Source organism: Catellatospora sp. TT07R-123 (assembly GCF_018327705.1).
GTDB lineage: Bacteria > Actinomycetota > Actinomycetes > Mycobacteriales > Micromonosporaceae > Catellatospora.
This window is the reverse complement of record NZ_BNEM01000001.1, coordinates 2,236,293-2,350,215: the sequence shown is the minus strand read 5'-3', so window position 1 is coordinate 2,350,215 and position 113,923 is coordinate 2,236,293. Positions and strand designations below refer to the sequence as shown.

General features: G+C 73.4%; 99 protein-coding genes and 2 pseudogenes (2 of these 101 only partly in view). 55 read left to right on the top strand and 46 right to left on the bottom strand.

The window, feature by feature from the left end; genetic code table 11:
• A protein-coding gene (locus tag Cs7R123_RS09945; protein ID WP_212825395.1) for a benzoate/H(+) symporter BenE family transporter crosses the window boundary here: on the top strand, window positions 1-1,064 show its 3' portion. 151 nt of this gene lie to the left of the window's left edge; the window shows 1,064 of its 1,215 coding nt (coding positions 152-1,215); its start codon lies off the left edge, out of view; the stop codon is at window positions 1,062-1,064.
• Here the strand turns inward: Cs7R123_RS09945 and Cs7R123_RS09940 are convergent.
• Together Cs7R123_RS09940 and Cs7R123_RS09935 are read right to left on the bottom strand one after the other, a co-directional pair.
• Window positions 998-1,672, bottom strand: coding sequence for a hypothetical protein (locus tag Cs7R123_RS09940; protein ID WP_212825393.1), 675 nt, complete (start codon window positions 1,670-1,672; stop codon window positions 998-1,000). The two genes, Cs7R123_RS09945 and Cs7R123_RS09940, sit on opposite strands and share 67 nt — an antisense overlap.
• Entirely contained in the window at window positions 1,669-2,406 is a 738-nt protein-coding gene (locus tag Cs7R123_RS09935) for an ATP-binding cassette domain-containing protein (RefSeq protein WP_212825391.1), read from the bottom strand. The genes Cs7R123_RS09940 and Cs7R123_RS09935 overlap by 4 nt, the downstream gene beginning before the upstream one ends.
• A 175-nt stretch (window positions 2,407-2,581) precedes the next feature.
• Here Cs7R123_RS09935 and Cs7R123_RS09930 point away from each other — a divergent pair, with 175 nt between their 5' ends.
• Entirely contained in the window at window positions 2,582-3,673 is a 1,092-nt protein-coding gene (locus tag Cs7R123_RS09930; protein ID WP_212825389.1) for a hypothetical protein, read from the top strand.
• Window positions 3,674-3,824: 151 nt separating this feature from the next.
• Window positions 3,825-4,799: a hypothetical protein gene (locus Cs7R123_RS09925; RefSeq protein WP_212825387.1), complete on the top strand. Its 975-nt coding sequence runs from the start codon at window positions 3,825-3,827 to the stop codon at window positions 4,797-4,799.
• Window positions 4,800-4,852: 53 nt separating this feature from the next.
• On the opposite strand, the gene Cs7R123_RS09920 is transcribed toward Cs7R123_RS09925, so the two are convergent.
• The 4 genes from Cs7R123_RS09920 to Cs7R123_RS09905 all read right to left on the bottom strand — a co-directional run bounded on the left by Cs7R123_RS09920 (window position 4,853) and on the right by Cs7R123_RS09905 (window position 9,110).
• Window positions 4,853-5,725: an endonuclease/exonuclease/phosphatase family protein gene (locus Cs7R123_RS09920; RefSeq protein WP_212825385.1), complete on the bottom strand. Its 873-nt coding sequence runs from the start codon at window positions 5,723-5,725 to the stop codon at window positions 4,853-4,855.
• Between the two features lie 20 nt (window positions 5,726-5,745).
• Window positions 5,746-6,774 (bottom strand): family 43 glycosylhydrolase, encoded by a 1,029-nt coding sequence (locus tag Cs7R123_RS09915; RefSeq protein ID WP_212825383.1) that lies wholly within the window; start codon window positions 6,772-6,774, stop codon window positions 5,746-5,748.
• Between the two features lie 84 nt (window positions 6,775-6,858).
• Window positions 6,859-8,496 carry an ATP-dependent DNA helicase RecQ gene (locus Cs7R123_RS09910; protein WP_212825382.1) on the bottom strand — a complete coding sequence of 546 codons (1,638 nt, stop codon included), beginning with the start codon at window positions 8,494-8,496 and terminating at the stop codon, window positions 6,859-6,861.
• A gap of 74 nt (window positions 8,497-8,570) precedes the next feature.
• The gene (locus Cs7R123_RS09905) at window positions 8,571-9,110 is read right to left on the bottom strand and encodes a protealysin inhibitor emfourin (RefSeq protein WP_212825380.1); all 540 of its coding nucleotides are present in this window, start codon (window positions 9,108-9,110) and stop codon (window positions 8,571-8,573) included.
• 74 nt (window positions 9,111-9,184) lie between these two features.
• On the opposite strand from Cs7R123_RS09905, the gene Cs7R123_RS09900 reads away from it, so the two are divergent.
• Window positions 9,185-9,679 (top strand): DUF1990 family protein, encoded by a 495-nt coding sequence (locus Cs7R123_RS09900; protein WP_212825378.1) that lies wholly within the window; start codon window positions 9,185-9,187, stop codon window positions 9,677-9,679.
• Between the two features lie 87 nt (window positions 9,680-9,766).
• On the opposite strand, the gene Cs7R123_RS09895 is transcribed toward Cs7R123_RS09900, so the two are convergent.
• Window positions 9,767-10,831, bottom strand: a complete 1,065-nt coding sequence (locus tag Cs7R123_RS09895; RefSeq protein ID WP_212825376.1) for a hypothetical protein — start codon at window positions 10,829-10,831, stop codon at window positions 9,767-9,769.
• Window positions 10,832-11,085: 254 nt separating this feature from the next.
• On the opposite strand from Cs7R123_RS09895, the gene Cs7R123_RS09890 reads away from it, so the two are divergent.
• From Cs7R123_RS09890 to Cs7R123_RS09860, 7 genes are all read left to right on the top strand, one after another.
• On the top strand, window positions 11,086-11,892 hold the full coding sequence (locus Cs7R123_RS09890; protein ID WP_212825374.1) for a HEAT repeat domain-containing protein: 807 nt from the start codon (window positions 11,086-11,088) through the stop codon (window positions 11,890-11,892).
• Window positions 11,893-11,923: 31 nt separating this feature from the next.
• Complete coding sequence (locus Cs7R123_RS09885; RefSeq protein WP_212825372.1) at window positions 11,924-13,018, top strand: low specificity L-threonine aldolase; 1,095 nt, start codon at window positions 11,924-11,926, stop codon at window positions 13,016-13,018.
• A 14-nt stretch (window positions 13,019-13,032) separates the two neighbouring features.
• Window positions 13,033-13,644 carry a nucleoside/nucleotide kinase family protein gene (locus Cs7R123_RS09880; RefSeq protein ID WP_212825370.1) on the top strand — a complete coding sequence of 204 codons (612 nt, stop codon included), beginning with the start codon at window positions 13,033-13,035 and terminating at the stop codon, window positions 13,642-13,644.
• A gap of 73 nt (window positions 13,645-13,717) precedes the next feature.
• Window positions 13,718-15,745, top strand: a complete 2,028-nt coding sequence (locus tag Cs7R123_RS09875; RefSeq protein ID WP_212825368.1) for a glycosyltransferase family 39 protein — start codon at window positions 13,718-13,720, stop codon at window positions 15,743-15,745.
• Entirely contained in the window at window positions 15,742-16,956 is a 1,215-nt protein-coding gene (locus tag Cs7R123_RS09870) for a glycosyltransferase (protein WP_212825366.1), read from the top strand. Before Cs7R123_RS09875 ends, Cs7R123_RS09870 begins: the two co-directional genes overlap by 4 nt.
• Window positions 16,956-19,307: a glycosyltransferase family 39 protein gene (locus Cs7R123_RS09865; protein ID WP_212825364.1), complete on the top strand. Its 2,352-nt coding sequence runs from the start codon at window positions 16,956-16,958 to the stop codon at window positions 19,305-19,307. Before Cs7R123_RS09870 ends, Cs7R123_RS09865 begins: the two co-directional genes overlap by 1 nt.
• 227 nt (window positions 19,308-19,534) lie before the next feature.
• Complete coding sequence (locus tag Cs7R123_RS09860) at window positions 19,535-20,704, top strand: hypothetical protein (RefSeq protein WP_212825362.1); 1,170 nt, start codon at window positions 19,535-19,537, stop codon at window positions 20,702-20,704.
• A gap of 33 nt (window positions 20,705-20,737) precedes the next feature.
• On the opposite strand, the gene Cs7R123_RS09855 is transcribed toward Cs7R123_RS09860, so the two are convergent.
• Entirely contained in the window at window positions 20,738-21,754 is a 1,017-nt protein-coding gene (locus Cs7R123_RS09855) for a hypothetical protein (RefSeq protein WP_212825360.1), read from the bottom strand.
• A 294-nt stretch (window positions 21,755-22,048) separates the two neighbouring features.
• On the opposite strand from Cs7R123_RS09855, the gene Cs7R123_RS09850 reads away from it, so the two are divergent.
• Window positions 22,049-25,192 carry a GH92 family glycosyl hydrolase gene (locus tag Cs7R123_RS09850; RefSeq protein ID WP_212825358.1) on the top strand — a complete coding sequence of 1,048 codons (3,144 nt, stop codon included), beginning with the start codon at window positions 22,049-22,051 and terminating at the stop codon, window positions 25,190-25,192.
• 4 nt (window positions 25,193-25,196) lie between these two features.
• Here the strand turns inward: Cs7R123_RS09850 and Cs7R123_RS09845 are convergent, their stop codons facing one another.
• Both Cs7R123_RS09845 and Cs7R123_RS09840 read right to left on the bottom strand, forming a co-directional pair.
• Window positions 25,197-25,742, bottom strand: coding sequence for a hypothetical protein (locus Cs7R123_RS09845; protein WP_212825356.1), 546 nt, complete (start codon window positions 25,740-25,742; stop codon window positions 25,197-25,199).
• 23 nt (window positions 25,743-25,765) lie between these two features.
• Complete coding sequence (locus tag Cs7R123_RS09840; protein WP_212825354.1) at window positions 25,766-26,740, bottom strand: ROK family protein; 975 nt, start codon at window positions 26,738-26,740, stop codon at window positions 25,766-25,768.
• A 147-nt stretch (window positions 26,741-26,887) separates the two neighbouring features.
• Between Cs7R123_RS09840 and Cs7R123_RS09835 the strand changes: the two genes are divergently transcribed.
• Complete coding sequence (locus Cs7R123_RS09835) at window positions 26,888-27,859, top strand: LacI family DNA-binding transcriptional regulator (RefSeq protein WP_212825352.1); 972 nt, start codon at window positions 26,888-26,890, stop codon at window positions 27,857-27,859.
• Between the two features lie 148 nt (window positions 27,860-28,007).
• A complete protein-coding gene (locus Cs7R123_RS09830) occupies window positions 28,008-28,343 on the top strand; it encodes a cupin domain-containing protein (protein ID WP_212825350.1) in 336 nt (111 codons plus the stop codon).
• Between the two features lie 15 nt (window positions 28,344-28,358).
• On the opposite strand, the gene Cs7R123_RS09825 is transcribed toward Cs7R123_RS09830, so the two are convergent.
• A complete protein-coding gene (locus Cs7R123_RS09825; RefSeq protein ID WP_212825348.1) occupies window positions 28,359-30,788 on the bottom strand; it encodes a hypothetical protein in 2,430 nt (809 codons plus the stop codon).
• A gap of 97 nt (window positions 30,789-30,885) precedes the next feature.
• Between Cs7R123_RS09825 and Cs7R123_RS09820 the strand changes: the two genes are divergently transcribed.
• Complete coding sequence (locus tag Cs7R123_RS09820) at window positions 30,886-31,818, top strand: nucleoside hydrolase (RefSeq protein ID WP_212825346.1); 933 nt, start codon at window positions 30,886-30,888, stop codon at window positions 31,816-31,818.
• Here Cs7R123_RS09820 and Cs7R123_RS09815 read toward each other — a convergent pair.
• Window positions 31,815-32,771 carry a phosphotransferase family protein gene (locus Cs7R123_RS09815; RefSeq protein ID WP_212825344.1) on the bottom strand — a complete coding sequence of 319 codons (957 nt, stop codon included), beginning with the start codon at window positions 32,769-32,771 and terminating at the stop codon, window positions 31,815-31,817. The two genes, Cs7R123_RS09820 and Cs7R123_RS09815, sit on opposite strands and share 4 nt — an antisense overlap.
• 171 nt (window positions 32,772-32,942) lie before the next feature.
• Window positions 32,943-33,608: a DUF3159 domain-containing protein gene (locus Cs7R123_RS09810; protein WP_212825342.1), complete on the bottom strand. Its 666-nt coding sequence runs from the start codon at window positions 33,606-33,608 to the stop codon at window positions 32,943-32,945.
• 139 nt (window positions 33,609-33,747) lie between these two features.
• On the opposite strand from Cs7R123_RS09810, the gene Cs7R123_RS09805 reads away from it, so the two are divergent.
• Both Cs7R123_RS09805 and Cs7R123_RS09800 read left to right on the top strand, forming a co-directional pair.
• Complete coding sequence (locus tag Cs7R123_RS09805) at window positions 33,748-35,070, top strand: M20/M25/M40 family metallo-hydrolase (protein WP_212825340.1); 1,323 nt, start codon at window positions 33,748-33,750, stop codon at window positions 35,068-35,070.
• 50 nt (window positions 35,071-35,120) lie between these two features.
• A complete protein-coding gene (locus Cs7R123_RS09800) occupies window positions 35,121-35,771 on the top strand; it encodes a hypothetical protein (protein WP_212825338.1) in 651 nt (216 codons plus the stop codon).
• A 65-nt stretch (window positions 35,772-35,836) separates the two neighbouring features.
• On the opposite strand, the gene Cs7R123_RS09795 is transcribed toward Cs7R123_RS09800, so the two are convergent.
• From Cs7R123_RS09795 to Cs7R123_RS09780, 4 genes are all read right to left on the bottom strand, one after another.
• Window positions 35,837-36,502 carry a hypothetical protein gene (locus Cs7R123_RS09795; RefSeq protein ID WP_212825336.1) on the bottom strand — a complete coding sequence of 222 codons (666 nt, stop codon included), beginning with the start codon at window positions 36,500-36,502 and terminating at the stop codon, window positions 35,837-35,839.
• Window positions 36,503-36,617: 115 nt separating this feature from the next.
• Window positions 36,618-36,809, bottom strand: a complete 192-nt coding sequence (locus tag Cs7R123_RS09790) for a DUF5703 family protein (protein WP_212825334.1) — start codon at window positions 36,807-36,809, stop codon at window positions 36,618-36,620.
• 101 nt (window positions 36,810-36,910) lie between these two features.
• Complete coding sequence (locus Cs7R123_RS09785) at window positions 36,911-37,882, bottom strand: aldo/keto reductase (protein WP_212825331.1); 972 nt, start codon at window positions 37,880-37,882, stop codon at window positions 36,911-36,913.
• Between the two features lie 49 nt (window positions 37,883-37,931).
• Window positions 37,932-38,396, bottom strand: coding sequence for a helix-turn-helix domain-containing protein (locus tag Cs7R123_RS09780; RefSeq protein WP_212825329.1), 465 nt, complete (start codon window positions 38,394-38,396; stop codon window positions 37,932-37,934).
• Window positions 38,397-38,465: 69 nt separating this feature from the next.
• Here Cs7R123_RS09780 and Cs7R123_RS09775 point away from each other — a divergent pair, with 69 nt between their 5' ends.
• The 5 genes from Cs7R123_RS09775 to Cs7R123_RS09755 all read left to right on the top strand — a co-directional run bounded on the left by Cs7R123_RS09775 (window position 38,466) and on the right by Cs7R123_RS09755 (window position 42,829).
• Window positions 38,466-39,311: an alpha/beta fold hydrolase gene (locus Cs7R123_RS09775; RefSeq protein ID WP_212825326.1), complete on the top strand. Its 846-nt coding sequence runs from the start codon at window positions 38,466-38,468 to the stop codon at window positions 39,309-39,311.
• 103 nt (window positions 39,312-39,414) lie between these two features.
• Window positions 39,415-40,467 (top strand): LLM class F420-dependent oxidoreductase, encoded by a 1,053-nt coding sequence (locus Cs7R123_RS09770; RefSeq protein ID WP_212825324.1) that lies wholly within the window; start codon window positions 39,415-39,417, stop codon window positions 40,465-40,467.
• A 6-nt stretch (window positions 40,468-40,473) separates the two neighbouring features.
• On the top strand, window positions 40,474-41,304 hold the full coding sequence (locus Cs7R123_RS09765; RefSeq protein ID WP_212829047.1) for an undecaprenyl-diphosphate phosphatase: 831 nt from the start codon (window positions 40,474-40,476) through the stop codon (window positions 41,302-41,304).
• Window position 41,305: 1 nt separating this feature from the next.
• Complete coding sequence (locus Cs7R123_RS09760) at window positions 41,306-41,998, top strand: MSMEG_4193 family putative phosphomutase (protein ID WP_212829048.1); 693 nt, start codon at window positions 41,306-41,308, stop codon at window positions 41,996-41,998.
• A 153-nt stretch (window positions 41,999-42,151) separates the two neighbouring features.
• Window positions 42,152-42,829, top strand: a complete 678-nt coding sequence (locus tag Cs7R123_RS09755; protein ID WP_212825322.1) for a hypothetical protein — start codon at window positions 42,152-42,154, stop codon at window positions 42,827-42,829.
• A gap of 93 nt (window positions 42,830-42,922) precedes the next feature.
• On the opposite strand, the gene Cs7R123_RS09750 is transcribed toward Cs7R123_RS09755, so the two are convergent.
• Window positions 42,923-44,446 (bottom strand): PucR family transcriptional regulator ligand-binding domain-containing protein, encoded by a 1,524-nt coding sequence (locus Cs7R123_RS09750; RefSeq protein WP_212825320.1) that lies wholly within the window; start codon window positions 44,444-44,446, stop codon window positions 42,923-42,925.
• A 106-nt stretch (window positions 44,447-44,552) separates the two neighbouring features.
• Here Cs7R123_RS09750 and uraD point away from each other — a divergent pair, with 106 nt between their 5' ends.
• From uraD to Cs7R123_RS09680, 14 genes are read left to right on the top strand one after another with little or no spacing between them, the layout of a single operon-like run.
• Window positions 44,553-45,050 (top strand): 2-oxo-4-hydroxy-4-carboxy-5-ureidoimidazoline decarboxylase, encoded by a 498-nt coding sequence (uraD, locus tag Cs7R123_RS09745; protein ID WP_212825318.1) that lies wholly within the window; start codon window positions 44,553-44,555, stop codon window positions 45,048-45,050.
• Window positions 45,047-45,373 (top strand): hydroxyisourate hydrolase, encoded by a 327-nt coding sequence (uraH, locus tag Cs7R123_RS09740; RefSeq protein ID WP_212825316.1) that lies wholly within the window; start codon window positions 45,047-45,049, stop codon window positions 45,371-45,373. The genes uraD and uraH overlap by 4 nt, the downstream gene beginning before the upstream one ends.
• On the top strand, window positions 45,373-46,239 hold the full coding sequence (gene pucL / locus Cs7R123_RS09735; protein ID WP_244871732.1) for a factor-independent urate hydroxylase: 867 nt from the start codon (window positions 45,373-45,375) through the stop codon (window positions 46,237-46,239). The genes uraH and pucL overlap by 1 nt, the downstream gene beginning before the upstream one ends.
• The gene (locus Cs7R123_RS09730; protein WP_212825314.1) at window positions 46,239-47,090 is read left to right on the top strand and encodes a xanthine dehydrogenase family protein subunit M; all 852 of its coding nucleotides are present in this window, start codon (window positions 46,239-46,241) and stop codon (window positions 47,088-47,090) included. The genes pucL and Cs7R123_RS09730 overlap by 1 nt, the downstream gene beginning before the upstream one ends.
• Complete coding sequence (locus Cs7R123_RS09725; RefSeq protein WP_244871731.1) at window positions 47,087-47,551, top strand: (2Fe-2S)-binding protein; 465 nt, start codon at window positions 47,087-47,089, stop codon at window positions 47,549-47,551. The genes Cs7R123_RS09730 and Cs7R123_RS09725 overlap by 4 nt, the downstream gene beginning before the upstream one ends.
• Window positions 47,548-48,933, top strand: a complete 1,386-nt coding sequence (locus Cs7R123_RS09720) for an 8-oxoguanine deaminase (RefSeq protein WP_212825310.1) — start codon at window positions 47,548-47,550, stop codon at window positions 48,931-48,933. Before Cs7R123_RS09725 ends, Cs7R123_RS09720 begins: the two co-directional genes overlap by 4 nt.
• Complete coding sequence (pucD, locus tag Cs7R123_RS09715; RefSeq protein ID WP_244871730.1) at window positions 48,930-51,260, top strand: xanthine dehydrogenase subunit D; 2,331 nt, start codon at window positions 48,930-48,932, stop codon at window positions 51,258-51,260. Before Cs7R123_RS09720 ends, pucD begins: the two co-directional genes overlap by 4 nt.
• Window positions 51,261-52,778, top strand: a complete 1,518-nt coding sequence (aceB, locus tag Cs7R123_RS09710) for a malate synthase A (protein ID WP_212825308.1) — start codon at window positions 51,261-51,263, stop codon at window positions 52,776-52,778. It begins immediately after the preceding gene.
• Window positions 52,778-53,923 carry an HpcH/HpaI aldolase/citrate lyase family protein gene (locus tag Cs7R123_RS09705; protein WP_244871729.1) on the top strand — a complete coding sequence of 382 codons (1,146 nt, stop codon included), beginning with the start codon at window positions 52,778-52,780 and terminating at the stop codon, window positions 53,921-53,923. The genes aceB and Cs7R123_RS09705 overlap by 1 nt, the downstream gene beginning before the upstream one ends.
• Window positions 53,924-53,928: 5 nt before the next feature.
• Window positions 53,929-55,212, top strand: coding sequence for an allantoinase AllB (gene allB, locus Cs7R123_RS09700; protein WP_244871980.1), 1,284 nt, complete (start codon window positions 53,929-53,931; stop codon window positions 55,210-55,212).
• Window positions 55,209-56,186 (top strand): allantoicase, encoded by a 978-nt coding sequence (gene alc / locus Cs7R123_RS09695; protein ID WP_244871728.1) that lies wholly within the window; start codon window positions 55,209-55,211, stop codon window positions 56,184-56,186. The genes allB and alc overlap by 4 nt, the downstream gene beginning before the upstream one ends.
• Window positions 56,183-56,764, top strand: coding sequence for an NTP transferase domain-containing protein (locus Cs7R123_RS09690; protein ID WP_212825304.1), 582 nt, complete (start codon window positions 56,183-56,185; stop codon window positions 56,762-56,764). Before alc ends, Cs7R123_RS09690 begins: the two co-directional genes overlap by 4 nt.
• Window positions 56,757-57,887, top strand: a complete 1,131-nt coding sequence (locus Cs7R123_RS09685) for an XdhC/CoxI family protein (RefSeq protein ID WP_212825302.1) — start codon at window positions 56,757-56,759, stop codon at window positions 57,885-57,887. The genes Cs7R123_RS09690 and Cs7R123_RS09685 overlap by 8 nt, the downstream gene beginning before the upstream one ends.
• Window position 57,888: 1 nt before the next feature.
• Window positions 57,889-58,197, top strand: a complete 309-nt coding sequence (locus Cs7R123_RS09680) for a GNAT family N-acetyltransferase (protein ID WP_212825300.1) — start codon at window positions 57,889-57,891, stop codon at window positions 58,195-58,197.
• 3 nt (window positions 58,198-58,200) lie between these two features.
• Here Cs7R123_RS09680 and Cs7R123_RS09675 read toward each other — a convergent pair whose 3' ends face one another.
• Together Cs7R123_RS09675 and Cs7R123_RS09670 are read right to left on the bottom strand one after the other, a co-directional pair.
• A complete protein-coding gene (locus Cs7R123_RS09675; protein ID WP_212825298.1) occupies window positions 58,201-58,923 on the bottom strand; it encodes an SCO1664 family protein in 723 nt (240 codons plus the stop codon).
• A gap of 122 nt (window positions 58,924-59,045) precedes the next feature.
• Window positions 59,046-59,624, bottom strand: coding sequence for a DUF3090 domain-containing protein (locus Cs7R123_RS09670; RefSeq protein ID WP_212825296.1), 579 nt, complete (start codon window positions 59,622-59,624; stop codon window positions 59,046-59,048).
• Window positions 59,625-59,712: 88 nt separating this feature from the next.
• Here Cs7R123_RS09670 and mshC point away from each other — a divergent pair, with 88 nt between their 5' ends.
• On the top strand, window positions 59,713-60,954 hold the full coding sequence (mshC, locus tag Cs7R123_RS09665) for a cysteine--1-D-myo-inosityl 2-amino-2-deoxy-alpha-D-glucopyranoside ligase (protein ID WP_212825294.1): 1,242 nt from the start codon (window positions 59,713-59,715) through the stop codon (window positions 60,952-60,954).
• Between the two features lie 203 nt (window positions 60,955-61,157).
• On the opposite strand, the gene Cs7R123_RS09660 is transcribed toward mshC, so the two are convergent.
• From Cs7R123_RS09660 to Cs7R123_RS09630, 7 genes are all read right to left on the bottom strand, one after another.
• Window positions 61,158-61,652 carry a hypothetical protein gene (locus Cs7R123_RS09660; RefSeq protein ID WP_212825292.1) on the bottom strand — a complete coding sequence of 165 codons (495 nt, stop codon included), beginning with the start codon at window positions 61,650-61,652 and terminating at the stop codon, window positions 61,158-61,160.
• 61 nt (window positions 61,653-61,713) lie between these two features.
• Complete coding sequence (locus Cs7R123_RS09655; RefSeq protein WP_212825290.1) at window positions 61,714-62,166, bottom strand: hypothetical protein; 453 nt, start codon at window positions 62,164-62,166, stop codon at window positions 61,714-61,716.
• A gap of 51 nt (window positions 62,167-62,217) precedes the next feature.
• Window positions 62,218-62,706 carry a hypothetical protein gene (locus Cs7R123_RS09650; protein ID WP_212825288.1) on the bottom strand — a complete coding sequence of 163 codons (489 nt, stop codon included), beginning with the start codon at window positions 62,704-62,706 and terminating at the stop codon, window positions 62,218-62,220.
• 60 nt (window positions 62,707-62,766) lie between these two features.
• Window positions 62,767-63,138: a hypothetical protein gene (locus Cs7R123_RS09645; protein ID WP_212825286.1), complete on the bottom strand. Its 372-nt coding sequence runs from the start codon at window positions 63,136-63,138 to the stop codon at window positions 62,767-62,769.
• A 69-nt stretch (window positions 63,139-63,207) separates the two neighbouring features.
• The gene (locus Cs7R123_RS09640; protein ID WP_212825285.1) at window positions 63,208-64,029 is read right to left on the bottom strand and encodes a GntR family transcriptional regulator; all 822 of its coding nucleotides are present in this window, start codon (window positions 64,027-64,029) and stop codon (window positions 63,208-63,210) included.
• A 191-nt stretch (window positions 64,030-64,220) separates the two neighbouring features.
• Entirely contained in the window at window positions 64,221-65,087 is an 867-nt protein-coding gene (locus Cs7R123_RS09635) for a PAC2 family protein (RefSeq protein WP_212825283.1), read from the bottom strand.
• Between the two features lie 160 nt (window positions 65,088-65,247).
• Window positions 65,248-70,137, bottom strand: coding sequence for a diguanylate cyclase domain-containing protein (locus Cs7R123_RS09630; protein ID WP_212825280.1), 4,890 nt, complete (start codon window positions 70,135-70,137; stop codon window positions 65,248-65,250).
• Between the two features lie 289 nt (window positions 70,138-70,426).
• Here Cs7R123_RS09630 and Cs7R123_RS09625 point away from each other — a divergent pair, with 289 nt between their 5' ends.
• Complete coding sequence (locus Cs7R123_RS09625; RefSeq protein ID WP_244871979.1) at window positions 70,427-71,179, top strand: META domain-containing protein; 753 nt, start codon at window positions 70,427-70,429, stop codon at window positions 71,177-71,179.
• A 632-nt stretch (window positions 71,180-71,811) separates the two neighbouring features.
• Here the strand turns inward: Cs7R123_RS09625 and Cs7R123_RS09620 are convergent.
• Both Cs7R123_RS09620 and Cs7R123_RS40110 read right to left on the bottom strand, forming a co-directional pair.
• Entirely contained in the window at window positions 71,812-72,102 is a 291-nt protein-coding gene (locus Cs7R123_RS09620; protein WP_212825276.1) for a DUF1622 domain-containing protein, read from the bottom strand.
• Between the two features lie 299 nt (window positions 72,103-72,401).
• A pseudogene (locus Cs7R123_RS40110) lies at window positions 72,402-72,785 on the bottom strand (DUF1622 domain-containing protein); the annotation flags it as partial.
• A 131-nt stretch (window positions 72,786-72,916) separates the two neighbouring features.
• On the opposite strand from Cs7R123_RS40110, the gene Cs7R123_RS09610 reads away from it, so the two are divergent.
• The 8 genes from Cs7R123_RS09610 to Cs7R123_RS09575 all read left to right on the top strand — a co-directional run bounded on the left by Cs7R123_RS09610 (window position 72,917) and on the right by Cs7R123_RS09575 (window position 84,457).
• Window positions 72,917-73,255, top strand: a complete 339-nt coding sequence (locus Cs7R123_RS09610; RefSeq protein WP_212825272.1) for an Imm51 family immunity protein — start codon at window positions 72,917-72,919, stop codon at window positions 73,253-73,255.
• Between the two features lie 231 nt (window positions 73,256-73,486).
• Window positions 73,487-75,034 carry an MFS transporter gene (locus Cs7R123_RS09605; RefSeq protein WP_212825270.1) on the top strand — a complete coding sequence of 516 codons (1,548 nt, stop codon included), beginning with the start codon at window positions 73,487-73,489 and terminating at the stop codon, window positions 75,032-75,034.
• 137 nt (window positions 75,035-75,171) lie between these two features.
• Entirely contained in the window at window positions 75,172-76,176 is a 1,005-nt protein-coding gene (locus Cs7R123_RS09600; protein ID WP_212825268.1) for a LacI family DNA-binding transcriptional regulator, read from the top strand.
• A 296-nt stretch (window positions 76,177-76,472) separates the two neighbouring features.
• A complete protein-coding gene (locus Cs7R123_RS09595) occupies window positions 76,473-77,816 on the top strand; it encodes an ABC transporter substrate-binding protein (RefSeq protein WP_244871727.1) in 1,344 nt (447 codons plus the stop codon).
• A gap of 71 nt (window positions 77,817-77,887) precedes the next feature.
• Entirely contained in the window at window positions 77,888-78,778 is an 891-nt protein-coding gene (locus tag Cs7R123_RS09590; protein WP_212825264.1) for a carbohydrate ABC transporter permease, read from the top strand.
• 15 nt (window positions 78,779-78,793) lie between these two features.
• On the top strand, window positions 78,794-79,681 hold the full coding sequence (locus tag Cs7R123_RS09585) for a carbohydrate ABC transporter permease (RefSeq protein ID WP_212825262.1): 888 nt from the start codon (window positions 78,794-78,796) through the stop codon (window positions 79,679-79,681).
• Window positions 79,682-79,827: 146 nt separating this feature from the next.
• Window positions 79,828-82,800, top strand: a complete 2,973-nt coding sequence (locus Cs7R123_RS09580; protein ID WP_212825260.1) for a carbohydrate-binding protein — start codon at window positions 79,828-79,830, stop codon at window positions 82,798-82,800.
• 31 nt (window positions 82,801-82,831) lie between these two features.
• A complete protein-coding gene (locus Cs7R123_RS09575) occupies window positions 82,832-84,457 on the top strand; it encodes a glycoside hydrolase family 13 protein (protein WP_244871726.1) in 1,626 nt (541 codons plus the stop codon).
• A 92-nt stretch (window positions 84,458-84,549) separates the two neighbouring features.
• On the opposite strand, the gene Cs7R123_RS09570 is transcribed toward Cs7R123_RS09575, so the two are convergent.
• Window positions 84,550-85,038 (bottom strand): PaaI family thioesterase, encoded by a 489-nt coding sequence (locus Cs7R123_RS09570; RefSeq protein ID WP_212825258.1) that lies wholly within the window; start codon window positions 85,036-85,038, stop codon window positions 84,550-84,552.
• Between the two features lie 86 nt (window positions 85,039-85,124).
• On the opposite strand from Cs7R123_RS09570, the gene Cs7R123_RS09565 reads away from it, so the two are divergent.
• Window positions 85,125-87,971, top strand: coding sequence for a LuxR family transcriptional regulator (locus tag Cs7R123_RS09565; RefSeq protein WP_212825256.1), 2,847 nt, complete (start codon window positions 85,125-85,127; stop codon window positions 87,969-87,971).
• A 2-nt stretch (window positions 87,972-87,973) separates the two neighbouring features.
• Here Cs7R123_RS09565 and Cs7R123_RS09560 read toward each other — a convergent pair whose 3' ends face one another.
• Both Cs7R123_RS09560 and Cs7R123_RS09555 read right to left on the bottom strand, forming a co-directional pair.
• Entirely contained in the window at window positions 87,974-89,353 is a 1,380-nt protein-coding gene (locus Cs7R123_RS09560; RefSeq protein WP_212825254.1) for a serine hydrolase, read from the bottom strand.
• 69 nt (window positions 89,354-89,422) lie between these two features.
• Entirely contained in the window at window positions 89,423-89,761 is a 339-nt protein-coding gene (locus Cs7R123_RS09555; protein WP_212825252.1) for a hypothetical protein, read from the bottom strand.
• 378 nt (window positions 89,762-90,139) lie between these two features.
• Here Cs7R123_RS09555 and Cs7R123_RS09550 point away from each other — a divergent pair, with 378 nt between their 5' ends.
• Genes Cs7R123_RS09550 through Cs7R123_RS09540 form a run of 3 tightly spaced genes read left to right on the top strand, consistent with a single transcriptional unit; the run spans window position 90,140 to window position 92,937 of the window.
• Complete coding sequence (locus Cs7R123_RS09550; RefSeq protein ID WP_212825250.1) at window positions 90,140-91,711, top strand: Na+/H+ antiporter; 1,572 nt, start codon at window positions 90,140-90,142, stop codon at window positions 91,709-91,711.
• A complete protein-coding gene (locus tag Cs7R123_RS09545) occupies window positions 91,708-91,959 on the top strand; it encodes a UBP-type zinc finger domain-containing protein (RefSeq protein WP_212825248.1) in 252 nt (83 codons plus the stop codon). The genes Cs7R123_RS09550 and Cs7R123_RS09545 overlap by 4 nt, the downstream gene beginning before the upstream one ends.
• A 33-nt stretch (window positions 91,960-91,992) precedes the next feature.
• Window positions 91,993-92,937: a GNAT family N-acetyltransferase gene (locus tag Cs7R123_RS09540; RefSeq protein ID WP_212825246.1), complete on the top strand. Its 945-nt coding sequence runs from the start codon at window positions 91,993-91,995 to the stop codon at window positions 92,935-92,937.
• Between the two features lie 18 nt (window positions 92,938-92,955).
• Here Cs7R123_RS09540 and Cs7R123_RS09535 read toward each other — a convergent pair whose 3' ends face one another.
• The 3 genes from Cs7R123_RS09535 to Cs7R123_RS09525 all read right to left on the bottom strand — a co-directional run bounded on the left by Cs7R123_RS09535 (window position 92,956) and on the right by Cs7R123_RS09525 (window position 95,127).
• Window positions 92,956-93,585, bottom strand: coding sequence for an MBL fold metallo-hydrolase (locus tag Cs7R123_RS09535; RefSeq protein ID WP_212825244.1), 630 nt, complete (start codon window positions 93,583-93,585; stop codon window positions 92,956-92,958).
• Window positions 93,582-94,667 carry an S-(hydroxymethyl)mycothiol dehydrogenase gene (locus Cs7R123_RS09530; RefSeq protein ID WP_212829041.1) on the bottom strand — a complete coding sequence of 362 codons (1,086 nt, stop codon included), beginning with the start codon at window positions 94,665-94,667 and terminating at the stop codon, window positions 93,582-93,584. Before Cs7R123_RS09530 ends, Cs7R123_RS09535 begins: the two co-directional genes overlap by 4 nt.
• 64 nt (window positions 94,668-94,731) lie before the next feature.
• On the bottom strand, window positions 94,732-95,127 hold the full coding sequence (locus Cs7R123_RS09525; RefSeq protein ID WP_212825242.1) for a nuclear transport factor 2 family protein: 396 nt from the start codon (window positions 95,125-95,127) through the stop codon (window positions 94,732-94,734).
• Between the two features lie 102 nt (window positions 95,128-95,229).
• Here Cs7R123_RS09525 and Cs7R123_RS09520 point away from each other — a divergent pair, with 102 nt between their 5' ends.
• The 3 genes from Cs7R123_RS09520 (at window position 95,230) to Cs7R123_RS09510 (ending at window position 98,158) form a co-directional block, all read left to right on the top strand.
• Window positions 95,230-95,796 carry a TetR/AcrR family transcriptional regulator gene (locus Cs7R123_RS09520; RefSeq protein WP_212825240.1) on the top strand — a complete coding sequence of 189 codons (567 nt, stop codon included), beginning with the start codon at window positions 95,230-95,232 and terminating at the stop codon, window positions 95,794-95,796.
• Window positions 95,797-95,951: 155 nt separating this feature from the next.
• Complete coding sequence (locus tag Cs7R123_RS09515) at window positions 95,952-96,857, top strand: histidinol-phosphatase (protein WP_212825238.1); 906 nt, start codon at window positions 95,952-95,954, stop codon at window positions 96,855-96,857.
• A gap of 230 nt (window positions 96,858-97,087) precedes the next feature.
• A complete protein-coding gene (locus tag Cs7R123_RS09510; RefSeq protein WP_212825236.1) occupies window positions 97,088-98,158 on the top strand; it encodes a hypothetical protein in 1,071 nt (356 codons plus the stop codon).
• 58 nt (window positions 98,159-98,216) lie between these two features.
• On the opposite strand, the gene Cs7R123_RS09505 is transcribed toward Cs7R123_RS09510, so the two are convergent.
• Entirely contained in the window at window positions 98,217-99,638 is a 1,422-nt protein-coding gene (locus Cs7R123_RS09505) for a WGR domain-containing protein (protein ID WP_212825234.1), read from the bottom strand.
• 192 nt (window positions 99,639-99,830) lie between these two features.
• On the opposite strand from Cs7R123_RS09505, the gene Cs7R123_RS09500 reads away from it, so the two are divergent.
• Window positions 99,831-100,463: an HAD family phosphatase gene (locus Cs7R123_RS09500; protein ID WP_212829040.1), complete on the top strand. Its 633-nt coding sequence runs from the start codon at window positions 99,831-99,833 to the stop codon at window positions 100,461-100,463.
• An 88-nt stretch (window positions 100,464-100,551) separates the two neighbouring features.
• On the opposite strand, the gene Cs7R123_RS09495 is transcribed toward Cs7R123_RS09500, so the two are convergent.
• The 3 genes from Cs7R123_RS09495 to Cs7R123_RS09485 form a co-directional block, all read right to left on the bottom strand.
• Entirely contained in the window at window positions 100,552-101,556 is a 1,005-nt protein-coding gene (locus tag Cs7R123_RS09495; protein ID WP_244871725.1) for a glycine betaine ABC transporter substrate-binding protein, read from the bottom strand.
• A gap of 391 nt (window positions 101,557-101,947) precedes the next feature.
• Complete coding sequence (locus tag Cs7R123_RS09490; RefSeq protein ID WP_212825231.1) at window positions 101,948-102,667, bottom strand: ABC transporter permease; 720 nt, start codon at window positions 102,665-102,667, stop codon at window positions 101,948-101,950.
• Window positions 102,664-103,374: an ABC transporter permease gene (locus Cs7R123_RS09485; RefSeq protein ID WP_212825229.1), complete on the bottom strand. Its 711-nt coding sequence runs from the start codon at window positions 103,372-103,374 to the stop codon at window positions 102,664-102,666. The genes Cs7R123_RS09490 and Cs7R123_RS09485 overlap by 4 nt, the downstream gene beginning before the upstream one ends.
• A gap of 3 nt (window positions 103,375-103,377) precedes the next feature.
• On the opposite strand from Cs7R123_RS09485, the gene Cs7R123_RS09480 reads away from it, so the two are divergent.
• Window positions 103,378-104,352, top strand: coding sequence for an ABC transporter ATP-binding protein (locus Cs7R123_RS09480; RefSeq protein ID WP_212825227.1), 975 nt, complete (start codon window positions 103,378-103,380; stop codon window positions 104,350-104,352).
• 157 nt (window positions 104,353-104,509) lie between these two features.
• Here Cs7R123_RS09480 and Cs7R123_RS09475 read toward each other — a convergent pair whose 3' ends face one another.
• From Cs7R123_RS09475 to Cs7R123_RS09445, 7 genes and pseudogenes are all read right to left on the bottom strand, one after another.
• Window positions 104,510-106,102: an FAD-dependent monooxygenase gene (locus Cs7R123_RS09475; protein WP_212825225.1), complete on the bottom strand. Its 1,593-nt coding sequence runs from the start codon at window positions 106,100-106,102 to the stop codon at window positions 104,510-104,512.
• A 109-nt stretch (window positions 106,103-106,211) separates the two neighbouring features.
• The gene (locus Cs7R123_RS09470; protein ID WP_212825223.1) at window positions 106,212-107,075 is read right to left on the bottom strand and encodes an N-acetyltransferase; all 864 of its coding nucleotides are present in this window, start codon (window positions 107,073-107,075) and stop codon (window positions 106,212-106,214) included.
• 49 nt (window positions 107,076-107,124) lie between these two features.
• On the bottom strand, window positions 107,125-108,429 hold the full coding sequence (locus Cs7R123_RS09465) for an MFS transporter (RefSeq protein ID WP_212825221.1): 1,305 nt from the start codon (window positions 108,427-108,429) through the stop codon (window positions 107,125-107,127).
• Window positions 108,426-108,995, bottom strand: a complete 570-nt coding sequence (locus tag Cs7R123_RS09460; RefSeq protein WP_212825219.1) for a helix-turn-helix domain-containing protein — start codon at window positions 108,993-108,995, stop codon at window positions 108,426-108,428. The genes Cs7R123_RS09465 and Cs7R123_RS09460 overlap by 4 nt, the downstream gene beginning before the upstream one ends.
• Before the next feature lie 115 nt (window positions 108,996-109,110).
• Window positions 109,111-111,654, bottom strand: coding sequence for an ABC transporter permease (locus Cs7R123_RS09455; protein ID WP_212825217.1), 2,544 nt, complete (start codon window positions 111,652-111,654; stop codon window positions 109,111-109,113).
• A 3-nt stretch (window positions 111,655-111,657) separates the two neighbouring features.
• Window positions 111,658-112,433: pseudogene (locus tag Cs7R123_RS09450) on the bottom strand (ABC transporter ATP-binding protein).
• A 306-nt stretch (window positions 112,434-112,739) separates the two neighbouring features.
• Window positions 112,740-113,923, bottom strand: partial view of an ABC transporter permease gene (locus tag Cs7R123_RS09445; protein WP_212825215.1) — the final stretch only. 1,360 nt of this gene lie beyond the right edge of the window; only the last 1,184 of its 2,544 coding nucleotides appear in the window; the start codon falls outside the window, past its right edge; the stop codon is at window positions 112,740-112,742.

The following is a 113,923-nucleotide window of genomic DNA, read 5'->3' as shown; positions in this document are numbered from 1 at the left end:
CCGGGGTCGTCGCGATCGTGCTCGGGCTGCGCCACCGGCTGCCGATCAGCATCGCCTGGTCCACCCCGGGCGCGGCGCTGCTGGCCGCCACCGGCCCGGTCGCGGGCGGGTTCGCCGCGGCGACCGGCGCGTTCCTGCTCACCGGCCTGCTGATCATCGTGGCCGGGCTGTTCTCGCCGCTGGAGCGGGCCATCACCGCGATCCCGCGCCCGATCGCCTCGGCGATGCTGGCCGGGGTGCTGCTCAACCTGTGCCTGGCCCCGGTGCGCGCCCTGTCGGAGGTGCCCCGGCTGGCCCTCCCGGTGATCGTCATCTGGGCGCTGCTGAGCCGGTTCGCCGCGCGCTGGGCGGTGCCCGCGGCGCTGGCGGCGGCGGCCGTGGCGATCGCGGTGACGACATCCGGAGCGCCGGGCGGGGTGGCGGTGCGGCCCGAGATCGCCTTCACCGTGCCGACGCTGACGCTGCCGGCGGTGGTCAGCCTCGCGCTGCCGCTGTTCCTGGTCACCATGGCCTCGCAGAACGTGCCCGGCATGGCCGTGCTCCAGGGGTACGGCTACACCCCGCCGCTGCGGCCCGTGCTCGCCGGCACCGGCCTGGCGACGGCGCTGGCCGCACCGTTCGGGGCGCACGCGGTCAACCTCGCCGCGATCACCGCCGCGCTGGCGGCCGGGCCCGACGCGCACCCCGATCCGCGCCGCCGCTGGATCGCCTCGGTCACCGCGGGCGCCGGAATGATCACGCTGGGGCTGTGCGCCACGGCCGCGACCGCGCTGGTGCTGCTGTCACCGCCGGTGCTGATCGAGGCGGTGGCCGGGCTGGCGCTGCTGGGCGCGCTGGCCTCGGCGCTGGCGGGCGCGTTCACCCCGGAACCGGGGCGCGCGGCCGCGGCGGTGACGTTCGTGGTCACCGCGTCGGGCACCAGCCTGCTCGGTGTCGGGGCCGCGTTCTGGGGCCTGGTCGCGGGCGGGCTGATGCTGCTGCTGCACTCCGACGGGCTTCAGACCCGGTGGCGGCGCAGGCGGGCGTACGCCCAGAGCGCCGCCGCCGACCAGAGCGCCGCCTGACCCAGCACCGCCAGCACGCTGGAGCCCGGGTAGTCCTCGGCCGTGGTCAGCCTGGTGGCGGCCATCAGCGGCGGCACCAGCCACTGCATCGGCGAGGTCTTCAGGCCCAGCACGATCGCCAGCACCGAGCCGGTGACCAGCACCGCCGCGCCGTTGCCCGCGCCCCGGGTGACCGCCCGGCTGGCCAGCCCGCCCAGCGCCACCGCGGGCGGCAGTGCCAGCAGGTGCGCGACCAGGCCGATCGCGGTGCCCGAGCCGTCGTCGGGCTTGAGCGCCCCCGCGATCCACGGCGCCGCCATGGCCAGCGCGACCGTGCTCAGCCCGGCCAGGCCCGCGGCGAGCAGCCCGGCGGCCAGTTCGCGGCGCGGCGAGCCGACCGTGACCACGGCCAGCCGCCGCTGCACGTCCGGCTCGACGTCCAGCAGGATCTTGGTTTGCCAGGCCAGCAGCGGGAACAGCACCAGCGCCGACACGCCGTACGCTTCGGCGGCGCGCGCCTGGCCGCCGCCGTACAGGATGGACAGGGCTGCGGCGGCGGCGATCAGCGGCGCCACCGCCCGCCCGGTGCGGACGAAACCGAGCAGCCGCAGCCGCGTCAGCGCGATCACGAGCCGACCTCCTCGCGCACCCGCAGCACCTGGTGCCCCTGGGCCCGCAGCCGGGCCACCGCCTCCGGCAGGTCGGCGGCGGTCACCGCCACCTCGACGACGCAGGTCTGCGCCGTGTCCCCGGACTCCACCGCGAGCGTGCCGTCGGCCATGGTCCACCGGGCCGCGCCGGGCAGCCGCACGGTCTCACCGCGATGGTCGCTGAGCAGCACGCTGCCGCCGCTCGCGGCGACCTCCAGCACGATCTCGGGCACCAGGTCGCGGGTGGCGGCGTCCAGGCCCTCCCACGGCTCGTCCAGGATCAGCAGGCGGGGCGGCATCAGCAGCGCCTGGGCCAGGCCGACCTTCTGCGCGGTGCCCTTGGACAGCTCGGGCAGCCGCACCTGCCGGAACGCGTCCAGCCCCAGCCGCTCGATCCAGCCGCCCGCGGCCGCCCGCGCGGCCTGCGGCGGCAGCCCGCGTACGGCGCCGAGGCCGGTCAGGTAGGTCTCGACCGTGAACGGCTGGTCGGCGGGGAAGCGCTCGGGCACCCAGCCGACGACGGCCGGGCGGTCGGTGACCCGGCCCCGGCCGGGGCGCAGCACCCCGGCGGCGAGCTGGAGCAGCGTGGACTTCCCGGCGCCGTTGCGGCCCAGCACCACGACGATCTCCCCGGGGCGCACGGTCGCCGTGACGCCCCGCAGCACCCAGGGGCCGCCGCGGCCGTAGCGCAGCCACACGTCGTCGAGTCGCATGTCCGCGATTGTGGCAGCCGCCCCGGCCGACCGGGCGCCCGCGCCGCTGGGAATCGGCTGAGCGAATGCGAACCGGCTTCGCCATCTGGGGCAATTACGAAAGTATGTACCTTTCGTGAGTTATGAGGAATACATTCCTTGTAGCCCGTTTCTCATCCCCGGACGGAGTCGTTATATGTCTCCTGCGTCGCGGCGTGGTCTCGTCCTGCTGACCACCATCGCCGTCATCCTGCTCGGCCTGCCCACCGGCGCCTCCGCCGCGGCGAAGCTGAGCCACCGCAAGGCCACCGACATGTTCCGCGACGCGGGCATCACCTGGTGGTCCAGCGGCAACTGCTCCGATCGCGACAAGCCCAGCTGCACCTCGTTCGAGGACGTCCGGCGCACCACGGTCGAGGGCATCCTCACCCTGCGCGACGCGAGCGACTGCGCGATCATGGTGACCGGGGGCACCGAGACCGGGCACGGGTCGGGCACGTACACCCACTGGAACGGGTGGAAGCTCGACATCAGCAAGTACAGCTGCATCGGCAAGTACATCAAGGAGAACTTCAGATACGTCGGCCTGATCAAGGGCTGGGGTTACCAGTACAAGGCGCCGTCGGGCAACCTCTACACCGACGAGGGCAACCACTGGGACATCATCTTCTACAGCTGCGGCGGCTGCGACGGCGATGGCGACGAGACCGTGTCGCCCGCTCCCGCGCCTTCCCCGTCGGCGTCCCCGTCCGTCTCGCCCGCCGCGTCGCCCGCGCCGTCGCCGAGCGCGTCGCCCAGCGGGTCGGTCCCGCCGAGCGGGTCGCCGTCGCCGAGCGCGCCCGTGCCGCCGGTCGTGCCGGTGACGCCCTCGCCCGCTCCGGTGCCGTCCGTCTCGCCCTCGGTCCCGCCTTCGCCGAGTGCCTCGCCCAGTGCCTCGCCCAGCGCATCGTCCGGCGCCGCGCCGAGTGCGTCGCCGGGTGCCTCGCCCAGTGCCGCGCCGTCGGGGTCGCCGTCGCCGGGGCCGAGCGGATCGCCGTCGGCCGCGCCGTCCGCGTCGCCGTCGGTGAACCCGGACGAACCGCCGTGGGGCGTGGGCGCGGCGCCGGTCGGCCGGCCCGGCTCGGCTCGAAAGATCACGCCGTCGGAGGTCGTCGGCGCGGACGGGCCGGTGGCCGGCGACCCGGCGCTGCCGAGGATTCCCGGCAAGATCCTGCGCTCGGTCGACCCGGAGCCGTCCGTACCCCCGAGGGTCGTGAATCCGGCCCGAATCGGCGCCCCGTTGGGGTGACCCCGCCGCGCTGAGCTGCCCCGACCCGGCGTGCGGGACGCGCCGGGTCGGGTAGCTGACCGACACGCAGTCCATTTCGGAGCAGACTGGGGCCGCACGCCTGCTCGGGCGTGTTCGGCGACATCTCACTCCCTACAGGAAGCGAGTGCTCGTGAAGAACCTCATCAGGCGCCTGCTGCCGGCCGGCCTGCTGGCCGCCTCCGTGGCGGCCCTGCTGCCCGGCGCTCCCGCGGCGGCGGCGGGCCTGCACGTGGTCGACCTCGGCACGCTGACCGGCACCTGCTGCAGCCAGGCCTTCGACATCAACGACCACGGCGTGGTCGTCGGCGAGAGCCAGATCGGTGTGCAGGAGAACCCGCCGGAGCGGGCGTTCCGGTGGAAGAACGGCCACATGCAGGACCTCGGCACGCTGGGCGGGCCCCGCGCGTGGGCTTCGGCGATCAACGACAAGGGCGAGATCGCCGGTGCCAGCTCGCTGCCCGACGGCAGCGTCCACGCCTTCCTCTGGCAGCCCGGGTACGGCATGCGCGACCTCGGCACCCTCGGCGGCGACAGCGTCTCCGTCGGGATCGACGAGGCGGGCAACGTCGTCGGCTACTACGCCGACGGCACCGGCGGGCTCGGCGGCTTCCGCTGGCACGACGGCGTGATGTCGCCCCTGACGACCGGGTCGGGCGTGCCGATCATCCCCGCCTCGGTGTCCGCCAACGGCATCATCGCCGGCACGACCGAGGGCCTGACCGTCACCTGGAAGAACGGCGTGATCCAGACCGTCTCCGGCGGCACCGCGACCGGCGTCAACCGGTTCGGCGACGTCAGCGGCGACGCCGGGCAGGGCGCGTTCCTGCGCAAGGGCGGCGTGCTGCGCGACCTGGCCCTGCCCGCGGGCAGCGCGTACGGCAGCAGCACCGACCTCAACGACTGCGCCGACGTGGTCGGCTGGCGGACCGACGGCTACCGCTACCGGGCGGTGTGGTGGCCCAAGGGCGGCGCGGCCAAGCTGCTGCCGGGGCTGCACGGCGGGCAGACGATGGCCTGGGGCAACAACAACAAGGGCCAGATCGTCGGCCAGTCCAACCTCGACGCCACCACCGGCGAATACCACGCGGTGCTCTGGACGTACTGAGCGCAGACGGGCGCGGGCCGGCATCCCATGCGGATGCCGGCCCGCGCCGCGCGTCAGGCGACGCTGATGGAGAAGTCGGCGACGACGCCGTTGTGGTCGGAGTTGGTGCCGGTGACGATCCGGTAGTCGGTCATCCACATCACCTGGTACTCCTCCAGCCGCTTCCAGAAGTACACGTAGTCGATGTGCCGGCTGCCGTGCGTGCCGGTGCCCTTCTCGCCGTAGAGGTTGTAGACCGAGCGCAGGTTGGGCAGCTGGTTGGCCTCGAAGACCTGCCACGGGAACTTGGCGTAGCCGACGGCCCGGTCGGCGCTGAAGTCGACGTTGAGGTCGCCGGTGACGATGACCTGGCCCTCGTCCTTCTTCAGCGTGGCCAGGTCCTTGACGTCCTGGAACTGCTTCTCCGCGCACCGCGTCCGCGGGATGTCGACCGGGTGCCCGCCCTCCTCGATGCTGGCGTTGGCGTGCAGGTTGATGTGGAACACGACCCGCCCGCTGGCCTTGTGCCGGTACTTGGCCCAGGTGGTGTACCGGGCGGGCGGCACCTCGCCGGGGTTGGTGTCGCAGGCGAACACCTTGCCCTTGTCGAGCACGTCGAACATGCTCTTGCGGGCCAGCAGCGCCTCGTTGGACGCGGCCGTCGGGTCGGGGGCGAAGAACCACCAGCCGTTGGCGTCGGCCCAGTTCTGCAGGTACGTCTTGCGCGCGGCGACCTCGTTGAGCCCGACCAGGTCGGCCTTCGAGGTGATCAGCTGGAGGTCGGCCGCGAACGCGGCCTGGCTCAGCTCGTTGAGGATGTTCAGCGTGCCGGCCCGGAAGGTGACGTTGGCCGCCGCGGCGGGGGCGGCCGGGGCGAGGCCCACCGCCAGGACGACGGCGGCGGCCACCGCGACGGCGCGGGCGAGGCTGCTCTTGCGCAGGCGCACGGGGGAGTCCTTTCGGTAGGTCACAGGAACGCGCCGACGGTCGGGGTGGCACCGTCGGCGCCCCAGCTGAGGACGGCGGCGTACAGCGAGCGGCGGTGGTCGGCGCCGCCGTCGATCTGGCTGGTCGTGCACGGCTTGGTGCCGGTGCCGCAGACCCAGCCGTGCAGGAGCAGGCGCCAGCCGCCGTCCAGCGACTCGGTGACGTCGGCGCCGCCCGGCCCGCAGATGCCGGAGCCGGCGGTGGTCAGCAGGCTGTGCTCGGTCGCGCCGCCGAAGTGCCAGCGGTCGGTGGACCGTAGCCATACCGTGGCGTAGCTGCAGTTGTCGTAGCCGTAGCGGGACGCGAGCAGCACGAACTGGCTGCCGCGCTGGACCAGGACCGGGTTCTCGATGATGCCGTCGCGCTGGAGCAGCTCGCCGCTGTCGCTGCCGAACCAGGACACCCCGTCGGCGGTCAGCCGCACCATGCGCAGCGTCGACGGCGTCTGCTGGGTCTTGTAGAGCAGGAACCGCTTGCCGTCGCTGTCGGTGAAGGGGGACGGGTCGATCACCCCGGCGTCGGCGATCGGGCGCCCCGGCACCCGGTCGTCGCCGCCCTGGCGCCCGCCGGGGCAGACCAGGGGGTGGTCGGTGGGCTGGAACGTGGCGCCCGGGTCGGTGCCGGTGTTGACCGCGACCCCGATGCACCGCTGGCCGCCGAAGTCCTTCGCCACGGCCGAGAAGTACATGACCAGCCCGGCGCTGGTGCGCCAGACGTCCGGCGCCCAGATGCCGTCGTCGGCCATCCAGGCGGGCCGGGGGGTGAGATCCAGCCCCGCGCCCTCGTCGGTCCACGGCCCGGCGGCCTCGTCGCCCCGGCTCACCCGGACGGCCGAGCCGGTCGAGTAGACGTAGAAGTCGCCGTTCTCCCGCAGCACTCCCGGGTCGGCGATCGAGCTGGACGGGGCGTACACGGGGGTCGGCGCGGCCGCGTACGCCGCCCCCTGAGATGCCAGGAGCAGCAGCGCGGCCGCCGTCGTGATCAGTGTGGTCCGCTTGGACTTCCGCATGCGGCGCACCGTAGGCAATAGCCCTACATGAATGCCACAGTTTCACTCCAAGCTGGTCGCGGGCATGGCGCTGGTCCGGTCGGGCTAGGCGGGCTCCATCACGAGCAGGCGCTGCGACTGCACCACCGGCACCGACAGCGTCTTGTACCCGACCTCGTCGAACAGCACCGTCATCCGGTCCTTCTCGTACCCGAGCACCGTGCCCGCGCCCCAGTCGGCGTGGCGCACCTTGCTGTGCGGCGGGAACGGGACGTCGGCCGAGATCACCTCGGAGGTGCCGCCGTGGCAGCTGTCGCAGTGCCCGCACGGCTCGTTCAGCTGCTCGCCGAAGTACGCCAGCAGCGCCTGCATCCGGCAGCCGCGCTGCTCGGCGAAGCGCCGCATCAGGTCGATGCGCGAGCGCTGCCCGGCCTGGTGGCGCTCGTGATCAGCCAGGGCCGTCCGGGCGGCGAGGTCGGGCAGCGGCGCGTAGCGCGGGACGCTGATCTCGCCCTTGACGCTGATCGCGGCCGCGCCGACCTGCTCCAGCATGGTCAGGTAGCTGGTCAGCTTGCGCGGGCCGATCCCGGTGGTCTTGCCCAGCGTGGTGCGGTTCTTGACCGGGCCGCTGTGCAGTGCCGCGGCGACGGTGCGCAGCTCGGCCAGGTCGGGCGCGCCGCCGGTGAAGAACCGCTGGAGGGCCACGTCCTCGGCGCGGTGCAGCAGCAGGGCGTGCGCGGGCTCGCCGTCGCGCCCGGCCCGGCCGATCTCCTGGAGGTAACTGTCGGGGGAGTCCGGCAGCGCGTAGTGGGCCACCCAGCGGATGTTGGGCTTGTCGATGCCCATGCCGAAGGCCGAGGTCGCCACCATGATCGAGATCTGGTCGGCGAGGAAGTCCTGGTGGCGGCGGGTGCGCACCCCGGTCGCCATGCCCCCGTGGTACGCGTGCGCCTCGTGCCCGGCCGCGGTCAGCCGCTCGGCCAGGTCCTCGGCGGCGGCGCGGGTCGGCACGTACACGATGCCGGGCGGTTTGCTCGCCTCCAGCAGTTGCAGCAGGCGCCGCCAGCGGTAGTCCTCGTCGGGGCAGTGGGTGGCCTCCAGGAACAGGTTCGGCCGGTCCAGCCCGGTGCGCACCATGACCGGCTTGCGCATGCCGAGGCGGTCGATGATGTCCTCGCACACCGGCGGGGAGGCGGTGGCGGTCAGCGCCACCACCGGCGGGCGGCCCAGGCCCCGGATGATGTGCCCCAGCGCCAGGTAGTCGGGGCGGAAGTCGTAGCCCCACGACGAGATGCAGTGCGCCTCGTCGACCGCGACCAGCTTCGGCTTGAGCGCCCGCACCTCGGCCAGCCGCTCCGGCGAGCTCAGCTGCTCGGGCGTGATGAACAGGAACCGGGCCTTCCCCTCGCGCACCTCCTGCAGCGCCGCGGCCTGCCGGGCCGGGGTCTCGGCCGAGCTGACCCGCACCGCCCGCAGCAGCGGGTTGCCCCGGTCGTTGAGGTTGCCGATCTGGTCGTGCTGGAGGGCCAGCAGCGGCGAGATCACCACCGTCGGTCCCTTGAGGAGGGAGGCGGTGACCTGGTAGACGGCCGACTTGCCGCCGCCGGTGGGCAGCACGACGACCGTGTCACGGCCGCGCAGCAGGGCACGCATGGCGTCCAGCTGCGCCGGGCGCAGCCGGTCCCACCCGAAGTAGGACCGGGCCGCGCGGCGCAGCCGCAGGGAGCGGAAGAAAATCATCATCGCGGGGAGCGTAACCACCCGCGCCGACAGCGAAACCGACCCCGCGTGCCGTCAGTGACGCGTATGGATGAAGATCAGTTCCCGGCAGCCTGGGTGACCAGCAGCGCGACCTTCTGGGTCGCCGCTGGAAGATCTTTGTCACTGGGGCAGTCGGTGTAGGCCGAGACCGTCTGCTGCCCGGCCCGGTCCACGGTCACCTTGTAGTTGAACGCGTCCCGGCAGTTCGACGGCTGCGGGCTGCGGGCCGCCTCCTTGGCCAGCTCCGGGTCGGCGGTCAGCGTCTGGAGCTGGCTCAGCTGGTCGGCGGTGAGGGTGCCGGAGGCCTGCTTGCCTGAGTTCCCGACCTTCACCCAGCTGCCGTCACGCTCGACGCTGACGCGCTCGTTCACGCCCGCGATGCCGCCGGTCTTCTCTACGGTGACCGTGACGCCCGCGACGCGGCCGTCCGGCGATTGCGTGGTGCTCTCGGGGGTGTTGCCGGTGCCGGGCTCGGCGGCCCCGGCGCAGCCCGCGCCGAAGGCGAGCACTGCGGCCACGGCCGTGACGGCGAACAGGGAAATGTGGCGCCGGGTGCCGCGGGTCGCGCGGGCCCCTGCTACGGGTCCAAGGTCCATGAGCGCCAGTCTATGCATCCGGGAGCCGCAACGCTCGGTGCCGTCGCCCGGCGGGGCTGCGATAACCTTCGGCCGTGTTCACGTATGCCGAGGTCGGCGCCACCCGCGACGAGGTCCTGCCGCGCGGGTACCACCATCTGCGCTACCGGACCGTCCTCGGTGGCCCCGAGGCGATGGCGCCCGCGGCGCGGGCGGTGCTGACCTTCGCGGCCCAGCGCGCGATCGGGGTGCGGATGGACGCGGCCGGACCCCGGGCCGTGCCGGGGCTTCGCGTCACGTCGGGACTGGGCTTCGCGAACCTGCGGGTGCAGGCGCCGTGCGAGGTGGTGTGGGTCGAGGACACCGCCGAGCGGGCCGGATTCGCGTACGGCACCCTGGCGGGCCACCCCGAGTGCGGCGAGGAGTCGTTCCTGGTGGAGCTGGTCGACGGGCGGACGTGGTTCTCGGTGACCGCGTTCAGCCGGCCGGCGCTGTGGTACACCCGGCTCGGGTCGTACGGCGTGGTGGGGTTCCAGCACCTGTACGCCCGCCTGCTCGCCCGCGCCCTGCGCCGCATCACCGCCGCCTAGGCCGCAGTACATGCCCAAGTTGCCGGGCAGTCGGGCGAATCTCGGGCCCCGTGACGCCCGATTGCCCGGCAACTTGGCCAGAGGGTGTTACAGCAGTGAGTTGGCGCTGACGGTGAAGCCGGAGGTGACCGGGGTGCCGTTGACCGTGAAGCAGTTGACGTCGCGGACCACGGTGCTGGTGCCGATGTGCGCCCAGGTCGTGTTCAGGCCGCAGAAGTCCGGCGTGGTGCCGAACGCGGTGACCTGCACGGTGTCCGGGGTGAACGCGATGTTGGGGAACGTGACCAGGAACAGGCCCGCGCCCGAACCGGCGACGGTGTTGACGCCGAAGCCGCCCACCGAGTTGAAGTTGGTCGTCGCCGGGCCCACCGGCGGCTTGAACCACAGGTAGCCGAAGTACTTCGGCGGCCACGACGGGCCGTACAGCGAGACCTTCTGCTGGTAGGTCAGGGTGAACCGGGTGTTCATCGGGGCGCCTGCCGGGGTGAAGCAGTAGACCCACACCCGCTGCTCGGCGGCGAGCGAGTTCCAGTTGGCGACCTTGCAGCGGGCGTTGACGGTGCCGACCGGGGTGGCCTGCACGCTGCCGTCGACCGGCCCGGCGCTGCCGATGCCGGGGAACCGGACCAGCCACTGCCCGACCGCGAGCGGGGTCACCGTGTTGGCGGCGCCGGACGCGTTGTACTGGCCGACGATCGCGCCGCTGGCCTGGGTGTCGACGTAGCCGAACGGGCCGAAGCCGCTGACGCCCGAGCTCTGCGAGAAGATCGCGCTGAAGCCGCTGTTGTCCAGCACGCCGCCGACCTTGAAGCAGCGGACGTTGACGATCTCGTCCGCACCGGACACGCCGAACGCCTCGACCTGGCAGGAGTGCGGCGCGGTGTTGATCGCGGTCACGTGGACCACGCCGCCGATCGCGGCCTGGCCGGGGAACTTGACCTGGTAGCGGCCGACGCCGATCGGGACGACCGTGGTCGCCGCGGGCGTGGTGCCGGTGGGCACGACGGCGGCGCCGTTCCACAGCACGAAGCCGAACCGGTTGGGCACCGCGGCCTGGGCCGGGGAGGCGGCCGTGAGCACGGTGGCGAGCAGGGCGAGCAGGGTGAGCAGCGGAGCCAGGACGCGGCGCGACCGAGAGGACGGTCTGGGCATGTCCGACACCTTTCCGTTAGGGGGTTCCGTGAGGGGGGTTCCGTGCGGGGACGGAGTCGCGCGCCAGCAAAGCATTGAGGTGAATTGATGCAAAGGCTTCTGTCGGATAGACATCGGTCAGTTCCGCGCATGTTTCGCGGAGATCACGTCGCTGGCCGGGGTACGTGAGATCGACTCGAATTGGCACGCACAGCGTGTGCGATCAGCCGGTCAGTGGCTGGGCGGGAGGCGGGTCGTCCTGTCAGGATGCAGTCATGAGCGAGCTGGCTGACGAAACGGTCCGGCTGTTCTCCGCGTCGGTGCACGCGTACCGCGCGGAGCCCTATGACGACGACGCCTTCCGCGATCCGCTCCTGCGGCTGGCCGCGGGCGGTGCGGGCGCCGCCGTCGACCTGGCCCGCACCAGGCTGCGCGACGACGACGCCGTCGTCCGGGCGGCCGCCTGCCGCCTGCTGCGCGTGGTCGACGAGGTCGGCGGCGACAGCGGCCGCGAGGAGGTGGCCGCGCTGCTGGCCGACGTGGCCGGGCTGGAGAAGGAACCCGAGGTGCTCTGCGCCATGGTCGAGGCGCTGGGCGGCAGCGGCCGCCCGCACGCGCTGCCGGTGCTGCTCGACCTGGCCGCCCACCCCGACGGCGACGTGCGCCACCAGGTCGCCGCGGCGCTGCCCGAGGTGCTGGCCGGGCCGGACCGGGCAGCCGGGGTGGCCGCGCTGATCCGGCTGAGCGCCGACACCGAGCCGCACGTGCGCGACTGGGCCACCCACGGCCTGGGCACCCGGCTCGACGCCGACACCGAGGCGATCCGGGCCGCGCTGTGGGCCCGCACCGGCGACCCGTACCCCCCGGCGTTCGAGGAGGGCGTGCACGGGCTGGCCCGGCGCCGCGACCCGAGGGCGGCGGCGCTGGTGGCGGCGGCGCTGGCCGACGAGGGCGCCAGCGCGCTGACCTTCTCCAGCGCGGCGGCCCTGGGCGATCCGTCGCTGGTGCCGCTGCTGGAGGCGTACGACCGCGATGATCCGCTGGTCGCGGCCGCCCTGGCCGCCTGCGCCGAACACGGGTGAACCCGGCCGCGCCGCGTGGCATCATGACGCGGTGACCGAGGACCCCGCCGACCGGCGCCGCCGCGCCCAGCGCGGCTGCGACCGGATCCTGTCCGCGCACCGCACGCCGACCATGCGCGAGCAGCTGGCGCTGCTCGACGGCCTCGACCTGGACGGCTGGCCCGACTTCTACGGCGGCGGCCCGGTCGCCGAGCTGGAACGGCGGGTGGCCGAGCTGCTGGGCAAGCCGGCGGCGGTCTTCTTCCCGACCGGCACCATGGCCCAGCAGGTCGCCCTGCGCTGCTGGGCCGAGCGCACCGGCAGCCCGGTCGTGGCACTGCACCCGCTCAGCCACGTCGAGGCGTACGAACGCGGGGCGTACGAGTCGCTCAGCGACCTGCGCGGGGTCTTCCCGACCCGCGAGCCCCGCCAGCCCACCGCCGCCGAGGTGCGCGACCTCGACGAGCCGTACGGCACGCTGCTGGTCGAGCTGCCGCTGCGCGAGCCCGGTTTCCTGCTGCCCGGCTGGGACGAGCTGACCGAGGTCGTCGAGGCGGCCCGCTCGCGCGGGGCGCGGGTGCACTTCGACGGCGCGCGGCTGTGGGAGTCGGTGCACCACTGGGGGGTGGACCTGCCCACGGTGGCGGCACTGGCCGACAGCGTGTACGTGTCGCTGTACAAGACCCTCGGCGGCCTGGCCGGGGCCGTCGTCGCCGGTCCGGCCGACTTCGTCGCGCAGGCGCGCGCCTGGCGGCACCGCTACGGCGGCAACCTGTTCCAGCAGTGGCCGTCGGCGCTGACCGCGCTGGCCGGGCTCGACCGCGAGCTGCCCCGGCTGCCCGGCTACGTCGCCCACGCCAAGGTCGTGGCCGCGGCGCTCGCGCAGCTGCCCGGCGCGGTGGTGCACCCGGCGGTGCCGCACACCCACCAGTTCCAGCTCTGGCTGCCCGGCCCCGCCGACCGGCTCAACGAGGCCGTGATCGCCCTGGCCGAGCAGCGCAAGACCTGGCTGTGCGGCGGATTCGCCGACCGGGCGCCCGGCCGGGCCATGGCCGAGATCACCGTGGCCGCCCCGGCGCTGGAGTGGTCGGCCGACGACGTGGTCGAGGCGGGGCTGGCGCTGCTCGCGCTGGCCGACCCGGCCTGACAGACTGGGCGGCGATGCTCACCAAGCTGCTCGAACAGGTGCACCGGCTGCGCGAGGGGCGCCCCGGGCGCCTGTTCGTCGGCATCACCGGCGCCCCCGGCGCCGGCAAGTCGACCCTGGCCCAGCTGCTCGCACAGCGCCTCGACCGGGCCGCGGTCGTGCCGATGGACGGCTTCCACCTCGCCAACGCCGAGCTGCGGCGGCTGGGCCGGGCCGACCGCAAGGGCGCCCCCGACACCTTCGACGCCGCCGGATACGCCGCCCTGCTGCGCCGCCTGCGCGACACCACCGACGAGACCGTGTGGGCGCCGACCTTCGACCACGTCCTCAACGAGCCCGTCGCCGGGGCCGTGCCGGTGCCGCCGGAGGCCGACGTCGTGATCACCGAGGGCAACTACCTGCTGCTCGACGTCGCGCCCTGGGACCGGGTGCGCGGGCTGCTCGACCTGGCGGTGTACCTGTCGGCCGACGACGCCGAGCGGGTCGACGGGCTGCTGGCGCGCCAGCTCGCCAAGGGCCTGGACGAGGCGGCCGCCCGCGACTGGGTCCTGCGCAGCGACGAGGCCAACGCCCGGCTGGTCGCCACCACGGCCGCGCGCGCCGACCTCCGGCTGCATCGAGCATGAATGCAGGCGATCCCGAGGTGACATCCAGCTTCGGCTGACGTCGCGCCGAGGCGGCGCCGTCACGCTCGGTGGCATGACCAGCACCCTGACGCCCGCCACCGCCGCCCCGGCGGACACCGACCCGCCACCGGCGGCCGCGGCGCCGCGCCGCCCGTGGCTGCGGCACGCCCCGCTCGCGGCGCTGCTGACCGGCACCGCGCTGCTGTACCTGGTGGGCCTGTCGCGCTCCGGCTGGGCCAACCCGTACTACTCGGCCGCGGCCCAGGCCGCCTCGCAGAGCTGGAAGGCGTTCTTCTTCGGCTCGCTCGACGGGGCCAACTTCATCACCGTCGACAAGACCCCGGCCGCGCTGTGGCTGATGGGCGCCTCGGTGCGGCTGTTCGGCGTCAACCCGTACGCGATCCTGCTGCCGCAGGCGCTGTGCGGCGTCGGCGCCACCGCGCTGCTGTACGCCACCGTGCGCCGCTTCGCCGGTCCGGCCGCGGGCCTGATCGCGGGCGCGGTCATGGCCACCACGCCGGTGGCGGTGCTGATGTTCCGGTTCAACAACCCCGACGCGCTGCTGGTGCTGCTGCTGGTCGCGGGCGCGTACGCGCTGACCCGGGCGCTGGAGACCGGGCAGACCCGCTGGCTGGCCTGGGCGGGCGCGGCGGTCGGGTTCGGCTTCCTGGCCAAGATGCTCCAGGCGCTGCTGGTGCTGCCCGCGTTTGCGCTGGTCTACCTGCTGTTCGGGCCGCCCCGGCTGGCGGTGCGGTGCGGGCAGCTGCTGGTCGCGGCCGCCGCGATGATCGGCGCCGCGGGCTGGTGGGTGCTGGTCGTGGAGCTGTGGCCCGCCGACTCGCGGCCGTACATCGGCGGCACGCAGGGCGACAGCGTGCTGGAGCTGACCCTGGGCTACAACGGGTTCGGGCGGCTGACCGGCGAGGAGGTCGGCAGCGTCGGCGGCGCGGGCGGCTGGGGCGAGACCGGCGCGCTGCGGCTGTTCGGCACGGACCTGGCCGGGCAGGCGGCCTGGCTGCTCCCGGCGGCGCTGGCGCTGCTCGCGGTCGGGATCGCGGTCACCTGGCGGCGGCCGCGCACCGACCTGGTCCGGGCCGGGTTCGTGCTGTGGGGCGGCTGGCTGCTGGTCACCGGCCTGGTGTTCAGCTTCATGGCGGGCATCTTCCACGCGTACTACACCGTCGCGCTGGCCCCGGCGCTCGGCGCCCTGACCGGCGCGGGCGCGGTGCTGCTGTGGCGGCTGCGGGACCGGTCCTGGGCGGTGGCGGTGGCGGCGGCGGTGCTGACCGGGACCGGCTGGTGGGCGTACACCCTGCTGGGCCAGGCGGCCGACTTCGTGCCCTGGCTGCGCTGGCTGGTCCTGGTCGGCGCCTTGGCCACCGCGTGCGCGCTGCTGGCCACGCACCTGCTGCCCGCCTGGTCGCAGCGCGGCCTCGCGGTGCTCGCGCTGACCCTGGGCCTGACCGGTCCGGCCGCGTTCGCGGTGCAGACGGCCGCGTCGGCGCACACCGGCGCCATCCCGAGCGCGGGCCCGTCGACCGGCGGCGGCTTCGGCGGCATGCGCGGCGGCGGCCCCGGCGGCTTCGCCAACCGGGGCGGACAGCCGGGCGGGTTCGGCGGTCCGGGCGGCCAGGCCCGGCAGCCGGGCCAGGGCGGACAGCCCGGCGGTGGTCCGGGCGCGGGCGCCGGTGACGGGCAGCGGTTCGGCGGCGGGGGTACGCGCGCAGGCATGGGCGGCCTGCTCAACGCCACCACCCCCGGCGCCGAGTTGCAGGCCCTGCTCACCGCCGACGCCGACCGCTACGACTGGGTCGCCGCGGCCGTCGGCGCCAACAACGCCGCCGGATACCAGCTGGCCGTGAACCGCCCGGTGATGGCGATCGGCGGCTTCAACGGCACCGACAACGCCCCGTCCCTGGCCCGGTTCCAGGAATGGGTCGATGAGGGACGGGTGCACTGGTTCATCGGCGGCAGCGGCTTCGACTCCGGCAGCGGCAGCGACGTCGGCAGCCAGATCGCGGCCTGGGTCGCGCAGAACTTCACCGCCCGGACCGTCTCCGGCACCACCGTCTACGACCTCACCGAGGAGACCGCGTCATGACCGCACCGACCCTGGCCCGGCGCGCCCCGGTCGAGACCACCGCCGCAGCGCCGGTGCTCGACGTGGTGGTGCCCGTCTACAACGAGCAGACCGACCTCGGCCCCAGCGTGCGGCGCCTGCACGAGTACCTGCGCGCCACCGTGCCGTACCGGTTCCGGATCACCGTCGCCGACAACGCCAGCACCGACGCCACCCCCGCCGTCGCCGCCGCTCTGGCCGCCGAGTTCGCCGAGGTCACCGTCGTACGGCTGGAGCAGAAGGGGCGCGGGCGGGCGCTGCGGCACGTCTGGTCCCACTCGGACGCGGCGGTGCTGGCGTATCTCGACGTCGACCTGTCCACCGACCTGGCCGCGCTGCCGCCGCTGATCGCGCCGCTGCTGTCCGGCCACTCCGACCTGGCCATCGGCACCCGGCTCACCCGGCAGTCGCGGGTGGTGCGCGGCGCCAAGCGCGAGGTCATCTCGCGCGGCTACAACCTGCTGCTGCGCGGCACCCTGGCCGCGTCGTTCAGCGACGCCCAGTGCGGCTTCAAGGCCATCCGCGCCGACGTCGCCCGCGAACTGCTGCCGCTGGTCGAGGACACCGGCTGGTTCTTCGACACCGAGCTGCTGGTGCTGGCCCAGAACAGCGGGGCGCGCATCCACGAGGTGCCGGTGGACTGGGTCGACGACCCCGACAGCCGGGTCGACCTGGCCGCCACCATCCTGGCCGACCTGCGCGGCATCGCCCGGCTCGGCCGCAGCCTGCTCACCGGCGCGCTGCCGCTGGCCCGGCTGCGCGCCGAACTCGGCCGGGCCCCGCTGGCCCGCCCCGAGAGCTCACTGCTGCGCCAGGTGGTCCGGTTCGGCCTCGTCGGTGTCGTCAGCACCCTGGCCTACCTGCTGCTGTACGCGCTGGCCCAGCCGTACCTCGGCGCGCAGGGCGCGAACCTGGCCGCGCTGGCGGTCACCGCGATCGCCAACACCGCCGCCAACCGGCGGCTCACCTTCGGCATCCGGGGCGCGGCCGACGCGCTGCGCCACCAGGCGCAGGGCCTGCTCGTCTTCGCCCTGGGCCTGCTGCTCACCAGCGGGGCGCTGGCCGCCCTGCACCTGATCGCCGGCGCGACCACGCGTACGGCCGAACTCACCGTCCTGGTGACCGCGAATCTGCTGGCCACGCTGCTACGGTTCACGCTGCTGCGGTCGTGGGTCTTCAAGGGGGAACACTGATGTCCACATCCGACGCCGTCACCCCGGCGCCGCCCGCGTCCGACCCGGGCGTGCTCACCGCGGCGCCGCCCGGCGACCGTACCGGTCCGGCCGCCGCCGGTCCGGCCGCCGCGAGCCGGGCGGCCCGGTGGCGCCGCCGGGTCCCGCTGCTGGTGCTGCTGCTCGGCACCGCGGTCCTCTACCTGTGGGACCTGTCCGCCTCCGGCTGGGCCAACAGCTACTACGCCGCCGCCGTGCAGGCGGGCACGCAGGACCTCAAGGCGATGCTGTTCGGCTCGCTGGACGCGGGCAACTTCATCACCGTCGACAAGACGCCCGCCTCGCTGTGGCTGATGGCGCTGTCGGCGCGGATCTTCGGGTTCTCCAGCTGGAGCATCCTGGTGCCGCAGGCGCTGTGCGGGGTCGGCGCGGTCGCGCTGACGTACGCGGCGGTGCGGCGCTGGGCGGGGGAGACCGGCGGGCTGCTGGCCGGGGCGGTGCTGGCGCTGACCCCGGTGGCGGCGCTGATGTTCCGCTTCGACAACCCCGACGCGCTGCTGACGCTGCTGCTCGTGCTCGCGGCGTACGCGGTGACCCGCGCTCTGGAGCGCGCCTCGACGTGGTGGCTGGTCGCCGCCGGGGCGGCGGTCGGGTTCGGCTACCTGACCAAGATGCTGCAGGCGCTGCTGGTGCTGCCCGCACTGGGCCTGGTGTACCTGATCTGCGCGCCGACCCGGTTCTGGCGCCGGGTGTGGCAGCTGCTGGCCGCCGCCGGGGCGATGATCGTCGCGGCGGGCTGGTGGGTGGCGCTGGTCGAGCTGTGGCCCAAGGGCTCGCGGCCGTACGTCGGCGGCTCCACGAACAACTCCATCCTGGAGCTCACCCTCGGCTACAACGGGCTGGGCCGGCTCACCGGCAACGAGCGCGGCGGCCTGACCGGCGCGGTCTCCGGCGGCACCGGCGGCTTCCCCGGCGGCATGCCCGATGGCGGGATGCCCGGTGGCGGGCGCGGGTTCGGCGGGTTCGGCGGCGAGGCCGGGCTGACCCGTCTGTTCAACGACTCCATGGGCGGCCAGGCTTCCTGGCTGCTGCCCGCGGCGCTGACCCTGCTGGTGGCGGGGCTGGTGGTGACGTGGCGGCGGCCGCGCACCGACGCGGCGCGGGCCGGGCTGATCCTCTGGGGCGCCTGGCTGGTGACGCACGTGCTCGTGTTCAGCCTGATGGAAGGCATCGTGCACGAGTACTACACGGTCGCGCTCGCCCCCGCGCTCGGCGCCCTGGTCGGCGGCGGCTCCGTCCTCCTCTGGCACCTGCGCGACCCCCGTCCGGCCCCACTCGCCGACGGATCCGGCGTCGGCGCCGTCGCCATTGCAGGCGGCATGATCGGCGTTTCCGGTCAGAACGTGGCCACTGGTGCTGCCGAAGGACCGCAGACAGCGATCTCCAACGCTGCGCCGGTCTCCGGCGGCAGTGCGGCCGGTGCTGGCGACGGGCTGCGCCCGTGGGCCGCGTGGGTGGCGCGGGCGGGGCTGGCCGCGGCGGTGCTGGTGACCGGGTGGTGGGCGTTCGTTCTGCTCGGGCGGGTGGACTGGCAACCATGGCTGCGGTCTGTCGTGCTGGTGCTGTGCGTGGTCGGCGCGGTGGCGCTACTGGTGCCGTGGCGCGCCGCGCGGGCGAGCCGGTTCGCGTTCGCCGGCGCGGTCGCGGCAGGGGTGGGCATGCTCGCCGGACCTGCCGCATACACGGTGCAGACCGTGTCCACGCCGCACACTGGCAGCATCCCGCTCGCCGGCCCGGCCAGCTCGGGCGGATTCGGCGGCATGCGCGGCTTCCCCGGCGGCTTCCGCCCGGACGGCCAGAACCTGCCGGGCCAGGGCTTCCCCGGCCAGAACCTCCCCGGCCAGGACGGCACCGGTCAGGGTGCCCAGGGCCAGGGTGCCCAGGGCCAGCAGGGCCAGGGCGGCAACCGTGACGGCGGGGGGTTCGGCTTCCCGGGCGGCGGTATGCGCCCCGGCGGCGGCATGCCCGGCGAGGCTCCCGCCGACGCCGAGCTGGTGAAGCTGATCGAGGGCAGTGACCGTACCTGGGCGGCGGCGGTGTCCGGCGCGCAGAGCGCGGCCGCGCTGGAGCTGGCCAGCGGCAAGTCGGTGATGGGTATGGGCGGCTGGTCCGGTGACCCGGCTCCGACGCTGGCCCAGTTCCAGCAGTGGGCGCAGCAGGGCAGGATCGGCTACTTCGTCGGCGGCGGCCAGGGCGGCTTCGGCGGTCGCGGCGGCAGCAGCCAGGAGATCGCCGCCTGGGTGCAGCAGCACTACACCGCCCTCACCGTCGGCACCCAGACCGTCTACGACCTGTCCAAACCCCTGCCCTGACCCGTCCACACCGAGCCTGGCCCTAGGGCGCCAGTCAAGATCAGCCAAGTTGCCGGGCAATCGGGCGAATGAGGAGCACTCATTCGCCCGATTGCCCGGCAACTTGCGTTGGGACCCCGGGAACTTGCGCTGGGACGGGGGCGGGACGGGGGCGGGATGGGGCGGGAGGGGGGCGGCGTCCAGGGGGTGGGCGGGGGATGCCGGGCGGGGCATCCATTGTGTTGACTATGGGGATGCGTGCGTGGGAGGGCGAGTTCGCCGAGTTCGTGGCGGTGCTGGGGCCGGGGCTGCGGCGCCAGGCGTACGCCCGGTGCCGGGACTGGACGCTGGCCGAGCAACTGGTGCGGCGGACCCTGCTGCGGCTGTACCGGCGCTGGCCGTCCCTGGGTTACGAGCCGCCGGAGGCGTTCGCGCAGCGTACGCTGCTGCGCTCGCTGCGCCGGTTCGGTGAGGGCGCCCCGCCCGAGGGCCCGGAGCCGCCGTCCGGCCTGGCCTCGGCCGAGCTGCTGGAGACGGGCCGCCGCCAGCGCCGACGCGAGCGCTGGCTCAGCGCGGCCACCACGGTGCTGGTCGCGGCGGGCATCGGGTACGGCGTCGTCGTGCTGCGGCCCGATCCCGGCGGCGGCCCGCTGCCCGAGGTGGTCGGCTGCATGGACCTGGCGCCGCCGGAGACGCCGCTGCCGTCGCTGACCCGCCAGGCCCCGGCGCAGCCCCCGCAGGCGGGCGAGCGCGGGGCGGCCCGGCTGGCGACGCTCGCGGGCGACCTGCCGCTGCCGCAGGACGAGCCGGTGCCGGCGGACAAGGACCGGGCGGAGAAGTTCGCCTGCCTGATGGCCGACCTGGTGACGACCAGGATCAACCCGATGGGCCTGCGCCGGGTCGACCTGGGCCTGGCCGACGGCGGGGACAAGAGGCCGCTGGCGGCGCTGGCCGATCCGGAGCTGGCGGCGGGCGCGCTGACGGTGAGCCTGCAGATCGTCGGCTCGTCCGGCTATGGCACGCTGACGGTGTCGGTGGCGCCGACGACACTGGTTCCGGGCCTGAGCCACTGCCAGCGGCTGACCTGGTGCGGGTTCAGCAGCACCACCGACGGCGACGGCCTGATCGAGCAGTACGGCCTGCGCGACGACCCGCCGGACCGCCGGGCCGGGTTCAACCTGGGCACCGACGCGCAGCTGTGGACGGTGCTGCTGTTCACCGGCCATACGCTGATCATGGTGACCATCACGAACACCCCGGACGTCAACGGGGCGCAGGCGTCGAGCCAGCGCAATCCGCCGCTGGGCATGCTGGTCACCAACTTCGCCATGGAGGATCGGCTGGCGATCTTCGATCCGCCGCAACCGTCGCCCGAGCCGTCGGCCACCGGCAGCACCCTGGTGGACGGAGCGCACTGACGCCAGGCGGCGTGATCGGGTCGGAGGGTCGGGCTAAGGCAGTTTGATCTTTACGATGCGGCACTCCTCGTCGTCGCTGCCGACCGCCGCCACCACGTCGCCGGACGGGGTGACCGAGGGGCCGCTGAACACGCCGCTCTCCAGCAACGTCACCGTATGGTCATGGCCGCCGACCAGCCACAGGCCGGACTGGCCGTCCCGGACGGCCGACATCACGGCGCCGTACGGTCCGGCCGCGCTGATCTCGGTGAACCCGTCGAATCCGTCGGCGAGCTGCCGGATCGTTTGGGCGGCCAGGTCGACTTCGTACACGCCGCAGCCGCTGCCCGATCCGTCATGCGGGGTGTCCCACGGTCGACAGGTCTGCTGGTTCTGCGTCGCCACGACGTACACCTTCGTGCCCGTCGCCGCGATGCCCAGCACGTTGTCATGCGGCTGGCAGAAGCCCTCACCGCCGAGGAGCCGGTCCGCGTCCCAGGTCAGCGCACCCACGGGGGTCAGGGGTCCGACCTGGGCCCAGTTCCCGGCGGTGAACACCTTCAGTGCGCGGCAGGTGGCGGTCCACTGGCCGGGGTCGCGGGAGACCAGCACGCCGGTGTTGCCGCGCGACGGCGGCGAGAACGCCAGCAGCGGTGGCAGCTCGGCGAGGACGGTCAGCCTTGAGCCGAGCGGATCGATGCGGACCAGTGCTCGCGTGTCCATGTCCCCGCATTCGGCGACGCCGACCGGCTCACCGTCGGCGAATCCGCTGACCCACGCCAGGAACGCGTCGGGGCAGTGGTCGGAGGTGAACTTCAGCGTCCGGTCCGTGCCGTCGGCCAGGTTCACCACGTGCGTCGACTGTGGCACGTCCGAACTGTCGCCGTCGAAGGCGACGTACAGAACCGTCGTCGGGTCCAGCAGGACGGGCGGGCCGAGCAGCCGGTCGGCGGCGGCGTGCACGGTGGTGTCGCTGACCGGAGTCATGACGTCGGTCCGGAAGTCCTGGCCGCAGGCGCCGAGCAGGCTCACGAGCACCAGCGCGGCGGTGGCGCGGCGAAGTCTGAACACGGCCAGATCCTGCCCTACGGCGGCGCGCGGCGGGGCCCCGTCGCCCGGCCGGCCTCACTTCTTGCCGAACATCCAGCGGATGGCCGCGACCAGCAGCAGGATTCCGATCACGAGGCCGAAGACCTTGGTGTACAACATCTCGCTGGACATCGCCCCAGCGTAGTGAAGCCGGGCGGGGGAGCAGAAGGGTGCCGCGCGGCATTCTTGGCCGGAAGTATTGACATGTTTCAGTTAAGAGGCTTGTCTGTCAGGTGCACGTTGACAACGTTGTCTCCGTCCCTGAGGAGAACAGGCATGTCCCGATCCCGGCAACCCCTGCGCCGCCTGGCGCTACTCGCCGCGGTGAGCCTCGTCGCCAGCGCGGCCGCCACCGCCGTCGCCGCGCCCGCCCATGCGGCCAATCTGAACCTCACGCAGTACGTCAACCCGTTCATCGGGACCGACGACAGCAACTCGCCCAACCCCGTCGGCGGCGGGGCGGGCGGCAGCACCGTCCCCGGCCCGGTCCTGCCGTTCGGCATGGTGCAGTTCAGCCCGGACACCCCGACCGCCTCCCCGTCGGGCTACAGGTTCGGCGACTCCCAGATCCAGGAGTTCAGCCTCACCCACTTCAACGGGGCAGGCTGCTCCAACAACGAGGACATCGGCATCCTGCCGATCACCGGGGCGCTGGGCACCTCGCCCGGCACCGCGTGGACCAACTACCAGGCCACGCAGGTCAAGGGCAGCGAGGTCGCGCAGGCCGGCTACTACAAGGCGGTGCTGTCGACGTACGGCAACACCGCGGCCGAGCTGACCGCGACCACCCGGACCACCATGATGAAGGTGACCTACCCGGCCACCACCAGCGCCCGCGTGCTGATCAACACCAGCCGCAGCGCCACCGGCAACCGCAGCGGGTCGATCAGCATCAGCGGCTCGAACGTCACCGGCCAGGTGACCGCGGGCGGCTTCTGCGGCTCGTCGAAGACCTACCAGATCTACTTCGCGATGGCGTTCGACCGGGCCCCCAGCGGCGTGGGCACGTGGAACGGCGCGACGATCACGGCCGGTTCCACGTCCAGCAGCGGCGTCAACACCGGCGGCTACCTGACCTTCGACACGAGCTCCAACGCGGTGGTGCAGGTCAAGACCGCGATCTCGTTCGTGAGTATCGCCAACGCGCAGGCCAACCTGTCGGAGAACTCCGGCTGGGACTTCGCCTCGGTGCGCACCGCGGCCGACACGGCGTGGAACAACATCCTCAACCGGGTGCAGGCCACCGGCGGCAGCGCCACCGACCTGCAGAAGTTCTACACCGCGCTCTACCACGTGCTGCAGAACCCGAACATCGCCAGCGACACCAACGGGCAGTACCGCGGGTTCGACAACGCGGTGCACAGCGCGTCGCACCCGGTGTACCAGAACTACTCCGGCTGGGACATCTACCGCTCCTGGGCGGCCCTGGTGGCGCTGATCGCGCCCACCGAGGCCAGCGACATCGCCAAATCGATGGTGCTCGACGGCCAGCAGGGCGGCCTGCTGCCCAAGTGGTCGCAGCAGAACCAGGAAGACTTCATCATGAACGGCGACCCGGGCCCGATCGTGGTCGCCAGCCTGTACGCGTTCGGCGCCCGATCGTTCGACACCGCCGCCGCGCTCACCCTGATGAACAACAGCTCCAACGGCGGCACCGCGCAGGGCAGCTCCATCCGCGGCCGCCAGGGCGAGTACACCAGCCAGCACTTCATCGACGAGGACCCGTCCGACTCGCTGGAGTACTCGGCGTCGGACTTCGCGGTGGCCCAGTTCGCCCAGGCGCTGGGGGACACGGCGAAGTACAACACGTACATGTCGCGCGCCCAGTGGTGGGCCAACGTGTTCAGCCCGGAGTCGCAGTACATCCACCGGCGCAACGCCGACAACAGCTGGACCTGGCCGCTGGACCCGGCGAGCTCGTCCGGCTACACCGAGGGCAACGCGGCCCAGTACACCTGGATGACCACGTACAACTACGGCAGCCTGATCGCGCTGATGGGCGGCCCGCAGACGGCCGCGCAGCGGCTGGACCACCACTTCACCCAGCTCAACGGTGGTCTGAGCCTGCCGTACTTCTACATCGGCAACGAGCCCGAGCACAGCGTGCCGTGGGCGTACAACTACGCGCAGAAGCCCGCCGGGACCTCGTCGGCGGTGCGCCGGGTGATGACCGAGTCGTTCACCACCGGCGCGGGCGGCCTGCCCGGCAACGACGACCTCGGCGCCACCTCCGCCTGGTACGTCTGGGGCGCCCTGGGCATGTACCCGCCCACCCCGGGCGCGGACGTGCTCGCCCTGCACGGCCCGCTGTTCCCGTCGATCCTGATCCAGCGCGCGGCGGGCAACATCCAGATCAACGCCACCAACGCGGGCAGCGGCAACCAGTACGTCCAGTCGTTCTCCCGCAACGGCACCGGCACCAGCAAGAACTTCCTGCGCTACCCGGACGTCGCGGCCGGGGCCACGCTGGCGTTCACCATGGGGTCCAGCCCCAGCTCGTGGGGCACCGGCGCGGCCGACGTCCCGCCGTCGTTCAACGACGGGTGGAGCGCCCCGGCGCCCGCCCCGGTGCTGGGCACCAACCTGGCCGCGGGCAAGCCCACGACCGGGTCGGCCGCCTGCGGCACCGCCGAGGGCCCGGAGAAGGCCGTCGACAGCTCGCTGACCAACAACAGCAAGTTCTGCACCAGCGCCGCCACCAAGTTCCTCCAGGTGGACCTCGGCTCGACGCAGAACGTGTCGTCGTTCGTGGTCAAGCACGCGTCGCTGGGCGGGGAGCAGAGCGGCTGGAACACCGGCGCGTTCAACATCCAGACCAGCACCGACGGGTCGACGTGGACCACGCGGGCCACGGTCTCCGGTAACCGGACCAGCCGCACGTACCACCCGATCGGCACGGTCGGCGCGCGCTACCTGCGCCTGAACATCACCACCCCGGCCAACGACGGCAACACCGCCGCCCGGATCTACGAGTTCGAGGCGTACGGCCCCGGCTCCGGCCCCGTGAACGTGGCGCTGAACAAGACCGCCACCGCGGACTCGTCCTGCAACGCCAACGAGGGCCCGGACAAGGCCGTCAACGGCACCTGGACCGGCGGCAACACCGACAAGTGGTGCTCGCTGGGCACCGCCAAGTGGTGGCAGGTGGACCTGGGCGGGTCGTTCCCGATCAGCTCGATCACCGTCCGGCACGCCGGTGCGGGCGGGGAGAGCACGACCTGGAACACGAAGGACTTCAACCTCCAGGTCTCGTCCGACGGCAGCACCTGGACCACGGTGGCCACCGTCACCGGGAACACGGCCAGCACCACCACGCACGCGGTCAGCGCCACCGGCCGCTACGTCCGGCTGAACATCTCGGCGCCGACGTCCACCACCGACAACGCCGCCCGCATCTACGAGGTCGAGGTCTACTCCTGAACCTTCACCGGACGGTGGCGAGCAGGTAGAACGACGCGGCCACCAGCCCGGTGAGGGCGAGCACGAGCAGGGCGAGGTTCCCGGCGCGCAGGCGCCGGTGCACCTCGCCCTGCGCTGTCGGGTCCGCGGGCACCTCCGCCAGCAGCCGGTGCACCAGCCGCGCCTTGCGATGCGCCGACGAGTCGGAGTATCCCCAGGGCAGGAAGCCGCGCAGCGCCACCAGCCGGATCGGCGGCGCGTCGGCGGCGATCAGGCGAGCTCCCGTGAACTGCCCGCCCACGACGTCGCGCAGCAGATGCCGGGGCACCGTGTGGCGCACGTACGGGTTGTCCACGACCACGGCCTCCGGGGTGACCGTCAGCACCGCCGCGAACGTCCACAGGTAGCAGACGGCGAAGATGCACGCCGCCCACCCGAGCAGGGCGAGGAACACCCCGACCCCGTACGGTCCCAGATCCATGAAGGCAGCCAGGACCGTCCCGCCGACCGGCACCGCGGTCAGCACCACCTGCACCGGCTCCAGCCGCCGCAGCTTCTCCTGTCGGGTCACCGCCTCACTCTAGGGCGGTGCGGCTACGACCAGTACCGCTCCGGTTCGTGGATCAGGGCGGCCGCGCCGATGAGCCCCGCCGAGCCGCCCAGCTCGGCGGTACGCAGACCGATGCCCTGCAGGAAGCCCATCCGGCCGAAATGGTCCAGCCCGGCTTGCAGCGACGGGAACAGCAGGTCGGCCGACTCGGCCACGCCGCCGCCGATCACCACCTGGCTGAGCTCGCACATCGCCGCCGCCGACACGATCCCGGCCGCCAGCGCCCGCCCCGCCCGCTCGAACGCCGCGACCGCCACCGGGTCACCGGCGCGGGCGGCCGCGGCCAGGTCGCGCGCGGTGCCCTCGCCGGTCGCGTGCCAGCCCTCCCGCAGCGCGTACCGGACCATGCTCGGGCCGCTGGACAGCGCCTCCACGCAGCCCTGCCCGCCGCACGGGCACGGCTCCCCGTCCAGGTCGACCACCATGTGCCCGACGTGCGCGGCGTTGCCGCCGACGCCCAGGAACGGCCGGCCGCCGTGGATCATCCCGCCGCCCACACCCGTGGACACCACCAGCACCAGCAGGTCGTCGTGGCCGCGTCCGGCGCCGCGCCAGTGCTCGCCGACAGCCGCGCACGAACCGTCGCCCGCCAGCCGCACGGGCACTCCCGGCACCGCCTCGCGCAGCCGGTCCACCAGCGGGAAGCCCCGCCAGGCGTGGATGTTGACGGGGCTGATGGTCGCGCCGACCAGGTCGAACGGGCCCGCGGTGCTGGCGCCCACGCCGACGATGGGGCGGTCCCCGGCCGCGTCGACCATGCGCTTGACCAGGTCTGCCAGGGCGGCCCAGACCTGCTCGGCGGCGCCCGGCCCCGGACCGGGCTGCGGCGTCGCGACGCGGTCGGCCAGCACCACCGCCCCGTCCGCCCCGATCAGGGCGGCGGCCAGCTTGGTTCCGCCGATGTCCACGGCGAGGGCGAGCGGTGACGGCTCGACGGCGTCAACGGCGGTTTCAGTCATGAGGTCTCCTGGAAGGAAATCTTGTCCAGCAGAGTATGACAACGTTGTCCGGGTCGCGTACACCCACAACCTCACTAGCGAGTACCGTTTTCTGCCGTGACCACTCACAGCGGAACCGGAGCAGGCCGGGCGGGACGACGTCCGACCATGGTCGACGTTGCGAAACAGGCCGGCGTCAGCCTCAAGACCGTGTCCCGCGTGATCAACGGCGAGCCGCACGTGCAGCGCGCCCTGGCCGACCGGGTCCTCGCCGTCGCCGCCGAACTCGGCTTCCAGCGCAACCACATGGCCAGCGCGCTGCGCGCCGGCCGGGCCAGCGCCACCATCGGCCTGCTGATCGAGGAACTGGCCAACCCGTTCTACTCGACCATCGCCCACGTCGCCGCCGAGATCGCCCGCGAGCGCGACACCCTGCTGCTGTCGGCCAGCTCCGAGGAGGACCCGGCCCGCGAGGAGCAACTGCTGCGCGACCTGTGCTCGCGCCGGGTCGACGGGCTGCTCGTCGTGCCCACCCACGGCGACCACGGCTACCTGCGCCCCCAGGTCGAGCTCGGCATCCCGGTGGTGTTCCTGGACCGCCCCGGCATCGGCCTGGACGCCGACGCGGTGCTGCTGGACAACCGCGGCGGCGCCCGCGCGGGCATGGCCCGGCTGCTGTCGGCCGGGCACCAGCGCGTCGGCGTCCTGCTCGACTCCACCGGCGTGCACACCATGAGCGAGCGGCTCGCGGGCGCGCGCGAGGCCCTGGCCGAGGCGGGCCTGCGCGAGGACCCGGCACTGGTCCGCGACGGCGTACGCGACCCCGCCGGGGCGGCCGCGGCCGTCGCCGAGATGCTGGAACGCCGCGACCCGCCGACGGCGTTCCTGACCCTGAACAACCGCATCACCGTCGGCGTGGTGCAGGAGCTGTGGCGGCGCGGCAGCGCGGCCGGGCTGGTCGGGTTCGACGACTTCGAGCTGTCGCACCTCATGCCGCGCCCGCTCACGGTCATCTCGTACGACACCCGCGAACTGGCCCGCCAGGCCACCCAGCTGCTGTTCGCCCGCATCGACGGCGACCGCACCCACCCCCGCACCATCGTCCTGCCCACCGAACTCATCAACCGCGGCCTCAGCTGACTCCGCGCCCGCCGGGGCGCCGCGTCCGCCGCCGGGCGATGATCGCAATCTGCGGTCATGAACTGGCCTTGTAGCGCGGATTCTGACCGGAGACAGTGATCATCGCGCCCGCCGCCGCACGGCGCGGGGCGACAGTAGGCTGGCGGCCATGCGGGTGATCGAGAATGCGGGGCGCTGGAGCGCGCCGGCGGCCGGGTCGGGCAACGACTGGACGGAGCACTTCGCCAACGACGACCTGTCGGTCGGCACGTACTGCATCCCGGTGGGCGGGGTGGACGACCAGTCGCCGCACACCGAGGACGAGATCTACGTGGTGACGGCCGGGCGCGCCCGGATCACGACCCCGTCCGGCGACGCCGAGGTCGGGCCAGGCTCGGTGGTCTTCGTGCCGGCGGGCGAGGCGCACCGCTTCACCGACGTCACCGAGGACCTGGCCCTGCTCGTGCTGTTCGCCCCCGCCTACGGCAGCAGGCGGGGGCGCTGACTACTTCAGTGCTGACTACTTCAGCTCGGTGACGGTCACCTGGGTCTCGTCGTCGGGCGGTCCGCCCTGCACCGGCACGTCGGCCGGGGCCGGTGCGGACAGGTTCGCCAGGGCGGCGGCGAGCCGGTCCACCTCGCCCCACATGGCGGGGTCGTCCCAATAGCCGGTGTGGCGGCGGGCCAGGGGCTGCGGCTGGCCGTAGATGTACCAGCAGGTGCCCGGGTCCGGCAGCACCACGTCGACACCGGCCGGGATCAGCGGGTCGAGCGCGACGCCGCCGATGAAGTCGGTCTCGTACGCGAAGTTGCGCCACGTCCGGACCCGCGACTGGAGCCCGCGCAGCACCCCGTCGCCGAAGTACGCCGGGAACGCCCAGCCGTACAGCGTGCGCAGCGGGGAGCCGAAGGTGGCCAGCGAGAACAGGCCGTCGGCGGGCAGGTTGTCCGCCTGGAGCAGCGCCGCCGCCGCGATCACGGTGCCCTGGCTGTGCGCGGCCACCACGACCCGGCCGCCGCTGGTGTGCAGCCGCCACAGCCGCCGCTGGAGTTCGGGCACGGCCCGCTCGGCATAGGACGGCGGGGCCAGCGGGTGGTAGGCGCGCGGCCAGAACGTCGACACGTCCCACAGCACGCCGATGCGGCGGCGGCTGGCCAGGTTGGTCCAGCCGCGCCGCAGCAGCAGCACCACCAGCACCGGCAGCGCGGCCGCCAGGTACGTGCCGAGGGTGACCGTCCACTGGGTGCCCCAGGGCAGTTCGTGGTAGTACCAGTACCGGATCTGGATCGCCACCAGCAGGATCAGACCGGTCAGCGCCATCGAGGTGAGCAGCCGGTCGATGTGGCGGGCCATTCCGGCGACCTTGCGGGCCCGCACCACCCCGGCGGTCCACCGCGTCGCGCCCGCCCCGGCCACGGCGCTGTCGTACCAGCCGTCCTCGCCGGCGGGCTTCGGGTAGCGCTTCTCGTCCAGGTAGAACGCGAGCGTCTCCTTGCGCCGGGGGCTGTTCAGGCCGGCCCGCCAGTAGGAGACCAGCTCGTACACCACGAACGCGGCGATGAGGGCCAGCGGCGGCAGGGTGAGGTACTGGTGCAGCGTGGCGACGATCGGGTACACGTACAGCGTGTCGGTGTCGACGGCGAGGCCGGGCAGCAGCAGCCGCGACGACACCTCGGCGAACACGTCGATCACCCGCAGCATCGCGCCCAGCAGCACCGCGTTGAGCAGGGCGATGCTGACGCTGAGCACGACGAACGGGCCGTAGATGAAGAACGTGCCCTTGCGCCAGCCGCCCAGCAGCGACGAGATCAGGACCAGGCCCAGTGAGCCGAACAGCCCGATGAAGCCCATGTTGATCGAGTTGCGCATGCCGGGCAGGTAGCTCCACTGGGTGGCCGCGTCCGCGCCGGGTTGCCGCACCGCGAAGACGGCCGCCGTGACCAGCGCCGCCGCCGCGACGACCAGCAGGGCGCCGGTGAGCACCCGGTGGACCCCGTCGACGGCGGTGACCAGCAGGGAGCCCAGCACCGCGACGCCGCCGAGGGCGAGCGCCGCCGTGTACCAGTACTCCTCGGTGAAGCCGAGCCCGGCCTCGTGGCCGATGGTGTGCGCGGTGTGCGCGAGCACCAGCGCGATCCAGCCCGCGGCGGCGGCCACGTGCGCGACGCCCTGGTCGAACGCGCTGCGGCGGCCGTCCCAGAAGGCGCGGTCGGCCAGGCCCCGGCGCGGCTGGGCGGCGCTGGCCGCCTCCCGCTCGGGCTCCTGCCCGGCCAGGAACGGGGGCTTGATCTCCTCGTACCGGTTGATGGTGCGCAGGGTGAGGATGGCCAGCCCGACGACGACCAGCAGCGGCAGGATCGCGCCGATGGCGACCCGCTGGGCCGGATGCGCGGCCAGGATCGGGCCCCGCAGCCAGCTGAGCAGCCAGATCTGCCCGGCGCAGTCGTCGCGGGCGCCGCACTGGTAGCCGATCAGCTCCATCGACGCCAGTGCGGTGATCAGCACGACGTTCACGGTGATGCCCAGTGCGGTCCACCGCACGGCGGTGCGGTGCAGCCGGAACAGGAACCCGTTGCGGTGGGTGCGCGGCGAGCACATCCACCCGGCCAGGTTGGCCAGCGCGAACGGCAGCAGCAGCAGCCACAGCACGCGTGAGCCGCTGCGCGAGGTCAGGCCGCCCCACGAGTACGCCTCGATGTGGCGCGACGGCTGGTCGTGCTCCGGGTCCGGCGGGGACGCGGGACGCGCGGGCAGGTCGGTGGTGCGGTAGAACCCGGCGATGCGGTCGCCGGAGACCTGCTGCGGGGCGAGGTCGCCGAGCAGGTCCTCGGCCGTGGTGCCGCCCACGCCGTGCAGGCGCAGCTCGGTCACCCCGCCCAGGTCGACAGGGGGTGGGATCAGGCCCGAAGGGCGGTCCACGGGGGCGGAGCCGTAACGCGGCACAGGCATAGCGACACCCTGGGGTCGGGGCGGCCGGTCCACAACCGTCCGAATCGGCATAGGACCCCCGCGATCGGCCGCCGCGTCCGGTTCCGACAATGGGGGTATGGCCGACGCGCTGCTCATCGACTGCGATCCGGGTATCGACGACATGATGGCGCTGCTGGTCGCCTGCGCGAGTCCGGAACTCGACCTGGTCGGGGTGAGCACCGTCGGCGGCAACGCGGGCCTGGCCCGTACCACCCGCAACGCCCGCGCGGTGCTGGCCCTGGCCGGGCGCGCCGACATCCCGGTGGCCGCCGGGGCGGCCCGCCCGCTGGTCCGGTCGGCGGCGAGCTTCGGCGCGCACGTGCACGGCGAGGACGGCCTCGGCGGCATCGACCTGCCGGTCCCGCCCGGCGGCCCCGACCCCCGGTCCGGCGCGCTGTTCCTGGCCGAGACGATCCTCGCCGCGACCCGCCCGGTGACCCTGGTCGCGATCGGACCGCTGACCAACGTGGCCCTGCTGTACGCGATGTTCCCCGACGCCGCCGCCCGGCTGGCCCGGCTGGTCGTGATGGCCGGGGCGGTCGGCGCGGGCAACATCACCCGGGCCGCCGAGTTCAACGCGTGGTGGGACCCGGAGGCGGCATACCGGGTGCTCACCGATCCGGGGGTCGAGGTGGCGACGACGCAGGTCACGCTCGACCTGACGCTGCGGTGCACGCTGCCCGCCGGTGACGTGGCGCGGCTGCGGGCCGCCGGTCCGGCCGGTGAGCGCGCCGCCGCCGCACTCGACTTCTACAGCCGGGCATACCGCGCGCAGGGTTCCGGTGACGTGACGCCGGTGCACGACGCGATCGCGGTGCTGGCCGCGCTGCGCCCCGAACTGTTCCGCACCCGGCCCGGCCGGGTGCTGGTGGACACCGGCACCGGCCCGGAGCGCGGCGCCACCGTGGTCGACCCCGACCCGGCCGCGGCCGGCCCGCGCGTCGCGGTGGCCGACGACGGGGACGTGCCCGCGCTGCTGGCCGAGGTGGCGCGGCGGCTGGCCGGCTAGGCCGCGAGCAGGTCGGCCTCCTCGGCCAGCAGGCGCGCGACGAAGTCGACGCGCCCCTGGTCGTCGATGGCCCGGCTCGGCACCTCGACGTGCATCAGCAGGTACAGGTAGAGCCGGTACAGCGCCAGCCGCCGCTGCTCGGACCGGTCGAACCCGGCCGGGCGCCCGGTCGCGCGGGCGTATCCGCGCACGAACGGGTGGTCGGGCTCGTCCTCGATCCGGTGCGGCAGCGCGGGGGAGACGAAGTCGACCAGCGGGTCGCCGTAGAGGTAGCGCTCGCCGTCGACGACGCCGGTCAGCCGCCCGTCGACGGCGAGCACGTTGCCGTCCCACAGGTCGAAGTGGACCAGCGTGGGCCGGGTGACCTGGTCGAGGACGTCCGCGTACGACGCCACGACCGCGCGGATCCGCGCGGCGGGCACCGGCAGCGGCACCGCCCAGTCCTCGGCGTCGGCCAGCAGCGCGTCCACCATCGCCGCGAACGCGGTGCTCCAGCTGGCGCCGTGCGGGCGCGGGCCGGGGTAGCCGAAGCGGTCGCCGGTCACCTCGTGCACCGCGGCGAGGGCGGCGCCGAGCTGCTCGCGTACGCCGTCCTGCGGGCCGTCGAGGTCGGTGAGGGCGCGGCCGGGCAGCAGGGTGGTGAACAGCCAGCCGTCGCCGTGGTGCAGCACCCGGGGCACCGGCACCAGCGGCGCCTGCTGCTCGACCAGGCGGAAGTAGCGCGCCTCGGACTCGATCATGCCCGCTTCGTACCGCAGCAGCGGCACGTCGTCGGGCGGGCCCACCTTCAGCACGACGTCGCGGCCGTCGGACAGCCGGGCCCGCCACACCGCCGCGAACCCGCCCCCGGACAGCTCGGCGCAGTCGGCCACGGTCACCCCGTCGCCGAACGCCGCCCGCGCGTACGCCGCCACGTCCCCCGCGCCCAGCTCCCGCTGCGTCGGACTCCGCATCCCCGCCACCTCTCCTGCCAACGCCCTCCACCGGGACGCGCAGGGTGAGTGTCACGCGAGAGCGCTCTCCGACGCAAAGCGCGGTGCCGTTTCGGGGAAACTGCTGGAATCAGGCCGAGCTTTCGTGCACTTTCCCCGAAACCGCACCCACCCGCGACGCGGGAGGGGCGGTCAGGCGTGGGCGGGTTCGGGGACGGCGGGGTGGCGCAGGCCGGGGTGGCCGGCGGGCAGGGTGCGGCGCATCACCCACCAGCTCGCGGCCAGGCAGGCGGCGATCAGCGGCCAGGTCAGCACCACGGTGGCGGCGGCCAGCGCGCCGACCAGGCCCGCCCAGGCCAGCGGCAGCCACACGGCCAGGCGCAGCAGGTACTGCCCGACCCACACCCAGCTGCCCCGGCTGTACGCCCGCATCAGGTCCGGGTCGTGCCGCCACCGCGTGCCCTGCAGCAGCACCAGCCCGACCACGACGCCCAGCAGCGGCCAGCGGATCACGATGCTGACCGCCCAGGCCAGCGCGCTGGCGGCGTTGGTGGCGATGCGGATCAGGAAGAACGCCTCGGCGTGCCCGGTGCGCAGCGCGATCAGGGCGGCGAAGCCGATGCCGAGCAGCCCGATCAGCACCGCGCGGGGCTTGTCCCCGGCGCTGACGCGCCACACCGCCAGCAGCACGCTGACCACCACGGCGGCGCCGACGGCCCACTCCAGCGCGTGCGTGCCGCCCAGGGCCCACCCGACGCCGAAGGCCAGCGGCCCGACGGTGGCGTCGACGGCGGCCCGGCGCCCGCCGAGCAGGTCGGCGAGGCTCTCCGCGGCGGGGTCTCGCGGCGTGCCGCTCACTACGTCTCCCGGTGGTTCGCGCTAGGTTAGGAAAGGCTTGCCTTCACATCGCGCCCAGCCTAGCCGGTCGTGCCCCGGCCGGGAAGGCGGCAGCGTGCTCGACTGGGCCGGGGCAGCCGGACCTGGTAGGAAGATCCTCATGAGTACTGCCGCCACCGACGAGGTTATCGACCTCTGCCGCGACCTCATCCGCATCGACACCACGAACACCGGGGACCACGCCACCAGCGCGGGCGAGCGGGCCGCGGCCGAGTACGTCGCGGCCAGCCTCAGCGAGGCCGGCCTGGACCCGCAGGTGGTGGAGAGCAGGCCCGGCCGCGCCAACGTGATCACCCGCATCCCCGGCCGAGACAGCTCGCGCGGGGCGCTGCTGGTGCACGGCCACCTCGACGTCGTGCCGTTCGACGCCGCCGAGTGGTCGGTGCACCCGCTGTCCGGCGAGATCAAGGGCGACGGGGCCAGCGGGGACTGCATCTGGGGCCGCGGCGCGGTCGACATGAAGGACTTCGACGCGATGTCGCTGGCCGTGGTGCGCGACTGGCAGCGCACCGGCTACGTGCCGCCGCGCGACATCGTGCTCTGCTACACCGCCGACGAGGAGGCCGGCAGCGAGTACGGCGCCACCTTCCTGGTCGAGAAGCACCCCGAGCTGCTGGAAGGCTGCACGGAGGCGGTCGGCGAGGTCGGCGGCTTCTCGTACACGGTGAGCAACGACCTGCGGCTGTACCTGGTGCAGACGGCCGAGAAGGGCATCGACTGGCTGCGCGTGCACGCCAGCGGCCGCCCCGGGCACGGCTCGTTCGTGCACGACGACAACGCCGTGACCGCCCTGTGCGAGGCGGTGGCCCGGGTCGGGCGGCACCGGTTCCCGGTCGTGGTCACCCCGACCGTGCGCGCCTTCCTGGCCGAGGTCGCCGACGCGCTCCAGATCGAGCTGGACCCCGACGACCCCGAGGCGGCGATCGCCAAGCTCGGGCCGATCGCCACCATCATCGGCGCGACGATCCGCAACACCGCCAACCCGACCAGGCTGGCCGCCGGGTACAAGGACAACGTGATCCCGAGCCGGGCGAGCGCCACGATCGACTGCCGCACCCTGCCGGGCCAGTTCGAGCTGTTCCGCGAGCAGCTGCTGGAGGTGCTCGGCCCCGACCTGGAGATACAGTCGATTCACCGCCAGAACGCGCTGGAGACCACGTTCGACGGGGCACTGGTCGACGCCATGGCGCTGGCGCTGAAGGCAGAGGATCCGGGAGCGCGGGCGGTGCCGTACATGCTGTCGGGCGGAACCGACGCCAAGTCGTTCGCCCGGCTGGGTATCCGCTGCTTCGGGTTCGCCCCGTTGCGGCTGCCCGCGGAGCTGAACTTCTCCGCGTTGTTCCACGGCATCGACGAGCGGGTGCCGGTGGAGGGACTACAGTTCGGCGTGCGGGTTCTGGACAGGTTCCTGCGTCAGAGTTGAGCCTCCCGCGGCACCGACTCTGTCTCGTCGTATGAAGGAGTAACCGAGTAATGAGCGACAACCACGCCGCCGTCGAGGCTGCGCTGGAAGAGATGATCACCGCGGCCCGGGCGCACCTGGCCGCCGTCCGTGACGCCAAGGGTGAAGTCGACAGCGACGAGGTCTGGCGGGCCTATGTGGCGTTCAACAACGCCGCCGTCACCTACGACGACGCCCTCTCGGAGACGTACGGCGAGCCGCTGCCCTGGGAGGTCGAGCCGATCGACCTGGAGAAGGCCGACCGCTTCATGGCCGACCTGGTCGCCGCGGAGCAGGCCCCGACCGACCCGCACCCGCGGGTGATCTCTGTCCGCCAGCGCCGGGACTACCTGATCCCGAGCGTCTCGGCACTGATCAACGCCGCCGAGCTGGCCCGCCGCGAGGCCGGGCTCAGCGACGGCGACACCGAGCCGGTCGCCACCGTCGCCGACGCGCTGCTGGAGCTGCTGCAGAGCTCCGACGGCTCGCTCGCGGCGCTGGACATCCCGGAGCTGGAGCCGCTGGACGGCATCGTCACCGTCGCCGAGGTGGAGAACTCGCTGGAGCCCGACGACTTCGACGAGTCCGACGCCAACGGCCCGTTCACCCTGGGCGCCCAGGACAAGCTCGTCGCCCGCCTCGACGAGCACCTGAACGGCGACATCATGGAAGACCAGGACTGAGCTTCCACCAGGTCTGGTCGCGGCGCGCTCCCCTCGGGGGGCGCGCCGCTCGCGTCGTACCCCCGTCAGATGGCCGTGCGCCGCACCATCAGGTCGCGCGCCTTGCGCAGCTCCTCGATCCCGCTCGCGCTGGCCGCCCCCTCACGGAAGGCGACGCCGTAGGTCTCCCGGTCGAACCACACGCACACCACGCCTGACCTGCTCTGGAACGACCCCTTCACGCAGCCGGCCTGGCCGCCCCAGCGCTTGTCCGGGCCGATGCCCAGCTCCGTCGGCAGGGTGAACCCCAGCCCCTTGGCGACGTCGAACAGCTCGGCGGCGTCCTGCGCGCCGGGCGTGACGCTCAGCGGCGTGGCGACGGCGGCGACGAAGAGCAGGTTCTTCGCGGGTACGGAGCCGTAGAAGGCGCTGATCACCCGACTGTTGGCCGGGGCCACCGACTTGCCCACGTTCTCGACGCCCTGGGCGGCGTAGGTCAGCTTGGGGTCGGTGGACTTCGCCCGGCTGCCGATCTTCGGCGGCGCGACGAGCTCGATCTGGTGCAGCGTCACGGTCGGGGAGGGGGCGGCGGCCGGGGACGCGGCGGCGCTCGGCGTCTGCGCCTGGCTGGGTGACGGCTGCGCGGCAGTGCCGGACGGCCGCGGCGGCGCCTGCTCTGCCGTGCAGGCCGTCGCGCCGGCCAGCGCCAGTGCCATGGTGACCAGGGCCGCGGCTCGAATGTGTCTGTTCACTTGTCGCCTTCTCGGTACACAGCCCCGATGATCGGGACCCGGTAGGCGACATCGTGAAGGAAGGTTCCCTGATTCAACAAGATCCGAACGGTCGGCTTCGACAGGTCGGCTTTGGTCAGGCGGAGGGGCCCGGGAGGACGGCCAGTCGCAGCGGGCGGCGCAGCAGCACCTGGCGGGTGCCGTCCTTCATGAGCCGCATCCGGGCCAGCTCCCACCCGCCGTACTCCGCCTGGATGGCGAGCCGCACCGCCGCGGTCAGCCGGTCGATGTCTGGTGGCAGCCGCAGCGGTGCGTATTCGTAGTCCATGCACCGATCGTGCTCCTTCGCGGCGCCTTCGGCAAGCACGGGCCATATCCCGCGACCTGGGAATTCACGCGCCCCGGGGACGTCAGGGCGGGGCGGGCGGGTCAGACCTCGAGTTCGGGGTAGGTGATGGCGATGGCGGAGACGTCGTCGAGGGCGCGGGAGATCTCGGACGGCAGCGCGACGTCCTCGACCTGGAGCGCCGCCATGAGCTGGCCGACGTCGCGGGCGCCGAGCACGGGGGCGGTCACCCCGGGCCGGTCGCGGACCCAGGCCAGCGCCACCTCGGCCGGGCTGACGCCGAGCCCGTCGGCGGCGGTGGCGACCGCCTCGACGATCGCCGAGCACCGCGGTTGCAGGTACGGCAGCACGAAGCGCTCGAAGTGCGGCGACGCCCCGCGCGAGTCGGCGGGCCGCCCGTGGCGGTACTTGCCGGTCAGCACCCCGCGCCCCAGCGGTGACCAGGGCAGCACCCCGATGCCCAGCGCCGCGCACGCGGGCAGCACCTCGCGCTCGATGCCGCGCTGGAGCAGGCTGTACTCCATCTGCGTGGCGACGATGGGTGCGCGGCCGGGCCAGGCCTTCTGCCAGGTCGCGGCGCGGGCGGTCTGCCAGCCGGAGAAGTTGGACACCCCGGCGTAGCGGGCCTTTCCGGCGGCCACGGCATGGTCGAGCGCCGCGAGGGTCTCCTCCCAGGGCGTGTCCGGGTCGCTGCCGTGCACCTGCCACAGGTCCACGTACGACACGCCGAGGCGGCGCAGGGTGGTGTCGAGGGTGCGCAGCAGGTGCCCGCGCGAGCCGTCGTGGCGGCGCCCGGCGCGGGCGCGCAGCCCGGCCTTGGCGACGATGAGGATGTCGTCGCGCGACACCATGGCGTCGAGCAGGGTGCCCAGCACGGCCTCGGCCTCGCCGTCGGCGTACACGTCGGCGGTGTCGATGAGGGTGCCGCCGGCGTCCACATACGCCTTGAGCTGGGCGCCGGCGTCGTCGGGGTCGGTGTCCAGACCCCACGTCATGGTGCCCAGGGCCAGCCGGGAGACCACCATCCCGCTGTTGCCGAGCGGCCGCTGCTGCATGTCCTGAACTGTATTCGCCTCGGCTGGGCGCCGCGGATCCGTGGTCCGGTCAGGCGGTGCCGCCGGGGCGGCGCAGCTTGGTCAGCGCCGCCGGGCCCAGATGGCGGGCGAGGGTGTCCAATGCGGCGACGACCTCCGCCAGCCGGCCGGGGTCGGCTGTGCCCAGCGCGGCCGCCAGCGCCGCCTCGACGCCGCTGGCGCGGATCGCGGCGACCCGGTCGGAGACCTGCTCGGCAGGGTGTACGAGCTGGCGGCGCCGGTCGGCGGGGTCGGTAGCGGTGCGGACCGCCCCGGCGTCGCGCAGCCGCGCGACGCTGCCGGACACGGCGCTCTGCGGGAACCCGATGCGCTCGGTGATCTCGCTGATCGAGCTGCCGGGATGGGCGGCGACGTCGGCGGCGACGATCAGGACGGTCCGGTCGGCCAGGTGCTGACCGCCCGCCGGACTGGGGATGGCCTCCTCGCCGATCTTCATCAGCGTGCGCCCGAGCAGGAACAGGTCGACTCCGTTCATGCGGGCAGCCTACATCATTTCTGATGCATCAGACTTGATACATCAGAAATGATGGGTTAGGTTGAAGGCATGACGACCACGAACGCGGCGCAGGCCGCCACGCTGTCCGTGCCCGGTGCCGAGCTCTACTACGAGGTGCGCGGCACCGGCCCGCTGCTGCTGATCTCCCAGAGCGGGGAGGGCGACGCCGGGCGCAGCACCGACCTGGTGGACCGGCTCGCCGCCGACTACACCGTGGTGACGTACGACCGCCGCGGCCTGTCCCGCAGCGTCCCGGCCGATCCGGCCCGGCCCTGGACGATGGCCGACCACGCCGATGACGTGCACCGGCTGCTCGCGGCGCTGACCGACCGGCCCGCCCGGATGCTCGGATGCAGCCTCGGCGCGGTCATCGGCATGCACCTGGCGGTGCGCCACCCGGAGCAGCTCGCGGTGCTGGTCGCGCACGAGCCGGTCGCGCCCCGGCTGCTGCCGCCCACCGAGCAGGACTTCCACCAGGAGGAACTGCGCGACCTGCAGCGGCTCTACCGGGCCGAGGGCCTGCGGGCGGCACTCGGGCAGATCGCCCAGGTGCTCGGCATCGATCCGGCCAACCCCGACGCCGAACCCGGGCTCACCGCGCAGCCGATGGACGCCCGCCGCGTCGCGAACTTCGACGTGTTCATCGAGCGCGACTTCACCGCGGTCGTGGACGACGTCCTCGACCCGGCGGCGGTCCGGGCCGCAGGCGTTCCCATCGTCCCCGCGTACGGCCGGACCACCCCGCACCACGTCTTCGACCACCGCTGCGCGATGGAGCTGGCCGCGCTGCTGGGCACGCCCGCGGTCGACTTCCCGGGCGGGCACAACGGCAACACCACCCATCCCCGGGCGTACGCGCGGCGCCTGCGCGAGGTGCTGGGCGCCGCCGCCTGACGGCCCCGCGAGCAAGGCACGGGTCATGCTTCACATGATCGCTACTAGCCGGTAACCTGGCGGGGTCCGCGCCGGTGCGGGCACCGGCCTGGGAGGGCGCGCCATGAAGCTCGGACTCAACATCGGATACCTCACCCCCTGGTCGACCCCGGCCACGCTGGTCGAGCTGGCCCAGGAGGCCGACCGGCTGGGCTTCGCCAGCGCGTGGGTCGCCGAGGCGTACGGCTCCGACTCGCCGAGCCTGGTGACCTGGATCGCGGCGCACACCGAGCGCATCGACGTCGGCAGCGCCGTGATGCAGATCCCCGGCCGCACCCCGGCCGCCACCGCGATGACCGCCGCCACCATCGACACCCTGTCCGGCGGCCGGTTCCGGCTCGGGCTGGGCGTGTCCGGGCCGCAGGTCTCCGAGGGCTGGCACGGCGTACGGTTCGGCAAGCCGCTGGCGCGCACCCGGGAGTACGTCGACATCGTCAAGCTGGCCCTGAGCCGCAAGCAGGTCAGCTACGACGGCGAGTTCCACACCCTGCCGCTGCCCGACGGCCCCGGCAAGTCGCTGCGGCTGAACTTCCACCCGCTGCGCACCGAGATCCCGATCTACCTGGCCGCGGTCGGCCCGAAGAACCTGGAGCTCGCCGGGGAGATCGCCGACGGCTGGCTGGCCGTCTTCTACGCGCCCGAGTTCGCCGCCGAGCAGCTCGCCGCGATCGAGCGCGGACGGCAGAAGGCCGGCAAGACCATGGCCGGTTTCGACGTCGTGCCGACGGTGCCGGTGGTGGTCGGCGACGATGTGAGCATGTGTGCCGAGCTGGTCCGCGCGTACGCGGCGCTGTACGTCGGCGGCATGGGCAGCCGCCAGCAGAACTTCTACAACCAGCTCGCCACCCGCATGGGCTACGGCGAGGCCGCCGAGCAGGTGCAGGAGCTGTTCCTGGCCGGGCGCCACCGCGACGCGGCCGAGGCCGTGCCGATGGAGTTCATCGACCGGACGTCCCTGCTCGGGCCCAAGGACCGCATCGCCCGGCGCCTGCGTGACTTCGCCGACGCGGGCGTGACTACGCTGTCGCTGGCGCTGTTCGTCGCAGACGCCGACTCGGGCCGGGAGACGTTGCGTACTGTTGCTGAGGCGTACGCGGAGAGTGGACTGGGAGACTAGGTGGAGATCACGATCTGGCAGGCGATCGTCCTAGGCATCGTGGAGGGCATCACCGAATTCCTCCCGATCTCCTCGACGGGGCACCTGACCATCACCGAGAAGCTGATGGGCCTGCCGATCGACGACACGGCCGTCACCGCGTTCACCGCCGTGATCCAGATCGGGGCGATCGCGGCGGTGCTGGTCTACTTCGCCAAGGACATCGGGCGGCTGGCCTCCGCCTGGTTCAAGGGCGTCTTCTCCAAAGACGCCCGCGACGACCTCGACTACCGCCTGGCCTGGTACGTCATCGCCGGCTCCATCCCGATCGGCGTCGTGGGCTTCCTCGGCAAGGACCTGATCACCGGCCCGCTGCGCAGCCTGTGGTTCGTGGCGGGCTCCATGATCGTGTGGGCGGGCGTGATGGCCTTCGCCGAGTACGCCGCCACCCAGATCCGCTCGGAGAAGCAGCTCACCCTCAAGGACACCCTGATCATCGGCTTCGCCCAGTGCCTGGCCCTGATCCCGGGCGTGTCCCGCTCCGGCGCCACCATCACCACCGGTCTGCTGCGCGACCTCGACCGCGTCACCGCCACCCGGCTGTCGTTCTTCCTGGGCGTCCCCGCGCTGGTCGCGGCCGGCGTCTACGAGCTGAAGGACGCGCTGGGCGGCGACGCGGTCAGCGGGGCGGCGCTCGGCGTCGGCACGCTGGTGAGCTTCCTCGTGGCGTACGCGTCGATCGCCTGGCTGCTCAAGTTCGTCGCCCACCACACCCTGATGGCGTTCGTCTGGTATCGGGTGATCCTCGGCGGTGCGATCATCGCGCTGCTCGCCACCAGCACCATCAGCGCCACCTAGGCTGGGCGACGTGGCCACGCTACTGCTGCTGCGACACGGTCGCACCACCGCCAACGCCGACGGCATCCTCGCCGGCGACCTCCCGGTCGAGCTGGACGAGTTCGGCACCGAACAGGCCCGGCAGGCCGGTGCCCGGCTGTCCGGGCTGCCGCTGGCCGTGGTGATCAGCAGCCCGCTGCTGCGCTGCCGCCAGACGCTGGACCTCGCGCTGCCGGGCACCCCGGTCACGCCCGAGGACGGCCTGCGCGAGTGCGGGTACGGCGAGTGGTCCGGCCGGGGCCTGAAGGAGCTGGCCGACAACCCGCTGTGGGCGATGGTGCAGCACCACCCGGCCGCAGTCACCTTCCCCGGCGGCGAGGCGATGGCGGCGATGGCCAACCGCGCCGTCACCGCCGTACGCGCCTGGGACGCGCGCATCAGCGAGTCGCACGGCCACGACGCCGTCTGGCTCGCGTGCAGCCACGGCGACGTGATCAAGGCGATCGTGGCCGACGCGCTCGGCATGCACCTGGACCTGTTCCAGCGCATCCAGGTCGAGCCGTCGTCGATCACCGCGATCCGCTACACCCCGCAGCGGCCGTTCGTGCTGCGGGTCAACGACACCGGCACCTCCCTGGACGCCCTGGTGCACAAGCACCGGCCCCCGGCCGAGGAGACCGCCGAGGGCGACGCCGTCCTCGGCGGCGGCGCCTGACCTGAAACCGGCGGCCACGGCCGCGCTGTCGGATCACGGACTCCCGGGTATCACCGCGCGCCCACCGTCACTCAGGTATGACGAACACCGCACCGGCTGCCCCACGGGCACGCCGGTCAGCGGTCGTCCGCCGACAGGAGAGGCAGCAGACACATGGCGACCGAGTACGTCCGCGAGCTGGACGTCGCGCAGGGATACGACGCCACGCCGGACACGCACCGGCCGTTCGGCCGGATCGTGGGGTGGGTCGTCGGCGACGCCGTCGTCGCCCCCGACCTCCACACGATCGACCCGAAGCCGCCGGCGGCCGACCCGGGTGCGCCCGGCGGGTCCGAGGTGTTCGCGAGCAACGCGGTCGCGGTGCTGTCGTACGTGGGCTGGTCGACGGCGCCCGACCAGAGCATCACGCTGCGCGGCCGGGTGTCGCCGGCCAACGCCCAGCAGCTGCGCATGATGGCGGCCCGGTCGCTGGCCAGGGCGGTCACGTCGATCGCTGTCGTCGTCTACGAGTACGACCCGCTCGCCAGGACCTACTTCCCGAGCCTGAGCAGCTACCACGGCACGCTGCCCGCCGGGGTGCGGGCGCCGGGCGGAGCCGGGTTCAGCGCGGGCCTCGCCGTGCCCCCGGTCTACGCCCGGTTCGGGCCGCTGGGCGGCACGGCGATCGGGATCAGGGTCGCCGAGGCGCCCGCGGCCGATCCGGCCGGCGTCCCGAACGTCGCACTGGAGGTGGTGCTCGCCCCGCCGGCCGCCGCCGGGCCGCAGCAGTTCCGCCTCCAGTCCTCGACCACGGTCAAGCGGATCCAGCCGTGGGGGCTGCCGCAGGCCTGACGGCCCCGCAGTTTCGGGGAAACTGTAGGAATCGGGCCCCGAATTCGTGCACTTTCCCCGAACCTGCACGCACGCCACCTGGTGCGGCGCGGGTCAGGCGGCGGCGCGCAGCGCCAGGTACAGGTCGACGCGGTCGGGGAAGTGGTCGAGGTTGCGGCCGGTCAGGGCGCTGATGCGGCCGATGCGGTAGCGCAGCGTGTTGACGTGCAGGTGCATGGCGGCGGCGCAGCGGGTCCACGAGCCGTCGCAGTCGAGGAAGGTGCGCAGGGTGTGCACCAGGTCGGCGCGGTGGGTGGCGTCGTACTCCCGCAGGGGTGCCAGCAGGCGCTCGGCGAACGCCTCCCGGGTGTGCCGGGGCACTGCGGCCAGCAGCAGCTCGTGCGAGGCGAGCTCGGCGCTGCCGACCACGCGCACCCGCCCCGTCCGCTGCGCGGCGTACGCGAGCGCGTGCTCGGCCTGGGCCAGGGCCGACGGCAGCCCGGCCGGGTCGGCGGCGGCCTCGCTGATCCCGGCGGTCAGCCGCAGCCCGCGCACCGCCGAGACCAGGTGCCGGGCCTGGTCGCGGATCGCCGGACCGGCGTCGGCGACGACGGCCACGGCCCGGTCCCCGTCGGCGGCGACGACCGCGGCGGCCGGGTGCAGCAGCTCGGCCAGCAGCGCCGCGGCGTCGGCGCCGGTCGTGACGGCGGACAGCACGGTGTGCGGCCCGGCGTCCGGCAGTCCGCAGGCCCGCAGCGCGGCGGCGACCTCGGCGCGTCCGGCGCCGGTGCGCAGGGTGGCGACCAGCTGCTCGGCGAGCCGGTGTTCCAGGCGGCGGGCCCGGTCCTGCCGGGCGGCGTCGAGCGCGGCCAGCGCGACCAGGTTCTCCAGCGGCGCCGGGTCCCCCTCCACCACGACGAACACGCCGCCGGGCCGCTCGCCCGGCGGCACCGCGTCCAGGTGGAACTCCCGCCCGCCCAGCGCGCACCGCACCGGCAGCGCGGCGGCGCGCAGGAACTCCCGCGCCAGGCGCCGCCCCAGCTGCGCGGCGGGCGGTGCCGCGGCCGCGCGGGCGTCGCCGGTCGGCGGGCGGGCCGTGGCGGTGACCGGGTCGGGGGTGAGAGCCGGTCCGGTGACGGTGCGGCCGGTGCAGCTGAGCAGCCAGGCGCCGGATTCGGGCCATACCTCGGGGAGATCGGCTCCGGCGGACAGGCGGGCGACCAGGCCGCGCTGGCGGCTGCGCGCGGCGACCGCGCCGGCTTCGCGTTCGGACCACAGCACCGCGCTGATCCGGTCGGTGACCTCGCGGAACGACACGTCGGCGGGGACCGCGAACAGCGGCAGCCCGTGCCGGGCGCACGCCTGGACGAGGTCGTCGGGCACCGGTCCGAGCAGCCCCTCCCCGGCGCCGAGCGCGGCGACCCCCGCACCGGCCAGGCGCGAGACGAACAGCTCCGAGTCGGCGGGGTCGCGGCGCCACATCATCCCGGTGAGCACCACCTCGCCACCGGTCAGGTAGCGGGTCGGGTCGAGCAGGTCGGTGGTGTACGCCAGGGTCAGCGGCCGGTCGAGCTCATCCGCACCCACGAGCACGGGCAGCCGCGACCCGGGCTGTTCCAGCACGTCACGAAGCCGCATCCGCACCTGCCCTCGTAGTAACCTCCGAAGAGGGTAACCAGGCATTGTTGCGGTTTCAGCACATCTGACGCTTCATCGGTACGGGGCGGGCCAGTTGACTCAGTGCATGTCGACAGCCGCTTTCAACGAGCTGCCGGCGCCACAGGCGGAGGCGGAACTGCTCGCCTGCTGCGCCAGCCCCGCGTGGGCGGCGGCGGTGGCGGCCGGGCGGCCGTACGCGGACGCGGACGCGCTGGTGGCGGCGGCCGAGATGGTGCTGGACCGGCTCGGCTGGCCGCAGCTGGAGCGGGCGCTGGCGGCGCATCCGCGCATCGGCGAGCGGGCGGGCGGCGACAGCCGGGAGGCGGCCTGGTCGCGGCGCGAGCAGGCGGGCGCGGCCGGTGCCGACGCGGCGACGGCGCAGGCGCTGGTCGCGGCGAACCGGGCGTACGAGGAGCGGTTCGGCCACGTCTTCCTGATCTTCGCCAGCGGGCGCTCCGCGGACCAGATGCTCGCGGCGGCACGGGCCCGGCTGGGGCACGACGCGGCGACCGAGCGCGAGGTCGTACGCCGTGAGCTCACCGCGATCACCGTCAACCGCCTGCGGAAGTTGATGAGCTCATGAGCCTGTCGACGCATGTGCTGGACACCTGCCGGGGGGAGCCCGCGGCCGACGTGCCGGTGACGTTGCAGCGGCTGGGGCAGTACGGCTGGAGCACCGTCGCCACGGGCACCACCGACGCCGACGGGCGGCTGCGCGACTGGGTGCCCGCCGAACAGTGGCTGCCCGGCCGCTACGGGCTGCGCTTCGACGTCGCCGCGTACCAGGGCCTGGGCAGCTTCTTCCCCGAGGTCACCATCGTCTTCGACGTCGCCGACACCGTCCGGCACCTGCACCTGCCGCTGCTGCTGAGCAAGTTCGGCTACACCACCTACCGGGGGTCCTGATGGCGGTCCTGGGTGCCAACAGCTACGGCAAGGCCGAATGCCGCCTGGTGCGGGTGGACCGCGACGGCCCGCACCACCGGCTCACCGACCTGACCGTCAGCACCGCGCTCGCGGGCCGGCTGGCGGCCACGCATCTGACCGGCGACAACACCGACGTGCTGCCGACCGACACGCAGAAGAACACCGTGTACGCCCTGGCCCGCCACGGCGTCGCCACGATCGAGGAGTTCGGGCTGGACCTGGCCCGGCACTTCGTCAGCGGCGGCGGCGCGGTCGAGCAGGCCCGGGTGACCGTGCAGCGGCATCCGTGGCAGCGGCTGGGCGAGCATTCGTTCGCCCGGCGCGGCGACGAGACCCGGCTGGCCGTGGTGACCGCGTCGGCGGCGGGGGCCTGGGTGGTCGGCGGGCTGACCGGCCTGGTGCTGCTGAACACCACCGGCTCGGAGTTCCGGGGGTTCGCCCGCGACCGGTACACCACGCTGCCGGAGGCGGCCGACCGGATCCTGGCCACCGCCGTGGACGCCCGCTGGCGCTTCGCCGACCTGGGCACCGGCTGGGACGGCGCGTACGACGCGGCCCACGCCGCGCTGGTCGACGCGTTCACCCAGACCTACAGCCGCTCACTCCAGCAGACGCTGTACGCGATGGGCGAGCGGGTGCTCGACGCGGTGCCGCAGGTGGCCGAGGTGCGGCTGTCGCTGCCGAACCGGCACCACTTCCTGGTCGACCTGGCCCCGTTCGGGCTGGACAACCCGGGCGAGGTGTACGTCGCCGCCGACCGGCCGTACGGGCTGATCGAGGCGACGGTGGCACGCGAGGGCGCGGACGGGCCAGGATTGGCCTGGGATTGGGCCGGGCGATCGTGATGGACTTCCTCACTCCGCTGACGTGGGCGGACGCGCTGGCGGCCAAGGCCGAGCGCACCGATGCGGTGCCGGTGGCCGGGGGCACCGACGTGATGGTGGAGCTCAACTTCCACCGCCGCCGCCCGCCGCTGCTGCTGGACCTGACCCGGGTGCCGGAGCTGTCGGCGTGGGACCGCGACGGCGCGGTGCTGCGGGTCGGTGCCGGGGTCACGTACACCAGGATCATCGAGGAGCTGGGCGGGCAGCTGCCGGGGCTGGCCGCCGCGTCGCGCACGGTCGGCTCGCCGCAGATCCGCAACCGGGGCACCCTCGGCGGCAACCTCGGTTCGGCCTCGCCCGCCGGGGACGGCCACCCGCCGCTGCTGGCCGCCGGGGCGACGGTCGAGCTCGCCTCGGTGCGCGGCACCCGCGAGGTGCCGGTGGCCGACTTCTTCACCGGCCCCAAGCGCAGCGTGCTCGCCCCCGACGAGCTGATCGCGGCGGTGCTGGTGCCGCCCGCCGACGGACCCGAGCAGTTCGCCAAGATCGGCACCCGCAACGCGATGGTGATCGCGGTCGGCTCGTTCGCGCTGGCCCTGCACCCGGGGCGGCGCGCGGTCGGCACCGGGATCGGCTCGGCCGCGCCGACCCCGCGCCGCGCCCCCGCGGCGGAGGAGTTCGCCGCCGCGCACCTGCTCTGGGACGGCCCCGGCCCGCTCGACCCGGACCTGGCCCGCCGCTTCGGCGAGCTGGTCGCGGCCGCGGCCGCCCCCATCGACGACGTACGCGGCACCGCCGCCTACCGCAGGCACGGCCTGTCGGTGCTGGCCCGGCGCACGCTGACCTGGGCCTGGGAGGAACTGTGCGCGTGACGGCGACAGTCAACGGGGTGCCCCGCACCGCCGACGACGTGTGGGAGGGCGAGAGCCTGCTCTACGTGCTGCGCGAGCGGCTCGGCCTGCCGGGCAGCAAGAACGCCTGCGAGCAGGGCGAATGCGGCTCGTGCACGGTGTACCTGGACGGGGTCGCGGTGTGCGCGTGCCTGGTCGCGGCCGGTCAGGCGGTGGGCCGCGAGGTCGTCACCGTCGAGGGCCTGAGCGGCGGCCCGGACGCCGAGCCGGGGCCGGTGCAGCGGGCGTTCCTGGCAGCCGGTGCGGTGCAGTGCGGCTTCTGCACGCCGGGCCTGATCGTGGCGGTGGACGACCTGCTGGCCCGCAACCCGCACCCGACCGACCCGCAGATCCGCGAGGCGCTGGCGGGCAACCTGTGCCGCTGCACCGGCTACGAGAAGATCATGGAAGCGGTACGGCTCGCCGCCGGTGACGCCGCATGAGCGGGCGCGTGCTGATCGCCGACTGCGCGATCGCGACCGTCGACGCCGACGGCACCGAGCACCGGCGCGGACATGTGCTGATCGAGGGCGCCCGGATCGCCGAGGTCGGGGCGGGCGGCTACGTCGGGCCCGTCGACGAGGTGGTCGACGGGCGGGGCTGCCTGGCCACGCCGGGGCTGGTCAACACCCACCACCACCTGTACCAGTGGGCCACCCGGGGGCTGGCGCAGCAGCGCGACCTGTTCGGCTGGCTGGTCGAGCTGTACCCGACCTGGGCGCGGCTGGACGACGAGCTGGTGCACGCCACCACCGCCGCCGGGCTGGGCTGGCTCGCACTGTCGGGCTGCACCACCGCCGCCGACCACCACTACGTCTTCCCGCGCGGCTCCGGTGACCTGATCGGGACGCAGGTCAGGGCGGCGGCCGGGATCGGGATCCGGCTGCACGCCTGCCGGGGCTCGATGGACCTGGGCGCCAAGGACGGCGGGCTGCCGCCCGACCACGTGGTGGAGTCGACCGACGCGGCGCTGGCCGCGACCGCCGAGGCGATCGAGCGCCATCACGACCCGTCCCCGTCGGCCATGGTGCGGGTGGCGGTGGCGCCGTGCTCGCCGTTCTCGGTGACGCCTGAGCTGATGCGCGAGGGCGCCGCGCTGGCCCGCGCCCACGGCGTACGCCTGCACACGCACCTGGCCGAGACGCTGGAGGAGGAGCGGTTCTGCCGCGACCGCTTCGGCTGCACCCCGGTCGAGTACGCCGAGAAGCTCGGCTGGCTGGGCGGCGACGTCTGGCTGGCGCACGGGGTGCACCTGGACCCGGCCGCGATCGCCCGGCTCGGCGCCACCGGCACCGGGATCGCGCACTGCCCCAGCTCCAACGCCCGGCTCGGCGCGGGCATCGCCCCGGTGCGGGCGCTGCTCGACGCCGGGGCGCCGGTGGGCCTGGGCGTCGACGGCGCCGCCTCGCAGGAGGCGGGCGCGCTCGGCCCCGAGCTGCGCCAGGCCCTGTTCTCGGCCCGGCTGCGGGCCGCCCTGACCGACCCCGACGGCGGTGTGGCCGCGGTCGCGCTGACGGCGCGCGAGGCGCTGGCGCTGGGGACGATGGGCGGGGCGCGGTGCCTGGGGCGGGAGCGGGAGCTGGGGTCGCTGGAGGCCGGGAAGCTGGCCGACATCGCGCTGTGGCGGCTGGACGGGCTGGGGCACGCGGGCATCGCCGACCCGGTGGCCGCGCTGGTGCTCGGGCCGCCCGCACCGCTGGAGGCGCTGCTGGTCGGCGGCGCGACCGTCGTGCGCGCGGGCCGGCTGACCAATGCCGACGAGCACATCCTCGCCCGCGAACTGGCCCACGTCAGCCGCCGCCTGACCACGGAGGTGCCCCGGTGACCGGGCGCATAGAGCCGACCAGATCTTGTGCGTCTTCTGCTGCTGGGGCGACGGAGAACGCACAAGATCTCGGCGGGCCGGGCACCGGGACGCGGGTGGCGGTGCGGCCGAGCGGGCTGGACACGCGGGTCGGCGGCGGGGTGGGGAGCAGTCCGCAGCGGCCGGACGGGCGGCTGAAGGTCAGTGGCGAGTTCGCGTTCTCGTCGGATCTGTGGGCCGACGACATGCTGTGGGGCGCGACGCTGCGCAGCCCGTACCCCCGCGCGAAGCTCGTGAACCTGGACCTGACCGCGGCGGTCGCGCTGCCGGGGGTCTATGCCGTGCTCACGGCGCAGGACGTGCCGGGACGCCGGGTGTACGGCCTGGAGCACGCCGACCAGCCCGTCCTGGCCGGCACCGAGGTGCGCTACCAGGGCGAGCCGGTCGCGATCGTGGCCGCCGACCACCCCGAGACCGCCCGCCGCGCCGCGTCCCTGATCAGGGCCGACTACGAGGTGCTCACCCCCGTCACCGACCCCGACGCCGCGCTGGACCCCGCGTCCGACCGCGTCCACGCCGACCGGCCGAACCTGCTGCGGCACGTGCCGATCCGCAAGGGCGACCCGGCCGCGACCGCCGCGGTGGTGGTCACCGGCGAGTACCGGGTCGGCATGCAGGACCAGGCGTTCCTGGGCCCGGAGTCCGGGCTCGCGGTGCCCGCCGAGGACGGCGGCGTCGACCTGTACATCGCCACCCAGTGGCTGCACGTCGACCAGCAGCAGGTCGCGGCATGCCTGGGCCTGCCACCCGAGAAGGTGCGGCTCACCCTGGCCGGGGTCGGCGGCGCCTTCGGCGCGCGCGAGGACCTGTCCATGCAGGTGCACGCGTGCCTGCTGGCGCTGCGGACCGGGCGTCCGGTGAAGATGGTGTACGGCCGGGAAGAGTCGTTCTTCGGCCACGTGCACCGCCACCCCGCCCGGCTGCGCTACGAGCACGGCGCCGACCGCGACGGCCGCCTGGTCTACGTGAAGGCGAGCATCGTGCTCGACGGGGGCGCGTACGCCTCCAGCACCGGTGCGGTCGTCGCCAACGCCGCCACCCTCGGCATCGGCCCCTACGACGTGCCGAACGTGGTGATGGACGCCTACGGGCTGTACACGAACAACCCGCCCTGCGGGGCGATGCGCGGCTTCGGCGCCGTCCAGGCGTGCTTCGCGTACGAGTCGCAGATGGACCGCCTCGCCGAGGCGGTCGGGCTGGACCCGGTCGAGGTGCGGGTGCGCAACGCGCTCACCACCGGCGACCGGATGCCGACCGGGCAGGTCGTGGAGGGTCCCGCCCCGGTCGCCGAGCTGCTGCGGCTGGTCCGGGACCGGGCGCCCGCCCCGGCCGAGGCCGACTTCCGCCCCGGCGGCACCGCCAACACCACCCGGGGCGAGGGCGTGGTGCGCGGGGTCGGTTACGGCATCGGCATCAAGAACGTGTGCTTCTCGGAGGGGTTCGACGACTTCGCCACCGCCCGGGTGCGGCTGGAGCTGGTCGGCGGGCGTCCGGCGGCGCTGGTGCACACGGCCGCCGCCGAGGTCGGCCAGGGGCTGGTCACCGTGCAGGCGCAGATCGTGCGCACCGAGCTCGGGGTGGACCAGGTGACCATCGCGCCCGCCGACACGAACGTGGGCAGCGCGGGCTCGTCGTCGGCCTCGCGCCAGACGTACATGACCGGCGGTGCCGTCCGCGCCGCCTGCATCGCCCTGCGCACCCGCCTGCTGGAGCGGTGCGGAAGGGCGCCCTCACCCTTCCTCACGCCTGAGGAGCTGGTGCTGGCGCTGGCGGAGGGGCCGGTCGAGGAGACGGTGGAGTGGCGCCACCGGCCCACCCACCCGCTCGACCCGCGGACGGGCCAGGGCGACGCCCACGTCCAGTACGCCTTCGCCGCCCACCGCGCCACCGTCGACGTCGACGTCGAACTCGGCCTGGTCAAGGTGGTGGAGATCGTCACGGCCCAGGACGTGGGCAAAGCGGTGAACCCGCAGGCCGTGGCCGGGCAGATCCAGGGCGGGACGGCGCAGGGGCTGGGGCTGGCGCTGATGGAGGAGATCCAGGTCGTCGACGGAATGGTGCGCAATCCGTCCTTCACCGACTACCTGCTTCCTACGATCATGGACATGCCGCCGATGCAGCTCGACATCCTGGAGCTGGCCGACCCGCACAGCCCGTACGGCCTGCGCGGGGTGGGGGAACCGCCGACGATCTCGTCCACGCCCGCGATCGTGGCCGCCATCCGCGCCGCCACCGGCGCCGCGCTGACCCGGGTGCCGGTGCGCCCCGAACACATCGTGGGAGTCTGAGTGACCGACATCCTGAGCCCCGACGCGGTCGAGTTCGTCGCCGAACTCCAGCGGAGGTTCCGGCCCCGGCGCGACGAGCTGCTCGCGGCCCGGCAGGCCCGGCAGAAGGAGATCAGCCGCAGCGGGCGGCTGGACCTGCGCCCCGACACGGCGTGGATCCGCGAGGCCGACTGGACCGTGGCCCCGGCCCCGGCCGACCTGGTCGACCGGCGGGTGGAGATCACCGGCCCGACCGACCGGAAGATGACGATCAACGCGCTCAACTCCGGCGCCAAGGTGTGGCTGGCCGACCTGGAGGACGCCAACACCCCGCACTGGGCCAACGTCGTCGGCGGCCAGCAGAGCCTGTACGAGGCCGTCCGCCGCACCATCAGCCTCCAGCAGGGCGACAAGCTGTACGCCCTGCACCCCGGCCCGCTGCCGACGATCGTGGTGCGCCCGCGCGGCTGGCACCTGGACGAGCGGCACCTGCCCGTCGACGGCGCCCCCGGCGCCGCCGCCCTGGTCGACTTCGGCCTCCACTTCTTCCACAACGCCGCCGAGCTGCTGCGCCGGGGCAGCGGGCCGTACTTCTACCTGCCGAAGCTGGAGAGCAGCGAGGAGGCGCGGCTGTGGCAGGACGTGTTCACGGCCGCGCAGGAGCTGCTGGGCATCCCGTACGGCAGCATCCGGGCCACCGTGCTGATCGAGACGATCACGGCCGCGTTCGAGATGGACGAGATCCTCTACGAGCTGCGCGACCACGCCAGCGGCCTGAACGCCGGACGCTGGGACTACCTGTTCAGCCTGATCAAGAAGTTCCGCGAGCACCCGCGGTACGTGCTGCCCGACCGCAACTCGGTGACGATGGCGGCGCCGTTCCTGCGGGCGTACGCGCAGCTGCTGGTCAAGACGTGCCACCGGCGCGGGGCGTACGCGATCGGCGGCATGGCCGCCTTCATCCCGAACCGCCGCGACCCGAACGTGACCGCCAACGCCCTGGCCAAGGTCCGCCAGGACAAGGAGCGCGAGGCTGCGGACGGCTTCGACGGCTCCTGGGTGGCCCACCCCGACCTGGTCCCGGTGTGCCTGGAGGTGTTCGAGAAGGCCCTGCACGGCGCCCCGAACCAGCTCGCGCGGCAGCGCCCGGACGTCGTGGTCGGCCCCGGCGACCTGCTCGACGTGAGCACGGTGCCCGGTCACGTCACCCGGGCCGGGGTGCGGGCCAACATCGACGTCGGCATCCGCTACCTGGCGGCCTGGCTGGGCGGCAACGGCGCGGCGGCGATCAACAACCTGATGGAGGACGCGGCCACCGCGGAGATCTCCCGGTCGCAGCTGTGGCAGTGGCTGCGACACGAGGTGGTGCTGGAGTCCGGCGAGCGGGTCACCCGCGCGCTGCTCCAGGAGCTGATCGAGGCCGAGATGCTGGAGCTGGGCCCCGAGTACGCGGTCGCCCGGGGCCTGTTCGAGCAGGTCGCGCTGGCCGACGAGTTCACCCCGTTCCTGACCCTGCCCGCCGGGGAGCTGATCGACTGATGCTCACCGGCTCGGCGTACGCCGACCTCGACCGGCGCCTGGCCGCCGACGACGCCCAGTGGCGGCAGCACTATCCCGGCGAGCCGGCCACCCGCCAGCCGCTGCACACCGTCTACGTCCCCGCCGACCGGGTGCGCGCGGACCTGGTGCCGCGCTGGGGCGCCCAGGCGCTGGCCGCGGTCGCCGAGCACGGGCTGCCGTACCCGGAGGAGCTGCGCGAGCGGGTGGGCCGCAAGCTGTCCACCGAACCGGTCGAGGACCTGCGCATCGACTTCGAGGACGGCTACGGGGTGCGCGAGGACGAGACCGAGGACGCCCACGCCCGCGCGATGGCCGCGTACGTGGCGACCCGGCCGGCGCCGTTCACCGGCATCCGGATCAAGAGCCTGGAGGCGCCGACCCGGGCGCGGGCGGTGCGCACCCTGGACCGGTTCCTGGACTCCCTCGGCACCATCCCGCCCGGGTTCGTGGTGACGCTGCCGAAGGTGAGCTCGGTGGCGCAGGTCGAGGCGATGGCGGCGCTGTGCCGCAGGCTGGAGCCGATGGCGGGACAGCTGCGCTTCGAGCTCCAGATCGAGCTGCCGCAGGCGGTGCTGGCCGCCGACGGGACGGTCCCGCTGGCCCGGATGATCCACGCGAGCGGCGGGCGGTGCACGGGCCTGCACTACGGCACGTACGACTACTCCGCCGCGCTGGGCATCGCCCCCGGGCACCAGGCGGCCGACCATCCGGCGGCCGACCACGCCAAGGCGGTGATGCAGGTGGCGGCGGCGGGCACGGGGGTACGGCTGTCCGACGGCTCCACCAACATCCTGCCCGTCGGGGACACCGCCGCCGTGCACGCCGCCTGGGCCGTGCACGCCGCGCTGGTGCGCCGGGGCCTGGAACGCGGCTTCTACCAGGGCTGGGACCTGCATCCGGCGCAGCTGGCCACGCGCTTCGGCACGGCGTACGCCTTCTTCCGCGACGGCGCGCCCCTGGCCGCCCGGCGCCTGCGCGACTACCTGGACCGCCGCGACGGCGGCTACCTCGACGAGCCCGCCACCGCCCGCATGCTCGCCGCCTTCCTGCGCCGCGGCCTGCACTGCGGCGCCCTCGACCCGGCCGAGCTCGACCTCGACCCCGCCACCCTGGACGCGCTGTGACTGACATGATCTTCCGGTCGTACCGGGTGTTCACGCCGGAGGGCGAGCGGCCCGCCGACGTCGCCGTCAGCGGCGGGCGGATCGCCTCCGTCGCCGGGCACGGGGCGCTGACCGGCCCCGACGTCATCGACCTGGGGGAGTGCGCACTGCTGCCCGGCCTGGTCGACACGCACGTGCACGTCAACGAGCCGGGCCGCACCCAGTGGGAGGGCTTCGACACCGCCACCCGCGCCGCGGCCGCCGGGGGCGTCACCACGATCGTCGACATGCCGCTCAACAGCATCCCGCCGACGGTCGACCCGGCGGCGCTGGCGGTCAAGCGCGCGGCGGCGGCCGAGCAGTGCTACGTCGACGTCGGCTTCTGGGGCGGCGCCGTGCCCGGCAACGCCGCCGAGCTGCCGCGCCTGCATGCCCAGGGCGTCTTCGGGTTCAAGGCGTTCCTCATCGACTCCGGGGTGCCGGAGTTCCCGCCGCTGGACCCGGCCGGGCTGGAGCAGGCGCTGCGCGCCGTCGACGCGCTGTTCGTGCTGCACGCCGAGGACCCGGCGCTGGTGCGTACGCCCGCGCACGCCGCGCACTTCACCGACTTCGTCGCCAGCCGCCCGCCGCAGGCCGAGGCGTCGGCCGTGGCCACCGCGATCGGCCTGGCCCGGCGCACCGGCGCCCGGGTGCACATCCTGCACCTGGCCGCCGCCGAGGCCGTCGCCGAGATCGCCAAGGCCAAGGCCGACGGCGTACGCGTCACCGCCGAGACCTGCCCGCACTACCTCACCCTGCGGGCCGACCAGGTGCCCGACGGCGCCACCGAGTTCAAGTGCTGCCCGCCCGTGCGCGACGGCGCCCACCAGGACGCCCTGTGGCAGGGGCTGCGTGACGGCGTCATCGACGCGGTCGTGTCCGACCACTCGCCGTGCCCGCCCGAGCTGAAGGCAGGCGACTTCGCCACCGCCTGGGGCGGCATCGCGTCGGTGCAGCTCAGCCTGCCCGTGGTCTGGACCGCGGCGGTGACCCGGGCGGTGCCGCTGGCGCAGGTCGTCGGCTGGATGGCGCAGGCCCCCGCCGACCTGGTCGGCCTGCCCGGCAAGGGCCGCATCGCGGTCGGCGCCGACGCCGACCTGGTCGCGTTCGACCCGGAGGCGGAGTTCACCGTGGACGCCGCGGCGCTGCTGCACCGGCACCCGGTCTCGCCGTACCAGGGGCGGCGGCTGCGCGGGGTGGTCCGCGACACCTGGCTGCGCGGCCGCCTGGCCGGCGCGGAACCGTTCGGCCGACTGCTGGAGCGCCCATGATGTTCGAGGAATCGCTGGACCTGGCCTCGCGGGCGCTCGGCGGCAGCGTCGTGGCCGCCAACGACGAGTTCTTCGCCGAGCGCGACAACCTGATCAACCCGTGGGCGCCGGGGTTCACCCCGCGCACCTTCGGCGCCAAGGGCCAGGTGTACGACGGCTGGGAGACCCGCCGCCGCCGCGAACCCGGCCACGACCACGCGATCGTCCGGCTCGGCACCCCCGGGGCCGTCCGGGGCGTCGTCGTCGACACCGCGCACTTCACCGGCAACTACCCGCCCGAGGCGGCCGTCGACGGCTGCCTGCTCGCCGGCTATCCGTCGCCGGGCGAGCTGGCCGGGGCCGACTGGTTCCCGCTGGTGGAGCGCTCGCCGTTGCAGGGCGACACCCGCAACCGGTTCCCGGTGGACTCGCCGCGCCGGGCCTCGCACGTGCGGCTGAGCATCTTCCCCGACGGCGGCGTGGCCCGGCTGCGCGTCTACGGCGAGCCCGCGATCGACCCCGACCTGCTGCCCGACGTGTTCGACCTGGCCGCGGCCGAGTACGGCGGCCGCGTGCTCGACTGCTCCGACCGCTTCTACGGCTCGCCCGGCAACCTGCTGCTGCCCGGCCTGGCCGCGACCATGGGCGACGGCTGGGAGACCCGGCGCCGCCGCGACGGCGGCAACGACTGGGTACGGGTCCGGCTGGCCGCCCCCGGCGTGCCTGCCCTGATCGAGCTGGACACCTCGCACTTCAAGGGCAACGCCCCGGGCTGGGCCGCGCTCACCGGCCCGGACGGCGAGCAGCTGCTGCCGCGTACCCGGTTGCAGCCCGACACCCGGCACCGGTTCCGGCCCGCGATCGCGGCACCCGTCGACGAGGTGCTGCTCGACGTCTACCCCGACGGCGGCATGGCCCGGCTGCGCGTCCACGGCGCGCTCACCCCCGACGGCCTGGCCCGCCTGGCCAAGACCTGGCAGGAGGACGGCCGGTGAGCCCGGCGGGGCTGCTGCTGGCCGCCGGGCAGGGGCGGCGCTACGGCATGCCCAAGGCGCTGGCGCGGCTGCCCGACGGCGAGCCGCTGGTGCGGCGGGCGCTGCGGACGCTGCGCGAGGGCGGCTGCGACCCGGTCGTGGTGGTGCTCGGCGCGGGCGCCGACGAGGTGCCGCCGCTGCCCGACGCGCAGGTGGTGGTCAACGAGGACTGGGCCACCGGCCTGGGCTCGTCGCTGCGTACGGGGCTGGCCGCGCTGCCGGAGGAGGTGCAGGCGGTGGTGGTGCTGCTGGTGGACACGCCCGGGATCACCCCGCAGGCGGTGCGCCGCGTCGCGGCCGGGGCCCGCGCGCAGACCCTGCGGGTGGCCACCTACGGCGGTGAGGGCGGGCACCCGGTGCTGCTCGGACGCGACCACTGGGACGGGGCGGGGCGACTGGCCGTCGGCGACGTCGGCGCCCGGCCGTACCTGGTCACCCAGCTGGTGGAGGAGGTGCCCTGCGACGACGTCGCCGACGGCACCGACATCGACTCGCCCGCCGACCTGGACCCGGCCGTCCCGCGGGACCGCGATGCGTGACGTGCTCGACGAGCTGCACCGCTGGTGGGCCGAGGGCGCGACGGTCGGGCTGGCCACGGTCGTGCGCACCTGGCTCTCGGCGCCGCGCCAGCCGGGCGCGGCGATGCTGGTCGCCCCCGACGGCGAGGTCACCGGGAGCGTCTCCGGCGGCTGCGTCGAGGCGGCCGTCTACGAGCTGGCCGTCGACCCGGACGGGCTGCCGCTGCTTCAGCGCTACGGCGTCAGCGACGACGACGCGTTCGCGGTCGGCCTGACCTGCGGCGGCATCGTCGACGTGTTCGTGGAACGGGTGTCACGGCAGACGTTTCCCGAGCTCGGCGCGGTCGTCGCCGCGATCCGGGCGGGGCAGCCGGTGGCCGTGGCGACCTGCGTCGAGCCCGCCGACCACGAGCGGTTCGGGCGGCGGCTGATCGTGTGGGCCGACCGGACCGCCGGGTCGTTCGGGTCGCCGCGCCTGGACGCGGCCGTGGCCGACGACGCCCGGGGCATGCTCGCCGCCGGGCGCACCGGCACGCTGCGCTACGGCGCCGACGGGCAGCGGCGCGGCGACGAGCTGACCCTGTTCGTGGCGTCGTACGCCCCGGCCGCCCGCATGATCGTGTTCGGGGCGATCGACTTCGCCGCCGCGGTGGCCCGGATCGGATCGTTCCTGGGGTTCCGGGTCACCGTCTGCGACGCCCGGCCCGTGTTCGCCACCGCCCGGCGCTTTCCGGCCGCCGACGAGGTGGTGGTGCAGTGGCCGCACCGCTACCTGGCCGAGCAGGCCGGCCTCGGGCTCGTCGACGAGCGGACGGTGCTGTGCGTGCTCACCCACGATCCGAAGTTCGACGTGCCGCTGCTGGAGGTGGCACTGCGGCTGCCCGTGGCGTACGTCGGGGCGATGGGCTCGCGGCGCACCCACGACGACCGGCTGGCCCGGCTGCGGCTGGCCGGGCTCACCGACGCCGAGCTGGGGCGGCTGCGCTCGCCGATCGGGCTGGACCTGGGCGCGCGCACCCCGGAGGAGACCGCCGTCAGCATCGCCGCCGAGATCGTGGCCAACCGGTGGGGCGGCTCCGGCGCGGTGCTGTCCGAGGTCGACGGTCCGATCCACCACCGCGGCGCCGGGGTGGGCCCGTACTAGGATGGTGGCTGTGACGATCGAGGTGGCAGACGCGCCGGCCAAGGGGCGGTACGAGGCACGCGACGGCGACGCCCTCGCCGGGATCATGACCTACCAGGTCACCGGCAACATCATCGCGTTCACGCACACCGAGGTGTTCCCCGACCACGAGGGCCAGGGCGTCGGCGGCGCCATCGCCCGCCGGGTCATGGACGACGCCCGCGCGGCGGGCCGCACCGTCGTGCCGGTCTGCCCGTTCCTGGCCGGATGGCTGGAGCGCCACCCGGAGTACAGCGCGATCGTGGTCACCGACCACCGCCGGGTGAAGTAGCCCTCAGATCGGCGGCCACGGGATGGCGTGCCGGTCGTCCGGCGGCTGCGGCAGCGTCCCGTCCGCGACCAGGTGCTTCACCCGGGTCTGCAACGCCTCGACCTCGGCCGCGGCCAGCAGGTCGGACAGGATGCCCGCGTCGAAGCCGCGCAGCGCCACGGCCACGTCCGGCGCCAGGGCCCGGCCCGCGAACCCCCACAGCACGGTGCGCAGCTTGTCCTCGGTGTGGAAGCAGATGCCGTGGTCGACGCCGTACAGCCGTCGGTCCGGGGTCGCCAGCACGTGCCCGCCCTTGCGGTCGGCGTTGTTGACGATCGCGTCGAACACGGCCATCCGGGCCAGGCCCGGGTCGTCGGCGTGCGCCAGCAGGTACGGCCGCCCCGCGTCGTCCTCGGCGGCCGCGATCGGCAGCCAGCCCCGCGGCAGCTCGTCGGCGGGGACGAAGTCCACCGGCGGCTCGGTCACCTCGTCCAGCCACAGCTGGCACGAGCCGGGGCCGAGCGGCCCGTCGCGCATCACCGTGGTCGGCACGATGTCCCAGCCCAGCGCATCGCTCACCGCGTACGCCGCGACCTCCCGCGCGGCCAGGGTGCCGTGTGGGAAGTCCCACAGCGGCCGCTCGCCGCGCACCGGCTTGTAGACCGCCCGGAAGGTGTGCCCGTCGGCGGTCAGGATCACGCGCAGGGTGGTGTTGGAGGCCTCGACCAACCGGCCTTCGATCTCCATGTCGGCATCGCGCAGCAGGCGCCCGAGCTCGGTCTTGTCGTCTACGGGAGGGATGGCCCGACCTCCTCGGCTGCTCTGCCTGCCTTTTACCTTCGGTGGCCGTTACATGACCACCTACGGTTTCACCTTCGGTGGTAGCCGTTGTGCCGGGGGCACAGGTGCCCGGCCGGGTCCAGCGGCTGGCCGCACAGCGGGCACGGCGGCCGCCCTGCCGCCACGACCCGCTTGGCGCGGTCGATGAAGTTGCGCACCTCCTGCGGCGTGAGCCGCACCCGCAACCGGTCCAGGTCGTCGGAGATCTCCGGCGCGTCCTCGGCGTCGGCTTCGTCACCGGTGTCGGTCTCGGCCTCGAACTCGGCCTCCTCGGCCGCGATCGCCTCGATCACCACCGTACTGGACTCGACGTCGAAGGCCAGCCCCAGCGTGCCGACCCGGAACTCCTCGTCGACCGGCGCGTCCAGCGGATCGTTGTCCGCAGGCAGCTCGGTGCCGGGCAGGTCCGCCCCGAAGCGGTGATGTGCCTCGGTGAGCAGCTCTTCAAGCTTCTCCGCCAGCAGCGCCACCTGCATCTTCTCCAGTGCGACGCTGATCAGGCGGCCCCCGCCACGCGCCTGGAGGAAGAACGTGCGCTCACCGGGCGAACCCACTGTGCCTGCCACGAACCGCTCCGGCGGCTCGAACGCGTACACCTGATGGGTCATGCCTCGACCCTAGCGTCACGCGCGGGCAAGCGGGTAACCCCTCGAGGCTAGATCCGCTCTCGGCAGAATGCTGGTTAGGCTGGCGGACATGGAATCGTGGTCCGGACTCGACGTCCCACGCCTACCCGGCGCCGGTCAGCCCCTCGTTCTCTTCGACTCCGCCCGCCAGGGCGCGCACCCCAGCCGCCCCGCCGGCGGGCACGCGACCATGTACGTCTGCGGCATCACCCCCTACGACGCGACGCATCTGGGCCATGCCGCCACCATGATCACGTTCGACCTGGTGAACCGGCTGTGGCGTGACGCCGGCCACGAGGTCACCTACGTCCAGAACGTCACCGACATCGACGACCCGCTGCTGGAACGGGCCAACCGCGACGGCGAGGACTGGAAGGTCCTGGCCATGCGCGAGACCGCCCTGTTCCGCGAGGACATGGAGGCGCTGCGGATCATCCCGCCCGCCCGCTACGTCGGCGCCGTCGAGTCGATCCCGGCCATCGTCGAACGCGTCGTGTCGCTGCTGGAGACCGGTGCCGCGTACCGTCTGGACGACGGCACCGGCGACGTCTACTTCGACATCAGCGCCGCACCCCGCTTCGGGTACGAGTCGAACCTGTCCCGCGAGCAGATGCTCGTCTTCGCGGCCGAGCGCGGCGGCGACCCCGGCCGCCCCGGCAAGCGCGACCCCCTCGACCCGCTGCTGTGGCGCGGCACCCGCCCCGGCGAGCCGTCCTGGGAGGGCGGCCTGCTCGGCGCCGGGCGCCCCGGCTGGCACATCGAGTGCGCCGTCATCGCCCTCGGCCTGCTCGGCGACACCATCGACGTGCAGGGCGGCGGCAACGACCTGCTCTTCCCGCACCACGAGTGCTCGGCCGCCCACGCCGAGGTGCTCACCGGCCGGGCCCCCTTCGCGGCGCACTACGTGCACGCGGGCATGATCGGCCTGGAAGGCGAGAAGATGAGCAAGTCGCGGGGCAACCTCGTCTTCGTCTCCCGCCTGCGCTCGGACAACGTCGACCCGATGGCCGTACGGCTGGCGCTGGTCACCGACCACTACCGGGCCGACCGGTCCTGGACCGACGAGCTGTTCAAGACCGCCGAGGCCCGCCTGGCCCGCTGGCGCCGGGCCGCGCAGGCCCCCGCCGGGCCGTCCGGGGCGGAGTTCCTCGCCGGGGTGCGCAACAAGCTCACCGACGACCTGGACACCCCGGGGGCGCTGGCCCTCATCGACGCCTGGGCCGACGACACCCTCGCCGGCGCGGGCACCGACCGCGACGCGCCCGCGCTGATGGCGCGGACCCTCGACGCCCTCCTCGGCCTCGCACTCTGACCGGGTGAGGAAGGGCACCTTCTTACCGCATCACGTGGAAGAAGGTGCCCTTCCCCACCCGCCGTCACCGGACGGCGCTGCCGCTGCCGCTCAGGGTTCGTGCAGTTTCGGGGAAACTGCACGAATCGAGGCCAAGATTCCAGCACTTTCCCCGAAACTGCACCGCCAGCCACCGCCACCGCGCGGTCCGGGGCTGGGTGGGGCTAGGGGAGGGGCCGGCCGGTGCGGGCGGCCTCCCGGTGCTGCTCCAGCCACGTGATCAGCGCTTTCACGTTCGGCCGGGTCATGCCGATGTCCCTGCGGATGCCGCCCTGCCGCTCGGCGACCACCACCGGCGTCTCGAAGCGCCGCCCGCCGGACAGGTCGATCCAGAGCCGCTCACCCTGCTCGTCGGGCCGCAGGACCACCGCCTCGATCTCGGTGGAGGCGAACCGCTGGAACCGGAACCCGTCGCTGACCACGATCGAGCCGCCTTCGACGAACACACCCCGCCTGAGCTGGGTCACGACGAGCACCAGCATGCCGACGAGAAACGGCGTGTGGAGGAACCCGCTCGGATTGTGTCCGGTAACCAGCCCGCCGATGAAGGCCACGACCGACAGGAGCACGACAGCCCCGAAAAGGGAGGTGATCACGGTGCTGTGACCGCGTGCTTCCGGGGTCAGGCGCCGCAGTCCGGGACGGCCGAAGTAGAGCATGGCCACGATTGTGCGCGGCCCGCGCCCGTCCCGCTGCCCCCTCGGCGGCCCGGTCTCGCGGTCAGGCGGCTGTATTGGTCGGGACCTGGCCGGTGGCGGCGGCGCGCCGGAACTCCAGATTCGCGATCAGGGCGTCGAGCTGCGGCTGGCTCATCACGATGAGGTGCTTGTCCTTGTCGAGTCCGACCGGCGTCGGGTAGCGCCTGCCGTCGGTGAGGTCCACCCAGAGGGTCCTGGGTTTGCGCTCGTCGCGGCGTACGGCGAACCCGGCCACCTCGTTCCAGCGCACCGTGAACGTTGCCCCGCCGCCGACCCGCAGCTTCGCGGCGGAGGCGAAGATCCCGGTGCGCAGGAAGCGGATGGTCCCGGCGATCATGATGAGCAAGGAGAGCAGGCCGACCCGCTCACCCGCGACGATCAGGAACACCCCCATCAACCCTAGGACCGGGTAGATGAGGCCGGAACGGCTGAACGGGGTGAGCCGCTGGCTGTCTCTGTCGAATGGCTGCCACACGCGGCCATTGTGTACGGCGCGGGCCACCCGCGCCGCCCCGTCGCGGCCCGCTCAGCCGGCCGTTCGGGCGATGGCCGCCTGCCGCAGCCCTTCCAGCTCCTCGACCAGGCGCAGCAGCGTGAACCGCCGCATCGGGATCAGGTCGTCCCGGTGGGCCACCGCGTCGGCGGCCACGACGACGGGCGTCTCGACCTGTCGGCCGTCGGCCAGGTCGATCCAGAGGATCTCGGACCCGGCCGCCGCACGCAGCGTGAACCCCGTTATCTGGGCGAGTGCGACCCGCCGCAGCCGCATCCCGGTCCCGACGACCAGGAAGCCGTCGCCCACGTGGACGCCGCGCACGAGCTCCATCGCCTTCGCCCCACAGAACCACAGCCAGCCCAACCCGGCGAGGTTGTCCTGCTCGGGGCCGTGCGCGATGATGTCCGTGACCATCAGCGTGCAGATGAACAGCAGCATCCAGAAAGCGATGAGCGCGCGGCGACGGCCCCGCAGGCGCGGCGTGACCCGCCGTGTGCGCGGCAGCGGGAAGATCTGCACGGCTCGAATGGTGCACCATGCGCGCACCGTCCGCTGTCCCGTCGCGGCCGGTGGGACCGGTCAGGCGCGCGGACGCGGCTGCGGGCGGGTGCGCCCGGCCGGGCGGGGCGGCTGCGCCGGTGCGGGCCGGCGGGGCGCGGCGGGCCGGGCCGGCGGGGCGGCGGCCTCGCGGCGCAGCTGCAACGCGACGTACCCGAGGCGCGCGGCCAGCGCGAACACGCCCAGGCACAGCGCTCCGAGCAGCAGCACGCCGGTCGAGGCGACACCGTCGGCGATCCCGACGACCAGGATGGCCAGCAGCGCCAGTCCGATCACGACCACGACCAGGGCGCCCAGCGTGGCGACGAACGCCTGCGGGGATTTGCGGCCGGTGCCTCCCGGCCGCTCCGCGGCGCCGCGCTTACCTGCGGCGACGTCTCGGCGAAGGGTCATGCGTTCCATCCTCGCGACCGGTGCGCTCGCGCGCAGGAGAAAAAGTGTCGGCCACCCGACATTAAGGGATCAGCCCAGCACCAGGCCCGGATCCGGGTCGCCATCGAGGTCCGCGTCCGGGCGTGGCGCGGGCACCCGGTAGTCCTCCGTGAGTGTCGTCATCGGTCCCGGCCAGGTCGCCTGGGCCACCTCGATGGGGCGGTGGTCGGCGTCGTACGCGACGTGCAGCAGGTGCAGCACCGGCGTGTCGGGGCGGATCTGGAGCACCTCGGCCTCCTCGCGGGTGGGCAGCCGGGCGGTGATGGTGTCGGTCGCGGTGGTGTAGCGGCGCCCGGTCACCTCCTCGACCTCCTGGTACAGCGGGCGGCCGAACGACTCGAACCGCTCCAGCCCGCTGCCCGCGGCGTCGGTCGGGCGCAGCCACGAGGCGCCCACCTCCACCGTGGCCTCCTGGGTGCGCACGAGGTGGCGGCGCACCACCAGCTCGGTGCTGTCGGGGACGCCGAACGCGTCGGCCACCTCGGCCGGGGGGACGGCCCGGCCGACCTCGGTGAGCTGCTGGCGGTAGCGGGCGGCCAGGTCGGCGTGGTAGCCGCGCTGGGTGCCGTAGCGGCCGCGCGACAGCCGGTTGAGGCGGCGCCGGGTGCCGCGCACGAACGTGCCGGAGCCCGGCTTGGTGATCAGCAGGCCCTCGATGCGGAGCTGGTCGATGGTGCGCTGCACGGTCTGCTTGGCCACGCCGTACATCTGGGCCAGGGCGGGGATCGAGGGCAGCTGCTCGCCCGCGGCCCAGTCACCCCTTCTGATCTTCGCGCGCAGCTGGGCGGCGATCTGGCGGTGCGGATGCTCCGCCGCGCCCGGATTGATCCCGCCGATGCCCGTCTCGGTCATGAGAGGGATCATGCCGTACGAATGTCCGAATACCTAGCGTCCTAGGACTGCCTAGCGACAGTGTCGCGCCCCCCAAGATCAGCCAAGTTGCCGGGCAGTCGGGCGTATCTTGCACCGTCTTTCGCCCGGCTGCCCGGCAACTTGGCTGATCAAGGACGACCGGTCGGCCGGTCGGAGGAGGGGAGGGCGGGTTACCAGGTGCCGTGGGTGGGGCCGTGGGAGCCGCCCCGGCGGCGCAGGTACTTCTCGAACTCGACCGCGATCTCGTCGCCGGACAGCGGCTTGATCGCGTCGCCCGCCCGCTCCTCCAGATCGCGCAGGTATTCGGCCAGCTCGGCGTCCTGGGCGGCGGCGGCGCGGACCCGGTCCTCCCACTCGGCCGACTCCTCGGCGAGGTCGGCCATGGGCACCGGCAGGTCCAGCACCTCCTCCAGGCGGTGCAGCAGCGCCAGCGTCGCCTTCGGGCACGGCGGGTTGCTGGCGTAGTGCGGCACGTGCACCCAGAACGACATCGCGTCCAGCTCGGCGCGGCGGGCGTTCTCCTGGAGCACCCCGACGATGCCCGTCGGGCCCTCGTACCGGGTGGGGGTCAGCTTGACCTTCTCCTCGGCCGCCGCCTTGCCGGTCACGGTGCCGCTGATCGGCAGCGGCCGGCTGTACGGCACGTCGGCCAGCAGCGCCCCCAGCAGCACCAGCCGCTCCACCCCGAGGCTGTGGCAGATCTCCAGCACCTCGCCGCAGAACGTGCGCCAGCGCAGGCTCGGCTCGATGCCGCGGATCAGCACCACGTCGTGCTTGGCCCCCGGCGGCGAGGCCACCAGGAAGCGGGTGCTGGGCCACTCGATGCGCCGCTCGTCCTCGACCAGCGTGATCAGCGGCCGGTTCACCTGGAAGTCGTAGAACTCCTCGGGGTCGACCACGGCCACCTCGCGGGCATCCCACACCTGCTCCAGGTGTTCCACCACGGCGGTCGACGCGTCGGCAGCGTCGTTCCACCCCTCGAAGGCGGCGATGGCGACAGGGGAGCGCAGGACTGGAAGGCCGTCGAACTCGGTCACGCCTGTCAGCCTACGGCGAAGCGCCGCGTCGTCCAGGCGAGTCGGGCGCGCTGGCGCGTCGCGCCGGTCACACCGACGCCAGTGGCTCGTCTCGACGTCCGCCTGAACGGCGGACGTCGTCGACTCCCACCGGCGGCATCGAGCAGCCCTGATTCCGCCCTCAGGCGGCGGCGCGGACCTGGTTGCGGCCGCTGCGCTTGGCCCGGTACAGCTCGACGTCGGCCAGCCGCAGCAGGTCGTCGGCGTCACGGCCCGGACCGGGCACCATCGAGGCGACCCCGACGCTGACCGTCACGATGCCGTCGCCGGCCATCACGTGCGGCTCGCGCAGCGCCGCGACCGCGCCCCGCAGGCGTTCGCCGACCTGCCGGGCCCGGTCGATGCCCAGGCCGGGCATGAGCACCGCGAACTCCTCGCCGCCGTAGCGGGCGACCAGGTCGGCCGGGCGCAGGTTGCGGGTCAGCTCGGCGGCGACCCGTTGCAGGCAGTCGTCGCCCGCCGGGTGGCCGTAGTGGTCGTTGTACGGCTTGAAGTGGTCGATGTCGACCATCGCCAGCGCCAGTGACGTGCCGGTGCGCCCGGCGTGGTGCCAGGCGTCGGCCAGCCGCTGCTCCCAGCGGCGCCGGTTGGCCAGCCCGGTGAGTGCGTCGGTGGTGCTGAGCAGCTCCAGCCGGGTGTTGGCGGCGGTCAGCTCCTCGGTGCGTTGGGCGACCGTACGCTCCAGCGAGGCCAGCACCGTGGCGTTGTCCAGCGACACGGCCAGCTGCCCGGCGATGAGCAGCACGGTGTCCAGCCGCTCGGCGGAGAACGCCTCGCGGATCAGGTGGTTCTCCAGCAGCAGCAGCGCCTGCCAGGCGCCCCGGTTGACGATCGGCACGGCCAGCAGCGAGCACGTGTCCAGTCCGGCGAAGTACGGGTCGCGGGCGAACCGGTCGTCGCGGGCGGCGTCGCCGACGACCAGCGGTTCGCGGGTGCGCTCGACGTACCGGATGACGGAGGCGGGGGCGGCGGGCCGGTCGCCGGGCTGCTGGTCGGGCAGGGACCAGTGCTCGCCGTCGGCGTCGCGCAGCAGCAGGTGCACGGCGGTGGCGCCGGTCATGTCGCTGAGCACCTCGACCACGCGGGCGCGTACGCCGTCGAAGGTGGTCTGGGAGCTGAGCGCCTGCGACGCCTCAAGGATGCCGAGCAGGTCGATGGTGCTGGTGAGGATGGGCCGCTGCGGTTCGGTGGGGGCTGCGGGGCCGGGGGTGGTCGGCGGGTAGGCGCGGTCCAGGCGGGCGACCTTCGCGGTGGCGCCCCATGCCTGGTAGGCGTGCCGGGCGTCGTCGAGCAGGTCGCGCCCGGCGGTGGGCATGTCGTGGGCGAGGTAGAACCGGGCGGCGCGTTCCAGGATGAGGGCGCGGTGCCAGGGCCGCTGCCGGGTGGCGGCCTCGCGCCGGGCGGCGTCGAAGGCGCGGGCGGCGGTGGCGAAGTCGCCGCGGGCGGCGGCGTTCTCGGCGCGTACGAGCAGCAGCAGGTGCTCGAAGTTGGTGGCGCAGTCGGCGCTGCGCTGGGCCAGCCAGCGCGTGCACGCGTCCAGGTCGGACAGCAGCCCGGCCCGCGCGGCGGGCGGGGCGGCGGGGATGCTGTCGGCGAGGTCGAGGGCGCGCAGCAGCTGCGTGACCGCCACCGGGTACGTCGCCGGGTTGGTGTGCATGAGCGCGGCGGCGGCGGTGACGTGGCGGTGCAGCGCGTCGGGCTCGCCGAGCAGTGCGGCGGCCAGCGCCCGGGTGACGTGCACGTTGGACGCGGCGACGATGTTGCCGGACAGGGTGTCCAGCAGCGCGTCCTCGTCGGCGTACGCCTCGACGTGCTCGCCGCGCAGGGTCGCGGCCAGCCGCCGGTAGGGCAGGTACACGTCGGTGGACTGGTCGTTGCCCGTGCGGGTGGCGAACCCGAGGCCGGCGTCGACCTCGGTGAGGTAGCTGTCGAGGCTGGGCGCGTAGTCGAGCAGGCCGTAAACGGTGACGTAGTAGGTGTGGCAGGCTTTTTGCAGGTCGCCGCCGTGCAGCAGCCCTTCGCGGGCGAGTTGCGCCTGGCGGACGGCGTCCTCCAGGGGCTCGTACCAGTGGCCGGTGCTCAGGGCGTACAGGAAGCGGGCCTGGGAGGTGTCGGGTTCGTAGCCGCGGGCCTGCGCGGCGGCGAGGAAGCGGCGCATGGCGCGGTGGCCGGTGCGGTAGTCGGCGCGGCGGCCGACGGTGACGAACATGGTGTGCGCGACGGGTCCGACCAGGGCCGGGACCGGGCCGTGCTTGGCCCAGCAGCGCAGCGCCTGCATGGTCAGCCAGCACATGGTGGTCTGGTCGCTGAAGAACGCCGGGGCCATCATCCGGTTGATGAGCGCGGCGGCGGCCAGCAGCCGCGGGTCGGCAGGCTCGGGTTTGGCCAGGTCGGTGTCGACGTCGCCGTGGTCGAGCCAGCGGCCGAGCCGGTCGAGGTCGGACTCGATCTGGTCGTCCATGCGCTCCCGCGGCGGGGCGTGGATGCCGAGCCGGTCGAGCATCTGCACGCCGAGCTCGACGGCCTGCGCGGCCCGGCCCTGGTTGGTGAGGCTGAGCACGCGGACCAGGGCGGCGTCGGCCAGGTCGGCGGGGTCGGCGCACAGCTGCTCGACGGTGCGGTAGACCTCGTCGGCCTCGTCGAGGCGGCCGAGGCCGTACAGGGCGGCGTGGCGGGCGGTGTGCAGCCGGATCAGGCGGGCGGTGTCGTCGGGGTCGGCCAGGGTGATCGCGGCGGCGAGGTAGCGCTCGGCGGCGGCGTTGTTGCTGAGGATCTTGGACCGTTCGGCGGCGCGGGCGAACAGGCCGGCGGCGCGGCAGCGTTCCGGCTGGTCGGTGATGCGGTCGGCGACCTCCAGGTACTGCTGCGCGGCGAGCTCGGCCAGGCCGGGGTCGTCGTCCGGGTCGAGCCGTCCGGTCAGGCGGCGGGCCAGGTCGAGGCGCAGCCGGGCCAGTCTCGGGCCGGGCAGGCTGTCGAGGATCGCCTGGCGCACCCGGTCGTGGCGGAACCGGACGACGTCGGCGGGGTCGCCGGGTTCGAGCACGAGCAGCCCGTCGTCGAGGGCGGGGACGAGCAGCTCCTCGACCGCGGCGGCGGACTGGCCGGAGACGGTCTGGAGCAGGGTCAGGTCGGCCTTGCCGCCGAGGCAGGCCATGATCTCGACGGCGCGGTGGGCGGGGTCGGGCAGGGCGCGCACCCGGGCGGTCCACAGGTCGGCGACGTCGGCCTGGCGCAGGTAGCGGGCCAGGCCGGGTCCGTCCCAGGACCAGCCGTCCTCGTCGAGGCGCAGCACGCCGTCGCGCCGCAGCGCGTTGATCAGTTCGACGGTGTCGTACGGGTTGCCCAGCGTGCGCTGCACGACGGGCCCGGCCAGCTCGGCGGCGTCGTGCGGGTCGAGGTGCAGCAGGTCGCCGACGAGCTCGGTGGTGCTGGCGGCGGGCAGGTTCTCCAGCCGGATGCGCAGCGGTTCGACGCCGAGCCGCCGCCAGCGGGCGGTGATCGCCGCCAGGGGGTGGGTGGCGTCGACCTGGTCCTCCCGGTATGCCCCGACCAGCAGCAGACCGTCGGGCGGACCTTCGGACACCAGCAGGTCGATGAAGCCCAGCGGCGTACGCGCCGCCCACTGGAGATCGTCGATGAACATCACCAGCGGCCGCTTCGGCGACACGATCCCGGCGAGCAGGTCCACCCCGGCGCGCTGGACGCGGGCGGCGGCCTGCATCGTGTCGCCGCTGTCGGAGTCGTCGGGCTCGACCCGCAGCAGCGCCGCGAACTCGGGCAGCACCGCGGCGATCAGCCCGGCGTTGTGCCCGAGCGAGCGCAGCACCCGGGCACGCAGCTCGACCAGCTCCTCCTCGGGCTCGGCGAGCAGGAGCCGGCCCAGCGCGCGCGTGGCCTGGCTGACCGCGTCGTACTCGCGGTCGTGGCGGTGCGGGTCGAACTTGCCCGACACGAACCAGCCGCCGCCGGCCGACGCGATGGCGCGCAGCTCGTCGACGAGCGAGGTCTTGCCGACCCCGGCGCCGCCGCTGACCAGCAGGCCGCGGCCCAGGCCGCTCATCGCGTCGGCGAACGCCGTGGCCAGGGTCTGGATCTCGGGGTCGCGGCCGATGATGCGCGACTGGGGCAGCAGCCGCAGCGGCACGTCGTTGGCGCCGACCCGCAGCCCGGCCGGGCTGCCGGGCGGGGCGTCGCGCAGCAGCGCGAGGTCGTGGGCGAGGCCTTCGGCGCTCTGGTACCGGAGGTCGGGCTCCTTCTCCAGCAGGTGCATGATGACCGCCGACAGCTCGGCGGGGATCCTCGGGTCGGCCTCGGCGGGCGGCACGGGGCGCCGGGCGAGGTGGGCGTGGCTGAGCCGCAGCGGATCGCCGGTGCCGAACGGCGGCGCGCCGGTGGCGAGCTCGTACATGGTGGCGCCGAGGGCGTACAGGTCGGCCCGCTGGTCGACGGCGCGCCCGGTGCGCCCGGTCTGCTCCGGGGCCAGGTACGGCAGCGAGCCGACGATCTCGTTGTGGTGGGTGAACTCGGGCCTGATCTCCGCGAACGCGGTGGCCAGCTCGAAGTCGACCAGGCACACACCGCCGCCGGGCGGCAGCACGACGTTGGCCGGGCAGACGTCGCGGTGTACGACGTGACGCCGGTGGATCTCCGCCAGGGCACGCGCCAGGTCGAGCGAGATCGTGACGACCTCGCCCGGCGGCAGCGGCTTGGCACGCTGGGCCAGGGTGGTGCCGCCGGGGTCGACCAGGACCAGGGTGCCGCGTTCGGCGAGGGTGTCGGCGAGCTGGGCGACGCCCTCGGCGCCGCGCAGGCGGTGCAGGATGGCCAGCTCGTGGTCGGTGCGCTTGACGGCGTCCGGGCCGAGCGCCTGTTTGACGATGACGGACCCGCCGCCGGGCAGGAACCGCCGGGTGACCAGGGTGCGGTCGCTGCGGTGCAGCTGCTCGGGCCGTGCGTCGTCGAGCGGCGGGCTGTCACGTCGCTGCTCGTCGTTCGCCGCCGGATCCGTCAAAACACCCAGTTCTCCATGGTACGTACGCACGAAATGTCGATGTCACCAAGAATAGACCGTTTACTCCCCCCGGCTGGCCGCTCGCCCGTTGGGTGATCAGCGTCTCCGGCTAGAACCCGCGGCCCGGGGCGGGAGGCGGGCCGCGGACGCCGATCACCACCCGGCCCGGCCCACCTCTCGCCCCGGGCCGGGTGGTGATCGGCACCCGGCCGGTGGGAACCGGGGGCGGGGGTGGCGAGTCGAAAGGGGCATGTCTGGTGTTGTGCGTACCGTTGCGATCTTGTCCGTCGTGCTGCTGGCCGGGGCGTGTGCCCGGCCCGTCGACGCCGGGTCGGCCGGCCCGGACGCCGCAGCGGTGCTGGCGGGGCGGACGTTCCTGTCGACGTCGGTGGCCGAGAACGGGACGGCACGGACCCTGGTGGCCGGCACCCGGATCCGGCTGACGGTGCAGGAAGACGGGCGGATCGACCTCACGGCGGGGTGCAACCACCTTGTCGGCATGGGCGCCTACGGTGGCGGCAGGCTGGTCGTGGACGGTCTCGGGTCGACCGAGATGGGCTGCGACCCCGCCCGGCACGACCAGGACAGCTGGCTCGCGAAGTTCGTCGAGGCGGGGCCGTCGTGGTCCGTGGCCGGGGACGTGCTCACGCTCACCGATGGGAAGACGGAGATCGTCATGCAGGACCGGGCCACCGCCGAGCCGGACCGGCCGCTGGCCGGCACCCGCTGGCTGGTCGACACCGTGATCACGGGCGACGCGGCGGGCTCGGTGCCCACCGGCGCGGCGTACCTGGAGTTCACCGACGGCCGGGTGGAGGGGTCGACGGGGTGCAACCAGCTCGGCGGGACCGCGGTCCAGCGGGGCGACAAGATCGTCTTCTCGGCGCTGCGCACCACCAAGATGGCCTGCGCCGACGACCTGAACCGGCTGGAGCAGGCAGTGCTGGCGACCCTGACCGGCGAGGTGACCTGGAAGGTCACCGCCGACCGCCTCTCCCTCACCGGCCCCGCCGGCCACAGCCTGTCCCTACAGGCCAAGTAACACCCTCCCTCAGCACCGCCGTCCCACCAGACACGCCGTCCCGTCCCCACCTGCCACCAGCCGTGGGGCCCGGGGCCGGTGGTCGTCGCCAAGGTCCCACCGAGCACGCGGTCCCATCCCCACCGGGCCGCCGTCCCACCAGGCATGCCGTCCCCTGCCCCGCGCACCCGGCCCTGCCCGGCGCACCCGGCCTGAAGTACTCCGGTCCGCCGACGCCCTCCGCGCGGCCGCAGCGGTTCCCCGCGCCGGTACCAATGATCGGTGTCTGCGGTCGGAACCTGCTCTGCTGCCGAACATTCCGACCGGAGAAACCGATCATCGGTATCCGGTCGGCGCCCGAGCCCGAGACGACGGTCCGGGCCGACAGCGACGGTGCGGGCAGATCGCCACATGATCGGCGTTTCCGGTCTGGATCTGGGGTGGTGGGGAAGGTTTTGACCGCAAGTGCTGATCTTTGGGCTGGTGGCGCGGCCGGGAGGGGGCTGTTGAGGTGGGTGGCGGGGGAGGTGATCGGCGTTTTCGGTCAGGTCGTGATGTGGTGGCGGGCATTTTGACTGGGAGCGCCGATCATCGGGGCGGAGCCTTCGGTCGGTCCGCGGGAGTGGCGGGGTCGGGCGGTGGGGAGGTTGGCGCTAGCGGCGGGTGGCGGTCGTCGGGGCCGGGGCGGTGGGCGGGGTGTCGGCCGGGTGGCGCAGGGCCGCGCTCAGCAGACGGCGTATCGCCAGGATGGCCGCCGCAGCGGCCACCGCCTGCCACGGCACGGGCAGTGCAAGCCGCAGCAGCCCCGCAGCCAGCCAGAAGTCCAGCGCCACGGCGAGTGCCAACCGTGCCGTAGCGCCCGTGGCCAGCACCAGCCCGCCCGCGACCAGCCCTGCCGCGACGCAGGCCATGGCAGCGAAGTTGATCAGAGCTGCCGCGGTCACGTCCAGCCCCGACTCCCGCGCCCGGTGCCGCCTGAGCCCTCGCCGCCTGAGCCCTCGCCGCCTGAGCTCCCGCCATCAGAACCCTCGGCACCTGAGCTCCCGCCGCCCGAACTCTCGCCATCGGAACCCCCGCCGCTTGAGGTCCCGCCGTCTGAGCTCCCGCCGTTGGAAATCCTGGCGTCGGAGCCGCTGCCGCCTGAACCCCTGCCGTCGGAGCCCCCGGCGTCGGCACCCTTGCTGACCGGAGTTCCGGCGGCGGAGCGTGGGCTGGTCGGACGCCTGTGGCTGGGACCCATGTCGTCGGCCGGGTCTAGGCGCGGTCCGGCCGCGGCGGCGAGTTCGGCCCGTTCGTCTCTGATCTCGCGGTTGAGGAAGAAGTTCAGCGCGGTGCGGATCGCCGCGATCGCGGCCAGCTCGCCGATGTCGCGTAGCGTCGGCGCGATCGCCGTGCGCAGGATGTCGCCGGCGAGCTGGAACTCCAGCCCGAGCACGAGAAACCGCCCCAGGCCCAGCCGGATCGGCGTGAAACTCTCGGTACGCCGTACCCGGACGGCGGTGGTGACGAACTGCGCGAACGCCAACGCGGCGCCGACGAAGATGATCAGCGCGCCGGCGAACTCGACCAGCTTGACCAGCAGGTCCACCACACCGGCCAGCGTCAGCGTATCCAGCGAGTCGCCCATCGCGCCCCGTCCCCGTGGCAGTCAGCTATGTCTACCAGCTACGCCGGCCTGCGCGCCGCCGTTCGCCATCCACGCGCCCACGCGTCCACGCGCCCGCGCGGGCGGGCCGGGCGTGTGCGAGGCTTCGCGCCATGACCCCGTTGAAGTTGATCGAAACGGATGCCGGCAAGTACTCGCTTCTGCTGAACGCGGGCACCACCGAGGTCGACGAGCTGATCGAGGAGCTCGGCCACGAACCGAACGGGTACTTCTGGGAGGGCGTCGCCCGGCTCGTCGTCGAGCACGAGGCCCCCGACCTGGACGGCCGCTTCGGCTACGACCCGGAGGCCGGCATGTTCTGCGCGTACGGCACCGACCGGGCCGCCCTGGCCGAGCTGGGCGAGCTGCTCGGCGGTGTCGCCACCGACGGCGACCGCCTGCGCGCCCTGGTGGCCCTGGCGCAGGCGACCGGCGTCGAGTTCGACGACTGAGCCCGGGAGGAATCCGACGACCGAGCCGGAGCCGACCGAGCCGGAGCCGACCGAGCCGGAGCCGACCGAGCCGGAGCCGACCGAGCCGGAGCCGACCGAGCCGGAGCCGACCGAGTCGGAGCCGACCGGGCCGGAGGGGTATGAGCTGGGGGAGTCGGCGACGGAGGTCGAGTCGGCACGATTACCGCGAACCAGCCGGGAAGCGGACATCCCGCCGGTAGGCTCGGGATCATGTACAGCGGCGCGGGTGACGACTACCGGCCCGATCCGCGCCGGTGGCACGCCCTGAGCGTGTGCCTCATCGGCGGCTTCATGGCCCTGCTCGACGTCAGCATCGTCAACGTGGCGCTGCCGTCGATCCGGATGGGACTGCATGCCACGGACAGCGATCTGCAATGGGTGCTCTCCGGGTACGCGCTGGCCTTCGGCCTGCTGCTGGTGCCCGCGGGCCGGTTCGGCGACATGCACGGGCGGCGCAACGCGTTCGTCGCGGCGGTCGCCCTGTTCACGCTGTCCAGTGCCGCGGCCGGGCTGGCCCGCACCGCGCTGATGCTGGTGCTGGCCCGGCTCATCCAGGGCGCCGCGGGCGGCATCATGAACCCGCAGATCAGCGGCCTGATCCAGCAGCTGTTCCGGGGTGCCGAACGCGGCCGGGCCTTCGGCATGCTCGGTGCGATCGTCGGCATCTCCACCGCGATCGGCCCGCTGCTGGGCGGGCTGCTCATCCAGGCGGCCGGGGTGGCGCAGGGCTGGCGCTGGGTCTTCTACGTCAACATCCCGGTCGGGGTGGCGGCGATCATCATGGCGTACCGCTTCATCCCCGCCTTCTGCGACAACCGAAGACGCAAAGAGAGCTTCGACCCGGTCGGGGTGCTGCTGCTGGCGGTCGGGGTGGTGCTGGTGCTGCTGCCGCTGATCCAGGAGCAGACCTGGTCGTGGCACCAGACGTGGCTGCTGCTCGCGGCAGGGATGGCCGTGCTGGCCGGGTTCGTGGTCTGGGAGCGGCGGTACGCGCGCACCGCGACCCCGATGGTCGACCTGAAGCTGTTCCGCCGCCGCTCGTACGCCCTGGGCACGCTGCTGGGCCTGGTCTACTTCGCCGGCTTCACCGCGATCTTCTTCATCTTCACCCTCTACCTCCAGCAGGGCCTGGGCTACTCGGCGCTACAGGCCGGCCTGGCCACGCTGCCGTTCGCGCTCGGCTCCGCGGTGTCGGCGGGTGCGGGCGGGCGGGTGGTGACCCGCATCGGTCGTACCCTCATCGCGATCGGCCTGGGCCTGGTGGCCGTCGGCCTGGCCGGGGTCGAGCTCGCCGTCGAGCTGGTGCCGGGCCGTGCCGACGGCTGGGCCACCGCGCTGCCGCTGCTCATCGCGGGTGTCGGCAGCGGCCTGGTGATCGCCCCGAACCAGACGCTGACGCTGGCCGAGGTGCCCGTCGCCGGGGCGGGCAGCGCCAGCGGCGTCCTGCAGACGGGGCAGCGCATCGGGGCTGCGGTCGGTATCGCGGCGATCGGCGCGATCTTCTTCGAGGGCCTGGAGAACTCGCACGGCGACTTCGCCACCGCGTTCCGCCACGGACTGCTGCTCACGATCGCGTTCGTGCTGGCGGCGCTCGTGGTGGCCCTGATCGACGTCCGCGCCGGGCGCCGCACCGCCCGGGAGTCGGCCGGTGCCCCGGCCGCCGCACCGACCGCGAGTCCCGCAGCCGGGTCCGGGGCTCCCCGCACCGAACCTCCCGCGAACTTCGCCCGGCACGCGGAGGGCCCGGCCACCGACTGACCGCGCGCCGTCGTGCGACAGCGCGCGCGACGGACCGACGGACCGACGGAGCGAGGCAAGCGACAGAGCGACAGAGCGACGCAAGCGATTGCGTTCGGGTATCGAGTTTTTGCATGAGTTGCCGTAAGCTCGCCCGTGTGACGAGCAGACTGGCGGCGGTGGCCAAGTTCACCGGAGTCTCCGAGGCGACGGTCAGCCGCGTGCTGCACAACAAGCCGGGCATCGCCCCCGCGACCAGGGATGCCGTGCTCACGGCCCTGGACGTGTTCGGCTTCCCGCGCCCGGAGCGCATCCGCGCCGAGCGCGGCCGCCTGGTCGGCCTGGTCCTGCCCGACCTGCAGAACCCCATCTTCCCGGCGTTCGCCGAGGTCATCGCGCAGGCGCTGATCAAGCGCGGCCTGGTCCCGGCGCTGTGCACGCGTACGGCCGACGGGGTGTCGGAGTCGCACTACATCGAGATGCTGCTGTCGCACCAGGTCGGCGGCATCGTGTTCGTGGGCGGCAGCTACGCCGACGCCGGGCCCGAGCAGTGCCGCCGGCTGGAGGAGCGCAGACTGCCGATCGTGCTGCTCAACGCGGCCGACGAGAACCTGGGCGTGCCGCGCGTCTGCGTCGACGACGAACTGGCCGTCGACCAGGCGCTGACCCATCTGACGGCGCTGGGCCACGAGCGGATCGGCCTGGTGCTGGGGCCGCCCGGGCACATCCCGTCGGCCCGCAAACTGGCCGCCTACGTGCGGTTCTTCGAGCAGCGGGGGCAGGCGCGGCAGTGGCGGCGCTGGGTGGAGCACACGATCTTCTCGACCGAGGGCGGCCGCGGGGCGGCCACCCGCCTGCTGGCCGAGGGCGTGACCGGGATCGTCTGCGCCAGTGACGCGCTGGCCCTGGGGGCGGTCCGGGCCGTACGCAAGCAGGGGCTTTCGGTGCCGCAGGACGTGTCGGTGATCGGGTTCGACGACTCGGTGTTCATGGGCGTGACCGATCCGCCGCTGACCACGATCCGCCAGCCGATCGAGCCGATGGCGGCCGCCGCGGTGGCCGCGCTGATGGCGCAGATCGAAGGCGGCGTGGTGGACCGGGGCGAGATCCTGTTCGACCCGGAGCTGATTGTGCGCAGCTCAACTGGCCCCTGCCCGTCGTGATCAGTCCGAAGTCGACAATGGCCAGTTCAGGCGCTTGATGCATCGATAAGTTTCGTGTTTGCGGGGTTGTGCAACTCAAAGACGATCATCTGGTCAATTTTTTGCAACAACCCATGGACTTCTTGGGGGCGGAAGGTCTAGCCTTCTGCTCACGCCGAAACGCTCGGAAATCTCGGAGCAACGCGGTGGCAATGCGCAAGCAACAACCGGAGCGCCCGCGCTTCCGGTCGACCCGGGCTGCCCCGGCCCGGTACCTGTGCATATCCAGGAAGGGATTTTTGACGATGAACCGTCGCATGCTTGGCAAGTCCGTCGCGCTGGCGCTGGTCGCCAGCACGGCGCTGCTCGGCGCCGCCTGCTCCGGCGAGGACAAGCCCGCCGAGTCGAACGGCCCCGTGACGATCACGGTCAACGGCAAGCCGCCGGCGACCGACGCGGTCAACCTGGCCAACTTCGAGGCCGACGTCAAGGCGTTCGAGGCGAAGTACCCGAACATCAAGATTGACGCCAAAGAGGGGTTCATGGACCCCCAGACGTTCGCCACCAAGCTGGCCGGCGGCCAGCTGGAGGACGTCTTCTACGTCTACTTCACCGACCCGCAGGCGCTGATCGCCAAGAAGCAGGTCTCCGACATCTCGGCCTACCTGGACACCGTCCCGCAGGTGAAGGACATCCAGGAGCAGCTGATGAAGGTCTTCACCGGGCCGGACGGCAAGGTGTACGGCCTGCCCTCGGCCAACTACTCGCTGGGCCTGGTCTACAACCGCACGCTGTTCACCAAGGCCGGTCTCGACCCGGCCAACCCGCCGAAGACCTGGGAAGAGGTCCGCTCGGCCGCCCAGAAGCTGAAGGCGCTCGGTGACGGCGTGGTCGGCTACGGCGACTACAGCAAGAGCAACACCGGCGGCTGGCACTTCACCGCCGAGATGTACTCCGTCGGCGGCGACATCGCCGTCAAGGACGGCGACAAGTGGAAGGCCGCCTTCAACAACGAGAAGGGCAAGCAGGTCCTCCAGCAGTTGCACGACATGCGCTGGACCGACGACACCATGGGCAGCCGCCAGCTGCTGGAGTGGGCCGACCTGATCCAGATGGCCGCCTCGGGCAAGCTCGGCATGTACATCGGCTCGTCGGACAACCTGCCGGTCATCGTCAACCAGTACAAGGGCAAGTACGAGGACTACGGCCTGTCGGTCATGCCCGGCGGCCAGGGCACCCTGGGCGGCGGCGACGGCTACATGTTCAAGGCCGGCCTCAGCCCGGAGAAGATCAAGGCCGGTCTGACCTGGCTGTCCTTCAAGACGGTCAACCCGGACCGGATCATGGCGGACAACGAGAAGGCGTCCAAGGCGGGCCAGCCCGTCGGCCTGCCGCAGCCCAACATCTGGACCGGCGCCTCCGCCGCCAAGCGTGAGGAAGCCACCACGAAGTTCGCGAACGTGCCCTCGGGCAACTTCGCACCGTTCGTCGCCGGAACCGCGAGCATCCCGCTGAAGCTGGAGCCGCCGCTGGCGCAGCAGGTCTACGCGGTGCTGGACACGGCGATGCAGAAGGTCCTGACCGACCGCAACGCCGACATCGCGAAGCTCCTCGCTGACGCAGAGGCCCAGGTCAACACGATCCTGGCCGCAGCCAAGTGACGAACAGGCCCCGGGCCGGGGGATTGGCGGCCCGGGGCCTACCCCTTGTCCGAGCAGAGAGGGCGGGCACGATGACGGTTCTGGCATCCGAGCGGCTGCGGCGGCGGATCGGCGACAACCTGCAGGCGTACGCGTTCCTGGCGGCCGGTCTGGTCTGCTTCGGCCTGTTCTCCTGGTATCCGCTGGTCAAGGGCATCATCCTCAGCTTCCAGCAGGACAACTTCGTCAGCCCGCCCTACTGGGTCGGGCTGGACAACTACAGGGCGCTGTTCGCCGACCCGCTGTTCGGCACCGCCTGGCTCAACACGCTGGAGTTCACGGCCCTGGCGCTGCTGTTCGGGTACGCGGTGCCGTTCGTGGTGGCGCTGGTCATCAACGAGTTCCGGCACGCCAAGGGCTTCTTCCGGGTCGCCGTGTACCTGCCGGTGATGCTGCCGCCGATCGTCAGCGTGCTGCTGTGGAAGTACTTCTACGACCCCGGCACGGGCCTGTTCAACGCCGTGCTGAGCGCGCTGCACCTGCCGACCTCGGAGTGGACCCAGTCGCCGAAGATGGCGATGGTCTCGCTGGTGCTGGTCTCGACCTGGGCCAACATGGGCGGCGCGACGATCATGTACCTGGCCGGGCTGGCCGGCATCCCGAGCGAGCTCTACGAGGCCGCCGAGCTCGACGGCGCGAGCGTCTGGCAGCGGGTGCGGCACGTGACCATCCCGCAGATGCGCTTCATCATGCTGGTCCTGCTGCTGCTCCAGATCGTGGCCACCATGCAGGTGTTCATCGAGCCGTTCCAGCTGACCGGCACCACGAACCCGGACACCATCACGGTGATGGTGCTGATCTACCGGTACGCCTTCACCGTCAACAACGACTTCGGCCTGGCCGCCGCGATGAGCGTGCTGCTGTTCATCGTGCTCGGCGCGTTTTCGGCCGTGTACCTGCGCCTGACCCGCAAGCCCGACTGAGAGCAGGTGCCGCAGATGAGTTCCTCGACCCGATCGCTGATCTCCGACGCCGACCTGCGGCGCGGCCGCAACCGGCTGGTCTACCGCCTGGTGCTGGGTGCGCTGGCCGCGGCCTTCGCGCTGGCGTTCATCTTCCCGCTGTACTGGATGTTCTCCGGCGCGCTGAAGTCGCCGCAGGAGCTGGTGCAGCCGGTGCCGACGCTGCTGCCGCAGGAGTGGCGCTGGAGCACCTTCGCCGACGCGTGGGAGCGGCTCCAGGTCGGCCACTTCCTGGCCAACACCGCCTACTACGCGTTCTTCGGCTGGCTGATCCAGCTGCTGGTGGACGTCGCGGCGGCGTACGCCCTGTCGAAGCTGCGGCCCGTCTTCGGCAAGGTGGTGCTCGGCGCGATGCTGGCCAGCCTGATGCTGCCCGCCGCCGCGCTGCTGGTGCCGTCGTACCTGACCGTGGTCGACGTGCCGATCGTGGGTCTCAACCTGATCGACAGCCCGTGGGCGCTGTGGCTGCCCGGCGCGGCGAACGCGTTCAACATCTACGTGCTCAAGCGGTTCTTCGACCAGATCCCCGACGACCTGCTCGAAGCCGCGAGCATCGACGGCGCGGGCCGGCTGCGCACGCTGTGGAACGTGATCCTGCCGCTGTCGCTGCCCGTGCTCGCGGTCATCTCGATCTTCGCGATCATCGGATCGTGGAAGGACTTCCTCTGGCCGCTGCTGGTGCTCCAGGACCCGCAGGAGCAGACCATCAGCGTGGCGCTGAGCCGCCTGTCCTTCACCGGCCAGGTGCCGCAGAACGAGCTGTACGCCGCGCTGGCCATGGCCAGCATCCCGATGATCGTCGTCTTCATGATCTTCCAGCGCCGGATCCTCAACGGCCTGTCCGCCGGAGCCATCAAGGGCTGACGGCACCGCAGACACGGTCGAGCGCCGCGCCCGGCGGTGCTTGACCGGCACCGACACCGACCACCAGCCCACCGTCGACGGTGAGCCGATGGCCGCTGCCCGGGACACGGGGGACCCCCATCACCGCAGGGAAGGAGTAACGCACCATGCACCGCTCCGCACCACGCACCACCTCCCGCAACACGCTGCGCATCGCGCTGGCGACCGCTGCCGCGACGGCGACCGCCCTGGTCACCGGCGTGCTCGCCGCGCTGCCCGCCGAGGCCGCCAGCACCACGTACCAGGCCGAGTCGGCCGCGCTGGCCGGTGGCACCACGGTCGCCACCGACCACACCGGCTACACCGGCTCCGGTTTCGTCGGGGGCTACACCGACGGCAACAAGGGCAACGCGAACACGACCTTCACGGTCAGCAACTCCGGTGCCGCCAGCCGCACGCTGACGCTGCGCTACGCCAACGGCACCACCCAGACCAAGACGCTGTCGCTGTACGTCAACGGCACGAAGCAGAAGCAGATCAGCCTCAACGCCACCGCCAACTGGGACAGCTGGGGCACCGAGGTCGAGACCGTGAGCCTGCCCAACGGCAGCGCGACCGTCAGCTACAAGTTCGACACGGCCGACTCGGGCAACGTCAACATCGACAGCCTGACCGTCGCCGACGTCGCCGCGCCGCCCGCGGGCCAGTACGAGGCCGAGTCGGCCGCCCTGTCCGGCGGTGCGACCATCGCCACGGACCACCCGGGCTTCACCGGATCCGGGTTCGTCGGCGGCTACACCGACGGCAACAAGGGCAACGCGAACACGGCCTTCACGGTCAGCGTGTCCGGGGCCGGTTCGCGGACGGTGACGCTGCGCTACGCCAACGGCACCGGCGCCACGATGACCCTGTCGCTGTACGCCAACGGCGCCAAGACCGGCCAGGTCAGCCTGCCCGCCACCGCCAACTGGGACACCTGGGGCACGTTCGCCTCTTCGGTGAGCCTGAACAACGGCGGCAACACCGTGGCGTACAAGTTCGACACGACCGACTCGGGCAACGTCAACATCGACAACATCACCGTGTCCGGCACCGCCGCCAGCCCGTCGGCCTCGCCGTCGCCTTCGCCGTCCCCCTCGCCGACCGGTCAGCCCGGCGGCCAGCCGTACGAGCTGGAGACCGGCTTCCTGTCCGGCGGCACCTCGGCCGCGACCGCCACGGCCGGCTACAACGGCACCGGCTACGTCACCGGCCTGACCAGCGTCGGCGCCCGCGTGATCCGCACCGTCAACGCCGCCGCCGCGGGCTCCGCCGCGACCACGCTGCGCTACGCCAACACCAACGGGGCCTCCCGGACCGTGTCGGTGTACGTCAACGACCTCAAGCAGGGCCAGCTCACGCTGCCCGCCGGGTCGGGCTGGCTCACCGCCGCGCAGAACCTGACCCTGCGCGCCGGGCTCAACATCGTCACCTACCAGTACGACTCCGGCGACTCCGGCAACGTGCAGCTGGACACGCTGTACGTGACCGGCGGCGCGGCCCTGGCCGCCCGGGGCGCGACGGTGCCCTACACCACCTACGAGGCCGAGAGCGGCAGCACCAACGCGGCGGTGGTCGGGCCGAACCGCACCTACCTCACCGAGGCCTCGGAGGCGTCGGGCCGCAAGGCGGTCAAGCTCTCCTCGACCGGCCAGTACGTGCAGGTCACCCTCACCAAGCCCGCCAACGCGCTGGTCATCCGCTACTCGATCCCGGACAACGCGGGCGGCACCGGCCAGACCGCGCCGCTGGCGCTGTACAACGGCACCACCAAGGTCGCCGACGTGACCCTGAGCTCGGTCTACAGCTGGGTGTACGGGGCGTACCCGTACAACAACAACCCGGCCGGGGGCGAGCCGCACCGCTTCTTCGACGAGGTCCGGGTGACCCTGCCCAGCACGTACGCGGCGGGCACCGTGGTCAAGCTCCAGAAGGACGCGTCCTCCTCGGCGGCGTACTACACGATCGACCTGATCGAGGGCGAGGTCACCCCGGCCGCGCTCACCCAGCCCGCCAACTTCCTCTCCGTGACCGACTACGGCGCCGTGGCCAACGACAGCGGCGACGACACCAACGCGTTCAACAGCGCGATCTCGGCGGCGCAGAGCCAGGGCAAGGGCGTGTGGGTGCCCTCGGGCACGTTCGTCGTCAACGCGCGGATCAACATCGCCAACGTCAGCCTGCGCGGCGCGGGCGAGTGGTACACGGTCATCAAGGGCACGAACGGCAAGGGCGGCTTCTTCGCCACCGGCTCGAACGTGCGCCTGGCCGACTTCACCATCGCCGGTGACGTCCGCTACCGCGACGACAGCGCGTTCGACACCGGCATCGAGGGCAACTTCGGCACCGGCTCGCTGATCCACCACGTGTGGATCGAGCACACGAAGGTCGGCATGTGGCCCACCACCGGCACCAACGGCCTCTACGCGGTCGGCGTCCGCATCCGGAACACCTTCGCCGACGGCGTGAACGTCAACGGCGGGGCGGCCAACGTGCGCGTCGACCAGAGCGTGCTGCGCAACACCGGTGACGACGCCCTGGCCATGTGGTCGAACTCGGCGCCGGTCACCAACAGCGCGTTCACGTTCAACACGGTGAACCTGCCGATGCTGGCCAACGGCGCGGCGATCTACGGCGGCACCGCCAACCGGATCGAGGACAACCTCATCACCGACTCGGTGTACGCCGGTGCGGGCATCACCGTCAGCACCTGGCACGGGGCGCTGGCGTTCAGCGGCACCACGTCGGTGCAGCGCAACACGCTGACCCGTACCAGCAGCTTCGAGCGCAACTGGAACTCCTCGCTCGGCGGCCTGTGGATCTACGCCGAGGCGACCGACATCACCGCGCCGGTCCTGGTCAAGGACGTCGACATCATCGACAGCCAATACCAGGGCATCCTGCTCAGTTACCTGAAGAACATCACCAGCCTGACGCTGGACCACGTCACCGTCAACGGGGCCGGGACGTACGGCATCGAGCTCAACGCCGCGGGCAGCGCGTACGTCACGTACGTCACGGTCACCGGTGCCGCGAGCGGCGGTCTGATCAACCGGACCGGCTACACGCTCAACCTCGGCCCCGGCAACAGCGGCTTCTGACCGACGAAACCGAATTAGAGAGCAGGTACCCGTGTTTCACCACGACTCCCGTGACTGGTGGCGCCATGCGGCCATCTACCAGGTCTACCCGCGTTCCTTCGCCGACGCGAACGGCGACGGGACCGGCGACCTCGCGGGCATCCGCGCGAAGCTCGGGTACCTGCACGACCTCGGCATCAACGCGATCTGGTTCAGCCCGTGGTACCCGTCGCCGATGGCCGACGCGGGCTACGACGTGGCCGACTACCGCGACATCGACCCGAGCTTCGGCACCCTGGCCGAAGCCGAGACGCTGATCGAGCAGGCGCACGCGCACGGCATCCGGATCATCGTCGACATCGTGCCCAACCACTGCTCCGACGCCCACGCCTGGTTCCAGCAGGCGCTGGCCGAGGGGCCCGGCTCGCCCGCCCGGGACCTGTTCTGGTTCCGCGAGGGCCGGGGCGAGCACGGCGAACTGCCGCCCAACGACTGGCAGTCGGTGTTCGAGGGCCCGGCCTGGACCAGGGTCGCCGACGGGCAGTGGTACCTGCACCTGTTCGCCGCCGAGCAGCCCGACCTGAACTGGGACAACCCGCTGGTGCGGGCCGAGTTCGCCGACATCCTGCGGTTCTGGTTCGACCGGGGCGTCGACGGCATCCGGATCGACTCGGCGGCGATGTGCGTCAAGGACCCGGCGCTGGCCGACTTCGACCGCACCAGCCCGCCGGACCCGCACCCGTTCGTCGACCGGGACGAGATCCACGACATCTACCGGAGCTGGCGCGCCGTCGCCGACTCGTACGAGGTGCCGCGCGCGCTCATCGGCGAGGTGTGGCTGGGCGACACCGAGCGGTTCGCCCGCTACCTGCGGCCCGACGAGATGCACGCCGCGTTCAACTTCGACTTCCTCGGCGCCCCGTGGGACGCCAAGGCGATGCGGGCCTGCGTCGACGCGACCCTGGCCTCGCACGCCCCGGTCGGGGCGCCCAGCACCTGGGTGCTGTGCAACCACGACGTGACCCGCACCGTCACCCGCTACGGCCGGGCCGAGACCGGGTTCGACCACGCGCTGCGCCAGGTGCGCCACCAGGTGCCGACCGACGCGGCGCTGGGCCTGCGCCGGGCGCGGGCGGCGGCGCTGCTGACCCTGGCCCTGCCGGGCTCGGTCTACGTGTACCAGGGCGAGGAGCTGGGCCTGACCGAGGTCGAGGACCTGCCCGGCACGGTACGCCAGGACCCGATCTTCCACCGCTCCGGCGGCAACGACCCGGGCCGCGACGGCTGCCGCGTGCCGCTGCCCTGGTCGGCCGACGGGACCTCGCTCGGGTTCAGCCCCGACGGCGCGCAGCCCGCGTGGCTGCCCCAGCCGCGGCACTGGGCCGGGTCGACGGTCGCCGACCAGCAGGCCGACCCGGACTCGATGCTCCGGCTGTACCAGGCGGCCCTGGCCCTGCGCGGCGCCGAGGCCGGTCTCGGTGACGGCCCCATGACCTGGCTGGACACCGAGGACCAGGTGCTCGCCTTCACCCGCCCCGGCGGCCTGACCTGCGTCGTCAACTTCGGCGACCGCCCGGTCGACCTCCCCTGGCACACCGACCTCCTCCTGTCCAGCGCCCCCCTGCCCGACGGCCAACTCCCCACCGACACCGCCGCCTGGCTCCGCACGACCCCCTGACCAGCCAAGTTGCCGGGCACTCGGGCGAAAGTGGAGGCTTCGAGTGCCCGACTGCCCGGCAACTCGGCCGATCTACGTGACCGGCGCTCGCGTCAGGCGGTGCGGTGGCGGGTGAAGTGGTCGAAGGTGACCGCGATGAAGACGGCGGTGGCGCGCAGGACCGGGTCGGCGGCGGGGTCGTCGATCATCGCGGTGGCGTTCAGGCGCACCTTGCGGCCGTCGTTGCCGGTGCACCAGGCGTGGATGTGCAGGGTGGTGCCGATCGGCACCGGGCGCAGGTAGTCGACGGACAGGCTCGCGGTGACCGCGGGCCGCCCCAGCAGCAGCGCCGCGCTGCCGAACGCCTCGTCCAGCGCCGTGGACAGCAGCCCGCCGTGGGCCAGGCCGGGGGCGCCCTGGTGGTCGCGGGTCAGCTCGACGGTGCTGTGCACCGACACGCCCTCGCCGACCACGACGCGGGAGTGCAGCCCGGTCGGATGGGCGGGGCCGCAGCCGTAGCAGTGGTGGTAGTGCGACGGCAGCACGCTGCCGGGGCCGGGGGCCTCGGGATGGGGCACGGGAGCCGTGATCGACCGCTGCATGGGCCCGAGGGTAGCGCGCGCCCCGCGTGCGGCCGATCGCGCAGTTGCGCCGTTCTGAGCGGCCCTCACCTGACTACGCTGATCCCGTGGAGTCTGGTTTGCCGTACCTGGCGGGCCGGGACGCCGAGCGCGACCAGCTGTATGCCGCCGCCCGCGCCGCCGCCGCCGGGCACGGCCGGGCCGTGCTCGTACAGGCCCCGATCGGCTTCGGGAAGACCACCCTGCTCGACCACCTCGCCGCCGAGTGCGCCCGCCTCGGCATGCGCGTGCTGCGCGGCACCGCCGAGGAGCTGGAGCAGGACCTGCCCTTCGCCGCGATCTCGACCTGCGTCGCCGACCCGCGCACCATCGCCGCCGACCCCGACCTGGCCCACGTCGCCGCCCTGCTGCGCGGCGAGGGCGCCCTCACCCACAGCAGCACCGCCGCCAACCACGAACTGGCCCTGACCGAGGCCATCCTCGACCTGGCCGACCGGTGGCTAAGCCGCGCCCCGCTCGCGCTGCTGCTCGACGAGGCCCAGTGGGCCGACCGCGCCAGCGCCGTGGTGCTGCACCGGCTGGCGCGCACGATCGAGCAGCTCCCGCTGCTGCTGGTCGTCGCCGCCCGGATCGTCGCCCCAGGCGAGGCCCTGGACAGCCTCCAGCGCAGCCTCGCGGGGCGGGGCGCGGTCATGGTCACCCTGCCTCAGCTGGACGCCGCCGCGGTGCGCGCGCTGGCCGAGCACGAGCTCGGCGCGGCCGCCTCGCCGGAGGTGCTGGCCCTGCTCGACTCCGCCGGCGGCAACCCCACCTACGTCAAGGCGATCCTGGCCGAGGCGCGCGAGGACGGCTCGGTGCTGGTCCACGAGGGGCGGGCGGAGCTGGCCCCCGGCCCGCGCCGCGCCGGGCCGCCCCGGCCGCTGGCCGAGATCGCCGCACACGAGCTGGAACTCGTCCCGCGCCGCTACCGGGAGGCGGTGCAGACCGCGGCGGTGCTCGGCTCGACCGTCGACGTCGCCCAGCTCGCCGCGGTGCTGGACACCCCGGTCATGGAGCTGTCCGACGTGATCGCCGACGCCATCGAGGCCGGGCTGCTGGTCGAGACCGGCCAGACGCTGCGGTTCCGGCAGAACCTGACCCGCCAGATCCTGGCCGAGAGCCTGCCCGCGGCGGTGCGCACCGCGCTGCACCAGCGCGCCGGGCGGGTGCTGGAGGAGCAGTGCGCGCCGGTGGAACGGGTCGCCGGGCACCTGCTGGCGGCGGGCCGCCTCGACGGCGACGACGTAGCCTGGCTCGACGCCGACGCCGACGTGCTGATCGTGCGCGCTCCCGAGCTGGCGGTGCAGCTCATGCGGCAGGCCCTGGCGGTCGTCTCGGGGCGTACGCCGGACCAGACCGCGCGGCTGCGGCGGCACCTGGTCCGGGCGCTGCTGTGGGCGGGCGACCCGGTGCAGGCCGAGGTGCTGGCCCGGGAGGCGCTGAGCGTCCCCGACGCCGATCCGGCCAGCCGCACCGAGCTGCGCTGGCTGCTCACCCAGGCGTGCCTGCGCCAGGGGCACCTGCGCGACACGGTCGACACCGTCGGCGAGGCGCTGGCCGACCCGGGCACCACCGCCGCGCAGGCCGCGCGGCTGCGCGGCATCGGCGCGGCCTGCCTGCTGTTCCAGCGCCGGTATGACGAGGGCGTGGCCTGGGCGGACCGGGCGGTCGCCGACGGGCAGGCGGCGGCCGACGACACCGCCGTCGGGATCGGCAGCCTGGCCAAGGGGTTCGCGCTGACCAGGAGCGACCTGGGCCAGGCGCTGGACCTGGTGGAGCGGGCCATCGGCTGCCTCGGGCCGGGGATCCAGCCGGATCTCCAGGTCGACCCGTACACGCTGAAGGGGTTCTGCCTGATCGAGCTGGACCGGCTCGACGAGGCCGACGAGGCCAGCGCCACGGCGGTACGCGTCAACCAGCGCACCGGCGGCATGTACCTGACCACCGCGTACGTCGAGCGCGCCCACCTGCGCTACCTCCAGGGGCGCTGGGACGACGCGCGGGCCGAGTGCCGCACCGGCATGGACGGCCCGGACCCGCTCGGCCACAGCTGCCGCCTGTGGGCGTTCGACGCCCTGGTCGGCGTGCACCGCGGCGAGCCCGGTGCCGGGCTGGGCGAGCCGCAGCCGCCGACGGCCGACGGGGAGGACACCGGCGACTCGGGCATCGTCGCGTGGGCGCGCGCCCTGGGGCAGGAGGCGGCCGGCGCGCACGACCGGGCCTTCGAGCTGCTCTACCCGGTATGGGCGGACGCGGGCGTGGCGCAGTCGCACCGGCTGCGTTACAAGATCACACCGGACCTGGCCCGCACGCTGCTCGCACTGGGCCGCGACCGCGAGCTCGCCGACCTGGTCGGGGTGCTGCGGGAACTCGTCGAGGCCGGACCCGTGCCGAGCCTGCACGGCTGCCTGGACCTGTGCGAGGGCACCCGCACCGGCGACCCGGCCCCGCTGGCCGCGGCGGCCGTCTGGTTCCGGCGCGCGGGCTGGCCGCTGTACGAGGGCTACGCCCAGGAGGCGGCCGCGCTCGCGCACGCCCGCGCCGGTGCCGCCGCCGACGCCCGCGCCGCGCTGCGGCGGGCCCTGGCCGCCTACGCCGGGCTCGACGCGGGCTGGGACGCCGACCGGGCCAGGGCGCGGGCCCGGCAGGCCGGGCTGCGCACCGGGGCACGCGGCAGCCGCAACCGCCCCAAGCAGGGCTGGGCCGCCCTGACCGACACCGAGCAGCGGGTGGCCGAGCACGTCGCCGCCGGGCTGTCCAACCCGGAGATCGCCGCGCAGATGTTCCTGTCCCGCCGCACGGTGCAGTCGCACGTGTCCAGCATCCTGGCCAAGGTCGGCCTGACCTCCCGCGTCGAGCTGGCCGTGGCCGTGCACGCGGGCGCCGACCGCGCCGCGCGCACCGACGAGAGCTGAGCTCAGTCCCGCGGCAGCCCGCGCCAGCCCGCCGGGTCCACGCCGCCGGGCACGTCCGCGGCCGCGTCGTACGGGGTGCGGGTGAAGACGAAGCTGCCCAGGTCCAGGTGGTCGACCGTGCCGTCGGGGCGGCGCGCCACGCGCAGGGTCTCCCCGGCGTAGTAGCCGTCCAGGCCGCGCCAGGTGCCGTCGCCCTGCGCCTTCAGCCGGGCGCCGCGACCCGGGCCGGCCAGCGGGGCCAGCTCCAGGTCGCCGTCGGCGAGCAGCTTCAGCGCGACCGCGCCCGGTCCCCAGTACCAGGGGCCGGTCAGCTCCAGCAGCGCCGGGTCGTACGAGGTCAGCGGCTGCCACGGTGCGGGCAGGCGCGGCTCGTGCTCGCAGACGATGCGGACCAGGTCGGCGCCCAGCCCCCCGACCGACACGCCCGTCGTCGTGTTGGCCAGGACCACCGCCGCGATCCGGTCGGCCGGGCTGAACCACAGCGTGGCCAGGAAGCCGGGCATCGAGCCGGTGTGCCCGGCCAGCATGCGGCCGTGGTCGCGCTTGAGCTGCACGCCCAGGCCGTATCCGGAGTCCCACTGGTCGCCTTCGGGCGGGCTGGCGGCCGTGCGCATCAGCTCGACCGCGGCGGCGGGCAGCACCGCGGGGTCGCCGTCGGCCAGGAACGCCGCGAAGCGGGACAGGTCGGCCAGCGTCGACCACAGCTGCCCGGCCGGGGCCAGCCGGCCCGCGTCCTCGGTCGGCTCGGGCAGCAGCACGTCGGCCCACGGGTGCACAGCCCAGCCGTGCGCGTGCGGGGCCTGCGGCAGCAGCGTGGTGCGGGTCATCTTCAGCGGCGCCAGGATCTCGTCGTGCAGGACCTGCCCCAGCGACCGGCCGCGCACCTGCTCCACCAGTGCGCCCAGCAGCGCGAACCCGGGGTTGGAGTAGTGGTGCCGGTGCCCGGCCGGGTATTTGCGGTAGTCGTCGCCGAGCACGTCGGCCAGCTCCGGGCGCACGTCGCCGGGGGTGCGCTCCCACCACGGGGCGGGCGTCTCCGACGCGATGCCGCTGGTGTGGGCGAGCAGCTGGAACACGGTCGACGCGCCGGCGGGGGCGCCGGGCAGGTGCCGCGACAGCGGGTCGTCCAGGTCGAGCAGGCCCTCCTCGCGCAGCCGCAGCACCAGTACGGCGACGAAGGTCTTGGTCAGCGACCCGATCCGGTACTGCGTGTCGTCGCCGGGGACCGCGCCGTCGACCAGGCCGTATCCCCCGCTCCAGACGGGGGCGCCGTCGCGCAGCACCGCGGCGGCGACCGACGGGGCGCGGCCCTGGGTCTGGGCGGTGGCGATGCGGTGCAGCAGGGCCCGGCTCGTGGCCGGCAGCAGTGGGGTCTCAGCCATGCGGCACATCGTGCCACGCAGAAAGGGGCCGGCGGGGGTACGCCCGCCGGCCCGAGGGACGGATGGAACTCACCAGCGGTTCCCGCCGTGGTGGTTGTCGTTGCCGTGGTGGTTGTTATCGCCGTGGTGGTTGTCGCCGTGGTTGTCGTGGTGGTTGTAGCCGCCGTACCAGCGGCACTTGTAGTAGCTGTAGCGGTGGCCGTGGTGCCAGTACGACTGCCGGTAGCAGCGCCGCCCGGTGTCGGGCGTGACCGTCGTGGCGTCCTGTGCGGACACCTGCGCCGGGGCCGGTGCCGCCGCCGCGGGTTTGGCCGCCACCGCCGCGCCGGTGAACATGACCAGTACGACCCCGATCACGGTCATCAGCGCCCGCAGCCGGGCACCCGCGTCACGGACTGTCTCCTGCATCGCGATGCCTCCTCCCTGGATGGCTGTTGCGTGGATCACACCATTGAAGATCTGCCGTCTGACCTCGTCAAAGGCGCGTAGGCGGTTCCGGGCGGCCGATCGGGTGTGTCGTGACGGCGTTCACGGACCGTTCACGGAGGCCGCCTACCGACCGGCAGGTAGATCGGAAACCGGGGCGGACACCGGGCGTCGTGCGTCCGCCTGGCGGTACACGCCGACCTGCGTGAACTTCGAGTGAACAGAAGCGGTGGCACCTCTGGTTCCTACGATGCGGGAGAGGAATCTTACCTACCGGCCGGTCAGTGGGGGTCGATGACCGGCCGGCCGGTCACTGCTCCTGATCAGCGGTCCGGGCACGGCTGCCCCTAGGCTCTACCCGTGAATGCGCTGCTGGTAGCGGTGGTTTTGGCCTCGGTCGTGGTCGCCGTGACGGCCGTGTCCCGCCGGTACGGCCTGCTCAACCCGATCGCCCTGGTGATCGTGGGCCTGATCCTGGCGCTCGTGCCGGGCTTCCCGGTGCTGCGCCTGGAGCCGGAACTCGTGCTCATCGGCATCCTGCCGCCGCTGCTGTACGTCGCGGCCCTGGAGACGTCGGTGCCCGCGTTCCGGTACAACCTGCGGCCCATCCTGCTGCTGGCCGTCGGGCTGGTCCTGGTCACCGCGGTCGCGGTCGGCCTGACCGTGCACGTGATGCTGCCGCAGGTGCCGCTGGCGGCCTGCCTGGCGCTGGGCGCGGTCGTCGCCCCGCCCGACGCCATCGCGGCCACCGCCGTGGCCCGGCGGATCGGGCTGCCACGGCGGGTGGTGACCATCCTCGAAGGCGAGAGCCTGCTCAACGACGCCACCGCGCTGGTGCTGTTCCGGGTCGCGGTGCTGGCCGCCACCGGCGCCGCGGTCGGGCCGATGGCCATCGGGCGGCAGGTGGTCCTCGCCGCGGGCGGCGGCATCCTGGTGGGCGCGATCGGAGCGCTGGCCGCGGCGTACGTGCACCGCAAGACCACCGATCCGCTGCTGGACAACTCGATCTCGCTGATCACCCCGTTCGCGGTCACCGCGGTCGCCGAGTCCATCCACGCCTCGGCCGTGGTCGCCGTGGTGGTGACCGGCCTCTACCTGGGCCACCGGATGCCCACCCTGATGTCGGCGCAGTCGCGGCTCCAGATGAGCGCGTTCTGGAAGATGGCCACGTACATGATCGAGGGCCTGGTCTTCCTGCTGGTCGGGCTCCAGCTGCGGGAGGTGCTGGCCAACCTGCAGGCCCCGCTCGAAGAGGTGGTCTGGGTGACGCTGGCGGTGCTGCTCGCCGTCGTCGGCGTGCGCTTCCTCTGGATGTACCCGGCCACCTACCTCACCCGCCTGCTGCCCCGGGTACGCCGCCGCGACCCCGCCCCGCACATCTCCATCCCGACCGTGCTCGCCTGGGCGGGCATGCGCGGGGTGGTCACCCTGGCCACCGCGCTGGCGCTGCCGGCCACCCTGGCCGGGGGAATGGAATACCCGCGGGCGCTGTTCGTGTGGCTGGCGTTCGCGGTGATCGTGGGCACGCTGGTGCTGCAGGGGATGACCCTGCCGACCGTGGCCCGCCTGCTGCGGGTGCCCCAGGACGATCCGACCCGCGACATCCTCGCCGAGGCGCAGGTGCAGCAGCAGGCGAGCAAGGCCGCACTGGAGCGGCTGGAGGAGCTGGCCGAGCGGACCACCCCGGACGTGGTGGCCAAACTGCGCCAGCTCACCGAGCACCGGTCCAACTCGGTGTGGGAGCGGCTGGGCGGCAACCGGGAAACCCCGTCCGCGGCGTACGTGCGACTGCGGCGGGAGATGCTGGAAGCAGAGCGGGCGGTGTTTCGTACGGCCCGGGACGAGGGAAAGATCCCCGAAGAGGTCCTGGTCCGAGCCCAGCGGGACATGGACCTGGAAGAGTCGATGCTGCACCGGATGGGAGAGGCATGAGCTGCGAAGACCTGAAGAGCGCCGAGAACCCGGCCCCGACTGCCGAGGGATGCGTGGAGTGCCTGCGCGACGGCACCGGCTGGGTGCACCTGCGCCGCTGCCTGACCTGCGGGCACATCGGCTGCTGCGACTCCTCGCCGCAGAAGCACGCCACGCTGCACTACCACGAGACCGAGCACCCGGTGATCCAGTCGTTCGAGCCCGGCGAGGACTGGCGCTGGTGCTTCGTACACGAGGAAGTGGGCTGACCTGACCCCCGCCCGGCCGGTACGGTGCCGGGCATGGTCACCGAGGTCGACACCGAGCACGCCGACGAGGCGCTGCTGCGGCACATGTACGAGATCCGCCGGGTGTGCCACCGGGCCGTGGCGCCGCAGGAGGAACCCCCGGACCTGGCCTGGGGCGTCTCCGGCATGCGGGTCACCCCGCCCGGCGAGCAGCGCTGGCACGGCACGGCCGGTGACCCGGTCGTCGCGTACGGGGGGCTCTACCTGCCGCCGGGCGTGACGACCGGGTTCCTGCGCATCTGCGTCCTGCCCGAGCACCGCCGCCGCGGGCACGGCACCGCCCTGCTGGACGCGGCGCTGAGCCGGGCCCGCGCCCTGGGCCGTACCCACATCACCGGGGTCTACGGCGACCCGGCGGCCGCGGAGTTCACCGCCGTCACCGGCGCCGAGCGCGGCCACAGCGTGATCGCCTGCCGCCTGGATCTGCCCGCCCGCCTGGCCCCGGCGCCGGTTCCCGGCTACCGCGCCGTCTCCTGGACCGGGCCTGCCCCGGACGAGCTGCTCGACTCCTACGCGCGGGCCCGCAATGCGATCGCCGACGCCCCGAGCGACTCCGGCGGGCGGCTGCACGACGAGTGGACGCCGGACCGGGTCCGCGACGAGGAGGCGGCCGTCGCCGCGCGCGGGCAGCAGCTGCGGGTCACCGCGATCGTCGCCGACAGCGGCGAGGTCGCCGCGCTGACGCAGCTCGTGGCCGCACCGCCGCCCGAGGTGGTCGTGTCCACCGAGGACACCGCCGTGGTGCCCGCCCACCGGCGGCGCGGCCTGGCCACCTGGGTGAAGGCGGAGTCGCTGGCCCGCCTGGCGGCAGACCGCCCCGACGCGGCCGTGGTCAAGACGTCGAACGCGGGCACCAACACGGGCATGCTCGCGGTCAACCACGCCCTGGGCTTCACGGTGACCAGCACGTGGACCAGCGTCGTCTACCACCTGCGCTGACTCCGCCCCGCCGCTCGGTCAGTGGCCGCGGGTGATCCAGATGGGGAGGTCGGGGGATTCGGCGGCGATGGTGGTGGTGTCGCCGTGCCCGGTGTGGACGGTGGTGTCGGCGGGCAGGGTGAGCAGCCGGTCCCGGATGGACGCGATGATGGTGCCGAAGTCGCTGTAGGACCGCCCGGTCGCGCCCGGCCCGCCGTGGAACAGGGTGTCCCCGGAGAACAGGGCCTTCAGCGAGGGCGCGTACAGGCAGATCGCGCCGGGGGAGTGGCCCGGGGTGTGCAGGACCCACAGGTCGACGCCGGCGACGGTCAGGCAGTCGCCGGCGACCAGCTCGCGGTCGGGCGCCCGGTCGGGGTGGGTCTGGTCCCACAGCATCCGGTCGTCGGGGTGCAGCATGATCGGCGCCCCGGTGCGGCGGGCCAGCTCGGGGGCGGCGTCGATGTGGTCGTTGTGCGCGTGCGTGCACACGATGGCGACGACGCGGCGCCCGCCCGCGGCCGCGGCGATGGCCGCCGCGTCGTGGGCGGCGTCGACGACCAGCACGTCGGAGTCGTTGCCGATGAGCCAGATGTTGTTGTCGACCTCCCACTCGCCGCCGTCGAGGCGGAACACGCCGTGGGTGACGATCTTCTCGATGCGCGCGGTCACAGCAGCACCACCGAGCGCAGCACCTCGCCGCGGCCCATCTTGGCGAACGCCTCCTCGACCTGGTCCAGCGCAATCGTCTCGGACACGAACGCGCCGAGGTCGAGCCGCCCCTGCCGGTAGAGCTCCAGCAGGACCGGGAAGTCGCGGCTGGGCAGGCAGTCGCCGTACCAGGAGGACTTGAGGGCGCCGCCGCGGCCGAAGACGTCCAGCAGCGGCAGTTCGAGCTTCATCTCGGGCGTGGGCACGCCGACCAGGACCACGGTCCCGGCCAGGTCGCGGGCGTAGAAGGCTTGCCGGTACGTCTCGGGCCGGCCGACCGCGTCGATCACCACGTCGGCGCCGAAGCCGCCGGTCAGCTCCTGGATCGCGGCGACCACGTCGGCCTGGCCGCCGTTGACGGTGTGGGTGGCGCCGAGCTGCCGCGCCCACTCCAGCTTCCGGTCGTCGAGGTCGACGCCGATGATGGTGGTCGCCCCGGCCAGGCGGGCCCCGGCGACGGCGGCGTTGCCGACGCCGCCGCAGCCGATGACGGCGACGCTGTCGCCGCGGCCGACGGCACCGGTGTTGAGCGCCGCGCCGAGCCCGGCCATCACCCCGCAGCCGAGCAGCCCGGCGACCTCCGGCGGCACGGACGGGTCGACCTTGGTGCACTGCCCGGCCGCGACCAGGGTCTTGTCGGCGAACGCGCCGATGCCCAGGGCGGGGGCCAGCGGGGTGCCGTCGGCCAGGGTCATCTTCTGCCTGGCGTTGTGGGTCGCGAAGCAGTACCAGGGGCGGCCGCGGGTGCAGGCCCGGCACTGGCCGCAGACGGCCCGCCAGTTGAGCACCACGTAGTCGCCCGGGGCGACCTCGGTGACCCCGGCGCCGACCGCCTCGACCACCCCGGCCGCCTCGTGGCCGAGCAGGAACGGGAAGTCGTCGTTGATGCCGCCCTCGCGGTAGTGCAGGTCGGTGTGGCACACCCCGCAGGCCTGCACCGCCACCAGCGCCTCACCGGGCCCCGGGTCGGGCACGAGCACCGTCTCGATACCGACCGGGGCGTTCTTGGCGCGAGCGACGACGCCGCGTACCTCATGCACCACCGTGACCTCCTTGGCACGCTGAGAGTTCACGGCGATGTTACCCGCGTCACGCCCGAACCACGCTCTATGGCCGATTGAGCAGCTCGCCGATGGCGCGGTGGTCGTGGAAGTCGCGGGTGTACGTGATGAGCCCGTCGCGCACCCGGAACAGCTGGATGTTGTCGACGGCGGCGGTATGGCCGGTCGCGGGGTCGGTGAGGTCGTAGCCGTACTCGACGATGATCACTTCGGGGTCGGCGGTCTCGTGCACGACCACGTCGCGCACCGCGAACGCCAGCCGCAGCGTGCCCGCGCGGGCGAGCTGGGCGGCGATGGCCTCGCGGCCGACCAGGCGGATGGGCTGCGGCGGGGCGAACGGGATCTCGACGACGGCGTCGGGGGCGTACTGCTGGGCGAGGTCGTGCCACCGGTTCGCGTGGATGAGGCGTACCCGCTGGTCGAACAGCTCTCGTGGGGTCATGGTCGGTCTCCTCCCGGCCGTGGGGCATAATCGGAGTGATCACTCCGGTCTTCGACTATACGGACTGATCACTCCGCTTGTCCAGGTCCAGGAGAAGAGAACATGTCGGCACAGGACAGACCGCTGCGCGCCGACGCCGCGCGCAACCGCGCCCGCCTGCTCGACGCCGCCGAGCAGGTCTTCGCCGCGCGCGGCACCGGCGCGCCCGTCGAGGAGGTGGCCCGCGCCGCCGGGGTCGGCGTCGGCACCGCCTTCCGGCACTTCCCGACCAAGGAGAGCCTGCTGTCGGCCGTATACCTGGCGCGGCTGGACCGCCTGGGTGACCGCGCCGACCTGCTCGCCGAGGCCGCCGACCCGGTTGCGGCGCTGCGGACGTTCTTCGCCGAGACGGTCGAGCAGGCCGCGTCCAAGAACGCCCTCGCCGAGGCGCTGGCGGCGGCCGGGGTCGACCCGCACGCGGCGGCGTCGGCGGCGGGCACGCGGCTGCGGGCCGCGCTGGGCGCGCTGCTGCGCCGCGCCCAGCAGGCGGGGGTACGTCCAGAGCTGACCGTCAGCGACCTGATGAGCCTGCTCATCGGCGCCTCCCGCGCGGTCGAGCCGCTGGCCGCCGACCCCGCCGGGCGCGCCCGCGTCATCGGCGTCATCGTCGACGGGCTGACCGGCGGCTGAGGCGGCTCGGCGTGGTTCGCCCCGTCCGGCACCGTCCGTCCGGCACCGCCCACCCGGCGCCGGGCCTGCTCGGCGCGTGGGCGCGGCCTCCCAGGCTGTGGCGTGCCGGACCCCCGCCGTCAGCGCGTGCCGTGCCGTGGACTAGAGCTGACGTCATGGGCGACTACCACGTGCACCTGCACCCGCACGAGCCGCGGCCGGAGACCAGCCCGCCCCCCGGGCAGTACCCGCCCGGACACGTCGACGCGTTCGTCGAGCGGGCGCTGTCGCGCGGCGCGGCCGAGGTCGGCTTCACCGAGCACCTGTACCGCTTCGTCGAGTTCGCCCCGGCGATCGAGGGCTTCTGGACGGCCGGGACGCGCCAGGACCTGACCGAGCAGTCCCGGCGGATGTACTACGACGAGCTCAACCTGCACCTGGACCGGTATGTCGAGGCCGTCACCGGCGCCCGCGACCGGGGCCTGCCGGTCCGGCTGGGCATGGAGGTCGACTGGTTCCCGGCGCACATGGACCGCGTCGCCGGCATCCTGGCGCAGTACCCGTTCGACTTCCTGGTCGGCTCGGTGCACTGGGTCGGCGAATGGGCCCTGGACCACCCCGCCGTCACGCACGAGTACGAGCGCCGCGGCGTGCGCCGTGCCTACGAGGACTACTTCGCGCTGGTCACCGAGCTGGCCGAGGCGGGAGTCGTGCAGGTGCTCGGCCACGCCGACGTGGTCAAGAAGTTCGGGCACCGGTGCGACACCGAGCCGGTGGACCTGTACGAGCGCCTGGTCGCGGCGGCGGTCCGCGGCGGGGTGGCGGTCGAGGTGAACAGCGCCGGGCTGCGCAAACGCTGCGCCGAGCCGTACCCGGCGCCGACCCTGCTGCGGATGTGCCACGACGCGGGCGTGCCGATCACGCTGGCCAGCGACGCGCACGAGCCGCACGAGGCCGCCGACCGTTTCGACGAGATCGCCCGCTACGCCCGCGCCGCCGGTTACCGCGAGCAGCTCACCTTCGACGTCGGCGGGGCGTCCCGGCCGGTCGCGCTGCCCGACCCCGACGCCGCGGCCGCCTGACCGGGTGCCTCTCGCCGCGGGTCACTCCATATGCGGTGTGACCACATCGCATATGGAGTGACCCGCGGAGCAGAGTGGCGGTCGGGCGTGGCCGCACGACCATGGACGGCCGCCGCCCGACCTGACAGGATCACAGCGATCTCGCACCCCCGCGACGGCCTTCGGCCTCGGGCCGGGCGCGCAGTGACGGCCCGACCGCTCCGGCGCCGCGAGCAGGAGGAGTCGCGCTGATGATCCGTCGTGTCCGCCCCCGTGTTGCCGCGCCGGCCATCGCCGTGGTGCTGCTGGCCGCCGCGGCCGCGGTGCTGTACGGCTTCCCGCCCGGTGCCGCCCAGGTCGCACCCGCGCCCGCCGCGCTGCCGTCGGCGTACCGTCTCGATCCGGTGCAGCCGCCGCTGCCGGTGGGCGCCGCCGCCGGGACCGGAGTGGCCCCGGGGTTCCGGACCTACTTCCACCTGCTGCACCGGGGCGGGCGGCCGTTCGCCCAGGACAGCGTCGTGACGGAGAACGCGGTCATCCGCTTCGCCGGGTCGGAGCAGGTCGGCATGTGGGGAGCGGGCGTGCTGCGCTCGCCGCACGGGCTGGCGCTGGGCCTCGACTACCACCTGTGGGTCGCCGACGCGGTGCTGAACCAGGTGATCGAGTTCGACGCGGACGGGCGTGAGCTGCGCCGCATCGGCGCCGACCACACCGGCGCGCTGGACGCCTGCCTGCGGGTGCGCACCGTGCTGTCCCGGCTGCCCTGCACCGGTGACCCGTACGTGCTGGACCAGCCCGCCGACGTCACGGTCGCGCCGGACGGCTCGGTCTTCGTCGCCGACGGCTTCCGGGGCGCCCGCATCGCCCACTTCGCGGCCGACGGCACGTTCCTGAACGGCTGGGGGTCGCTCGGCGACGGCCCCGACCAGCTGAACCTGCTGTCCGGCATCGCCTACGACCAGTGGCATGAGCTGGTCTACGTCGCCGACCGCCGCAACGCCCGCGTCAGCGTGTTCCGGCCCGACGGCACCCCTGTGGCGCAGTGGCGCGCCGCGGCACTGGGCCGCCCGTGCGATGTGTACGTCACCCCGGACGCGGTGTGGGTGCTCGACGGCGGCGACCGGCTGGACGACCCGGACGGCGACCCGCTGCGTCAGCAGGTGGTGAAGCTGGACTTCGGCGGGCGGGTCCTCGACCGCTTCGGCTGGCCCGCCGGCACCGGCTACCTGGGGCTGGAGCAGCTCGCGGCCGACTGGACCGGTGCCACCGTGTACGTCGCCGCCAGCGAGGGACGCCCGATCCACCGGTTCGTCAAGGGCTGACAGAGCGGGCACCGCCGCACCCGAGAGCTGGACGGCTGCGACGGTGCCCGCATCGAAATTAGACCAGTTTCCGGATCTCGCCAAAGGCGCGGTAGAAACCGCCCCGGCTCGCCTCGCGCACCTCGCTGACCAGGTACCGGGCGCCCGCCTCGCGGATGCCCTTCGGGAACTGCACCTGCCAGGAGCTCTGGAAGCCCGCCGAGACCACGCGCACCCGCAGGCGGCCGCCCTCCTCGACGCACTCCAGCACGACGCCGCCGCTGCTGTCGGTGGTCGTCTCGATCGCGGTCGGCGCGGCCACCGCCGGGGCCTGCTGGGGCGCCTTGATGTCGACGACGGCCGGCACGGTGCCCGCCTCGGCCGCGCGGATCGCGGGCTCCGAGGCGTCGATGCAGGCCAGCGAGCCGTCCGTGGTCACGATGTAGAGCCGCTCGTCGTGGTACTGCATCGAGTAGGCCGAGCCGCAGCCGGTGCCGAGCTTCCACAGGCGGTTGCCCGCGTCGTCGAAGCAGTACACCGACGAGCTGTTGTCGCCGGCGAAGATGAACTTGCCGTCGGGGCTGGTGGCGCACGAGAAGACGGCGGCGTCGCAGGAGTACGTGCGGCGGTGCGCGCCGTCCTTGGCCAGCTCGACGACCTTGCGGTCGGAGGTGCCCGCGTACAGCGTGTGCTCCTCCTGCCAGCCGAACAGCACCGCGCTGGTGCGGTGCTTCCACACCACGTCGCCGGTCTGCCAGTTATAGCTGGTCACACCGCCGGAGTGGCCGTGGTGCACGGCGGTGGCGTCGCAGCGCACCATCCAGCCCGAGGAGCCCTCGCTCTGCTTGCGCCAGAGGAACTCGTCCTCGTGGTCGATCGCGGCGATGCCGCCGCGCGCGTCGGAGACGCCGAGCACGCCGTCGTGGATGTCGAGCCAGTAGATGTCGATGTCGGGCGCGATCTGGTACGCCACCCGCGGCATCTTGCCGGACAGGTCGTACACGTTGCCGTCGTCGCAGCCCGCGTAGAGCCACGCGTCGTCGGCGACGATGCACTTCACGCCGTCGGGGAGCTTGACCTGCGAGATCACCTCGGCGTCGTGGTTCAGCGTGGTGATCACGCCCGCCTCGTTGCCGACCATGCACACCCGCTCGTCGACGAAGATGCCGAACGCGGACGTGCCCGAGCGGTAGCGCCACAGCACCGGCGCGCTCTTGGCGGTGGAGCGGGTGCTCGTGATCACGCGCCGCGAGACGGACCGCTTCTGCCGCTGCCCCAGCACGGCCGGGGCGTAGCCCTTGCGCACCTTCTCGCCGATCTTCTTCGCCGCGGCGGCCTTGGCCTTGTCGTGGTCGGCGAAGGTGCTGTGGCTGGTGGCACCCGGGTCGCCGATGCGGCCGTACCGGATGGTCAGCTCGGTGTCGTCGACAATCACCTCGTAGAACTTGTGCGAGCCGCCGTCGGCTTCGGACAGTTCCAGGTACGTCGTCTCACGGGGCATGGCAGGCTCTGCCTTTCGCGGCGGGGAAGCGCTCGGACTCGCGGTACGTTAGCGACCGCCTCCGACAGCGGCGCCGACCGTCCCACGGCGGGCTCATCGGTGCTGGTCAGCGTGATCCCGGCCACTGGGGTCGATATTCGCGGGCCGTCGCGGGGACCCGTCGGCGATGATCGTCGGGTGATTCCCGCAGCAGTGCTCTTCGACATGGACGGAACCCTCTTCGACAGCGAGCCGCTGTGGGACATCGCCATCGACGAACTGGCCGCCGAGTACGGCTCGGTGCTCCCGGTCGAGGTGCGCCTGTCCATGGTCGGCCGGTCGGTGCCCGAGTCCATGGTGCTGTTCCATGACGGCATCGGGCAGCCCTGGCGCGAGGCCAAGACCAGCTCGGACTGGATCTACGAGCGGGTCGCGGTGCTGTTCGCCACCGACCTGGTCTGGCGGCCCGGCGCCCGCGAACTGCTGGCCGAGGTGCGCGCGGCCGGAGTGCCCGCCGCGCTGGTGACCTCGACCAACCGGCGCGTGGTCGAGATCGCGCTGGACACGCTGGGCCGCGACGCGTTCGGCGCGGTGGTGTGCGGGGACGAGGTCGCGTTCACCAAGCCGCACCCGGACCCGTACCTGCGGGCGGCGAAGCTGCTCGGCGTCGAGCCCGCGGACTGCCTGGCCATCGAGGACTCGCCGGCCGGCGCCGCCAGCGCCCTGGCCGCCGGGGTGCGCGTCATCGCCGTGCCGCACGCGGTCGCCGTCGAACCCGCCCCGGGCCTGGTCCTGCTGCCCACCCTCGCCGGCACCACCCTCGCCCACCTCTCGACCCTGCACTGAGCCAGCGCTCGCACCCGCCGACGGCCGTGAAGAAGGGCGCCCTCTACCTCGCAAAGCGGGTAGAGGGCGCCCTTGCCTGCTTTCCGGGTCAGCTGGCGGCGAAGGCGCTGTCCGAGGAGAAGACGGTGCCGAGGCTCGCCTTGCCCGTGGTCAGCGCGGTCTTCGTCTGCGGGCCGCCCGCGTCGGCCTGGAAGAACGAGCCGAAGTCGATGCCGTAGACCGTCTTGAGGCCCTGCTGGCAGAACGGGCGGGCCGGGCACTCGGCCGGACCGGCCAGCACCGACGCCTTGCCGCTGCACTTGGTCGCGAACTCCGACAGCGTCTTCACGCCGTTGGCGTCGGCGAACGCCTTGGTCACCGCGAACGCGTTCTGGTCGGTCGCGGCCGACGGGGTACCGACGGCCAGGCCCGCCTTCTCGGCCAGGCCCTTCAGCGCGGTCACCGTCGCGGTCACGTCACCGCTGGCCTTGGGCTGGGCCTCCTTGCCGTTCTGCTTCTGGTTCAGGAACTCCGTCAGCGTCGCGGCGTACTCGGGGAAGACGGTCAGCTCGCCGCGCTCCAGGGCCGCCTCGTACAGCTCGCGGTTGCCCGCCACCTGCACGGTCGCGGTGAAGCCCGCGGCGTTAAGGGCGATCTTGTAGAGCTCGGCCAGGATCTGGCTCTCCGGGAAGTTCGCCGCGCCCACGACCACCTTGCCGCTGCCGCCGGACAGGCCACTGGCCAGCCCGGCCGTGGTGGCGAAGTCGGCCGCCGCGACCTGTGCGGTCTTGCGGTCGACGTCGACGGCCCGGTTCAGCGCCACCAGCTTGGGCGTGTCCAGGGCCGCGCCGACCTTGTCGACCGCCGCGATCAGGGCGGGGGTGGCCGCCTTGGCGTTGGCGACCGCGATCACGTTGTCGGCGTTCTGTAGGTGCTTGTCGTCCGCCAGCATCACCAGGGCCGTCCCGGCGACCGGCGCGCAGCCGGCGCCCGAGGCGCTCTGCGGCGCGGTCGTGCCCGAGGAGCCCGCGTCGCCGCAGGCCGCGAGCGTGAACGCCGCCGCCGCGACGCCCGCCAGCGCCAGGGCGGACAGCTTTCGAGTATGTGAGTACATGCGTGTGCAGCCTTCCGTTCGCGGCACGGGGGCATCCCCGGCCGAACGTGCGCGAATGGTGTCGTCACCACGTTTCTTAGCGGATACGTGGGACATCGTTGCGAAGATTTGTGAACTGCCCGCGGCCCTACCCGCGAACAGCCGTTCACAAACCGGAAGTCTGTGCAGGCAGCCGCGACGAACCGCGATTGTTCCCCCAGGTGCAGTGACGATCATCATGCACGGCAGGCCCACGTCCGCCTACCGCCGGATTGCGCACTTTCGAGCCTGGCGTGTCGTTGGACGGGTACGCGATACTCGCGCCACATCGGCTCCATGATCCGTGCAGTTGCGGGGAAACTGCACGAAAGGGCGGCCGGATTCCTGCACTTTCCCCGAAACTGCCGGGAGGTCAGGGCGCGACGGCGTCGGCGGCTGAGTGGGGGAGGCGGCGGCTCGTGCGGCGCAGGGCCTTGGGCAGCGCGGCGCGTTCGACCAGGGCCAGCGCGCCGTCGGCGAGCAGGCACAGCAGCGCCACCAGCAGGCCGCCGGCCAGCACCTGGCCGCCGCCCGCGTTCAGCCCGAGCCCGAACCCGCGACTGATGATCATGCCAAGCCCGCCGCCGTTCACGAACGCGGCCAGCGTCGCCGTCGCCAGCACCTGCACCGCCGCGATGCGCAACCCGTTGGCCAGGTACGGCACCGCCAGCGGCAGTTCTACCGAGCGCAGCAGCTGCCACCCCGACAGCCCCATGCCCCGCCCGGCGTCGCGCACCTGCGGATCGACCTCGCGTACGCCCAGGTAGGCGTTGGCCAGCAGGGGCGGGATCGCGAACAGCGCCAGCGCCAGGATGATCGCGGGCGGGCCGAACCCGAGCACGGTCAGCGGCAGGATGGTCAGCAGCGCCACCGTGGGCACGGCCCGGCTGAGGTTGGTCATGGTCACCACGGCGGTGCCGCCGCGGCCGACGTGGCCGAGCCATACCCCCACCGGCCAGGCGACGGCGCAGCCGAGCCCGACCGCCGCCGCCGAGATCCACAGGTGCTCGCCGGTGCGGGCCAGGATTCCGTCCGGATTGGTCCAGTTCAGCGGATCGTTGAGCCACAAGATCGAGTCATGGATGATGCTCACGCTGTCCTCCGGCGGTGCCAGGGCATGACGGCGCGGCTCAGCAGCACCAGGGCCAGGTCGAGGGCCAGCGCCAGGCCGATGCAGGCCAGCGTGGCCGCCATGATCTGGGCGCGGTAGAAGTTGCTGTTGAAGCCGCCGATGATGAGGTTGCCCAGGCCGCCGAAGCCGACCAGCTCGCCGACGGTGACCAGCGCCACCGTGGACACGGTCGCGATGCGCAGGCCGGTCATGACGCCGGGCAGCGCCAGCGGCAGCTCGATGCGCCACAGCAGCGCGGCGGGACCGTAGCCCATGCCGCGGGCGCTGTCGACGACCTCGGCGGGCACCTGGCGCAGGCCGGTCAGCGTGTTGCGCACGATGGTCAGCAGCGCGTACAGCACCAGTCCGATCAGGACCGTGACCGGCCGCAGGCCCGTGAACGGCGCCAGCATCGCGAACAGCGCCAGCGACGGGATCGTGTACAGCACCCCGGTCACGCCCAGGATCGGGCCGGTCAGCGAGCCGATGCGGTGGGCCAGCACCGCCAGCGGGATCGCGAGCACCGCGGCGACGGCGACGGCGGCTAAGGTCAGCAGGAGGTGTTCGCGCAGCGCGGCCAGCAGCGTGCCGGTGTTCTGGCGCAGGTAGTCCCAGGAGAACCAGGGATTGTCGACGTCCGGATCGTAGGCGGCCCAGGCGGACACGATCGCGCTGACCTTGGAGGGCATGGGATGAACGGTACCGCCGCGGTCTCGATCCGGCTGGACGGAGTCCGCAAGCAGTACGGCGACGGCACCGTGGCCGTGCGCGAGCTCAGCCTGGAACTGCCCGCCGGACAGCTCAGCGTGCTCGTCGGCCCGTCCGGCTGCGGCAAGTCCACCCTGCTCCGCATGATCAACCGGTTGATCGAGCCGTCCGGCGGCCGGATGTGGCTCGGCGACGACGAGATCACCGCGGTCGACCCGATCGAGCTGCGCCGCCGCATCGGCTACGTGATCCAGAACGTGGGCCTGTTCCCGCACCACACCGTGCGCGACAACGTCGCCACCGTGCCGCGCCTGCTCGGCTGGCCCAAGGCCCGCACCGCCGCGCGCGTCGACGAGCTGCTGGACCTCGTCGGCCTGCCCGCCCCGCAGTACGCCGCCCGCTACCCGCACGAGCTGTCCGGCGGCCAGCGCCAGCGCGTCGGGGTGGCCCGTGCCCTGGCCGCCGACCCGGTGGTGCTGCTCATGGACGAGCCGTTCTCGGCCGTCGATCCGATCGTGCGGGGCCGGTTGCAGGACGAGTTCCTGCGGTTGCAGCAGACCGTACGCAAGACGATCGTGTTCGTGACCCACGACGTGGACGAGGCGGTGCGCCTGGGTGACCGGATCGCGGTGCTGTCCGAGGGCGGGCACCTGGAGCAGTTCGCCGATCCGGCCACGCTGCTGTCACGCCCGGCCAACGACTTCGTCGCCGCGTTCGTCGGCGGCGACCGGGGGATCAAGCTGCTCGCGGTGACACCGGTGCCGCGTACCGGGCTGGCGCCGCTGCCCGCCGACGCGCCCGCCGGGGCTCCCGCGGTCGACGCCTCGGCCAGCCTGCGCGACGCGCTCGCCGCGATCCTGGAGGCCGACACCGGGTGGGTCGCCGTCCGCGACGGCGCGGCCGTGCTCGGCATCCTCACCCCGGACGCGATCTACACCCACCTGCGCTCACTGGCCTGACCGCCGTCGCCGTCGGCTGCGGGGCCGCCCGCCCTGGCCCCACAATCCCCGTCCCGGGGCCCCACAAACCCCATCTTTCATAAACGTTGGCCTATCTCATCGAAGATGATCTCGAATTACTCGATGAGATAGGCCAACGTTTATGAAAAGCGGGCGGCTACGGCGAAGTGGGGGCGGGCGGGCCGAACCAGTGGGCCAGGACCGCCGACAGGGGAGTCGCCGAGGCGCTGGTCCAGGCGACGTATCCGTCGGGGCGGACGAGGAGGGCCTCCGGGGTGGCCGCGGTGGCGGTGACCGCGTCGACCCGCGCTGACCAGGGCGCCGCCAGGCGGGCGGGGGCCTGGCCGTCGGCGCGGCCGGTGGCGTCCAGCAGCAGCGCCCGGCCGGTGCGCAGCAGCTCGCCCATCCGGGTGCGGCGGCCGCCGACGCGCACCCGCAGGTCGGGCACGAGCCGGCCGATCCGGGGATCGGCGGGATCATCCTGGTACGGCACGTCGCTGCCCGCCATCGTCGCCGCCAGCCGCGCCAGCACCGCCGGTTCGGTCAGCCGCGCCGCGAACTCCGCCCGCCGCGCCGTCACCTCGTCGCCGGGCGCGATCAGGGCCGCCTGTGCCCGTACGTGCTCCAGCATCCGCAGCGCCTGCGGCGCGCGCTCGGCGTCGTAGGTGTCGAGCAGCCCGGCGGGGGCGTCGCCGCGCACCGCCGCGGCGAGCTTCCAGCCCAGGTTGACGGCGTCCTGCAGGGCCAGGTTGAGCCCCGGCCCGCCGAACCCGGCCACGACGTGGGCGGCGTCGCCCGCCACGAACACGCGCCCGCTGCGGAACGGCTGCGCCACCCGCGAGTTGCGCGCGGTCAGCCGCCGCAGCACGTGCGGCCCGGGTCCGTCGGGCGCCCGCAGCGGCAGGTCGTGCCCGAGCACCCGGAGCACCGCCGCGCGCAGCTCGGCCAGGCTCATCGGGACGTCCTCGCCGGGGTCGGGCTGGTCCCACTCGGTCACGTGGACCAGGTGCACCCCGGGCCGGAACGAGGCGAACGTGAACACCCCGCCCGGCAGCCGGTGCAGCTCGAACGGGCGCAGCGGCTCGCCGCCGGGCCGGCGCAGCGCCCCGGAGCGGGTGAGAGTGCCCGGCGCCAGCACCGCGTGGCCGTCGCGGCTGACCGAGTCCCGGCTGGTCAGCCCCGGGAACGCGATCCCGGCGGCCTTGCGTACGGCGCTGTGCGCCCCGTCGCAGCCCACCAGGTACGCCGCCCGCAGCCGGTACGTGCCGCCGGGGCCGCGCACCTCCACGTCGACCCCGTCGGCGTCGGCCACGAACGAGACCAGCTCGTGCTCGCGCCGCAGTTCGGCGCCCAGCCGCAGCGCCTCGCCCTGGAAGACCTGTTCCAGGTGGCGCTGCGGCACCGGCAGCACATGCAGCGGGTTGCCGGGCAGCAGGTGCAGCGGCAGCCGGAAGCCCGCGTAGCCGAAGGCGCGGATCGGGCGGGGACGGCCCAGGTTGCCGGTGCCGACCCGGCGCAGCAGCCCGGACGGGCCGCGGGAGTGCCCGGCGAGCGCGGCGTGCAGGCCGCGCTGGTCGAGGACCCGCACCACCTGGCCGACCAGGCCGTTGGCGCGGGGCAGGTCGTCCGGGGCGGCGCGGCGTTCCAGTACGACCGCGCCGACGCCGCCCCGGCGCAGCTCGGCGGCGAGCAGCAGCCCGGTCGGGCCGCCGCCGACGATGACGACGTCGGTGTGTTCGTACGCGGGCATGGTCGTCTCCCTCTGGACGGGCTGCCCCGGCGGCACGGGTGTCCACGTGGGCGGGGCGCCGCGGCCGGGCTGTTGTCAACCGTAGTTGACAACAGCGGCGAGCGTCAACCTAGGTTGACAACCGGCGCAGTGGCCGCTGCCGGGCCACCTCACGGAAGCCCGCCGAGCGGTACAGCGCCACCGCCGCCGTGTTCGTCGACGGCGTGCGCACCGCGACCGCGCTCGCCCCCTCCGCGCGCAGCCGCGCGCAGACCGCCCGCACCACCGCGCGGCCGTAACCGTGCCCGCGGTGCTCAGGGTGGGTGCCGACCGGCTCCAGCAGCCCGCACCGGCCCGGGGCCGACAGCCAGCCCGTGGCCGCCGCGGCGGGCTGCCCGCCGGGCGTCAGCACCAGCGCCTCCAGGCACAGCGACGCCGCCACAGAGCTGCGCATCGCCTGCCACCGCTGGACCGTGAACGTCGAGCCCTCGAACGCGGCCCGCTGCACCGCCACCCGCTCGGCGGCCACCGCCTCGTCCACCGCGACCGCGCGCACCCCGGCCGGGGCCGACGGCGGCAGGTCGTCGCAGACCAGCAGCACCCACGGCTCGTCGGGGTCCGGCGACCAGCCGTCGCGCACGAGCGCGGCGCCCACCGGCGAACCCTCGGGCAGCGCGCACCAGGCCTGCCCGTCCCCGAGCACCTGCGCGAACCGGGCGGCCAGCAGGTCGGCCAGGGCCCGGTCGGCGGTCACGCGCGGCGCCATCCCGGCGTGCAGCACCGGGCCGTCGGTCAGCGTCACCGCGACCGGCCCCGAGGCGTCGGACCAGACCCGTAGCGCGTCGCGGACCAGGGCGTCCTCGAAGCGCAGGTGCCAGCCGACGTCGCCGGGATGCAGCGGGCCGCCCGTCCGCCCGGTGGGCGTCCAGGCGGCCAGGGCCGCGATCGCCACCAGGGCCTCGGCGCGACCGACCTGCCGCTCGTACAGCTTCATGGCGCGCAAGGGTATGTCCAACCCGGACGCCCTGCCACCCGTCGCCCGGTCAGGCGACGCCGACCTCGACCCCGGGCGAGCTCTCCGCCGGTTCGGGACGGCGCGGGGCGGGCACGGTGGCGGCGGCGTCCGGGCGGCGGTCCAGCTGGCGCCAGGTCTGCCGGTCGACGACCGGCAGCAGGGTGGCGGCCAGGTACAGCCCGCCGAACAGCGCCAGCGACCAGGTCAGGCCCATCCCGTTCACGGCCCAGCCGCCGACCAGGCCGCCCAGCGGGATCCCGGCGTACGCGATCGCGGTGGACAGGCTCAGCACCCGGGCCTGGAGATGCTCGGGCACCCGCTCGAAGCTGACCGCCGACAGGATCGGGTTGACGGCCGCCATCGCCAGGCCGCCCACGAACGACACCGCCAGCACCAGGGTCAGCGTGTCCGACAGGGCCAGTGTGAACAGCCGGGGCGCCCCGCCGAGCAGGAACCCGATGGTGAACACGGCATACCGGGGGGCGCGCGGCGCCAGCGCGGTGAAGCCGATGTTGCCCAGCACCGCGCCCAGCGCGAACGCGCCGCCGGTGAAGCCGAGCGCGATCGGCGAGTGCAGCACCTGGTCGACCCAGAGCGGCACGAAGACGGCCGCGTTGGCCTGGTCGGCCAGGTTGGTCACGAACAGCAGGGCCAGGATGCCCACCATCAGCCGGTCCTCGCGCAGGTAGCGGGCGCCGCCCCGGATCGCGGTCAGGTACGGCTCCCGGGGCGCGGCCAGCACCTTCGCCAGCCCGGTCAGGGGCACCGGCCCGCCGGCCGTGTCGGCCGGGACGAGGAGCCAGACCAGCAGGGCGCACACCGCGAACGTGGCCCCGTCGAACAGGACCGCGCCGGGTGCGCCGAGCCAGACGATGACGCTGCCGCCGATGCCCGCGCCGAGCAGGCCCGCGAGCCGGTTGACGCCGTCGTACACCGAGGCGGCGCGGGTGATGTCCACGCCGGACGCGGCGATGGTGCGCGGCAGCAGCATCCGCTTGGCGTTGTCGCCCATGCCGCGCAGCGCCCCGGCGACGACCAGCAGCGCCAGCAGCGAACCGAAGCCGCCGACGTAGCCGAGCGCCACCGCCGCCGTGGCCAGTGCGCTGGCCAGGTCGGCGCCGATGGCGATGCGGCGGGCGCCGAACCGGTCGAGCAGGGGTGCGCCCAGCGGGGCGGCGAGCACGTACGGCAGCCACTCGGCGGCGGCGGCCAGGCCCATCCGGGTCGGGCTGCCGGTGGTGACCAGCACCAGCCACGGCACCGCCAGGAACGTCATCCGGCTGCCGATCTGGGAGATCGTGCCGGCGGTGAACAGTCCGATCAGGCCCTTCACTGCTGCACCTCGTCGAAGACCGGCAGCACCTGGAGCTGCACCTGGACCCGGCGGGTGCCCTCGGGGGCGCAGGAGCCGGGTTCGGCCCGGCGGTAGCGGTCGATCACCTCGGTCAGCTCGGCCAGCAACGCCTCCGTCTCGGCGGGGTCGAGCTGCCGGGTCCAGTCGCTGAGGGTGCCGACGTTCGCCCAGTCGGCGGGGCGGGTGGGCAGCTCGCTGATGGCGCGGTCCATGCGCGCGGCGTATTCGGCGGCGACGGCGCGCAGGTAGATCTCGAAGTCGCCGTACGAGTCGGGGTCGACCCGGTCGACGGTGGTGCCGCGGTGCACGGCGCGCCACCAGCGCTCGCGGCCGCTGGCCTGCTCGGTCTCGTCGGTGACGAAGCCGTAGAGCGACAGCTGGCGCAGGTGGTAGCTGGTGGCGGCGCTGGACAGGCCGAGCCGCTGGGCCAGCAGGGTGGCGGTGGAGGGGCCGCTGTCGCGCAGCAGTTGCAGGATCCGCACCCGCAGGGGGTGGGCCAGGCCGCGCAGCGTACGCGGGTCCAGGGAGATCCGGTCGTCGGTCACGACCGCCAACATATCTTTGCAAAGACTTCTTGGCAATTCCGTTCAACCTGCGGAGCGGCCCCGGGCGGCGGCAGGAGAGTGTCGCCGCAGCCCGGGGCCGGTATCCCGGTGCCCGTCAGTCGTGGGCGATCGCCTTCAGCACGTTGATCCGCGCCGCGCTGATCGCCGGCAGGACCGCCGCCAGCACGCCGACCACCACACCCAGCGCCAGGTACGCCCCCATCTGTCCCCACGGGAAGGCCAGTTCCTTCAGCCCCTCGTCGGCCAGGCCGCGCACCATCGTCGCGCCGAGCCCCGCCCCGACGACCAGCCCCAGCAGCGCGCCGAACACCGTGATCACGACGGCCTCGACCGTGACCATCCGCATGGTCGCGGCCCGGCTCAGGCCGATCGCCCGCAGCAGGCCGATCTCGCGGGTGCGCTCCAGCACCGACATGGCCAGCGTGTTGATCACGCCGAGCACCGCGATGACGATGGCCAGGCCCAGCAGCACCTGGATCATCAGCAGCAGTTGCGCGCCGTCGCCGAGCTGCCGGTCCAGGTACTCCTGCTGGTTCTCCACCAGCATCTCGGGGCTGTCCGCCAGCAGCGCCGCCAGGCCGTCGCGGACCGCGCGCTCGTCGGCGCCCGGGGCCAGCGTGACGTACGCGAACGACGGCTGCTGCGAGCGCATCTGCGCCGCGATGCCGGTGCCGAACACGTATCCGCCGTAGAACTCGACCCGCTTGTAGACGCCGGTGATGCGGTAGTCGGACTGCTCGCCGCGCGTCGGCCGGACCGAGACGGTGTCGCCGACCGACAACCCGGTCTCCTTCGCGATCTCGTCGTCGATCACGACCTCGCCCGGACCCGGCTGCGCCAGCGAACCGGCGACCGTGGCCAGGGACAGGTCCCGGGCGACCGCGGGCAGATCGGTGACGGCGGTGGCCCAGCTCGGCCCGCCGTTGATCACGGCCTGGTCGTTGTACTCGGCGGCGACCGACGTCACGCCCGGCAGCTGCTGCATGCCCGGCAGCAGCGCCGCGTCGAACGTGGGCAGCACGCCGGGGCTCTCCTGGCCGGAGATGATCAGATCAGCCTGGAAGCTCTCCGCGGCGTTGCCGCGCAGCGACTTGTCGGCCGAGGTCAGCATCGTGTTCACGCCGGTGATCAGAGCGACGCCGACCATCAGCGCGGCCGCGGTGATCGCGGTACGCCGCGGGTTGCGGCCCGAGTTCAGCCGGCCCAGCCGGCCCGGCACCGACCACGAGAAGAGGCGGCCCAGCAGCGACACGGTCGGCTTGGCCAGCGCCGGGCTGAGCAGCGCGACCCCGACGAACGCGCTGAGCACCCCGCCGAGCAGCAGCCACGTCACCGCGTCGCCGTCGACGGCCATTCCCCAGGTGATCAGGCCCGCGCCCACCGCGACCAGGGCGGACCCGGAGACGGTGAGCCTGGTCAGCGGCCGGTCGGGGGTGGCGGTCTCCTGCAGGGCCGCGATCGGCGGCACCCGCGAGGCGCGCACCGCGGGCAGCAGCGCGGCGATCAGGGTGACGATCATGCCGACCCCGAACGCGCCGAGCACCGCCGCGAGCGGCACGCCGATCCCGGCCAGGACCAGGTTGTTCATGTCCGCCGCCAGGTTCGCCAGCAGCGCCCCGACCCCGACGCCCGCGGCCAGGCCGACCACCGAGGCGATGAAGCCGATCACCAGCGACTCGACCAGCATCGCCCGTACGACCTGGCGGCGGCTGGCGCCCAGGGCGCGCTGGAGGGCCAGGTCCCTGGTCCGCTCCGCCACGATGATCGAGAACGTGTTGAGGATCAGGAAGCTGCCGACGAACAGGGCCACCCCGGCGAAGCCGAGCAGGATCTTGTTGAAGAAGGACAACGCCTCCTTGAAGCCGCTCGCGATCGCGGCGGCGGCCTCTGCACCGGTCTGCACCGTGTACCCGTCGCCGAGCCGCGCCCTGATGGCGTCGCGCAGCGCGGCCGGGTCGGTGCCGGGCGTGGCGGTCACGCTGATGCTCGTGTACGCCCCGGCCGTGCCCAGCATCAGCCGCTGCGCCACCGGCTCGGTGAACCGCACCTCCTGCACCGGTCCGCGGCTGGGCAGCCCGCCCTCGTAACCGAAGACGCCCACCAGCGTGAACGTCTGCTTCGGCTGGGTGGTCAGCACGCCGACCCGGTCGCCGACCTTGAGCTTGCCCAGCTCGGCCAGCAGCACGTTCACCGCGATCTCGTCGTCGGCGGCCGGGGCCCGGCCCTCGCGCAGTTCCAGGCCGCCGGTCTCGCCGGTCCAGTTCTCGCCGAAGCGCGGCGGCCCGTACGAGGTGACGACCTTGCCGTCGGCGCCGACGACCCGGGCCCCGTCGGCCTGCACGTCGCCGATGACCTGGGCCGCGCCCGCCACCCCGGCGACCTTGTCGCGGTCGGCGGTGGTGAGCAGGCCGGGCACGGACTCACCCGCCAGCTCCGACACGTCGATGGCGGGCTTGGCGGTGACCAGCACGTCGGTCGAGGCCATCGACGAGGAGAACATGTTGTCGAAGGAGCGGCCCAGCGCGTCGGTGAGCACGAACGAGCCGGACACGAACATCACGCCCAGGACCACCGCGAGCACCGACAGGGTCAGCCGGAGCTTGCGGGAGAACAGGCTCTTGAGTGAGGCGCGCAGCATGGCTTACCGACCGTCCCCGCGGTCGAGGTTCTTCATCGTGTCCAGCACGGCGTCGGCGCTGGGCGAGGCCAGCTCGTGCACGATCGCGCCGTCGGCGAGGAACACGACCCGGTCGGCGTACGAGGCGGCGTTGGCGTCGTGGGTGACCATGATGATGGTCTGGCCGTACTCGGTGACGCTGCGGCGCAGGAAGCCGAGGACCTCGGCGCCGGAGCGGCTGTCGAGGTTGCCGGTGGGTTCGTCGGCGAAGACGACCTCGGGGCGGCCGACGAGGGCGCGGGCGCAGGCGACGCGCTGTTGCTGGCCGCCGGAGAGCTGGCTGGGGCGTGCTTGAGGCGGTCGCGCAGGCCGACGGTGTCGATGACGGTGTCGTACCAGGCCGGGTCGGGTTTGCGGCCCGCGATGGCCAGCGGCAGCAGGATGTTCTCCTCCGCGCTGAGGGTGGGCAGCAGGTTGAACTGCTGGAAGATGAAGCCGACCTTGTCGCGGCGCAGCTTCGTCAGGCCCTTGTCGGACAGGCCGGTGACCTGGGTCTCGCCGACGTGGATCTGGCCGCGGGTGACGCTGTCCAGTCCGGCCAGGCAGTGCATGAGCGTGGACTTGCCGGAGCCGGACGGGCCCATGATCGCGGTGAAGCGGCCGCGGTCGAGCGCGATGTCGACGCCGCGCAGGGCGGTCACCTGCGCCTCGCCGGAGCCGTACTCCTTCCAGACTCCGGTCGCGCGGGCCGCGGCGGTCTCGGCGCGCGGACGCGACAGGGGCGGGGCTGCTGTGGTCATGATTGGTCCCTCGGCCGGATGACATGGACCGGCCGGCGAGGTGCTTAAGGCGGGAGCACCCGGCCGGCCGGTGTACCCATCGTCATGGCGCCGCGCGGCCCGGACCTCGGCCCGCAGGGTGACCGTGCCCGGGTCGTCCGCCCCGGGAGTACCCCCACCCGCCCCTCAGGGCCAACCCCGACCCACCGCCTCCCGCTCCGCCCGCCCAGTGCCCGCCCCGGACGTCGGAAAGGGCACCTTCTACATCGGAATGCGACGAGAAGGTGCCCTTCCTTGCCTGCGAGCCGCGCAGGCGACGCGCGACTCCTACTCGTACGCGATCGCGTCCAGCACGTTCAGCCGCGCCGCCCGCCGCGCGGGCAGGATCGCGGCGAGCATGCCCGCCAGCACCGCGACGACCAGGTACGCGACCAGCTGGGTCCACGGGATCGTGATCGCCGTGGCGAACTTGATCCGGATCAGCGCCTGGGTCAGGGCCGCCCCGATGCCGACCCCGAGGGCCAGACCCAGGGCGACCCCGAAGACGGCCATCAGGATCGACTCGACGTTGACCATCGCGACCACCCCGCCGCGGCTCAGCCCGATCGCGCGGACCAGGCCGATCTCACGGGTGCGCTCGGTGACGCTGAGCATCAGCGTGTTGAGGATGCCCAGCACCGCGATGAGCAGCGACACGAACAGCAGGATCTGGATGCCGGCCAGCAGGCCGTCCAGCTGGGAGGTGGACTGCTCGATGTAGGACTGGCGGTCGCCGACGCGCACGCCCGGGTAGTCCTTCATGATCTGCTCGATCCGGGTCACCACGGGCCCGGCGTCCACGCCCTCGTTCAGCGAGACCAGGCCCTGGAACGCCAGCGGGCCGCCGAAGTCGGCCACCGCGGGTTCGCCGATCAGGATGCCCTGGATCACCGGGGTGGTCTCGTACACGGCCACGACCGTGTACTGCCGCTCCACCGGCCCGAGCCGTACCATCGTCTGCCCGCCCGCGGACAGTCCCAGCGCCTTGGCCGTGTTCTCGTCCAGCACCAGCTCCTGCGCGCCGAGGGTGCGCAGGCTGCCGGAGACGGTCTTCATCGAGAACATCTGGGTCGCCTGGCCGACGTCGGTGGCGAAGACGAACTGCGGCTGCCCGGCGACGGTGACGTCCACGGCGTCGAAGTGCCACGCCGAGGCCTCCTTGACGCCCGGGATCGCGCGTACGCGGTCCAGCGCCTTCGGGTCGAAGCCCTGGGTGCCGTCCGGGGCGGCGTTGAGCTGCGCCTGGATCAGCACCTCCACGCCGACGCTCTCGCCGAGGGCGTCGGTCAGGCTGCTCTTGAACGACTCGATCACGGTCGCGGCGGTGCCGACCATCATCACGCCGACGGTCAGCGCGACGGCGGTGACGGCGGTGCGTCGCGGGTTGCGCAGCGCGTTGCGTACGCCGAGCCGCCCCGCCTGGCCCCGGCCCAGCACCGCGCCCAGGGCCCGGATCACCGGGCGGGCCAGCA

Bases quoted from the DNA above. Each gene is read 5' to 3' on its own strand.
- Cs7R123_RS09455 (WP_212825217.1), bottom strand. From the start codon at position 111,654: ATGCTGCGCGCCTCACTCAAGAGCCTGTTCTCCCGCAAGCTCCGGCTG.
- Cs7R123_RS09570 (WP_212825258.1), bottom strand. From the start codon at position 85,038: ATGCAGCGGTCGATCACGGCTCCCGTGCCCCATCCCGAGGCCCCCGGC.
- Cs7R123_RS09590 (WP_212825264.1), top strand. From the start codon at position 77,888: ATGACGGTTCTGGCATCCGAGCGGCTGCGGCGGCGGATCGGCGACAAC.
- Cs7R123_RS09890 (WP_212825374.1), top strand. From the start codon at position 11,086: ATGAGCGAGCTGGCTGACGAAACGGTCCGGCTGTTCTCCGCGTCGGTG.
- Cs7R123_RS09780 (WP_212825329.1), bottom strand. From the start codon at position 38,396: ATGAACGGAGTCGACCTGTTCCTGCTCGGGCGCACGCTGATGAAGATC.
- Cs7R123_RS09645 (WP_212825286.1), bottom strand. From the start codon at position 63,138: ATGACCCTTCGCCGAGACGTCGCCGCAGGTAAGCGCGGCGCCGCGGAG.
- Cs7R123_RS09865 (WP_212825364.1), top strand. From the start codon at position 16,956: ATGTCCACATCCGACGCCGTCACCCCGGCGCCGCCCGCGTCCGACCCG.
- Cs7R123_RS09560 (WP_212825254.1), bottom strand. From the start codon at position 89,353: ATGGCTGAGACCCCACTGCTGCCGGCCACGAGCCGGGCCCTGCTGCAC.
- Cs7R123_RS09520 (WP_212825240.1), top strand. From the start codon at position 95,230: ATGTCGGCACAGGACAGACCGCTGCGCGCCGACGCCGCGCGCAACCGC.
- Cs7R123_RS09485 (WP_212825229.1), bottom strand. From the start codon at position 103,374: ATGCCCTCCAAGGTCAGCGCGATCGTGTCCGCCTGGGCCGCCTACGAT.
- Cs7R123_RS09825 (WP_212825348.1), bottom strand. From the start codon at position 30,788: ATGCCTGTGCCGCGTTACGGCTCCGCCCCCGTGGACCGCCCTTCGGGC.
- Cs7R123_RS09640 (WP_212825285.1), bottom strand. From the start codon at position 64,029: ATGACCGAGACGGGCATCGGCGGGATCAATCCGGGCGCGGCGGAGCAT.
- Cs7R123_RS09675 (WP_212825298.1), bottom strand. From the start codon at position 58,923: ATGGAGATCGAAGGCCGGTTGGTCGAGGCCTCCAACACCACCCTGCGC.
- Cs7R123_RS09685 (WP_212825302.1), top strand. From the start codon at position 56,757: ATGCGTGACGTGCTCGACGAGCTGCACCGCTGGTGGGCCGAGGGCGCG.
- Cs7R123_RS09870 (WP_212825366.1), top strand. From the start codon at position 15,742: ATGACCGCACCGACCCTGGCCCGGCGCGCCCCGGTCGAGACCACCGCC.
- Cs7R123_RS09875 (WP_212825368.1), top strand. From the start codon at position 13,718: ATGACCAGCACCCTGACGCCCGCCACCGCCGCCCCGGCGGACACCGAC.
- Cs7R123_RS09770 (WP_212825324.1), top strand. From the start codon at position 39,415: ATGAAGCTCGGACTCAACATCGGATACCTCACCCCCTGGTCGACCCCG.
- Cs7R123_RS09800 (WP_212825338.1), top strand. From the start codon at position 35,121: ATGAGCGACAACCACGCCGCCGTCGAGGCTGCGCTGGAAGAGATGATC.
- Cs7R123_RS09815 (WP_212825344.1), bottom strand. From the start codon at position 32,771: ATGCGGAGTCCGACGCAGCGGGAGCTGGGCGCGGGGGACGTGGCGGCG.
- Cs7R123_RS09510 (WP_212825236.1), top strand. From the start codon at position 97,088: ATGATCCGTCGTGTCCGCCCCCGTGTTGCCGCGCCGGCCATCGCCGTG.
- Cs7R123_RS09880 (WP_212825370.1), top strand. From the start codon at position 13,033: ATGCTCACCAAGCTGCTCGAACAGGTGCACCGGCTGCGCGAGGGGCGC.
- Cs7R123_RS09840 (WP_212825354.1), bottom strand. From the start codon at position 26,740: ATGACTGAAACCGCCGTTGACGCCGTCGAGCCGTCACCGCTCGCCCTC.
- Cs7R123_RS09720 (WP_212825310.1), top strand. From the start codon at position 47,548: ATGAGCGGGCGCGTGCTGATCGCCGACTGCGCGATCGCGACCGTCGAC.
- Cs7R123_RS09505 (WP_212825234.1), bottom strand. From the start codon at position 99,638: ATGCCCCGTGAGACGACGTACCTGGAACTGTCCGAAGCCGACGGCGGC.
- Cs7R123_RS09930 (WP_212825389.1), top strand. From the start codon at position 2,582: ATGTCTCCTGCGTCGCGGCGTGGTCTCGTCCTGCTGACCACCATCGCC.
- Cs7R123_RS09750 (WP_212825320.1), bottom strand. From the start codon at position 44,446: ATGCGGCTTCGTGACGTGCTGGAACAGCCCGGGTCGCGGCTGCCCGTG.
- allB (WP_244871980.1), top strand. From the start codon at position 53,929: ATGATCTTCCGGTCGTACCGGGTGTTCACGCCGGAGGGCGAGCGGCCC.
- Cs7R123_RS09835 (WP_212825352.1), top strand. From the start codon at position 26,888: ATGGTCGACGTTGCGAAACAGGCCGGCGTCAGCCTCAAGACCGTGTCC.
- Cs7R123_RS09850 (WP_212825358.1), top strand. From the start codon at position 22,049: ATGTCCCGATCCCGGCAACCCCTGCGCCGCCTGGCGCTACTCGCCGCG.
- Cs7R123_RS09895 (WP_212825376.1), bottom strand. From the start codon at position 10,831: ATGCCCAGACCGTCCTCTCGGTCGCGCCGCGTCCTGGCTCCGCTGCTC.
- Cs7R123_RS09790 (WP_212825334.1), bottom strand. From the start codon at position 36,809: ATGGACTACGAATACGCACCGCTGCGGCTGCCACCAGACATCGACCGG.
- pucL (WP_244871732.1), top strand. From the start codon at position 45,373: ATGGCGGTCCTGGGTGCCAACAGCTACGGCAAGGCCGAATGCCGCCTG.
- Cs7R123_RS09515 (WP_212825238.1), top strand. From the start codon at position 95,952: ATGGGCGACTACCACGTGCACCTGCACCCGCACGAGCCGCGGCCGGAG.
- Cs7R123_RS09555 (WP_212825252.1), bottom strand. From the start codon at position 89,761: ATGCAGGAGACAGTCCGTGACGCGGGTGCCCGGCTGCGGGCGCTGATG.
- Cs7R123_RS09585 (WP_212825262.1), top strand. From the start codon at position 78,794: ATGAGTTCCTCGACCCGATCGCTGATCTCCGACGCCGACCTGCGGCGC.
- Cs7R123_RS09935 (WP_212825391.1), bottom strand. From the start codon at position 2,406: ATGCGACTCGACGACGTGTGGCTGCGCTACGGCCGCGGCGGCCCCTGG.
- Cs7R123_RS09540 (WP_212825246.1), top strand. From the start codon at position 91,993: ATGGTCACCGAGGTCGACACCGAGCACGCCGACGAGGCGCTGCTGCGG.
- Cs7R123_RS09680 (WP_212825300.1), top strand. From the start codon at position 57,889: ATGGTGGCTGTGACGATCGAGGTGGCAGACGCGCCGGCCAAGGGGCGG.
- Cs7R123_RS09475 (WP_212825225.1), bottom strand. From the start codon at position 106,102: ATGCCCGCGTACGAACACACCGACGTCGTCATCGTCGGCGGCGGCCCG.
- Cs7R123_RS09805 (WP_212825340.1), top strand. From the start codon at position 33,748: ATGAGTACTGCCGCCACCGACGAGGTTATCGACCTCTGCCGCGACCTC.
- Cs7R123_RS09730 (WP_212825314.1), top strand. From the start codon at position 46,239: ATGGACTTCCTCACTCCGCTGACGTGGGCGGACGCGCTGGCGGCCAAG.
- Cs7R123_RS09610 (WP_212825272.1), top strand. From the start codon at position 72,917: ATGACCCCGTTGAAGTTGATCGAAACGGATGCCGGCAAGTACTCGCTT.
- Cs7R123_RS09820 (WP_212825346.1), top strand. From the start codon at position 30,886: ATGGCCGACGCGCTGCTCATCGACTGCGATCCGGGTATCGACGACATG.
- Cs7R123_RS09480 (WP_212825227.1), top strand. From the start codon at position 103,378: ATGAACGGTACCGCCGCGGTCTCGATCCGGCTGGACGGAGTCCGCAAG.
- Cs7R123_RS09470 (WP_212825223.1), bottom strand. From the start codon at position 107,075: ATGAAGCTGTACGAGCGGCAGGTCGGTCGCGCCGAGGCCCTGGTGGCG.
- Cs7R123_RS09775 (WP_212825326.1), top strand. From the start codon at position 38,466: ATGACGACCACGAACGCGGCGCAGGCCGCCACGCTGTCCGTGCCCGGT.
- Cs7R123_RS09755 (WP_212825322.1), top strand. From the start codon at position 42,152: ATGGCGACCGAGTACGTCCGCGAGCTGGACGTCGCGCAGGGATACGAC.
- Cs7R123_RS09660 (WP_212825292.1), bottom strand. From the start codon at position 61,652: ATGCTCTACTTCGGCCGTCCCGGACTGCGGCGCCTGACCCCGGAAGCA.
- Cs7R123_RS09830 (WP_212825350.1), top strand. From the start codon at position 28,008: ATGCGGGTGATCGAGAATGCGGGGCGCTGGAGCGCGCCGGCGGCCGGG.
- mshC (WP_212825294.1), top strand. From the start codon at position 59,713: ATGGAATCGTGGTCCGGACTCGACGTCCCACGCCTACCCGGCGCCGGT.
- Cs7R123_RS09495 (WP_244871725.1), bottom strand. From the start codon at position 101,556: ATGTACTCACATACTCGAAAGCTGTCCGCCCTGGCGCTGGCGGGCGTC.
- uraD (WP_212825318.1), top strand. From the start codon at position 44,553: ATGTCGACAGCCGCTTTCAACGAGCTGCCGGCGCCACAGGCGGAGGCG.
- Cs7R123_RS09860 (WP_212825362.1), top strand. From the start codon at position 19,535: ATGGGGATGCGTGCGTGGGAGGGCGAGTTCGCCGAGTTCGTGGCGGTG.
- Cs7R123_RS09595 (WP_244871727.1), top strand. From the start codon at position 76,473: ATGCTTGGCAAGTCCGTCGCGCTGGCGCTGGTCGCCAGCACGGCGCTG.
- Cs7R123_RS09545 (WP_212825248.1), top strand. From the start codon at position 91,708: ATGAGCTGCGAAGACCTGAAGAGCGCCGAGAACCCGGCCCCGACTGCC.
- Cs7R123_RS09605 (WP_212825270.1), top strand. From the start codon at position 73,487: ATGTACAGCGGCGCGGGTGACGACTACCGGCCCGATCCGCGCCGGTGG.
- Cs7R123_RS09785 (WP_212825331.1), bottom strand. From the start codon at position 37,882: ATGCAGCAGCGGCCGCTCGGCAACAGCGGGATGGTGGTCTCCCGGCTG.
- Cs7R123_RS09915 (WP_212825383.1), bottom strand. From the start codon at position 6,774: ATGCGGAAGTCCAAGCGGACCACACTGATCACGACGGCGGCCGCGCTG.
- Cs7R123_RS09670 (WP_212825296.1), bottom strand. From the start codon at position 59,624: ATGACCCATCAGGTGTACGCGTTCGAGCCGCCGGAGCGGTTCGTGGCA.
- Cs7R123_RS09580 (WP_212825260.1), top strand. From the start codon at position 79,828: ATGCACCGCTCCGCACCACGCACCACCTCCCGCAACACGCTGCGCATC.
- uraH (WP_212825316.1), top strand. From the start codon at position 45,047: ATGAGCCTGTCGACGCATGTGCTGGACACCTGCCGGGGGGAGCCCGCG.
- Cs7R123_RS09705 (WP_244871729.1), top strand. From the start codon at position 52,778: ATGCTCACCGGCTCGGCGTACGCCGACCTCGACCGGCGCCTGGCCGCC.
- Cs7R123_RS09910 (WP_212825382.1), bottom strand. From the start codon at position 8,496: ATGATGATTTTCTTCCGCTCCCTGCGGCTGCGCCGCGCGGCCCGGTCC.
- Cs7R123_RS09525 (WP_212825242.1), bottom strand. From the start codon at position 95,127: ATGACCCCACGAGAGCTGTTCGACCAGCGGGTACGCCTCATCCACGCG.
- Cs7R123_RS09905 (WP_212825380.1), bottom strand. From the start codon at position 9,110: ATGGACCTTGGACCCGTAGCAGGGGCCCGCGCGACCCGCGGCACCCGG.
- alc (WP_244871728.1), top strand. From the start codon at position 55,209: ATGATGTTCGAGGAATCGCTGGACCTGGCCTCGCGGGCGCTCGGCGGC.